The organism is Hydrogenispora ethanolica (assembly GCF_004340685.1).
In the GTDB taxonomy this organism is placed as follows: domain Bacteria; phylum Bacillota; class UBA4882; order UBA8346; family UBA8346; genus Hydrogenispora; species Hydrogenispora ethanolica.
Genome location: NZ_SLUN01000007.1, coordinates 57,672 through 170,823, shown reverse-complemented (window position 1 = coordinate 170,823; position 113,152 = coordinate 57,672). Strand labels below are relative to the sequence as shown.

96 protein-coding genes, 2 pseudogenes and 1 other annotated feature are annotated in these 113,152 nt (G+C 56.9%); of the genes and pseudogenes, 25 read left to right on the top strand and 73 right to left on the bottom strand.

Annotation, left to right across the window (positions count from 1 at the left end; translation table 11 throughout):
- Positions 1–589: 589 nt before the first annotated feature.
- From EDC14_RS08345 to ltrA, 4 genes are all read right to left on the bottom strand, one after another.
- Positions 590–955, bottom strand: coding sequence for an argininosuccinate lyase (locus tag EDC14_RS08345; RefSeq protein WP_132013820.1), 366 nt, complete (start codon positions 953–955; stop codon positions 590–592).
- A gap of 829 nt (positions 956–1,784) precedes the next feature.
- The gene (murI, locus tag EDC14_RS08340) at positions 1,785–2,588 is read right to left on the bottom strand and encodes a glutamate racemase (RefSeq protein ID WP_132013819.1); all 804 of its coding nucleotides are present in this window, start codon (positions 2,586–2,588) and stop codon (positions 1,785–1,787) included.
- A gap of 54 nt (positions 2,589–2,642) precedes the next feature.
- Entirely contained in the window at positions 2,643–3,845 is a 1,203-nt protein-coding gene (locus tag EDC14_RS08335) for a DNA recombination protein RmuC (RefSeq protein WP_132013818.1), read from the bottom strand.
- 437 nt (positions 3,846–4,282) lie between these two features.
- The gene (gene ltrA / locus EDC14_RS08330) at positions 4,283–5,572 is read right to left on the bottom strand and encodes a group II intron reverse transcriptase/maturase (RefSeq protein ID WP_132013817.1); all 1,290 of its coding nucleotides are present in this window, start codon (positions 5,570–5,572) and stop codon (positions 4,283–4,285) included.
- A 1,531-nt stretch (positions 5,573–7,103) separates the two neighbouring features.
- Here ltrA and EDC14_RS08325 point away from each other — a divergent pair.
- On the top strand, positions 7,104–9,221 hold the full coding sequence (locus EDC14_RS08325) for a transglycosylase domain-containing protein (RefSeq protein WP_165907887.1): 2,118 nt from the start codon (positions 7,104–7,106) through the stop codon (positions 9,219–9,221).
- Positions 9,222–9,441: 220 nt separating this feature from the next.
- Here the strand turns inward: EDC14_RS08325 and EDC14_RS08320 are convergent, their stop codons facing one another.
- Positions 9,442–10,680 (bottom strand): response regulator, encoded by a 1,239-nt coding sequence (locus EDC14_RS08320; protein ID WP_132013815.1) that lies wholly within the window; start codon positions 10,678–10,680, stop codon positions 9,442–9,444.
- A 239-nt stretch (positions 10,681–10,919) separates the two neighbouring features.
- Between EDC14_RS08320 and EDC14_RS08315 the strand changes: the two genes are divergently transcribed.
- Entirely contained in the window at positions 10,920–11,297 is a 378-nt protein-coding gene (locus EDC14_RS08315; RefSeq protein WP_132013814.1) for a hypothetical protein, read from the top strand.
- Positions 11,298–11,631: 334 nt separating this feature from the next.
- On the top strand, positions 11,632–12,759 hold the full coding sequence (locus tag EDC14_RS08310; RefSeq protein ID WP_132013813.1) for a LysM peptidoglycan-binding domain-containing protein: 1,128 nt from the start codon (positions 11,632–11,634) through the stop codon (positions 12,757–12,759).
- 402 nt (positions 12,760–13,161) lie between these two features.
- Here EDC14_RS08310 and serC read toward each other — a convergent pair whose 3' ends face one another.
- Positions 13,162–14,250, bottom strand: a complete 1,089-nt coding sequence (gene serC, locus EDC14_RS08305) for a 3-phosphoserine/phosphohydroxythreonine transaminase (protein WP_132013812.1) — start codon at positions 14,248–14,250, stop codon at positions 13,162–13,164.
- A 707-nt stretch (positions 14,251–14,957) separates the two neighbouring features.
- Between serC and EDC14_RS08300 the strand changes: the two genes are divergently transcribed.
- Complete coding sequence (locus EDC14_RS08300) at positions 14,958–16,577, top strand: thiamine pyrophosphate-binding protein (RefSeq protein ID WP_132013811.1); 1,620 nt, start codon at positions 14,958–14,960, stop codon at positions 16,575–16,577.
- Between the two features lie 44 nt (positions 16,578–16,621).
- Here EDC14_RS08300 and EDC14_RS08295 read toward each other — a convergent pair whose 3' ends face one another.
- From EDC14_RS08295 to EDC14_RS26710, 10 genes are all read right to left on the bottom strand, one after another.
- Positions 16,622–16,921 carry an ArsR/SmtB family transcription factor gene (locus EDC14_RS08295; RefSeq protein ID WP_132013810.1) on the bottom strand — a complete coding sequence of 100 codons (300 nt, stop codon included), beginning with the start codon at positions 16,919–16,921 and terminating at the stop codon, positions 16,622–16,624.
- A gap of 285 nt (positions 16,922–17,206) precedes the next feature.
- Positions 17,207–18,646 carry a sensor domain-containing diguanylate cyclase gene (locus EDC14_RS08290; RefSeq protein WP_132013809.1) on the bottom strand — a complete coding sequence of 480 codons (1,440 nt, stop codon included), beginning with the start codon at positions 18,644–18,646 and terminating at the stop codon, positions 17,207–17,209.
- Between the two features lie 145 nt (positions 18,647–18,791).
- Complete coding sequence (locus EDC14_RS08285) at positions 18,792–19,469, bottom strand: rhomboid family intramembrane serine protease (RefSeq protein ID WP_132013808.1); 678 nt, start codon at positions 19,467–19,469, stop codon at positions 18,792–18,794.
- The gene (locus EDC14_RS08280; protein ID WP_132013807.1) at positions 19,466–19,876 is read right to left on the bottom strand and encodes a (deoxy)nucleoside triphosphate pyrophosphohydrolase; all 411 of its coding nucleotides are present in this window, start codon (positions 19,874–19,876) and stop codon (positions 19,466–19,468) included. Before EDC14_RS08280 ends, EDC14_RS08285 begins: the two co-directional genes overlap by 4 nt.
- Complete coding sequence (locus tag EDC14_RS08275) at positions 19,833–21,077, bottom strand: C40 family peptidase (RefSeq protein WP_165907886.1); 1,245 nt, start codon at positions 21,075–21,077, stop codon at positions 19,833–19,835. The genes EDC14_RS08280 and EDC14_RS08275 overlap by 44 nt, the downstream gene beginning before the upstream one ends.
- A gap of 245 nt (positions 21,078–21,322) precedes the next feature.
- Positions 21,323–22,183: a carbohydrate ABC transporter permease gene (locus EDC14_RS08270; RefSeq protein ID WP_132013805.1), complete on the bottom strand. Its 861-nt coding sequence runs from the start codon at positions 22,181–22,183 to the stop codon at positions 21,323–21,325.
- Positions 22,184–22,204: 21 nt separating this feature from the next.
- A complete protein-coding gene (locus EDC14_RS08265; RefSeq protein ID WP_132013804.1) occupies positions 22,205–23,086 on the bottom strand; it encodes a carbohydrate ABC transporter permease in 882 nt (293 codons plus the stop codon).
- An 84-nt stretch (positions 23,087–23,170) separates the two neighbouring features.
- Positions 23,171–24,508, bottom strand: a complete 1,338-nt coding sequence (locus EDC14_RS08260; RefSeq protein ID WP_132013803.1) for an ABC transporter substrate-binding protein — start codon at positions 24,506–24,508, stop codon at positions 23,171–23,173.
- A gap of 421 nt (positions 24,509–24,929) precedes the next feature.
- The gene (tyrS, locus tag EDC14_RS08255) at positions 24,930–26,153 is read right to left on the bottom strand and encodes a tyrosine--tRNA ligase (protein WP_132013802.1); all 1,224 of its coding nucleotides are present in this window, start codon (positions 26,151–26,153) and stop codon (positions 24,930–24,932) included.
- Positions 26,154–26,347: 194 nt separating this feature from the next.
- Complete coding sequence (locus tag EDC14_RS26710; protein ID WP_165907885.1) at positions 26,348–26,503, bottom strand: hypothetical protein; 156 nt, start codon at positions 26,501–26,503, stop codon at positions 26,348–26,350.
- 77 nt (positions 26,504–26,580) lie between these two features.
- Positions 26,581–26,824 (bottom strand) — a binding site (T-box leader).
- A 130-nt stretch (positions 26,825–26,954) separates the two neighbouring features.
- Between EDC14_RS26710 and EDC14_RS08250 the strand changes: the two genes are divergently transcribed.
- Entirely contained in the window at positions 26,955–27,224 is a 270-nt protein-coding gene (locus tag EDC14_RS08250; protein ID WP_132013801.1) for a hypothetical protein, read from the top strand.
- 132 nt (positions 27,225–27,356) lie between these two features.
- Here the strand turns inward: EDC14_RS08250 and EDC14_RS08245 are convergent, their stop codons facing one another.
- The gene (locus EDC14_RS08245; RefSeq protein WP_132013800.1) at positions 27,357–27,995 is read right to left on the bottom strand and encodes a nitroreductase family protein; all 639 of its coding nucleotides are present in this window, start codon (positions 27,993–27,995) and stop codon (positions 27,357–27,359) included.
- A gap of 249 nt (positions 27,996–28,244) precedes the next feature.
- Here EDC14_RS08245 and EDC14_RS08240 point away from each other — a divergent pair, with 249 nt between their 5' ends.
- Positions 28,245–28,844 carry an acyloxyacyl hydrolase gene (locus tag EDC14_RS08240; RefSeq protein WP_132013799.1) on the top strand — a complete coding sequence of 200 codons (600 nt, stop codon included), beginning with the start codon at positions 28,245–28,247 and terminating at the stop codon, positions 28,842–28,844.
- A gap of 54 nt (positions 28,845–28,898) precedes the next feature.
- Here the strand turns inward: EDC14_RS08240 and EDC14_RS08235 are convergent, their stop codons facing one another.
- Complete coding sequence (locus EDC14_RS08235) at positions 28,899–29,915, bottom strand: polyprenyl synthetase family protein (RefSeq protein WP_132013798.1); 1,017 nt, start codon at positions 29,913–29,915, stop codon at positions 28,899–28,901.
- A gap of 217 nt (positions 29,916–30,132) precedes the next feature.
- Here EDC14_RS08235 and EDC14_RS08230 point away from each other — a divergent pair, with 217 nt between their 5' ends.
- The 6 genes and pseudogenes from EDC14_RS08230 to EDC14_RS08210 all read left to right on the top strand — a co-directional run bounded on the left by EDC14_RS08230 (position 30,133) and on the right by EDC14_RS08210 (position 34,301).
- The gene (locus EDC14_RS08230) at positions 30,133–30,873 is read left to right on the top strand and encodes a basic amino acid ABC transporter substrate-binding protein (RefSeq protein ID WP_132013797.1); all 741 of its coding nucleotides are present in this window, start codon (positions 30,133–30,135) and stop codon (positions 30,871–30,873) included.
- A 95-nt stretch (positions 30,874–30,968) separates the two neighbouring features.
- A pseudogene (locus tag EDC14_RS27230) lies at positions 30,969–31,352 on the top strand (PEGA domain-containing protein); the annotation flags it as partial.
- Positions 31,353–31,400: 48 nt separating this feature from the next.
- Complete coding sequence (locus EDC14_RS08225; RefSeq protein WP_243662858.1) at positions 31,401–32,063, top strand: amino acid ABC transporter permease; 663 nt, start codon at positions 31,401–31,403, stop codon at positions 32,061–32,063.
- Positions 32,056–32,781 (top strand): amino acid ABC transporter ATP-binding protein, encoded by a 726-nt coding sequence (locus EDC14_RS08220; protein ID WP_132013795.1) that lies wholly within the window; start codon positions 32,056–32,058, stop codon positions 32,779–32,781. The genes EDC14_RS08225 and EDC14_RS08220 overlap by 8 nt, the downstream gene beginning before the upstream one ends.
- Before the next feature lie 150 nt (positions 32,782–32,931).
- The gene (locus tag EDC14_RS08215; protein ID WP_243662857.1) at positions 32,932–33,852 is read left to right on the top strand and encodes a DMT family transporter; all 921 of its coding nucleotides are present in this window, start codon (positions 32,932–32,934) and stop codon (positions 33,850–33,852) included.
- Positions 33,849–34,301 (top strand): GNAT family N-acetyltransferase, encoded by a 453-nt coding sequence (locus EDC14_RS08210; RefSeq protein WP_132013793.1) that lies wholly within the window; start codon positions 33,849–33,851, stop codon positions 34,299–34,301. The genes EDC14_RS08215 and EDC14_RS08210 overlap by 4 nt, the downstream gene beginning before the upstream one ends.
- A gap of 9 nt (positions 34,302–34,310) precedes the next feature.
- On the opposite strand, the gene EDC14_RS08205 is transcribed toward EDC14_RS08210, so the two are convergent.
- Positions 34,311–34,526, bottom strand: a complete 216-nt coding sequence (locus tag EDC14_RS08205; protein ID WP_132013792.1) for a YgaP family membrane protein — start codon at positions 34,524–34,526, stop codon at positions 34,311–34,313.
- A gap of 438 nt (positions 34,527–34,964) precedes the next feature.
- On the opposite strand from EDC14_RS08205, the gene EDC14_RS08200 reads away from it, so the two are divergent.
- Entirely contained in the window at positions 34,965–35,549 is a 585-nt protein-coding gene (locus EDC14_RS08200; protein WP_132013791.1) for a hypothetical protein, read from the top strand.
- 326 nt (positions 35,550–35,875) lie between these two features.
- On the opposite strand, the gene lonC is transcribed toward EDC14_RS08200, so the two are convergent.
- The 31 genes from lonC to gcvH form a co-directional block, all read right to left on the bottom strand.
- Entirely contained in the window at positions 35,876–37,867 is a 1,992-nt protein-coding gene (gene lonC / locus EDC14_RS08195) for a Lon family ATP-dependent protease (RefSeq protein ID WP_132013790.1), read from the bottom strand.
- A 178-nt stretch (positions 37,868–38,045) separates the two neighbouring features.
- Positions 38,046–38,495: a 50S ribosomal protein L9 gene (gene rplI, locus EDC14_RS08190; protein ID WP_132013789.1), complete on the bottom strand. Its 450-nt coding sequence runs from the start codon at positions 38,493–38,495 to the stop codon at positions 38,046–38,048.
- A 12-nt stretch (positions 38,496–38,507) separates the two neighbouring features.
- Positions 38,508–38,828 carry a MazG-like family protein gene (locus EDC14_RS08185; protein WP_132013788.1) on the bottom strand — a complete coding sequence of 107 codons (321 nt, stop codon included), beginning with the start codon at positions 38,826–38,828 and terminating at the stop codon, positions 38,508–38,510.
- Positions 38,829–39,038: 210 nt separating this feature from the next.
- A complete protein-coding gene (gene rpsR / locus EDC14_RS08180) occupies positions 39,039–39,284 on the bottom strand; it encodes a 30S ribosomal protein S18 (protein ID WP_132013787.1) in 246 nt (81 codons plus the stop codon).
- Between the two features lie 25 nt (positions 39,285–39,309).
- The gene (locus EDC14_RS08175) at positions 39,310–39,720 is read right to left on the bottom strand and encodes a single-stranded DNA-binding protein (protein WP_132013786.1); all 411 of its coding nucleotides are present in this window, start codon (positions 39,718–39,720) and stop codon (positions 39,310–39,312) included.
- Between the two features lie 15 nt (positions 39,721–39,735).
- Positions 39,736–40,023 carry a 30S ribosomal protein S6 gene (gene rpsF, locus EDC14_RS08170; RefSeq protein ID WP_132013785.1) on the bottom strand — a complete coding sequence of 96 codons (288 nt, stop codon included), beginning with the start codon at positions 40,021–40,023 and terminating at the stop codon, positions 39,736–39,738.
- Positions 40,024–40,323: 300 nt separating this feature from the next.
- Complete coding sequence (locus tag EDC14_RS08165; RefSeq protein WP_132013784.1) at positions 40,324–44,070, bottom strand: bacterial Ig-like domain-containing protein; 3,747 nt, start codon at positions 44,068–44,070, stop codon at positions 40,324–40,326.
- A 263-nt stretch (positions 44,071–44,333) separates the two neighbouring features.
- Positions 44,334–45,095 (bottom strand): 2-dehydro-3-deoxy-D-gluconate 5-dehydrogenase KduD, encoded by a 762-nt coding sequence (kduD, locus tag EDC14_RS08160; RefSeq protein WP_132013783.1) that lies wholly within the window; start codon positions 45,093–45,095, stop codon positions 44,334–44,336.
- 15 nt (positions 45,096–45,110) lie between these two features.
- Positions 45,111–45,938: a 5-dehydro-4-deoxy-D-glucuronate isomerase gene (gene kduI, locus EDC14_RS08155; protein ID WP_132013782.1), complete on the bottom strand. Its 828-nt coding sequence runs from the start codon at positions 45,936–45,938 to the stop codon at positions 45,111–45,113.
- 402 nt (positions 45,939–46,340) lie between these two features.
- Positions 46,341–47,366 (bottom strand): LacI family DNA-binding transcriptional regulator, encoded by a 1,026-nt coding sequence (locus EDC14_RS08150; RefSeq protein ID WP_132013781.1) that lies wholly within the window; start codon positions 47,364–47,366, stop codon positions 46,341–46,343.
- A gap of 943 nt (positions 47,367–48,309) precedes the next feature.
- Complete coding sequence (locus EDC14_RS08145; protein WP_132013780.1) at positions 48,310–49,746, bottom strand: MFS transporter; 1,437 nt, start codon at positions 49,744–49,746, stop codon at positions 48,310–48,312.
- A 168-nt stretch (positions 49,747–49,914) separates the two neighbouring features.
- Positions 49,915–50,484: a flavodoxin family protein gene (locus EDC14_RS08140; RefSeq protein ID WP_132013779.1), complete on the bottom strand. Its 570-nt coding sequence runs from the start codon at positions 50,482–50,484 to the stop codon at positions 49,915–49,917.
- 438 nt (positions 50,485–50,922) lie between these two features.
- A complete protein-coding gene (locus tag EDC14_RS08135; protein ID WP_132013778.1) occupies positions 50,923–51,966 on the bottom strand; it encodes a sensor histidine kinase in 1,044 nt (347 codons plus the stop codon).
- Between the two features lie 3 nt (positions 51,967–51,969).
- A complete protein-coding gene (locus tag EDC14_RS08130; protein ID WP_132013777.1) occupies positions 51,970–52,638 on the bottom strand; it encodes a response regulator transcription factor in 669 nt (222 codons plus the stop codon).
- 1,148 nt (positions 52,639–53,786) lie between these two features.
- On the bottom strand, positions 53,787–54,749 hold the full coding sequence (locus EDC14_RS08125; protein WP_132013776.1) for an ABC transporter permease: 963 nt from the start codon (positions 54,747–54,749) through the stop codon (positions 53,787–53,789).
- A gap of 96 nt (positions 54,750–54,845) precedes the next feature.
- Positions 54,846–56,348 (bottom strand): sugar ABC transporter ATP-binding protein, encoded by a 1,503-nt coding sequence (locus EDC14_RS08120; protein WP_132013775.1) that lies wholly within the window; start codon positions 56,346–56,348, stop codon positions 54,846–54,848.
- A gap of 376 nt (positions 56,349–56,724) precedes the next feature.
- Positions 56,725–57,636: a substrate-binding domain-containing protein gene (locus tag EDC14_RS08115; protein ID WP_132013774.1), complete on the bottom strand. Its 912-nt coding sequence runs from the start codon at positions 57,634–57,636 to the stop codon at positions 56,725–56,727.
- A 72-nt stretch (positions 57,637–57,708) separates the two neighbouring features.
- Complete coding sequence (locus EDC14_RS08110) at positions 57,709–58,560, bottom strand: class II fructose-bisphosphate aldolase (RefSeq protein WP_132013773.1); 852 nt, start codon at positions 58,558–58,560, stop codon at positions 57,709–57,711.
- A 15-nt stretch (positions 58,561–58,575) separates the two neighbouring features.
- Entirely contained in the window at positions 58,576–59,511 is a 936-nt protein-coding gene (locus EDC14_RS08105) for a 1-phosphofructokinase family hexose kinase (protein WP_132013772.1), read from the bottom strand.
- A gap of 168 nt (positions 59,512–59,679) precedes the next feature.
- Entirely contained in the window at positions 59,680–60,339 is a 660-nt protein-coding gene (dhaL, locus tag EDC14_RS08100) for a dihydroxyacetone kinase subunit DhaL (RefSeq protein ID WP_243662854.1), read from the bottom strand.
- A 203-nt stretch (positions 60,340–60,542) separates the two neighbouring features.
- Complete coding sequence (locus EDC14_RS08095; RefSeq protein WP_132013771.1) at positions 60,543–61,547, bottom strand: dihydroxyacetone kinase subunit DhaK; 1,005 nt, start codon at positions 61,545–61,547, stop codon at positions 60,543–60,545.
- 44 nt (positions 61,548–61,591) lie between these two features.
- Positions 61,592–62,389: a DeoR/GlpR family DNA-binding transcription regulator gene (locus EDC14_RS08090; protein WP_243662853.1), complete on the bottom strand. Its 798-nt coding sequence runs from the start codon at positions 62,387–62,389 to the stop codon at positions 61,592–61,594.
- Between the two features lie 291 nt (positions 62,390–62,680).
- Positions 62,681–63,169, bottom strand: coding sequence for a transcriptional regulator MntR (gene mntR / locus EDC14_RS08085; protein ID WP_165907883.1), 489 nt, complete (start codon positions 63,167–63,169; stop codon positions 62,681–62,683).
- Positions 63,170–63,418: 249 nt separating this feature from the next.
- Positions 63,419–64,240: a FeoB small GTPase domain-containing protein gene (locus tag EDC14_RS08080; protein ID WP_132013770.1), complete on the bottom strand. Its 822-nt coding sequence runs from the start codon at positions 64,238–64,240 to the stop codon at positions 63,419–63,421.
- 127 nt (positions 64,241–64,367) lie between these two features.
- Entirely contained in the window at positions 64,368–64,637 is a 270-nt protein-coding gene (locus EDC14_RS08075; RefSeq protein ID WP_243662852.1) for a FeoA family protein, read from the bottom strand.
- 255 nt (positions 64,638–64,892) lie between these two features.
- Positions 64,893–65,108, bottom strand: coding sequence for a hypothetical protein (locus tag EDC14_RS08070; RefSeq protein ID WP_132013769.1), 216 nt, complete (start codon positions 65,106–65,108; stop codon positions 64,893–64,895).
- 432 nt (positions 65,109–65,540) lie between these two features.
- Positions 65,541–66,581, bottom strand: a complete 1,041-nt coding sequence (locus EDC14_RS08065) for a M42 family metallopeptidase (protein WP_132013826.1) — start codon at positions 66,579–66,581, stop codon at positions 65,541–65,543.
- Positions 66,582–66,748: 167 nt separating this feature from the next.
- On the bottom strand, positions 66,749–66,967 hold the full coding sequence (locus tag EDC14_RS08060; protein ID WP_424337404.1) for a DUF951 domain-containing protein: 219 nt from the start codon (positions 66,965–66,967) through the stop codon (positions 66,749–66,751).
- 16 nt (positions 66,968–66,983) lie between these two features.
- Positions 66,984–67,811: a mechanosensitive ion channel family protein gene (locus EDC14_RS08055; protein WP_132013767.1), complete on the bottom strand. Its 828-nt coding sequence runs from the start codon at positions 67,809–67,811 to the stop codon at positions 66,984–66,986.
- Between the two features lie 84 nt (positions 67,812–67,895).
- A complete protein-coding gene (locus EDC14_RS08050) occupies positions 67,896–68,720 on the bottom strand; it encodes a lipoate--protein ligase family protein (RefSeq protein WP_132013766.1) in 825 nt (274 codons plus the stop codon).
- The gene (gcvH, locus tag EDC14_RS08045) at positions 68,720–69,103 is read right to left on the bottom strand and encodes a glycine cleavage system protein GcvH (protein ID WP_132013825.1); all 384 of its coding nucleotides are present in this window, start codon (positions 69,101–69,103) and stop codon (positions 68,720–68,722) included. The genes EDC14_RS08050 and gcvH overlap by 1 nt, the downstream gene beginning before the upstream one ends.
- 811 nt (positions 69,104–69,914) lie before the next feature.
- Here gcvH and EDC14_RS08040 point away from each other — a divergent pair.
- The 3 genes from EDC14_RS08040 (at position 69,915) to EDC14_RS08030 (ending at position 72,974) form a co-directional block, all read left to right on the top strand.
- The gene (locus EDC14_RS08040; RefSeq protein WP_132013765.1) at positions 69,915–70,715 is read left to right on the top strand and encodes an MlaE family ABC transporter permease; all 801 of its coding nucleotides are present in this window, start codon (positions 69,915–69,917) and stop codon (positions 70,713–70,715) included.
- Positions 70,716–70,727: 12 nt separating this feature from the next.
- Positions 70,728–71,462: an ABC transporter ATP-binding protein gene (locus tag EDC14_RS08035; protein ID WP_132013764.1), complete on the top strand. Its 735-nt coding sequence runs from the start codon at positions 70,728–70,730 to the stop codon at positions 71,460–71,462.
- A gap of 63 nt (positions 71,463–71,525) precedes the next feature.
- Positions 71,526–72,974 (top strand): MlaD family protein, encoded by a 1,449-nt coding sequence (locus tag EDC14_RS08030; protein WP_132013763.1) that lies wholly within the window; start codon positions 71,526–71,528, stop codon positions 72,972–72,974.
- Between the two features lie 42 nt (positions 72,975–73,016).
- Here the strand turns inward: EDC14_RS08030 and EDC14_RS08025 are convergent, their stop codons facing one another.
- Positions 73,017–73,994 carry a biotin--[acetyl-CoA-carboxylase] ligase gene (locus EDC14_RS08025; RefSeq protein WP_132013762.1) on the bottom strand — a complete coding sequence of 326 codons (978 nt, stop codon included), beginning with the start codon at positions 73,992–73,994 and terminating at the stop codon, positions 73,017–73,019.
- A 111-nt stretch (positions 73,995–74,105) separates the two neighbouring features.
- On the opposite strand from EDC14_RS08025, the gene EDC14_RS08020 reads away from it, so the two are divergent.
- Positions 74,106–75,227: a S1C family serine protease gene (locus tag EDC14_RS08020; RefSeq protein ID WP_132013761.1), complete on the top strand. Its 1,122-nt coding sequence runs from the start codon at positions 74,106–74,108 to the stop codon at positions 75,225–75,227.
- 116 nt (positions 75,228–75,343) lie between these two features.
- Here the strand turns inward: EDC14_RS08020 and EDC14_RS08015 are convergent, their stop codons facing one another.
- Positions 75,344–76,423, bottom strand: coding sequence for a DUF362 domain-containing protein (locus EDC14_RS08015; protein ID WP_132013760.1), 1,080 nt, complete (start codon positions 76,421–76,423; stop codon positions 75,344–75,346).
- A gap of 201 nt (positions 76,424–76,624) precedes the next feature.
- On the opposite strand from EDC14_RS08015, the gene EDC14_RS08010 reads away from it, so the two are divergent.
- Positions 76,625–76,954, top strand: a complete 330-nt coding sequence (locus tag EDC14_RS08010) for a winged helix-turn-helix transcriptional regulator (protein WP_424337403.1) — start codon at positions 76,625–76,627, stop codon at positions 76,952–76,954.
- 46 nt (positions 76,955–77,000) lie between these two features.
- On the opposite strand, the gene panD is transcribed toward EDC14_RS08010, so the two are convergent.
- The 4 genes from panD to folB all read right to left on the bottom strand — a co-directional run bounded on the left by panD (position 77,001) and on the right by folB (position 79,877).
- Complete coding sequence (panD, locus tag EDC14_RS08005; protein ID WP_132013758.1) at positions 77,001–77,351, bottom strand: aspartate 1-decarboxylase; 351 nt, start codon at positions 77,349–77,351, stop codon at positions 77,001–77,003.
- A 48-nt stretch (positions 77,352–77,399) separates the two neighbouring features.
- On the bottom strand, positions 77,400–78,251 hold the full coding sequence (gene panC, locus EDC14_RS08000) for a pantoate--beta-alanine ligase (protein WP_132013757.1): 852 nt from the start codon (positions 78,249–78,251) through the stop codon (positions 77,400–77,402).
- Positions 78,248–79,117: a 3-methyl-2-oxobutanoate hydroxymethyltransferase gene (panB, locus tag EDC14_RS07995; RefSeq protein ID WP_207930724.1), complete on the bottom strand. Its 870-nt coding sequence runs from the start codon at positions 79,115–79,117 to the stop codon at positions 78,248–78,250. The genes panC and panB overlap by 4 nt, the downstream gene beginning before the upstream one ends.
- 385 nt (positions 79,118–79,502) lie before the next feature.
- Positions 79,503–79,877, bottom strand: a complete 375-nt coding sequence (gene folB / locus EDC14_RS07990; RefSeq protein WP_132013755.1) for a dihydroneopterin aldolase — start codon at positions 79,875–79,877, stop codon at positions 79,503–79,505.
- A gap of 233 nt (positions 79,878–80,110) precedes the next feature.
- On the opposite strand from folB, the gene nadA reads away from it, so the two are divergent.
- The 3 genes from nadA to nadC are packed head-to-tail and all read left to right on the top strand — an operon-like array spanning position 80,111 to position 83,465.
- Positions 80,111–81,028, top strand: a complete 918-nt coding sequence (nadA, locus tag EDC14_RS07985) for a quinolinate synthase NadA (protein ID WP_132013754.1) — start codon at positions 80,111–80,113, stop codon at positions 81,026–81,028.
- Between the two features lie 17 nt (positions 81,029–81,045).
- Positions 81,046–82,629, top strand: coding sequence for an L-aspartate oxidase (gene nadB / locus EDC14_RS07980; protein WP_132013753.1), 1,584 nt, complete (start codon positions 81,046–81,048; stop codon positions 82,627–82,629).
- Positions 82,626–83,465 carry a carboxylating nicotinate-nucleotide diphosphorylase gene (gene nadC / locus EDC14_RS07975; protein WP_132013752.1) on the top strand — a complete coding sequence of 280 codons (840 nt, stop codon included), beginning with the start codon at positions 82,626–82,628 and terminating at the stop codon, positions 83,463–83,465. The genes nadB and nadC overlap by 4 nt, the downstream gene beginning before the upstream one ends.
- Before the next feature lie 537 nt (positions 83,466–84,002).
- Here nadC and ftsH read toward each other — a convergent pair.
- The 8 genes and pseudogenes from ftsH to EDC14_RS07935 all read right to left on the bottom strand — a co-directional run bounded on the left by ftsH (position 84,003) and on the right by EDC14_RS07935 (position 97,024).
- A complete protein-coding gene (ftsH, locus tag EDC14_RS07970; RefSeq protein WP_207930723.1) occupies positions 84,003–85,865 on the bottom strand; it encodes an ATP-dependent zinc metalloprotease FtsH in 1,863 nt (620 codons plus the stop codon).
- Between the two features lie 76 nt (positions 85,866–85,941).
- Entirely contained in the window at positions 85,942–87,330 is a 1,389-nt protein-coding gene (gene tilS, locus EDC14_RS07965) for a tRNA lysidine(34) synthetase TilS (RefSeq protein ID WP_132013751.1), read from the bottom strand.
- Between the two features lie 376 nt (positions 87,331–87,706).
- Complete coding sequence (spoIIE, locus tag EDC14_RS07960; RefSeq protein ID WP_165907882.1) at positions 87,707–90,118, bottom strand: stage II sporulation protein E; 2,412 nt, start codon at positions 90,116–90,118, stop codon at positions 87,707–87,709.
- 488 nt (positions 90,119–90,606) lie between these two features.
- Positions 90,607–91,665: a YkvI family membrane protein gene (locus EDC14_RS07955; protein ID WP_132013749.1), complete on the bottom strand. Its 1,059-nt coding sequence runs from the start codon at positions 91,663–91,665 to the stop codon at positions 90,607–90,609.
- A complete protein-coding gene (locus EDC14_RS07950; RefSeq protein ID WP_132013748.1) occupies positions 91,653–92,837 on the bottom strand; it encodes a D-alanyl-D-alanine carboxypeptidase family protein in 1,185 nt (394 codons plus the stop codon). The genes EDC14_RS07955 and EDC14_RS07950 overlap by 13 nt, the downstream gene beginning before the upstream one ends.
- Positions 92,838–92,917: 80 nt before the next feature.
- Positions 92,918–93,273, bottom strand: a pseudogene (locus tag EDC14_RS07945) (winged helix-turn-helix transcriptional regulator).
- Between the two features lie 780 nt (positions 93,274–94,053).
- Positions 94,054–96,429, bottom strand: a complete 2,376-nt coding sequence (locus tag EDC14_RS07940; protein WP_165907881.1) for a putative bifunctional diguanylate cyclase/phosphodiesterase — start codon at positions 96,427–96,429, stop codon at positions 94,054–94,056.
- A gap of 169 nt (positions 96,430–96,598) precedes the next feature.
- Positions 96,599–97,024, bottom strand: coding sequence for a lipocalin-like domain-containing protein (locus EDC14_RS07935; RefSeq protein WP_132013746.1), 426 nt, complete (start codon positions 97,022–97,024; stop codon positions 96,599–96,601).
- Between the two features lie 97 nt (positions 97,025–97,121).
- On the opposite strand from EDC14_RS07935, the gene EDC14_RS07930 reads away from it, so the two are divergent.
- From EDC14_RS07930 to EDC14_RS07920, 3 genes are all read left to right on the top strand, one after another.
- Positions 97,122–97,505, top strand: a complete 384-nt coding sequence (locus EDC14_RS07930) for a hypothetical protein (RefSeq protein WP_132013745.1) — start codon at positions 97,122–97,124, stop codon at positions 97,503–97,505.
- Positions 97,506–97,537: 32 nt separating this feature from the next.
- Positions 97,538–98,575 carry a carbohydrate kinase family protein gene (locus tag EDC14_RS07925; protein ID WP_243662851.1) on the top strand — a complete coding sequence of 346 codons (1,038 nt, stop codon included), beginning with the start codon at positions 97,538–97,540 and terminating at the stop codon, positions 98,573–98,575.
- Positions 98,576–98,728: 153 nt separating this feature from the next.
- Positions 98,729–100,600 carry an HD domain-containing phosphohydrolase gene (locus EDC14_RS07920; protein ID WP_132013744.1) on the top strand — a complete coding sequence of 624 codons (1,872 nt, stop codon included), beginning with the start codon at positions 98,729–98,731 and terminating at the stop codon, positions 100,598–100,600.
- Positions 100,601–100,831: 231 nt separating this feature from the next.
- Here EDC14_RS07920 and EDC14_RS07915 read toward each other — a convergent pair whose 3' ends face one another.
- From EDC14_RS07915 to EDC14_RS07890, 6 genes are all read right to left on the bottom strand, one after another.
- A complete protein-coding gene (locus EDC14_RS07915) occupies positions 100,832–102,124 on the bottom strand; it encodes a TolC family protein (protein ID WP_132013743.1) in 1,293 nt (430 codons plus the stop codon).
- 197 nt (positions 102,125–102,321) lie between these two features.
- Positions 102,322–105,441, bottom strand: a complete 3,120-nt coding sequence (locus tag EDC14_RS07910; RefSeq protein ID WP_132013742.1) for an efflux RND transporter permease subunit — start codon at positions 105,439–105,441, stop codon at positions 102,322–102,324.
- 48 nt (positions 105,442–105,489) lie between these two features.
- Positions 105,490–106,551: an efflux RND transporter periplasmic adaptor subunit gene (locus EDC14_RS07905; RefSeq protein WP_132013741.1), complete on the bottom strand. Its 1,062-nt coding sequence runs from the start codon at positions 106,549–106,551 to the stop codon at positions 105,490–105,492.
- A 209-nt stretch (positions 106,552–106,760) separates the two neighbouring features.
- Positions 106,761–107,351, bottom strand: coding sequence for a TetR/AcrR family transcriptional regulator (locus EDC14_RS07900; protein WP_132013740.1), 591 nt, complete (start codon positions 107,349–107,351; stop codon positions 106,761–106,763).
- 344 nt (positions 107,352–107,695) lie between these two features.
- Positions 107,696–108,688 carry a Gfo/Idh/MocA family protein gene (locus tag EDC14_RS07895; RefSeq protein WP_132013739.1) on the bottom strand — a complete coding sequence of 331 codons (993 nt, stop codon included), beginning with the start codon at positions 108,686–108,688 and terminating at the stop codon, positions 107,696–107,698.
- Positions 108,689–109,032: 344 nt separating this feature from the next.
- On the bottom strand, positions 109,033–109,968 hold the full coding sequence (locus EDC14_RS07890) for a M14 family metallopeptidase (RefSeq protein ID WP_132013738.1): 936 nt from the start codon (positions 109,966–109,968) through the stop codon (positions 109,033–109,035).
- A gap of 119 nt (positions 109,969–110,087) precedes the next feature.
- Between EDC14_RS07890 and EDC14_RS07885 the strand changes: the two genes are divergently transcribed.
- Positions 110,088–110,621: a L,D-transpeptidase family protein gene (locus EDC14_RS07885; RefSeq protein WP_132013737.1), complete on the top strand. Its 534-nt coding sequence runs from the start codon at positions 110,088–110,090 to the stop codon at positions 110,619–110,621.
- A 494-nt stretch (positions 110,622–111,115) separates the two neighbouring features.
- Here EDC14_RS07885 and EDC14_RS07880 read toward each other — a convergent pair whose 3' ends face one another.
- From EDC14_RS07880 to EDC14_RS07870, 3 genes are all read right to left on the bottom strand, one after another.
- A complete protein-coding gene (locus EDC14_RS07880) occupies positions 111,116–111,379 on the bottom strand; it encodes a hypothetical protein (protein ID WP_132013736.1) in 264 nt (87 codons plus the stop codon).
- Positions 111,380–111,910: 531 nt separating this feature from the next.
- Complete coding sequence (locus EDC14_RS07875; RefSeq protein ID WP_132013735.1) at positions 111,911–112,408, bottom strand: methylated-DNA--[protein]-cysteine S-methyltransferase; 498 nt, start codon at positions 112,406–112,408, stop codon at positions 111,911–111,913.
- Entirely contained in the window at positions 112,405–112,989 is a 585-nt protein-coding gene (locus tag EDC14_RS07870; RefSeq protein ID WP_165907880.1) for a bifunctional transcriptional activator/DNA repair enzyme AdaA, read from the bottom strand. The genes EDC14_RS07875 and EDC14_RS07870 overlap by 4 nt, the downstream gene beginning before the upstream one ends.
- Positions 112,990–113,152 lie beyond the last annotated feature (163 nt).

The following is a 113,152-nucleotide window of genomic DNA, read 5'->3' as shown; positions in this document are numbered from 1 at the left end:
ATTGTTTCGTTAGAAGCCCGAAATCCTGCTGTCTAAACGTTGATTAAGTGCTCCATGGGCTCCTTTTTCGTTGCCGTTTGTATTTTCTAAGTAGTGTTCTATTCCTGTGGATAAACGGGATCATTGAATGGGGTTAATGAATTTTGGTTGTGGATAAGTGGGAAATGCAGCTAAAGTTGGGTAAAATCAGGGGGAAAGATTGGATGGCCCAGCCGGATCCGGCGGGGCGAGGAGATTGTGCTGCCTTGATGAGTTATTTTTGGGGGTGAGTTTTGTAACGATCCGGAAAAAACAATTTTTGAACCCATCCGCCCGGTTGGTTTTGGCTATCGAACGAAAGGGCGAAAATGGCAGTGATAGCTTTTCTCTCAAAGCGAGGCGGCCATAGGTCCGGTTAATCGCGAACCGTTGGAGGATTCCCCAATCGCTGCGTCTCCGTTGGTGACCTTTGACGGAGTCCCCGGCCCTATCCGGCTCATCGGCCAATATAAAACCCGGAGCGCTTGCCCCGGGTTTTTCAGTCCACCCTTGCATCCCGCCAGGGTTTTCAGTCAAACCTTTTTCAGCTGCAATTGGCCATCCCGGGCCGTCATTCATATTCCGCCCAGATCTGGCCGGCATTGGCGTGTAAAATCACCCGTGAAATCCGGCTGAGATCTAAGCCGCGCCAATAGACGCTGTTGCCGTAACGATCCTTCACCATCAGATCCCAATAGGCCTCCCGGTAGTTTGAGAAGGTGATCCGGATGCTGTCGCCGTCTTCCAACACGTAGTGCAGCACGTTTTCCTCCCAATCATCCCGGTCGGACGGCGAAATATACACCCCGTACAGATCGACCCCGGTCCGGTTGACCAGCACGAAATCCTGAGCGCCGGCGAACGCCGGCAGCGCCAGCCCGCCGATTAACAACAGCACCAGGCCGACAATGAATACCGCCTGCTTCATGATGAACATCGCTTCTTCCTATCCCAATGATTCTTTCCCACCTCCGGCTACGGCACACCCCCTGGTGAGCCGTCCGGGAACAACTTTCCCTCCCTGTCTCAGTGCTACGACTCCGGTGATTCAATCTATCGAAAAGGGCTTTTGGAAAAACGCGATGCTTTAACGTGTTTTCCAAAACGGCAATTTCTCCATTGAACCGCCGGATGAATACGATAATATATTCAAAGAGCAAAAAACCTGGGACAGTACGGTAAAGTTTTTGCCGGGAATAAAAATAGCGTCAATTCACCGAAGGATCTTAAAAGCGTTGTGATAAACCCTGGCCGCAGGTCAGGTTGAACATAAAAGCTCAGAGAAGCAAGTGATAAAGTCGTTTTGGGATCCTCTTGCCAGTCGAATCGATTGGAAAGAGACTTTATCACATGGCTTTTAGCAAGCAGAGAAGAACGCGGATAAGGCGCCGGTTCGCGAAGGCGGGCCAGGATGGAGTGCAACAATCGAAAACCCGGGGAGCCGGCCCCGGGTCGATTCAATCCGTTCTTGCAATCACAAGAACCTCAGTCCCGGCTGTTTCATCGTGGCATGAACCTGCCGGGAACGCCATGGATCGCTAGAATCGTTTCAGTAATGATGTCAGAAACCAAATCGGCTTCGCTGCTCCGCCACCCCTCCTTCCCACCGTTGAATGTCGATCATCCCGTAACAGGATCTGCAACGTCGGTTGGAGTTGAATCGCCTCCCTCGCTCTCAAGGATACTTCATTATATTCGGAGCGGCGCGGTTTCCATGCTATCGGTCGAAAATATCGGCGCTGCGAACTGAGTTTCAAAATCCGGATTCAGGACTCGGGAACTTGAAGCACCGCCAGTTGCGGATCACCCCAAAGCTGGCGGATGACCGGCGCGACCTGCCGGAGGTCGCCGCTGGTGTAAAAACGGTCTCGGCCGGGAGCTTTGTCTTCATTCATGAGGCCGCGTTCGGTCAGCACCCGTTCCGTCTGCCGGGCCACCGCCGCCCCGGTGTCGAGGACCAGCAGTTCCGGTCCAGCCAGCTTTTGAATGAGCGGCCGGAGAAACGGATAGTGGGTGCAGCCGAGCACCAGCGTATCGATGCCCTGTTCCAATAAGGGCTCCAGGTAGCTGCGGAGCATGGTCTCGGCGGCGGACGTCGCGGTCTGGCCCGACTCCACCAGCTCCACCAGGCCCGGCGCCGCTTGCGTGAATACTTGGACCCCGTCGCCGTACCGTTCCATCAGCCCGGAGAACCGGCTGCCGCGAAGGGTCAGTTGAGTGGCCAGGACGCCGATCCTACCATTGCGGCTCCGGCCGTGCGCCGGCTTGAGCGCCGGCTCCACTCCGACCACGGGCAGCCCGGGATGAGCCGCGCGGATCGCTTCTAATCCGGCGGTGCAGGCCGCATTACAAGCGACTACGATCGCCTTGACTCCCTCGGCCGCCAGAACGCGGGAGACTTCCAGGGTTCGCCGGCGAATCTCCTCCGGCGGCTTGGTCCCATACGGGCAATGGCCGGAATCGGCCAGATATATCAGGTCCTCATGCGGCAACAGCGTGCGGATCTCTCGCAAAATCGAAAGGCCGCCGACCCCGGAATCAAACACTCCGATCGGAGCGGAACTGGACATTTCAAAAACACCTCGATCTTGGATAGTCTGGGCTTTCAGTCGGGCAAGCGTTTCCTATTTTTCAGCGGAATCCGCTTTCGCTTCCCCCGTCGCGGCCGCCTCCATGGTCAGGGGTTCCAGCGGTAGGCCGTTTTGCTTGCGCAGCTCCTCAATATAACGCAACGGCTTCTCCAATTGGTTGCGGCGGGTGGTGATGAGGGCAGCGTACTCTTTCTGCGCATCCTCCAGCCGTTTGCCCAGGCGGTCGCAGGAAGAGCAGAAGGCCTCCCATTGCTTATAAAAACTCCCCATCAACGAAAGAATCTCCCCCGTGGTCCGTTCCAGATTGAAGTTCTCCACTGCCTGCCGGATGACAGCCAAGAAGGCATACAACGTCAGCGGCGAACAGAGGATGACCCGGTTCCGGATCGCTTCATCCAGCAGACTGCCGTCGCTCTCATGGATAAACCCGTAGATCTGCTCGTTGGGGATGAAGACCAGCACATAATCCAGAGTATTCTCCGCGGGGTTGATATAGTCCCGGGTCGTCACCTCTTTCATCCGGTTCCGGACATCCTTCAGGAACTGCTGTTTAAACTCTTCCCGCCGGTTCTCCTCCTCGCACTGCATGAACAGGAGAAAGTTGTCCAGCGGAAATTTGACGTCCATATTAAGCTTGAGGTTTTTGGGGAGCAAAAAGGTAAAATCGGGCCGGCTCCCCGCCCCGGACCATTGCTGTTTGCGATAGTTGACGCCCTCGATCAATCCCGCGGTCCGCAGAATGTCCTCGGCCATCCGCTCGCCCCACTGTCCGCGAATCCGCGAATTACCGAGAACACTCCGCAAGCTGTCGGTGGTCTCCCGCAGCCGGGCAGTCTGCTCCACCGCCTGCCGTAATTGGCTAGAGAGCTCCCCGAATTTTTGCTGCCGGTCGCGCTCCAGGAGATTGACCAACTCATGGACCCGGCCGATCTCCTTATTCATGGAGTCCAGGCTCTGATCGATTAACTGTTTCTTGGTATCCAGGGCCTGCTCGCCGGCACGGGATTGGTGCTGCAGTGTTTCGGCGGCTAAATTCAAAAACTGTTCGGTATTGCGGTTCAAAGCCTCGTACGAGATGGCCGCGAACGAATCCTTCAAACGCAGGCTCAACTCCTCCAATTCCCGGAGCGAATCTACTCGCGACCGGCGCCGCAGTTTTCCGACGCATAGGCTGATGAGGATTCCGGATACCAATCCGCCACCAAAAATGAGCATTCCTTGCCAAACTGATGCCATGCAGCCTCCGCCCCCGGTGGATTTGCCGTTCTCCGGCGCGCGAGACGGCCCGGGTCGCCTCGCAATTGTTTTCTAACTCAACTTTCGCAGGTCAAATATACCAGTAAACCCTCGCAGTCATTGGGTATAGCATCATGACAATTATCTTGACATATATAAAAATAAGTGATTGGGCTTCCATGTAAAAAAACAAACAAATGAGTAAGTGACTGAGGGTCGATGGGGACTATTCCTGCCCCACACCATCGGCTTTTATCGCCTTCCTGGCAAAGCCGATTTTTTGGACTTCCATGTCCTGACCCCAGGACCAAAGGGTGTAGTGGGACACCGTTCCGGTAGGAGAGGCAGTCGCCCGCCTCCCCCCGGTCAGAACCCGGCGTGCAGTTTTCCCGCACCGGGCTCCCACAGTTGGTTTCGGCCTTCGAACATGTTGGCCCTTAGACTGTTGGGTTATATACCCGCGGTCTCGGTAACTGGAACCACTCTTTAGCATTCAGTATCTCCCATGTACAGGTTCGATTGGCTTTCTGGCTTCGTTTAACCAGCGATTGTTTCCAGTATTTCTTGATTCTTTCCCGTACACCAGAAAGACTGTTTGTACAATTTCTCAACCCATAATATTGGTAGTGCCCTATCAATGCTTCTTTTAGATGGGTTTGTTGTTTTCTGACCGGTAGATGTCTATTTTGCAATAGCCATAGTTTGATTCTCTTGATGAATCTTTCCCGTCTTTTCTTGGCGGGTTTCCTGGATATTATCACCATTCCCTTTCTGCTTCTCGCGCAGTAATGGGTGAATCCCAGAAAATCAAAACTCTCCGGTCGTTTGTTTTGCTTGGCTAGATAATATAGGGCATATCTTCCGAAAGCTATGACACGGGTCTTCTCCGGCGCAATCTCCAGTGCGAAGGCTGTAAAACGTTTATCAAGTTCTGCCCGGAATCTCTTGGCATCTTGCTGTTCTTCAAACACCGCCACGAAATCGTCCGCGTATCGCGTTAGACTTGCCTTGCCTTTACACTCCTTCACAAACCTTAATTCAAACCATAGGTCCAGTACATAGTGGAGATAGATATTTGCTAATACCGGACTGACCGGTCCGCCTTGGGGAACTCCGTCTTCGTTGCGGATAAGAACCCCATTCTCCATGACTCCCGCTTTCAGCCATTTATCAACCAACCTTAACATTCCCTTGTCGGCTATCCTGTGCCGTAGGAATTTCCGTAACCATTCGTGATTTACGTTATCGAAGCACCCTTTCACATCCGCTTCCACCACGTATCTACTGTTCCGTTCTATTAGCACTTCGTATAGCCTCTTTAGGGCTGTGTGGCAACTGCGTTTTGGTCTGAATCCATGGGAACACTCTTGAAAGTCCATTTCGTATATGACACTTAGCATCCAGGCGACTGCCTTTTGTACGATTCTATCTTCAAGTGTCCCGATTCCTATTGGGCGCTGTTTGCCGTTGCCTTTGGGTATATAGACTCTTCTTACGGGCGGCGCTTGATATTTCTGCGTTCTTACTCGCTGGTACAGGTCTTGGAGATTGTCTTTAAGATTGTTTTCGTAATCTTTGTAGGTTACTCCGTCCACTCCGACGGCCGCGTCTCGTTTTAATGAATGAAACGCTGTGGCTAATAAGTTAAGGTTGAGAAAATTTACTGCATTGGTGATTCGTTTGTGCTTTCTTGCTCTTTGGCCTAGCTCTGCAAGTTCTGTTAACATGGTTCCTCCATCTCGGGTATGGTCATGTTTCCCTTGTTTGCTTTCCTTCTGTCTTACTTCCTTCCCTCTGTAAGCATTACCTTACTTCATTGGTACTACGAGTAAGTCCGCCTCCCAATGGCATGCGCGGTTGCTCTGCTTTATCCTTCGCTTCCGTTTCTCTCTTTGAGAGCCATTGGGCTTCCAGAGTTCCCTGCGGTTCCTTTTCGCGGCATACCGTGCTCTTGGACCCCGATGGATTCTCCGATGCAGTCGCCTTTGTCCCGCATCTACTGTTGCCTTCCCAGTCCAAAGAGCCGGTCGGCATCCACTTTACGGGTTTAACGGGGCTCGATGGCTTCACTTTCGTTACGGTCTGTCGTTCGCTCTGTCTACGCTTAGTTATGGTCATTGCTTTCCACAACTCAAGACTCGATTCCCGGTGGCTGGCTGGGCCTTTCCGGGGTTGGAATTTCACCTTCTGAAACCGCAGAGCTTCGCTCCGCGCACCTTTGGATTCCGCCCAGTTGGATTCGGCCTTTTCCATCCATGGGGCCTCATCTTTAGGGCGTCCTGCCCCTGAGAACCGAGGTTCCAACACCTCCTCATTCATCCGGGGTTCTAGCATGCCGCCGCCATCCCTGGCATTCCGACTGGCAACCAAGTGTAGGCTTCCGCTGACGACCGCAGGTTTTTCATCCACGAAAATATGCGGCGTCCGCCTTCTTCCCTGAAGGCGGTTACTGTTTCGTAAGCTAAGAGCTTCTAACGACTTTTGAGTTTGATTAAAAACCAGAAAAGACAAAATAGCAACCGTCTCCATGGAGGGAGTCGGCGCCGCTTCTTTTCCAATGCAACGACATTATTCCTCGAGTATAGATGATTTGCGAAAATAACGAACGCTTTACCGTTTTTTCGCAAATCATGTGATTTACGATAATGTCGTTGCATAGGAGGATGAAAAACAGCGGTCGGGAACGGAAGCCATGACCTGGTTGCCAGACAGATGGCCAGGGATGGCGAAGACGTTCTAGAACCGGGATGAATGAGGGAGGCTTGAAATCCGTAGGTTCCAACGGTTTTTTGGTTACTTTTTTACCGCTAAAAAAGTAACCCGCCGCCGGAACCGTGGGCCAAAGGAACAAGCATCCATAAGTTTTTCCCCCTCAATATTCAATATCAGTTCTGCTTTTAGGCCGTTTGTCAAGCTAACTTTCTTTTTTTTCTTTTTGCTTATGTATCTATGGCTTTGTTTGCTTTTTTCTCTGCGAAAGTCATCCTATCATCATTGCTTCCACATCATTCCCCAATTCCCTGCCGTTTCATAAAATTTACCACCGGGGGCATATTATATACGATGAACTTGAATTCCGGCATTCTTTCCGAATGGACTGGAGTTAACAAGCGAGAGAATTTCAAATCTCTTCGGAAAAAGCTTCGCACCACAATATATTGATTGATATATCCGGGCTACTCACTATATATTGTATTGCGAAAGGAATCTTATGGTAATTTGAAATTCTCTGAATCAGCCTGCAAAGGGGAGTTCCCTGTGTTTAAACTGCCGCGGCCGGCGCATTGGACCCATTCAAACTGGAATACCGTCCTTCTGGTAGCCGTGGTGGTTGTCCTGGGAACGCTGCTCGTCGCCCTCGGCCTGCCGGTGCCGCCGCCGCAGCTGCCGGCCGCCTCGGAGGTATTGGATAGAGATAATCACCTGGTCACTACCTTCTACATCCAAAACCGGCTGCCGATTCGCCTGAGCGAAGTCCCCTCCTTCCTCAGCCAAGCCTTTTTAGCCACCGAAGATCACCGGTTCTATCAACACCACGGCGTCAATCTCGGCCGGATTCTCAAGGCGGCCATTCACGATCTGACGCGCGGCCGGCTCGAACAGGGCGGCAGCACCATCACTCAGCAACTGGTCAAAAACGCTTATCTTGATCAGCGGCGGACGCTGCTCCGCAAGATCAAGGAGCTTTTCTATGCCATCAAACTGGAGTTGAGCCTTTCCAAAGACCAGATTCTGGAGCTGTATCTAAACCAGATCTACTTCGGCCACGGCGCCTACGGCATCAAAGTGGCGGCCCAAACCTATTTCGGCCGGGAAATGAAGCAGCTCAACCAGGCCGAGCTGGCGCTGTTGGCCGGATTGCCCAAAGGACCGGCCTACTACTCGCCCTACCTGCATCCTGAGGACGCACAGCGGCGGATCGCCCAAGTCCTGGAGCGCATGGTTGAATGCCGATACATCAGCCGCACCGCGGCCAAACGGTTCCGCAGCCAACCGTTGCGCCTGGCCGGCCTGAGAGCCAAACCCCGGCCGGCTCCCTATTTTATGCTGCTGCTCCAGGAAGAAATCGCGAAGCTGTTCCCGAAGGATCCCGGCATCTTGGAGACCGGCGGATTGCGGATCGAGACCACGCTCGATCCCAGACTTCAAGACCAAGCCGAGCGGGCGCTCGGAAAAGGACTGCCGCGCCTGCTGGAGGACGAAAAAGGGCTCTCCCAGCCGCAAGGGGCATTGATCGCCGTCGATCCGTCCAATGGTGAAATCCGGGCGCTGGTGGGCGGGACCGATTTCGACAAATCACAGTTCAACCGGGCAACGCAAGCCCGGCGCCAACCCGGTTCTTCTTTCAAGCCGCTCCTGTATGCCGAAGCGCTGGGCCGCGGCTACACCTTGGCCAGCAAAATTGACCGCTCACCCAAATTATACCGGGACGGATCCCGGCGCTATTTCCCCACCGACGATCAGAACGCCGCTGCCAGCGGCCTGCTGACGCTGCGTGAAGCGCTGGCCTGTTCCAGCAATGTGGTCGCGGTGAAACTCTTGGAACAACTGGGGATCCCCGCTATCATCGGTTTTGCCAAAACCTTGGGAATTGAGTCGCGGCTCCCCCGCCACCTCTCACTGGCGCTGGGGACCGGCGAAATGACGCCGCTGGAATTGACCGGAGCCTATCTGCCGCTGGCCAATAGCGGTTACAAGATTGCCCCGACCGCTATTCGCCGGATCCTCGACCCGCAAGGCCGGGTCATTTACCAAGCGCCCACCCAATTTAAGAAAGTCGTCTCCCCCGGCATCGCCTATCTGATTACCCAAGCCATGACCGGGGTGCTGCGCGACGGCGGGACCGCCGCCAACCTTCAACAGCTGATCCGCCGTCCGGCGGCTGGCAAAACCGGCACCACCGAACAGAACCGGGATGCCTGGTTTATCGGTTATACCCCGGACTTGTTAGCCTGCGTCTATGTGGGATGCGACCGCAACGAGCGGCCGCTGCCCGGCGCCGCCAACCGAGTGGCTGCGCCCATCTGGGCCGATTTTATGAACCAAGCGCTGGCCGGAGCCCCGCTCCGGGATTTCGTGATTCCCGACCAAGTCGCCAAGGTTACTATTTGCAAAGAAACGGGGCTTCGGGCCACCGCCTTCTGCCCCGCCGCCACCGAATACTTCCTGACGGGTACCGAACCCACAACGTATTGCGACAAGCACCGCTTCATCCGGCTGCAAGTCTGCAAGCGTTCCGGCTTGCTTCCCTCGCCCTACTGCAAGGAGCTTGAAGAACGGGACTTCCGGCTGGGAGAACAACCTTCCCAGACCTGCGAGCTCTGCCCCAAACATTTTTCAATCTTTCGATGGCTGCGGAAATTCTTCCGCCGCTGAAAGAATTTTTCAACTCCTCATCCATAAGGGAAAGTTGACAAAAAAGAGGCGGCTTCAAGCCGCCTCTGCATCGGATTCACTGGCAAAAGACTTAAAAGCCATGTGTAAAGTCCTCAAATTCGGAAATCATGCTTTCAATGGACTAAAAACGACTTTATCACTTGCTTTTCTGAGCTTTTGTGTTCACCCTGGCCTTCGGACAGGGTTTATCACAACGCTTTTAAATCAAGCGGAGATCCGCGCTATCCTCCATGACTTTCCGCGCCAGCGGCAACCATTTCGCCATTTGGTTGCGTTTTCCGATCTGCGTCAGGTAAAAGAGATCCAGCCCCGGGATATCGCCGGCATTACCGGCGGAGTCGGCATTACCGGCGGAGTCGGCATTCACCAGCGCATTGGCCGCGTGGATGGTGGTTAAGGCGCCAAAGCCGTCCTCCATGAGTTTGGATGGATGATGATGAAAAGCCACCGCCAACACCACCGGTTCCGGGATGCCCCATAATCCCAGCAGATAGGCTCCGACCTCGGCATGGGAGGCTCCGAAAACCTCGTATTCGGCCAAGAAATCGCTGCAACCCCGGGCCTGACTGTAATTGAGCGCTTCCAGGTATTGATCCGGCGATTGAATCAAGACCAGTTTCCCGATATCATGCAGGATCCCGGCGCTGAGCGACTCCTCTTCCAGGCTTTTATCGGCCTGTTCCTCATGGGCCAGGGCCTGGGCCAGCTTGCCCACGAGCAGGCTGTGCTGGGAAAGGCGTTTGACGGAGAAATCCTCCAGCTTGGGATGGACTTTGAAATTGGCGAAGGCATACGTATAAACCACCAGCGCCCGCAACACGTCCAAACCCAATAGGGCGACGGCTTGTTGCGGGGTCATAATCTTGCGGGATAAGCCAAAATAAGCGGAATTCACCACCTGCAAAACCTTGGCGGTCAACGCCACGTCTTCGGCGACCATCTGACCGACTTTACGCAGGGAACCCTCGGGCGACTGCAGTTCGCGAAGGATCTGGTAATAGAGCGGCGGAAAACTCGGCAGTTTCCCGACGCCGGTCGTCAAGCGGATCAAGGTCTTGTTCCGGAGAAGCTCTCGATACTTGAGGTTCCGTTCGATAATACACTTTAATACGTCCAGTTGAATCGGCTTGGCTAAAAAACGATGCGCCGCTTTGGTGATCCGCATGACCTGAGCCCTGGCCGCACTGGCGGCGGCGATGACCCGGATCGTCTCCGGATGCCGTTTCATGAGCACATGCAGGAGCTTGGAGTTCTCCCGGCGCGCGATCTCGAAATCGACCACCACGACCGCAAAAGAACGCTCGCCCAATAACGCCAGAGCCGCTTCGGCGCTTGGGGCATATTCGCCTTCCCAATCGGGAAAAACCCCGTTCAGCTCCTGTTTGACCCTTTCAAGGCTCGCCGCCTCATCATCCACGAATAAAATCTGCTTGTTCATTGGCTACCTTCGTCTCATTCAAATTTATCCTTTGAAAACCCCGAGAAACGTTCCATTGCGGAGAATTGCACAATTACCGCAACAAGCCCTGCGGCCGGAAAAAAGTTTTTTATTAATTATGCAATGCTCTCATTCAGTAAAAAACCGCCCGCCCGTCCCCGCCAAGGGAGCGATTCTTATTCACCCCGGCGGTAGCGGGCTGAATATGCTAAAGTACCAATATTTTTGGGGGAATCGCCATGAACTCAGCCAACCGTTCGATCCAAGAATCCGCCGAAGCCTGGGTCACAGCCATGCTGGAGCTGCTACGGATAATGGCGCGATCGGGTCAGCGCGTCCCGGCGCCGGATCCGGTTGACCGGGATCTGCGTCAATTTGAGGCCCTGGCCGACCATTTACAAATGCTGTTATCCATCCGCCCCGCCAATTCCTGGGAGGGCTATCACTGGTCGCTGAACTTCGCCTACTTTTTGTCGCAATTGATCCGTGATTCGGAACATCTCTTTCAGCATCTGGCGGCCGATCCCGAATCCCGCCACTTTCCGATCGCTCCCGCGCTGGTCGCGGATATTTTTCGCTGCGTCCGCCTGGCGAATCGGCTTCCCAATCTCTACTGACCGCTTCTCCCGCGCTTCTCGCGTAATCGGGGGTCGGCACTCAAACGATCCCCTTTTGCCCCATCCCGCCCAAAAACCAATAAGTTCCAAAACAGCCAGGAACGGGTACCGTTGGAACTGCCACTCATTCCCACAAGGAGACTTCCAGCCGGTAAAGAATCTGCTAGCTATGGAAAACACCTGAATATGCAGGTCATCGTTTCCAGCGCGGCAATTCATTTTACCACGGTTTACTAACGGACACAGCTTCAGACGCAGCCCAAACCCAGCAATATTGGCAGCCAACACTTTTTGCCCGCCGTGGATCACTACGGACAAAAAGGGAGCTGAGAATGTGCAGTTTAAAAAGGTTCTAGTTTCGATCCTGGTTTCCGGTTCGATCGTTCTGACAGCGCAAGCAACTTGGGGACAAACTTATTATGTGAAGTCAGGCGACTCACTCTATACCATCGCAGCGCGTTACGGAACCACCGCCGCTGCCCTGCAACAAGCGAATGGACTTTCATCCACCGAGATTTACCCCGGACAAGCGCTCAAAATCGCTACCGGAGGCGCGGGGAAGAATTCCAATTCCGGTTCGGGTTCTTCCTATACAGTTCGCGCCGGAGATACTTTATACCTGCTTTCCCAGCGCTACGGAGTATCCATCGATGCGTTGCGGAGCGCCAATAACCTCTCAGGCAATTCCCTGATGGTCGGTCAACAGCTGATCATTCCGACCTCCTCCGGTTCCGGATCGGGCACTACCTATCGGGTTCAAGCCGGGGACACGCTGTATCTGATCGCCCAAAGATATGGGACAACCGTTGCCGCTTTGCAGAGCGCCAATGGCATCTCCGGAACCAACCTGCAAGTCGGGCAATCGCTCAAAATTCCGGCCGGAGGGAGCAGCAACCCGGGTAGCAGCGGAACCACTTACACGGTCCAGAGCGGCGATAGCTTGTATTTGATCGCCCAAAAATACGGGACCACGGTGGACGCGCTCCGCCAGGCCAATAATCTGAGCGGGGATTCGCTTTCGCCAGGCCAGACGCTGCAGATACCGGGCAGCCCCTCGGGCAACTCGGGTACCAGTTATTACAATTACACCTTAAGCCAAAATGATCTGGATCTGTTGGCCCGCCTGGTGACCGCCGAATCCGACGGCGAACCGTTCAGCGGACAAGTCGCGGTAGCCGCCACCATCTTAAACCGCTTGCGCGACTCGCGTTATCCGAAGACCATTTCCGGAATCATCTACCAGGTGGACAACGGCAGCTATCAGTACAGCCCGGTGTTGGACGGCCGGATCAACCTTGCGGCGTCATCCAGCGCGATTCGGGCGGTCCAGTCGGCGGTCTCCGGCTGGGATCCAAGCTACGGCGCGAACGGATTCTATAACCCCGACAAAACCACCAATCAATGGGTCCGTTCCCATCCGGTGACCACCGTCATCGGCAACCACGTTTTCTTCAGCTATTAGAAGGTCACACCAGAAACCCAACTTGGCAGCCATTTGGCGCTGCAATCCGATGAATCGGCATACCGTTACATGGAAGGGGGCGAAAGCCCTCTTCACCTTTTTCAATGGTTTAGCCTTTTTGCTCCAGTTATGGCAGAATGAATCCTTCCTTGTTATATTTCGCTATTTTTTTGTTTTTCCCTACCATTCTGCCAAACAATCACTGAATATTCTTAATAAACCGTCTCTGCGCAAAGAATCAATGACTCGCCCGACCATTTCGTAATTTTTCAAAGATTCTTATAAATTTTTTCATTCCCGCTACCTTCAAAGAATTCTCCAAGAAATCGCCGTCCTTATAAAAACGCTACCGAGGGGTCCCGGTAGCGGTAGAACAACCAAAATCAAAACCAATCGCCGCGATCAGCCGTTCCGCTTGGCGAAATCGCGCATGAAATCCGCCAGGGCGCGGCAGCCTTCCACCGGCATCGCGTTATAGATCGAAGCCCGCATTCCTCCGACCGAGCGATGGCCCTTCAAGCCGATCAGATCCAGCTGCTTGGCCTCGCTCACAAAGGCCGCCTCCAGCTCCTCGCCGGGCAAACGGAAGGTTACATTCATCAAGGAACGGAACTCTTTGGCGGCGTGCCCTTTGTAAAATCCGCCCGAGGCGTCCAGCGCGTCGTAGATCAGCGCCGCTTTCTCCCGGTTCCGTTGCTCCATGGCGGCTAGGCCGCCGTTGGCTTTGAGCCACTTCAAGACCAAATTGACGATATACACCGCGAACGTGGCCGGGGTGTTATAGAGCGAGTTGTTCTTGGCATAGGTGGTATATTGGAAAATAACCGGCAGGTTCTTATTGACCTTGGCCAGCATTTCCGGGCTGATCAGGACCACGGTCACGCCGGAGGGTCCGAGGTTTTTCTGGGCGCCGGCGTAAATCAGGCCGAACTTGGAGACATCGAACGGCCGGGACAGAATATCGCTGGACATGTCGGCCACCAGCGGCACACCGGGGAACTCCGGCAATACCGGCCATTGGGTGCCGAAGATCGTATTGTTGGAGGTGATATGGACATAGGCGGCGTCGGGACTCAACTGAATCTCGTCCGGCCGGGGAATCCGGTCATAATGGGTCGCCTTGGAACTGGCCGCGCTATGGACTTCCCCGACGCGGGCCGCCTCTTCAAACGCTTTCTCGGCGAAGCTGCCGGTAAGGATGTAATCGGCCACCGCCCCGGCCGGCAGAAAGTTCATCGGCACCAGAGCGAACTGGGCGCTGGCTCCGCCGCCCATGAAGAGCACCCGGTAATCGGCGGGGGCGCCCAGCAGTTCCTTGAACAAGGTTTCGGTTTCATTATGGAGTTCCTCATAAGCCTTGCCGCGGTGGCTGACCTCCAAGACCGACATCCCGCTGCCCTTAAAATCCAACAGATCCCGTTGGGCTTCCTCCAGCACGGGCAAAGGCAGAATCGCCGGGCCGGGATTGAAATTATAAACGCGCTTGCTCAAAACTCGAAACCTCCTCCGTTTTTCAATGCGAATTCAATTTAAATTTAAGATGAAAAAAGGATTCCGATCATATTTCTATCCGGATAGCCGGCTGTCAAACGATCGGATTTTTTAGTTTAGGAATCAAGAGAAATACGCCGCACGCTTCCCGGCTCCCAAAACTCAACTTGCCCGCCGGCGGATATTCCGGCCATTCTCTGAATGAAATCTTTCTGTCATTATATCTTTTCTGGGTTTTTTCTTCAAGCGTTTCATATAGTTTTTACGTAACATCGCCGCCAGACTTTGCTATTAAAAAATTACAAATCTCTCCCGGCGAATACAAGTTGGTTTTCCCAGCCGGTGGTTGAATGACGGGTTCCCGGTCGCTCCCGGGTTAACAAAAGAACGATCTTCGGTGGCTCAAGATCGATCCCGGGTGACTGAAGAGGGATCTTGAGCAGCTCAAGATCGAGCTTCAATGATTAATGATCGATCTTCGGTGATTCAAGATCGATCTGGAATGACTGAAGATGGATCTTGAATGACTAAAGATCGATCTTGAACGACAAGTGATCCATCTTTTGTTGCAAAAGATCAATCCGGAGTCGCAACATGAGCATGGGCGGTCCCTGAGGGGATGGCGCTTGGCAGGAGCACCGCCCCGCGGTCTTTTTTGCATACCGTTCCCTCCGGCCGGAAACATTATCAGAGTAGGGGTGGAACGGTTGGCGGCATTCCCCGCCAGCCGGCCAAAGGAGGGACTCGCCATCAAAACGGTTTCCGATCTCATTCTCGAACAACTGGCAGCCTACGGAGTCCGGTTCATCTTCGGAGTCGTCGGGGACGCCATCTTTCCGCTGGCCGAGGCCCTGGCCCGCCAGCAAACCATTCGTTTTGTGCCGGCCGCCATCGAGACGACGGCGGCGATGATGGCCGCTTTTGCGGCGCAACTCTCCGGCGCGCCCGGGGTCTGCATCGGGACCTCCGGCCCGGGGGCCGCCAACCTGGTGAACGGAACCGGCTCGGCCCTACTCGACCGGGTGCCTCTGCTCTGCCTCACCGGCCAAGTGGCCGGCAGCCAATTGGGGAACGAGACCAAGCAATACATCAACCAACGGCAACTCTTCACGGCGGTCACCGCCGCCTCCGAAATGTGCATCCATCCCGGGAGCGTCGTCCCGGTCCTGTCCCGGCTGCTCAATCAAGCCCTCAGCGGGCCGGGCGCCGTCCATCTGGAGATCCCGGTGGATATTCTGGCGCATGAGACCGATGCCATGCCCATCCAGCCCCCGCCGTTACAGCCGAGCCTGAACGGGACCGGCGCCGTCCAGGGCGGCTTGGATGACATCTTGAAGCGGCTGGAGCAGGCGCAACGGCCGCTGCTGGTCCTGGGGAGAGGCGCACGGGACGAGGGGGAGGCTTGGGCCGGATTTGCCGCGGACTACGGCGCCGGAATCATCATCAGCCAGGAGAACAAAGGAATGCTGCCCGACCGTCACCCGCTGGTGCTGGGCGGCATTGGCGAAGCCTATCTGCCGGACTGCCTCGGCCGGTGCGACCAGTTGCTCTGTGTCGGCGAAGCGGTTTACGAGGAGAATTATTTTCCCGCGGCGACGCCGGTCGTCCGCTTCACGCCCAGTCTGAGCCCGTCCTTTCAACCCTATCCGGTGGTCCGGGGCGACTTGGCGGTGATCCTCCGGAAGTTGCGCGAGCATTTTCCCCACCGCCTGCCCCGGGAGGAATGGCGGAAGGAACTGGACCGCTGCCGGCAGGCCCGGCTGCAGCTGGTCGAGTCGCTGCCGGGACCGCGTCATCCGGCGGCTGTCATGCGGGCGCTGGCCGCGGTCGCGCCACCCGATGCCCTCATTGCGCTGGATGTCGGAGAGTTCGCTTACTGGTTTGATCTCGGCTTTCTGGCCGAACGGCAACGGGTTTTGCTGTCGAATTCCTGGCGGAGCATGGGCGTTGCGCTTCCGGCCGGAATCGCAGCCTGTCTGCTGCGGCCGGATCGAAAAACCGTGGCGCTGGTCGGCGACGGCGGACTCTTGATGTCCCTGGCCGAGCTGGCCACGGTGGCCCGCTATCGCTTGCCCCTGACCATCCTGGTCCTGCGGAACGGGTGTTACGGCTTGGAAATCCAGAAGATGCGCCAACAGAAGATGACCCCTTACGGTACCGATCTGGTCCTGCCCGATCTGATCCGGCTCGGCGAGGCGTTCGGCATTCCGGCCTACCGGATTGACGAATCCAGCCCAGCCGAAGCGGTGCTCCGGCAGGCGCTCGCCGCCGGGCCGGCGCTGGTCGACCTGGAGGTCGACTCCGTCCCCTTGCCGTATTTAAAATAAAAAAGCAACGCCGCGGCGCTGCTTCCTTGGAGAGGCCCTGCCGTTCAGGCGCCGCCCGATTTGGAAAACAACGCCCGCACCACTTGACAGATGACTTCGTTGGCCACCTGGTAATAAACCTCCACTCCCTCGCGCCTGCACTTCAGCACGCCACCGGAGCGCATCTTGGCCAAATGCTGGGAGATGGTCGATTGCGGGATGTGCAAGCAGGATTGCATGTGATTGACATTGCATTCCCCTTGTTCCATCAAGCCCTGCACGATGCAGAGGCGCACCGGATGGGCCACGGTCTTCAACAACTCCGCCTTTTCGATATATTCGGTCATGTCATTCAAATTGCGCATTCTGATCCCCCGTTTAAAACGTTGTGATAAACCCTGTCCGAAGGTCAGGGTGGACACAAAAGCTCAGCGAAGCAAGTGATAAAGTCGTTTAAAGCCTTTTAGCAAGAGAATTTCTAATTTGAAAGACTTCATCGCATGGCTTCTAAAAGCGTTGTGATAAACCCTGTCCGAAGGCCAGGGTGAACATAAAGCTCCGCGAAGCAAGGGATAAAGTCGATTTTTAATTTATCTCATGGCTTTCCATGTTCCTGCCCGAAACCCGGACGAATCCGTCCCGCATCGGATTTAGATTCCCAAATCGAAGAAGCCCAATTTTTCGTTGCAATCCGCCGCGGGACGGGCCACGCAGACCTGATTCCGCCCGGAGTTCTTGGCCTCATAGAGCGCTTGATCCGCCAGATACAAAAGCCGCTCGTAATTGTCGGAATCCGCCGGATAGCTGGCGAGTCCGGCGCTGATCGTCACCGCGATGCGCACCCCGTTCATGGCCATAAAGCAATGTTCGCTGATGAGCGCGCGGACCTTCTCGGCGAGCTGCCATGCTTCCTCCCGGCTCCGCCCCGGCAGCACGATGACAAACTCTTCGCCGCCGTAGCGAGCCAACACCTCTCCCGGCAATTGCGACCGGAGCAGGCCGGCCAACTCCTTCAGCACCCGGTCGCCCGCCAAATGGCCGAAACGGTCGTTGACGATCTTAAAATGATCGATGTCCAGAATGATGACAGACACCAATTCGGGATTGCCGCTGAACAGTTCGTCCAGATAGTTCATGAGATAGACCCAGTTAAAAATCCCGGTCAGATTGTCATGGGTCGCCATCTGCTTCATTTGCGCGTACAAGGAGGCATTCTCCACCGACAGGCTCAACTCCTGGGCTATCAGCCGCGAAAAGTCCAGCAGGTCCTCGGTGATTCCGCCGCCGACCTCCTGTTCGAAGAGGAGCACGCCCAAACAGGAACGACTGCCGACCAGCGGCACCGCTGCAAAGCTCTGGTACTCCTTGCGAATATCCTCGTCCGGGAGATTGAGTTGGGTAAAAGCAAGCTTCTCCCGGAAAACCCTGGCTAATAAATGGTTGCTCTCGATCGGCACCATCTCCGGCAGGCTCTGGTCGCCGAGGGAACCGGAGACCGCGCGCTGGCTCAACACTTCCTCTTTGGTATCCGCCAGGTAAATGGAACAGTATTTGCAGCCCAGGACCCCGATGACGATATCCACCGTCTTCTTCAACAGGTTGTCCGTATCCAGTTCCCGGCTGATCTCTTCTTGAATCAGCCGCAAGGTATAGGCTTGGGCATACTTCTCCTCCACCTGCATGGTGGAGAGTTGCAGCTTCCGGTAATTCTCCTCCAGCTGCAGGCGGGACTGCTCCATCTGCGCGTAGATTTTGCCAAAAGCCTCGCGAACCTCGGTCAATTCGTCCTGGTACTGATCGAGGCCGGGCTGGGACCCTTTCCCCTGAAAAAGTTGCTGCAGATACTGATTGAGCTCCCCGATGCGCTGGGAAATCAGCCGGTGATGCCGCCAGAAAACAATAAAAATACCGATGACCGCGGCACAAATCACCAACAAAACCGCGATCAACAAGCCCTGCTGCGCTCCCCCGGCCCGGCCAGGCATGGCTGGCGGATTTCCGGCGCTGAACCATAAGCAGAGCAACAATGCCACAGAAAGAAAAAGACCGACTTTATTCAAGAAGACAATCGACTTAGCGGGCAGTTTCATCGGTCAACCCCCTCCAACTGTATTCTGTATCGGCAACTGTCGGTAAAAGATTAAGGGGTGATATTCGAAGAATTGCTGGTACGATTGGTTCAATTCCCAAAAAATAGTCAAACCGTAAAAGTGCTGTCAAATGGCAGTCAAGGGCTTAGCGATAGCGCGATTTGCGATAAAAGGGCTGCAGGATCATGCCGCCGACAAAGCCGCCGACATGGGCCGCAAAGGCGATATTGGACGCCGTCCCCGCTCCCGCTTGACTCAATACCATCGAATACACCTGGGTCAAGAGCCAGACACCCAGGTAAATGACTGCGGGTATCCTGATGAAAAAGGGAATAAAAAAAATCGGAATGAGCGTCACGATCCACGCGGTCGGATACATGACGAAATAGGCGCCCATCACTCCGGCAATGGCACCCGAACCGCCGATGGTGACCATTTTGGAAAGGGGATCGGACCAAACATGGACCAGACCGGCCACGATTCCGCAAGTCAGATAAAAGGCAAGATAGCGGAAGGAACCCATCCGATCCTCCACATTGTCACCGAAAAGCCAGAGCGCCCAGAGGTTTCCGATCACATGCAGCCAACTGCCATGGAGGAAGATATAGGAGAGGAACGGCAGCAGGGTGGCGGTGTCCAGCGCCTGCCGCTTCAAAAAACGGACCGGGATCAAACCGTATTGGTCGATGAGGGCCCGGTAAAGGTCGGGATCGAGCTGCAATAATTTGATTTGGTAGAAGAATATCAGCAGGCTGGCGAGGATGAGCAATATGTTCATCACCGGCCATCTCCGGCTGGGAATGGTGTCCCGCAATGGAATCATCGGCTCACCTCAAGGACTGCCAGCTGCCCACGGTTCCTCTCCCAAAAATGATGATCGGCGGGCGGCTTTTCCAGGCCGTCGATCTCCTCCGGATATCGCCAGGTGACCGCCTGGCACTCAATGGGCAACGGAGTCCCGGCAATGATCCGGCAGCCAAAGTAGAGTAGAATCAGCTGCAGGTCGCTCCGGTTCACCGCCACCACATCCAGCGGCGCTCCCACTTCCACTTCAATTCCCAGTTCTTCACGCAATTCCCGTTCCAGGCCGGCGCGCGGATCTTCGCCGAATTCCACTTTACCGCCGGGAAATTCCCATTTTCCGCCTTCCCGGTCCCCGGTCCGGCGTTGTGCCATCAAAATCCGGTCATCTCTGACAATCACCGCGGCGGTCACTACTAACTGCTTCATGTTGTTCTTCCTTTCCCACTACCGGCACTGCGCCGGTCAAACGTTGCCAAAGGGAACCGCCGGAGCTTCCCAGCCCCAGCTCCAGATCGGAAACGATCACCCGTTTCACGGCCCGGCGCTTCTCCCGGTCCCCGTGTTTCTCCAGATAACTATAACAAGCGTGAATCGCATACCATCCATTGGGCGTCCGGCCGAGATAAATCAGCGCGTGACTGTCGGTGTAAAGCAAACTGCCGGGCATCAATCCGTCCAACAACGCGCCGCGCTCCTCCGGCCCGCTCTCCCCCAGCGGCAGCACCCGGCGTCCGGCGGCCAGCTGTTCCCGGGAGTTGCGGGGTACGGTCCAGCCCAATGTCTGGAGGACATTCTGAACCAGCCGCGAACAGTCCAAACCGGTCCTGCCGCCGGGATTGCGGTCGCCCCAAGCGTAGCGGCGACCCAAATACTTGAAGGCTTGCCGGATGAGGTTGGGAACGGTCGGCGCCAGATGACCGGCGCAAACCCTGCCGTCAATCACCGCTTCCCGCCAGCGGAGCTCACCGCTCCGGGTACGGGACGGGATAAGTACGACCCGGCGGAATGGATCCACTGCCGGAAAGGAACAACCCATTCCGGCGCTCCTGGGCAAGCCGTGAAACGGCTTTAACGTATGTTCGGGGTCGAGCGTAATCAGAGCCGGCAATTGAGTCGTATGATGATCCACCGGCGTGGCGCCCGCCACCGCCAGATCCCGGGCGGCGACCCAGCCCGCGCCGCGGCGGGTAATCACCCCATACCAACTGCAGTCGGCGTTGCTGGCGAAGAGCTGACAGCTGTCTCCCGGCTCCAGGCCGCTCTGCTGGTTCCGGTCGAGATCCCGGGGCCAGGCCGCGGTCAATAGCGGAGCCGCACGCGGCAACATTTTCAGATCCGTTCTATTCACAATTAAACCATAAATTGGCACGCCGTTCAACCACTCCGTCCGATCCAGCGATCGCGCCAGCTCCAGCGGGCTGATCCGCTCGGCGAACTGCCCCAACAGCGGCCGGTTCAGCAGAGCGCCGACTTCCCGCCGGTATTCCGCCACGGCCTGAGCGACGCTATGAGGGCGGGCCTGAAAAGGATTCTTCAACCATCCCGTATGAACCGCGCGGTGCAGCCAATACTCGGGATCGAGCAGCGCCGGTTCCCCATTCCCTATCCAGTGGTCCGTTCCGATCACCTCTTGGAATGAACTTCCTTCCGTTTCTTTCCGCTTGGTTGGCCATTTCCAGGCCAGTTTTGGAGAATGATTATATGTATATGCCGGGAGCCTGATAGATTGACAACCGTTTTCCGGGTCCGCCGCCGCTCTCCGAAAGCAAATAAAAAAAACCGGGGATCTCCCGATTCTATTGTTACAATTATCATCCGAACCATGCTCCTGCATGGCCCGAAATTCATTTTTCCGCCCCCACGCCGTCTCCGCTATTCCTTGATCCCCTGGGTGGCGATGCCTTTGACGAAGAAGCGCTGCGAGAGCATGAAGATGAGCAGGGTCGGAATGACCACGGTGATCGTCCCGCCCATAATCAATCCCCACTCCCGTTCCGCCGCGGGGCTGAATAACATCTTGATCCCGAGCTGGGCGGTTTTAAGGTTGTCGGCGTTGATAATCATCAGTGGCCAGAGGTAGGTGTTCCACATCGACAAGAAATTGACAGTGGCCAATCCCGCCAGGATGGGGCCGGAGAGCGGCAGCAGGATCCGGATCAGAAAACGCAGCGGCCCGCAGCCGTCCATATCGGCCGATTCCTTTAACTCTTTGGGAATGGTCTTAAAATGTTGCATGATCAGAAAAGTGGTGGTGGCGCTGGCCAGAAAGGGCATTACCAAGCCGGTGTAGGTATTGGCCCAGCCCAGCTGGCTGATTAATTCGAACAGCGGCACCACCCGCACCTCCAGCGGCAGCATCAGCGTGAACAATACCGCGAAGAAGAGAAACCGTTTGCCTTTGAATTCAAAGTGGGAGAAAGCATAGCCGCTGGTGATCCCCAAAAGCAGCTTTCCGAGCATGACGATGAGGGAGGCCCACAGGCTGTTGGCCAGCAGTCGTCCCATATTGACCAGGCGCCACGCATCCGCATAATTGGCGAGGTATAATGTTTTGGGGAAGAGCGACGGCGGGTAGGTAAAGATCTGATCGCGCGGCTGCATGCTGATGCTCAGACCGACCAGCACCGGCATTAAGACCAGCAGGCTGGCGACAATGTATAACAGGTGCCAGCCCAAGGCGGCCCTGATCCGGTGCTCGAAAAACCGGCGTTTGCTTCGGATGGATGGAGTCATGTCGGCAATCCCTTTCACGATCTATTGATAATGGACGTTTTCGCCGTTATATTTGAAGTGAGCGATGGTCACTCCGATGATCAGGACGAACAGAATCACGGATTGGGCCGCGGCCGCGCCGGGCCGGAAATTGATGAAGACGTCCCGGTACAGGTTGTAGATGAGAAAATTGGTGGCATTGGCCGGGCCGCCCGCGGTCATGATGTCGATGATCCCGAAATTCTCAAAGATCGCGAAGATCAGATTCATCACCACCAGATAAAAGGTGGTGGGCGATAGCAGCGGCACCGTGATTTTGAAGAAACGCTGCACCGGCGAGGCGCCGTCGATCTTGCCGGCCTCAATGACGCTCTCCGGAATGGTTTGCAAACCGGCCAGATAAAACAGGATGTTGAAGCCGGTGTCCTTCCAGATGCTGGCCATGCTGACCGCCACAAAAGCCAGGAAGCCATCGGTCAGCCAGGGCGGCTGAATATGAAACAGGGAGTACAACAGGTAATTGACAAATCCGGCCACCGGGTTGAGCAGGAAGACCCACAGCGACGCGGCCACTGCCGGAGAGATGGCATAGGGGATGAAGAAAAAAGTCCGGTAGAGCTTGGCCCCTCTGACCTTCTGATTCAGCATCACCGCGCACAACAAAGAGATGGCCAATCCTACCCCAGTCACCAGCGCCGTAAATAACAGCGTTCGCCAGAGACTGTTCAGATAGGCCGGATCGCTCAGAATATTGACGTAGTTATAGGCGCCGCAGAAGAACTTGCGGGCTCCGAAGGGAGCCTCCCGGTAGACGCTCATGATAAACGACTGCAGGGTAGGCCAGTATAAGAAGGGCAATAAAATCAGAAACGACGGCAGTAGTAATAGATACGGAAAAAACCGGTTGATACGCGATCCGTTCATGCTTTCGCTCCGCTCGCTCAGTTTTCAGGGGCTCTCCTCCCCACCGGAGCGGGGAGGAGAGCGTTCCTTTTTCCGGGCCGTTTTTTATTGGTACAGCGAGTTATATTCGGCCAGCATCTTATCGACCTTGGCTGCGGCGTCGTCCAACGCCTTCTTGGTGGTCTTCTTGCCGGAGAGAACTTCCTCGACGGCGTCTTCCACGGTCTTGCGGACCGCGGCGAAGCTGCCCATCACCGCGCCTTGGGTGGCGTAATCGTTCTTGGCGATCAGCAGTTGCTGGAACGCCGTCGCGTAATTGGGGTGCTCGGTGAAGAACCGGGTCTTTTTGGCCGCTTCCACCGCGCTCAGCGTCGTCGGGAAGTAGCCGGTATTCTCGAACCAGTAAACCTGCTGCTCGGTGAGGGTTAACCATTTCAAAAACTCCCAGGTGGCCTTCAGCTCTTCCTCCGGATGGTCTTTGGTCACCCAAAGGCTGGCGCCGCCGATGCAGACGCCGCCGCGTTTGACTCCCTTCGGCAGCGGCAGGTAGGCGGTACCCAGCTCGCTGCCGATCTTTTTGAGGCCGTTTTCGAAGTTGTTCACCTGCGCGGTGGATTCAAACATCATCGCCGCCCGTCCCGACAAGAAGGCTTGCTGGGCCGGGGCAGTGCCGGCGCCGGCATTGAGCATCGTCCCTTGATCGACCATCGCCTTCCAAAGGTCGAGGAAGCGCACCAGGGCCGGTCCGTTGAACAGGGCTTTGGTGGGGCGGCCGGTCCGGCCGTTATTGTTATTGACGTACAGGGCATCCTGATTGTAACTCATCTGCTCGGCGAACCAGCCGTAGATCGCCAGGGTCATTCCGTAGCGGGTTACCGCTCCCTGGGCATCCCGCACCGTCAGTTTCTCGGCGTATTTCTTCAGATCCTCGAAGGTCTGGGGCGGTTGGTTGGGGTCCAGCCCGGCCTGTTTGAAGAAGGTTTTATTGTAGTACAGGAGCGGCGTGGAAGAGTTGAAGGGCATCGAATTCAGCTTGCCGTCCATCCGGTAATAGTTGGCGACCGGCTTGATCCATTTGTTCCAATTGAAACTGCGATCGCGGGCCACTTTTTTGCCGAGATCTTCGACCGGAATGATGATGCCGCTATCGATCATCACCCGGGTGCCGATCTCGAAGATCTGGATGACGTGCGGCGCGGTTTTGGTCCGGACCGCCGCCTGGGTCTTGCTCAGGACGTCATCATAGGTACCGGCCATTTGCGCTTCGACCTTGATCCCGGGGTGAGTCTTGTTGAACTGATCGACCAGGCTGTTGACGACCTCCATGTTATGGCCGCCCATGGCATGCCAGAACTGAATGGTCACTTCTTTGGCGGAAACATTCACCAGACTCAGCGACAGCATGAGCGCCAGCATTCCCAGGACGATGAAAAATCGCTTCATTTTAATCCTCCTTTATTTATGAACGAAATGTCCATATGAAAAAATATAAAAGGATTTGATTAAGTCACCGCGGGGACAAGATTAACCACTGCTCAAATCCGGATTATCCGCTTTTTAAAGTCATACCCTTCCAAAGTTGCAATTTTTCACTCCAAACGATGGCCGGATAGTCCGCCCCTTCTCCCGAATCGTCCGGACATCCTTCCATTGTAAACATATACAATCCGGTCATCCAATATTCCCAAAACAAAAACGAAAAGCGATCAAAAAACCGGATTTCAATCTGAAACCCGGTTTAAAATATACCATCATGGAAGGCTTACGGGACATGATGCATAACAGAAATTTAATTCAACTTATATAGGAAACGCGCATCATTTCCGAAAAATCGCTACCACTCCGGCAGCCAAAGCGATCTGAGTTAGATCAATTTCACGGTTTGGAACTGCTTTTTGCCTTTTTTGATCAACAGTTTGCCGTCCTTGAAATCAGCGGCGGCGATCGTCCGGTTGAGATCGCTGATCTTCTCGTCGTTCAGAGCCACTCCGCCCTGGGTCACCAGCCGCCGCGCCTCACTCTTGGAATCGGCCAGTTTCGCCTGGACCAGCAGATCCAGAATGGTCAAGCCTTGCGCCAATTGATCCTGGCTCAGTTCCACCGCCGGCACCGCCTGTTCATTGCCGCCGCCGCCGAAGAGCGCCGCCGCGGCTTGGTCGGCCTTGATGGCCTCGGCTTCGCCGTGGGCCAGCTTGGTGACTTCGAAGGCCAGGACGCGCTTGGCTTCATTGATCGCCTGATCCTGCAACGCGCCCAGGCGCCGGACCTCGTCCATCGGCAGGAAGGTGTAGAGCGACAAGAAACGCCGGACATCCCGGTCGTCGGAGTTCCGCCAGTACTGGTAGAACTCATACGGCGTGGTTTTGGCCGGATCCAGCCAGACCGCCCCGGCCTCGGTTTTGCCCATCTTCCGTCCGGAGCTGGTGGTGAGGAGCGGGAAGGTGACGCCGTACGCCTCCTTGCCTTCGACGCGCCGGATCAGATCCGCTCCGGCAAGAATATTCGACCATTGATCGTCCCCGCCCATCTGCAGCTTGCACCCGTATTTCCGGTTCAGCATCAGGAAGTCGTAGGATTGCAGCAACATATAGTTAAACTCGATGAAAGTCAGGCCTTTTTCCAAGCGGATTTTCACGCTCTCTGCGGTCAGCATGCGGTTCACCGAGAAAAAGCGGCCAATATCCCGCAAAAACTCAAGATAATTCAAGCCCAGCAGCCAATCGCCGTTATTGACCATCAAGGCCTTGCCCTCGCTAAAATCGAGATAATGAGCGAGTTGGCTTCTAAAGCATTCCGCGTTATGGTCAATCGTCTCCTTGGTCAACATCTGGCGCAATTCCGATTTTCCGCTGGGATCGCCGATCATGGCGGTGCCGCCGCCCAGGATGGCGATGGGACGATGCCCGGCCCGCTGCATATGTGCCATGGCCATCACCGGCAGCAAGTGGCCGACATGCAAACTGTCGGCGGTCGGGTCGAATCCGACATAGAAAGTGACCTTCTCCTTCTCAAGCAATTCGTAAAGGGGCTCCTGGTGCGTGGTCTGCTGGATAAAGCCCCGCTCCTGGAGCGTTTCAAATACAGACATCGGTCATACCTCCTCAAGTTTTCAAAATGGATCGTCCGGGGATTCAAGTGGCATGCGTCACGGAATTCAGGCCGGGTTTCGGCCGGGATATCCTTTTCATTGAAGAAGCCTTCAAAGCTTCCAGACTCACGATTGGTATTTTTGCCAGAAAACGCCGTTGCCACCCAACGGGATCGCCATTCCGGACCATGGGGTCAGTCCCGGCGATAACCAGCGGGCCGATTCCCATCGACGGCCCCGTCGCCATGGCGTTTGATCCCGCTTAACCATTCTCCGGCGCCCGGCCCAGCGCCGCTTGCGGGATTCCCGCTTCCCGGCCGGGCCGCGGCTTTGTTTACGATAGTTTCCATGCCCACTCCTTATCAACCCCTTTCCCCCGGCTCGTCGCCGGAAGCTCCCTAAAATCAATAAAAAAACCACTCGTCCGGGTAAGGACGAATGGTCGCGAGTATCGTTTCGTGGTACCACCTTACTTTACGCACCCCAAGAGAAAACAAGCAGACGGGGGTGCGTCTCAAACCGCGGTAACGGGCGGACCCGTGCCGGCTTACTGTCAGGTTCGGCCGGAGGCTCGGGAGGGTATTTCAGCTGCCGCGTCCGGCGGGTTTGCACCGACCACCCGCTCTCTGCTGTCACCGGGGCGCTTTAATGGGCTCCTTCATCGCCTTTGACAACGATGTTTAAGTGGAATTATATCATGGAATCCCGGGCGGGGCAAGCGGCAGTTTGGGGCGATATGAAGACCCACGGTTCGTTTCTCCCTGGAGGAAAAAGATAGAATGAGGGCGGACCGGGCAAAAGGTGGCCGGCGCGGCGCCGCGTAGGGAACACGCCAGGGACGCGCTGCAGCATTCGATCAAAGATGAGCCTCATCCGGGGAAACCATCCCGGGGCTTCGGCGGACACTCCCCAGTCGCGGGCGAGCCCGCCCGTGACTGGGAAATGTCCGCCCGGGCTTTGGGAAAGTTGGCCGGCAGCCGGGAACGGTTCTCCCGGGACTTGGAAAACCTCGTCCCGGGCGCGGGACAACTCTTCCGGGGCATGGGAAATCCCGTCCCGGATTTGGGATGACTTTCCCGGGACTCGGGCGAACTTTCCAGGGCCGCGGCGGAGTTCGTCCCCGCTCCGGGAGAACCCGGCACAGTCCGGGACGGACTCATCCGGAACAAGGGCGGCTTGGCCCGTCACCGGGAGGTGCCGGTATCAGCGGAGGACGAAGACCTCCGCCATTTCCTTCAAGTTCTTGGTGCGGGGGACGTAAGCGGGGACTCCCACCGGAATCAGGGAGATCAACCGTTCCTGGGACGGCACTCCCAAAATCTCCTGCAGCGCCGCCTCGGCCACGACCGGTTCGTTCATCCAGCAGGCGCCGTAACCCTTCTCATGGACCGCCAGCAACAGGTTCTGGATGGCCGCGCCCACCGACAGCAGGTCGTAATGGCCGTAAAGCTTCATGATGCCCGCGTCGTCATAACCCTGGACCCGCAAGGCCTCGATCATCACCGCATCGTAAAACTTGGCCCCGGTCATGAAGACGGCGATCACCAGCGGTGCCTTAGCGAAAAAGCTGACCATCTTCCGTTTGGACTCCAGATACTCCGGGGAAAGCTCCGTTCCTCCGGCTGCCAGCAGCCGGTTGACCCGCTCCACTACGGCGGCTTTCATCCTCCCGATGACGGCTTTGTCACGGACCGCGATAAACCGCCAGCATTGACTGTTGCAACCGCTGGGCGCATTCACGGCGGCCCGGATGAAATATGCGATATCCTGTTCCGGGATCTCACGGTCCTGAAACTTCCGGATACTGCGGCGCGTCGCCGCCAATTCGAGAAAATCACCCATTACGAATCACCCTTCTTTCGAATAACGCCGGGAAACGGCGTCCCGAACGTTCATCCCGTTCCGGGATTCGGCGGAATCCCGGTTTCGGTTACACCGATTGTAACACAAACGGGCCGCCACGATCAGCTCCCAAAAATGGCCTGCCTGCTTTAACCCCTGCGAAATCGGTCGCTGTTACCGATATTTAACATTTTATCCGCCTTTTATTGGTATAATGGTTATGGTTACCGATTGAAGGAGTGATATCGTTTGCGTAAGTTGATCTGCTCTCTCGTGCTTGGATCGTTGCTGTTGTTGGGACTGGCCCAAACCGCGCTGGGTCAAGAAATCGGCCTGGATCCCGAACCGAACCGGGAGCCGGATTCCGAGATCGAAGTGGAATACCTCTCCCCCATGTGGGAAAACCGCCAGCTCGACACTTCGTCTTTGAATGTTTTTTTCCATAAAAGCGATTTCCCGCGTCACCCGAACCTATCGTTTTATACCGGCGCCACGCTCACCCATGCCTGGGGTTACATCACCGAAGAGAATACCAACCGGGATGATGAAGCCGTCGGCATCGGGCCGGTCTGTCTGATTCGCTACCAGCCCTGGCAGGGAGAGAAAATGTCATTTTCGGTGGATATGAGCGGCGGCCTGATCTTTTATAATGAGAATTTCCCGCTAGGCGGCGATTTTTATAACTTCATGTGGCGGCTGGGGCCGAAGCTCACCTATATGCTGAATGAGCATTACTGGTTGAGCGTCAGCTGCAAGATCATGCACGTCTCCAACGGCCAGCACGGAAGATCGCGAAACCCTTCCTATAATGGTCAAGGCGTCTCCGTCAGCGTGATGAAAAAAATGTGAGCGGGCGAGACTCCGCGTTTTCCTCCGAAGGCCCCTGAAGCGCATGATGCTTTCTCAATTTGGGTCTCCCGGGATGTCTTTTGAAGAGCTTGCTTCGATTCCCGAGGCCAATTGGTCGGTCAGTCGCTCAAGTAACCGCGTCGCCTCCGTATCGGGCAAGCCGCTCAAGGCCGTCCGGGCGCGGTGGAGATGCTCCGCGGCGATCCGCCGGGATGCCGCGAGCGCGCCCGCTTGATTCAAGCGCCGCCGCAATTCGCGGCGGCACGGCCCGGCCGCCTTTCCGGCCTCCAGCCGGCTGCGCAGCCATTCACCGTGTTCGGGCTCTTCCAACAGCAACAGGGTCGGCAAGGTCAGAATGCCCTGCCGGAAATCCTCCCCGACGGGCTTGCCGGTCACTGTCTCTGCACCGGCGATATCCAGAATATCATCGATAATTTGGTAAGCATAGCCGGTCTCCCGGCCAAAGGCCGCCGCCAGCTCCGCCTGGTCCGGGCCGGCGCCGCCCAGCAAAGCCCCGGCCCGGCAGCAATTCTCCATCAGGCTGCCGGTTTTATCGGCGATCCGGCGATAGTATTGTTCCCGCCGCACCGACGGATCGTAACACTGTTCGGCCTGATTAAACTCGCCCCGGCACATCCGCTGAATGCTCTGCGCCGCCAAGCGCAGCACCGCCGGCGGGCAGTTCGCGCTCAAGATCTGAAAGGCTGCGGCCAGGAGATAATCTCCGGTCAAGACCGCCAACCTGCTTCCCCACTGCCGGTAGAGAGCGGGCCGGTTCCGCCGCACCGCCGCCCGGTCCAGCACATCGTCGTGAATCAGCGACGCCAGGTGCAGCAATTCGAAGGCCGCCGCCGCCGCGATTAAGCTTTCGTCGGCCGGGCCGAAGATCTTGCCGCACTGTATCACCAGCTTCGGCCGGAAGCGCTTGCCCCCCGCAGCAATGGCATCCAGCCCGATCTGACCCAGAATGCCCTCGTTCGCCACGAACTGCTCCCGCAGCAGGCTCTCCACCCGCTCCAACTCCATTTGAAAATCGCCCTGAAAAACTTGGTTTTTTTGAATCGCTTGCATAAATATACCTTCTTGTATATTGAATCGAGATTAACTTTAGTTTGGGAATGGCTCCCTCAATTCATACTCATCTTTGGATTATTTCTGAAGTTTATCAGGCATTTCATGAATAAAAGGTTTTGCAAATTTTCCGTAAAAACTTTTGTAAATTCTTTGCATCTCGGAAAGTGATGTTATATAATTGTAATATTAGTGAATATTTTTTGGAGGTGTTTCCATGAAAAAGCTTTTCTGGATTAGCTTAGTGTTAGTATTTGTTTTATCCGCCGGCCTGGTCATGGCGGCCAAACCGGCCCTGCGGGTCGGGACGGACGCTACTTACGAGCCTTTTGAAACCATCGATCCCAAGACCAACGAATATGTCGGTTTCGACATGGAGCTGATTAAGATGGTCGCCGACGAGATGGGCATGGAGTTGAAACTCCAGAATGTCGGCTGGGACGGGATCATCCCCGGCCTGATGAACGGCAACTATGACTGCTTAATCTCCGCGATGACCATCACCGCCGACCGGAAGAAGCAGATCAACTTCTCCACCCCCTACCATGAAAACCATCAGGTGATTGTGATTAAGACCAACAACACCAAGGTCAAAGGTCCGAGCGATCTGGTGGGCAAGACCGTTGCCGTCCAAAACGGTACCACCGGGGATCTTTACGCCAGCAACATCAAAAACGCCAAAATGAAACGGTTTGATACCAATCCCCAGGCGGTCCAGGAATTATTGAATAACGGCGCCGACGCCGCGGTCATGGACGATCTGGTCGCTTTCAGCGCCGTGAAGAAGAGCAAAGGCCTGAAAGTAGTGGCCATTAAAGATGCGGCACTCGAAGAGTACGGTATCGGCGTGAAAAAAGGCAACGACGACTTATTAAATAAGATCAATAAAGCCATTGCCACGCTCAAAAGCAACGGCAAACTCGCCGCCCTCGAGAAAAAATACCGTTCCGCCAATTAACGGCTCAATTTCGAACTTGACAAATATGGTCAAAGAGTGCTATCTTGCTCTTTGACCATATTATTTTATTTTGTCATTTTCATAAAGAGTTTGTAATGTTTCAGGCAATACGGGGTGTGCCGCCCGCATCGGCATATCGTTATATTATGAGCCCAGAATGTTCCGGAGCATCATTATTTTATGGGAAAAAGGGTGTTATGGGAAAAATGTTTAGCGTACAATACAAGATTCACTTGGCGCTCATCTTGACCGCCTTGCTCGCCTTCGGATTGTCATGCCCGGCTTTCGGCGCAGCCAAAAATGAGGCGTCTCTCGAAATTTCCTCCGACCCCGCCGGAGCCACGATTTATCTCGATGGCAAAAATACGCACCAAATCACTCCCTATACTTTTCACGGCCTATCCGTGGGCGAGCATCATATCTCCGTCAGTAAACCTCCTTATTACCGTAGTGAAGCCAAGCAAATGACGCTGGATTCCGGCGCCAATGTAACTGATTTTTCCCTTCCTGAGACATCCTGGTATTATATGTGGCTAAGCCTCCCCAATCTCCTTCTCGGAGCCCTGATGACCCTATTCTTGACCATCGTGGCCGTCTTCGACGGCATCATCATCGGAACGTTCGCCGGCGTGGCGCGCGTCATCCATAATAAAGTTGCCAACATGCTGGCCGGAATCTATGTCGATTTTATCCGCGGCACCCCGCTGTTGGTGCAGATCTTTATGATTCACTTCGGCAGCCCGCCATTGCTGGGCATGCTCTTCAACAATGGACAACCCGTTCCCATTAACCCCTTCATCTCCGCGCTGGTCGCATTGAGCATCAATAGCGGCGCTTATGTCGCGGAGATCGTCCGGGCCGGCATTCAATCGATCGATCGCGGCCAGATGGAGGCCGCCCGCTCCTTGGGAATGTCTTATCGCCAAGCCATGCGCCATATCATTCTCCCCCAAGCGCTGAAGCGGGTCATTCCGCCCCTAGGCAACGAATTCATCGCGATGCTGAAAGACTCTTCCCTGGTTTCGGTGATCGGAATGGAGGAATTGGTCCGTAAAGCCCAGGTCATCGTCACCCGGTCCTACCGGCCGACTGAAACCTGGTTCGAGGTCGGCATCATCTTTCTGATCATGACGATTCCCTTTACCCGCATTGTGGCTCATCTGGAAAGGAGATTGAAGACTGGTGATTAAAGTAGTTGATTTGCACAAACGCTTCCGCCATCTGCATGTTTTGAAAGGGGTCTCCACTGCGGTCACCCCCGGTGAAGTCGTCTGCGTCATCGGTCCCAGCGGTTCCGGAAAGAGTACCTTTTTGCGTTGCCTCAATCTCTTGGAGAAGCCGTCGGCGGGCCATATTTACATCGAAGGAGTCGATGTGACCGACCATTCCAAGGTCAACGTCAACGAAGTCCGCGCCGAGGTCGGCATGGTATTTCAACGGTTTAACCTGTTTCCGCATAAGACCGCTTTCGAAAACATCACCCTGGCGCCGTTGAAGGTGCGGGGCCTGCCGCTGGAAGAGGCCAAAAGCCGCGCCTATGAGCTGTTGGACCGGGTCGGGCTGCGCCATAAGGCCGACGTTTATCCCGACAACCTCTCCGGCGGCCAGCAACAGCGGATCGCTATCGCCCGGGCCCTGGCGATGCGCCCCAAAGTCATGCTCTTCGACGAACCGACCTCCGCCCTGGACCCGGAGATGATCCAGGAAGTGCTGGATGTGATGAAAAACCTCGCCCGGGAAGGCATGACCATGGTCGTGGTCACCCATGAAATGGGCTTTGCCCGTGAAGTCGCCCATCGCGCGCTGTTCATGGACGAAGGCCAGATCATCGAAGAAGGGACGCCCGACGAACTGTTCAATCATCCCAAAAGCGAGCGGACTCAGCAGTTCCTGAGTAAGATTCTGTAACAAAAGGGCTGCCGGAGAGAGAACTTTCCGGCAGTTACCAAATTTTACACCTTTGATATTGACAGCAGCGCACCGGAGTGTTAGCATTTATAACATATTCATGACACTGGTTCTTTCCGGTGCAACAAACAGGATAGTTTGGTGAATTGGATGCGTCTGCGCTGGTCCCGTTCGGATCTATTGATGTTAACCACCACCTCCATCTGGGGGTGGAGTTTTATTATTGTGAAATGGTCGGTCTCCTCCATCGACCCTTATTGCTTCATTTTCAGCCGCTTCGGTCTGGCTTTGATGCTGCTGGCGGCGCTCTTTCACCGCAAGATCAAGGACAACTGGCGCCGCTGTTTGAGGCCTGGCGTCTTTCTGGGCGCTCTTCTGGCATTGGCCTTCATCACCCAGACGTTGGGCCTGAAGTATACCACCGCTTCGGCTTCCGGTTTCATCACCGGGCTCAATGTCATTTTGGTGGCCGTCTTCGCCGCCGCAATCAACCGGCGGATACCGCACCCGCTGGTTTCCGCCGGAATCGCCGTCGCCACCGCCGGTTTGTTGCTGATCACCTTCAAAGGAGCGCTGGTTTTCGAAAAAGGGGATCTGCTGACCCTGGCCTGCGCGGTGCTCTTTGCGATTCATGTGGTCTATACCGACCGTCTGGCCCGGGGCCTCGATGCCAGTATTCTGACGATCGTCCAGTTCGTGACGGTCCTCGGCATCGCCGGCGTCGCCTACCTCCTGCTGGGCGACCATTCCCTGCCGCTTCTAAAGCTGACTCCCTTGCAATGGCTGGCGACGGGCTACAGCGGACTGCTTGCGACCGGCCTGGCCTTTCTGTTTCAAACCAAGGCGCAGCAAGAAATCCCGGCTTTCCGCACCGCCATCTTGTTAGCCACTGAACCGCTCTTCGCCGGAGCCTTTGCGATGGGACTGGGCTTTGACCCCTTCGACTGGAAAGTAGTCCTGGGCGGCCTCTGCATCTTCCTGGGGATGATCTGCGCCAGTTGGGACAGCAAACCTCAACCTTCGGCCAGGATGACCGAAACCATCACTGCACCGGAGGAGTTTTCCGAATGAATGTCGAGCCGTTGATCCGCCCTGCCGTCCCCGCCGACCTCGATGCCCTGATCGAGCTGCTCAATCTGCTATTCACTTTGGAAGCTGATTTTACGCCCGACATCGCCAAACAACGCCGGGGCCTCCAGTTGATGCTGGCCAGGCCCGAAGAACGCTGCGTCATGGTGGCCGAGCATGATGGCGCAGTTTTGGGCATGTGTACCGCTCAGCTCCGGGTATCCACGGCCGAAGGCGGCATGGTGGCGCTCATTGAGGATATGGTGCTCCGCGAGGAATGGCGCGGCCGGGGTATCGGCCGGACCCTGCTCGGGGCGGTCGAAAGCTGGGCTCTGACCCATGGCGCCAAGCGCTTGGAACTGCTCGCCGACCGTGAGAATCATCCCGCCCTCGCCTTTTACGACCGGTTACGCTGGCGGCGCACTCAGCTCATCTGCCTCCATAAAAAGTAAATTCTCCGCTCAACGCCGTTTGGTGGATGCCTTGAAGATGCCGTACAGCAGGCAGTAGCCCAACAACCCTTCCCAAATTGAAACGGCGCCCACTAACACCAACAGATCCCCGGGTACCCCGCCGATTCGGAAAAAGTAACGCGCGCCAATCAGTACCAATCCCAATAAGCTTCGGCTGATCCGATCCAAAGGACCGACATTCTGCGCCTGAATCAACTCCGACATTTCCATCACCGCGATTAGTCTGTCCGATCGCGCTTCCGCTCAGCCGTTCCGCGCCAACTTTTCTGCCGCATGGCCCCGAAATTCCGAAGCTGCCGTCTTCGGGGGCACGCAGGACCTTCATGACTCTTCCTGTCCGGACCTTCCGGCGTTCCCGGCACTCCTTCCCAAGGCCCGGGACATCCCGTCGAACGCTTCGGCAAACCCGCCGGGAACGCCGGAAGGCCGTCCGGAAGCATCGGCAAGTCTGCCAAAGATTTCGGCAAGCCTTCCGAAGTTCCCAGATGGCTTGCCACAGCCCATGGCAAACATTCCGGCGGCTTTGCCGAGCCGCCCTGAAATCATGGTCTGTTCGCGGTTTCCAAATTATGATATACTGAGACGGTAAGGCTGACGGATGCTTCAGACTAACGCCATCATGAAGAACATGGGAGAAAGCCGATGACCGAGCGGGAATTACTGGAACTTTTAGTCCAGAAGGTAACCGGGATCGAACAAGAATTGACCGGCGTGAAACACGAAATAACCGGAGTCCAACATGAGATTACCGGTATGAAACAAGAAATAACCGGAGTCCAACATGAGATTACCGGTATGAAACAAGAAATAACCGGAGTCCAGCAAGAGATTACCGGTATGAAACAAGAAGTAACCGGGCTCCAGCGGGAAATGACCGGTGTGAAACAGGAAATGACCGGTGTGAAACAGGAAATAACCGGTCTCAAACGGGAAATAGCCGGGATGGACCGCAAGATAACCGGGATGGAGCGAAAAATTGACGGTATGGGGCAGGATATCCATCTGCTCCAGCTCCAGCAGGCCGAGCACGGGCAGATGATCCAATCCTTGGTTCATGCCAGTGAGGCTCAGAAAGCGCAGCATGAGGCCTTACAAATGGAAGTGGCCAAGCTCTCCGGGGAAATGCGCCAAGGTTTCGCCGATTTGACCGAGGTGCAAAAGTCACTGCTGGAAATGTACGGCGCCCACGAGGCGGAAATCCGCACGTTGCGGCGGCGCCCGGTTTAACGGAAACCCCATTTAAATTAAAAAACAAAACTCCCGATGGCTCGGGAGTTTCTTATTGTTTGGATATTCGCAGCCATGTGATAAAGTCCTCAAATTCGGAAATCACTCTTTCAAAGGATTAAAAAACGACTTTATCACTTGCTTCTCTGAGCTTTTGTGTTCACCCCGGCCTTCGGACAGGGTTTATCACAACGCTTTTAGCAGCCATGTGATAAGTCCTCAAATTCGGAAATCACTCTTTCAAAGGATTAAAATCGACTTTATCACTTGCTTCTATGAGCTTTTGTGTTCACCCTGGCCTTCGGACAGGGCTTATCACAACGCTTTTAGTTCAAAGCGCTGTCGATGGGGGATTCCGCAGCCGGTTCCGCCTCCAGCAGCACCCGCTCCATGATGTCGGCCACGGTCTCCACCGGAATTACTTGAACGTTCTTGAGCTCCTGCGGGATATCCTTCTCGTTCTCCTTCGGCACAAAGACCCGTTTCATCCCGGCTTGCCGGGCGCCGTAAATCTTCTCGGCCACCCCGCCCACGGCCTTGATCTTGCCTTGAATGGATACCTCGCCGGTCACCGCCACATTCTGCGGGATCGGGCGGTTGGTCAGGCAACTGATCAACGCCAGGGTGATCGCCACGCCGGCGGACGGACCGTCGATCCGGCCGCCGCCGACCACGTTGACGTGGGCGTCATAGTCGGAAAGATCCTTCCCGGTCAACAGCCGGACGACCGAGGCGGCATTGAAGACCGAGTCCTTGGTCATGCTTCCGGCGGTCTCGTTGAAACGCAACCGGCCTTTCCCCTTTTCGGGGCTGGGAAAACAGACCGCCTCGATCTCCAGCACCGATCCGACAAAGCCGCTGACGCCCAGGCCGAAGATTTTGCCGATCTCCCTTTGCCCGGAAGCCCGGACCGTCAGGAAAGGCGACAGCCGGCTCACCTGAAAGACCTCCAACAATTCGGACTCGCTGATCCGGATATCCTCCAGCCGCGGATTGCCGTCGCGGTTTTTATATAAGGCCAAACCGCAGGCGTCGGCCAGAATCCCGGCGGCCTTCCGGCCTTCCATGGTGTATTCGCTGATCATCTCGGCCACTTGCGGTTCGAGCGGCACCCGGATCCGGGCGGCGGCGTTGGTGACAATCTCCTGAATCTCCGGTTGCTCCAGGGGTTCGAAATATACCTCGGCGCAACGGGAACGCATCGCCGGACTGATCTCCGACGGATCGCGGGTCGTGGCGGCGATCAGAATGAAATCGGCCGGCGCGCCCTCGGTGAACAGCTTTTTAATATATTTCGGGACATTCGGGTCATTGGGGTCGTAATAGGCCGAATCAAAGAAGACCCGCTTATCCTCGAGCACCTTCAACAGTTTGTTCTGGAGCATCTCATCCATCTCGCCGATCTCATCGATGAACAGCACCCCGCCGTGAGCGTCGGTGACCAGACCCAGCTTGGGCTCGGGAACTCCGCCCTCGGCCAGATCCCGCTTGGCGCCTTGATAGATCGGGTCGTGCACCGATCCCAGCAGCGGGTTGGTGACTTCCCGGGGATCCCAGCGCAAGGTGGTCCCGTCGACCTCCACGAAGGGGGCTTCCGTTTTGAACGGCGTGAACGACAGCTTCTTGGCCTCTTCCAGCACCAACCGGGCCACGGTCGTCTTGCCGACTCCGGGCGGTCCGTACAGGATCACGTGCTGTGGAAAGGGCGAGGCGATCTTGGCCAGTAAAGACGCGATGGCCCGGTTTTGGCCGACCACCTCATCCAGTTTGGTCGGTTTCAGCGCTTCCAGCACCGATTTGGAGAGATTGACCTGATCCATCTTCTCCAGATCGGCCAATTTTTTCAGGGTGTGCGGATTATCAGGGCCGGAACTCTCCTGCAGGATCTGAATCTTGATCTCCTTGAGATATTCCTCGTGCCGTTGTTGCATCCGGTCGGCGATCTTCTTTTCGATCTTCTCCTCCACTGTCTTGCGGGCGATCAGATCGGCAATCTCCTCTTCGATCTCATTCAAGATCTCGGGGAGATTCTTCCGGGCCGGCGGGGGATCGATGGTCGGATCCTCAAAGACGATCCGCTGCAGGGCCAGAACCCGCTCCTCCAGGATCTCGGAACGCATCAGTTTCAGCGCTTCCAGCTTCCCCGCCTTGAGAACCAGCCGGTCGGAACCGTAGAGATTGGACAGCAGCGCAAAAACCGCCGCGATCTGCCGTTCCAGCTGATCGTCGTCGAGCAGCCGGTCGTGGAGCGGAATGGCCGGTGGCGGCGGCGCCGTTTTTTGAAAGATATCGGTAAATTGTTTGACAATATTTCGCATCGGACTTCTCCTTCCCGTCAAAAATCCGGGAACAAACCCGTCAGTCATTACCCTTCGCCGGGTTTGAGAATCATCCTTTCAAAAGGCATCGACAGGCCGGATTTCATTCAACTTATCTATCTAAAATAACGAAAACCGGCGGCACCGGTTTCCGGTAAAATCTGTTCGTTTTTTAAAATTATTGCTCGGGCTCGACCTTGACAATCACTTCGGTCGTGACTCCCTTATAGAGATGAATCTTCACCGGATGATCGCCTAGGGTCTTGATGGCGTCGTCAATGGCCAGTTTTCGTTTGTCCAGTTCCACCTTGGCGAGCTTCACGATCTGCTCGGCCACTTCTTTGGCGGTGATGGAACCGAATAACCGGCCGTTCTCGCCGGTCTTCGCCTTGAAGGTTATCGTCAAGCCTTTTAACCGCTCGGCCAAGGCTTTGGCCTCTGCTTCCTCCCGGATCTCTTTCTGAATGGCGTTTTCTTTCACTTCCGCCAGTATTTTCAGGTTCCCCGCAGTGGCCTCGATGGCCAGATTCTTGGGCAGCAGAAAATTCCGGGCGTAACCGTCGGAAACCTCTTTAATCTCGCCTTTTTTCCCTAATGCTTTGACGTCTTGCTTCAAAATAACTTTCAATGATTTCACCACCTAATATCGATTGCGGTCTTTCAAGTAATTTTCCAAATTGGAGACGTCTCCATACCACTGTTCCAATTCGTGCTCTTGCATCGGCGGCGACTGCAGCTTCTGACGAATGATCTCATCCAGCTTGGTGAAGGAGATGCCAAGCCGTTTGCCCAGGAAGTAACAACTGACAATCAAACCGGCCAAAGAATCCTGGATCAACTCTTCATTGTTCTTGATCAGGGCTTTGAAGAGGGTCCCCATGCCGGCGGCCAATTCCGCCTTAATCCATTCGATGGTCCGCAGGTTCTTGACAATATTGAAATCCGGGTTGCTCGAAGACATCAAAACAATCCTCCTTCAACCCATGATATTCTCTATCAAGACCTTTTTTTCCTGCGCTGAAATAATTTTGCAATAATTTTATCGCCCGTTTCAGAATCGGAAATTGCGTTACTTCCGGCTTGCATCGCCCATTGCTCTCCGGGCCGGCGTTCGCCGCGGGCCGTTTCAAAACCGCCGGCAACTGTTATAAAAAAGGGGCCCTTCGGCCCCTTATTCACTGGTATATGGCAACAAAGCAATTTGCCGTGCCCGTTTGATCGCATTGGTCAATTGGCGCTGGTGAACAGCGCAATTGCCCGAGATCCGGCGCGGTAAAATCTTGCCCCGCTCGGTAATGAACCTGCGCAACTTGGGGATTTCCTTATAATCGATCGCGGTTACCTTATCAACGCAGAAGGCGCATACCTTCTTCTTGGGGCGGCGACCGCCGCGACCCTCTTTGTCGTTTCTGGGCATATTATTTCACCTCCGATAGTCAAACCTAAAATGGAAGATCGTCGAGATTCACGCCGCCGAGATCGTCATGGCCGCCGGAACCGGAAGATCCGGAACCCGGGGCAGCCGTAGCGTCATCGCGACCCTTGTCCAAAAACTGGACTTGGTTGGCGACGACTTCGGCAACGCGTCTCTTTTGGCCATCTTGTGTCTCGTAACTGCGAATCTGCAACCGGCCTTCCACCGCCACGAGACGCCCTTTCTTCAAGTAATTGGCACATAACTCCGCCTGTTTTTGCCAGGCGATGATCCGGATGAAATCCGTCTCCCGCTCCCCTTGTTGGTTGGGAACCGGGCGATCCACCGCCAGATCAAAATTGGTTACCGCTGTACCGCTCGGCGTATAACGAAGTTCCGGGTCTCGCGTGAGTCTCCCGATCAGGACAATATGATTCATCTGCCATCACCTTCGTTATTCTTCTTTTTTGATTACCAAGTGGCGAACGATATCGTCGTTGATGCGCAACAGCCGCTCGAGCTCTTGCGCGACTTCTGTGCCGGACTTGAAGGTCATCAGGATATAGTGCCCTTCGACTTTGCCGTCAATCTCGTAAGCAAGACGCCGCTTGCCCCAACGGTCAACTTTGAGAATCTCACCGTTACCGTTCTTGACAACATCCTCGAAGCGGGCGACCGCTGCCTCAAGAGCTTCCTCTTCCAGGTCTGGCCTGAGGATATACATCGTCTCATAATCCCGCATCCGATTTCACACCTCCTCCCTATGGACTCATTCGGCTCCCTTCATTGGAAAAGGAGCAGGGAAGTCACCGTAACATTATATCACTTCGGACTGAAACGATTCAAGATTTATTTCCATTGATGGGATGAAATATTTTCACACCCAGGTCGCACCACCCGGCGGCGGTGAGCGCAGAATTTTCAACCATCGATGCCGGTCTGGGATGATGATGCCCAAAAACAACCGGAGCCTCCGGCCTGCTGCTACGTTTTCATGCTCATTGCTTGGACCTTGAGACGCTGATTGGCGTATCGGTCCGGATCAGCGCTTGATCTTCAAGAAATCGCCCCAAATAATATTGCCCTCGGCGTCGCGCTGGTAGGGCAGGGACGGCGTCAGTCCGGCGAAAATGGCCGGATTCAAAACCGTGCCGGATTGGTTGACCGAGGCGCTGCCGTTCCAGAAGTAGTTGCTCTGGTCCGCGGCGAAGGCCGGATAGCTGTCGCTCCCCCCGGCGCCGCTGCGGTAGGATACAAAGTTCCGAATCACAAACTGCAACGGGATCCCCGGATAGGATGTGAATTCCAGATTGGCCCGGCCATTGTCGTACGAAACGCAATCCAGCGCCTGCACGGCGGGATTACTGTTGCTGGTGAAACCCACGGCCCCATTGCCGAAGGCGAGGCTGTTCCGGATGACATGGGGTACCGCGATGCCTTCCCCGCCGAGCTTGAAGCCGTTCTTATCGCCCCGGCCCACCGTTCCGTCCGTCAACGCGCCATTGGCATAAGCGATGCACCCTTCGATCAGCACCGTTCCGATGGCGCCGCTGCCGGCTTTGGTGTAGAGATCCCAGCCGTCATCGATGTTATGATGCGAAATACAACCCCGGAAGACATTCCCCACACCGGCCGTGAGTTTGGCGGCAAAGCCGTCGGCATTGTTGTCGGACGGATCGCGGTTGTCATACGAGGTACAATTCAAGATCAGGTTATGGGACGGCCAATCGGACAGGTTCTCCAAGGTCAGGTCGGTGCGGCTGATCTGCAAGCCCGTATCCCCGTGCTGATAGAAATTGCAAAGCTCCACGATATTGTGGTTGCCGCCGATGGTGAATCCCTTGGTATTGGCCGCCGAGCGGGCGAAATCGATCCCTTTCACGTGCCAGTAATCGCCGCTGAGCAGCACGCCCTCGGACTTTTTATTGAAATCGATCACCGGTCGCGCGCCGGGGGCCGCCACCAGGTACTTCATGGCCCCGGCCGTGCCGTCGTTATACTTTTTGATCTCCAGTTTCGAACTGCGGAGGTATTGGCCGTCAAGCAAAATGATCGTTTGGCCTTCCCGGACAAATTCGATGGCGGTATCGAGGTCCAGCGGAGCGCTTTCGGTGCCCGTGCCGGCGCCGGAACCCCGGGGCGACACGTAAATATCGCCGTTCGGCGCATAGGAGCGCCGGGTAACCGTGAAGTTTTTGACGATCTTCTCATAGGAGGTCAGATATTGGGTGTCCTCCGGCAAAAAGGCCACGCTGAACGGGGTCGTCGCGCCGGCGGCGATGGCCGCGGGCACCGTCAGGATCTGGCCGGCCGCGACCGCTTTGTCCCGGGCGATGACCCGGTTCCCTTTTTTCACCGTGACAATGCCGTCCACATTGGCCCGGACCAACAGCGGATACGTGGTCTTGGAGGTTTTATCCGGCGATAGGATTTCCAGCCCGGGCACGATCTTTTCTTTGGGAGGGTCCACCTTCGGAGCGTCGGTCTCGGCCGCGGTGACCGTAAATTGAATATTGCTCACTTCGATCGTCGCCAGGCGCGCGGCATAAAAACCTACGTAAATCTTAGAATCCTGGACTTTTAAGATATCCGGCTGGAAGAACAGTTCCGCGGCGCCGTTGTTCAATCTCCCGGTAAAACCGCTGTTGGTTCTGGCCAGGGTCAACCGGTAGGGTTTGGCGGGATGAGTATTCCCCGGTTCCGGCTTCTCATTGAGGAGCATCTTGCGCTGCACGCCCTTGCTGCCCGCGCCGTCGGGAGAGGTGATCCCGGTCCGGATGAACAGCTGGGTGCCGTTGGGATTCCCGGTTCCGCCGCTGTGTCCGCCGACCGCCGCGATATTGGAGGCGAAGATGCTGGAATCGCCGGGCTTGCCGATGGCGTCCCGGGCCATGATGCCGAAGGATTCCTGGCCGTCATGCGGGTTCTTGGCGTAGGCTTTGACCTGGATATCGGCGGATAACACGAAGTTATCCTTCTGCCCGTCAATCTCCGTATAATAGAACGTGATGCCGTCATGGTCGCCGGTTACTTTTCCGCCGCCCTCCAGCGCTACCAGCTCGACGTTCCCGTTCTCTTTCACCGTCGCATAATTCCGGGTCTCCGATGTCGACTGGCCGAAGCGGATGGTCTTCCAAGTATAGGCCATATTCTCCCTTACCGTCACCGGGAGCGTAAGCGGCGCGAGCCGGCCGTCTTTGGGAACGATCCGGATCGGGTAAACGCCGGTCCGCGCCGAATCCAACGCCGATGAATCAATGGCGTATTCTCCGGCGGGCAGAACCTCCCGGTCCAGGTTGTCGTAGACCTTGGAGACTTCCAGGCCCGCGGCGTCAAAGGACTGGCCGATCCAATAGGTGGTTTTCGGATACTTGGTCACCTGGATGCCGGTGAGCTCCTTGGCTTTCACCGTTACTTTCAGGATGGCGGTTTTGCCTTTATGGGAAAGGGCGACTTCCTTCTCCCCCGGAGTTGCGGCATCCAACGCGGACGCCGCGTATTCATCCTTGGTGAGCCGCGCTTCCGTGCGGTCGCTGTATTTGGCGTAGACCACCATCCCGTCCAGGTCCAATGATTCGCCGAGGAAATAACGCGTCTTCTCCGGCGGCTTGCGGATCTCCAGGTCCAGCAGCGCGGCGGGTTTGACAGTCACCGTGAAGCTGGCCGTTTTGGCGGGATCGGCCTTCAGGGCGGCGATGACCGTCTTTTTCCCCGGCGTGGCGCTATCGAAGCCGGACAGGGTATATTCGGCGGGATCGAGCGGCCGGACGGCTCCGGTGTTGAAGGTGCCGTTGATGACCATCCCGGCCGGATCAAAGCGATCGTTTAAATAATAAGTGGTCTTGGCCGGTTCGTAGGCAATGTCCATCGCGGTGCAGGCCAAAGCGACCACGTTCACCTGGAAGCTAGCGGTCTTTCCGCCGTAGTGAACCGTCAGATTCTGCGTTCCCGCGGCGTTATTGTCAAAGCCGGTCACGACATAATCCTTGGCGGTCAGCGTCTTCACGGCGCCGCCGGCCTCGGTCGCCGTCACTCCCAAGCCGCTCAGATCCAGCGCCTGCCCGGTCAGATACTCGGTCCTGGCGGGGCGGCTGGAAACGGCGACGTTCGCCACCGTCGTGAGCAGTTCAATATCGGAAAAGGTAACCTTGGCATTGCGGGCCGCAAAAAGGCCGAGGTAGAATTGGCTGCCGCTAAAGAAGCCGGCGCTGTCGATGACCGCGGTCTGGGAACCGCAGCTGACGACGCATTGGTTATCGGCCGTCTTGATCAGCCGCAGGATGAATTGGTTCCCCGCCTGCGCCGGCGCGTCCACCAGCGTTATCGCCGGATTGACCAGCAGGGTTCCTTTCCTGTAGAAGGCCTGCATTTTGCCTGCCAGGGCGCCCACCGCCACGAAATTGGAGGCATGGCCCGAGCTGTCGCCGTTGACGCCCACGGTGTCCCGGAGCATTATCCCGAACGATACCTGGCTGGCGTTGGTATAGCTCTCCACCTTGACTTTGGCGGTGAGCTGAAACGGTTTGGCCGAGTCCAGCGGCGTATGGTAAAAGGCGATCCCTTCCACGGTGCTGGAGATCTTGCCGCCGTTCCCGGTGCTTTCGATGGTCACGCTTTGATCGGCATTCACCGTGATCTGATTGACGGCGGAGGAAGCCGTGGTACTGCTCCCAAAGATGCTGGATTGCCAGGTCTCGCCGGGCGGCGCGCTCGCCACCGGCACTCCGCCGCAGGCGACCGCCAGCAGGAGCAACACCGACACGATGCTCAGGATCAAATTTTTCTTCATGAAACAGCCCCCCTCTTGATAATTTGGCAATGCCTTCACAACCGCTTGCCCGCTCCGCGAACAGATTAGGCAATTTCCAAGTATTTGCCACTCTAAGTATAGTCCCGGAGGGTGCAATAGCCCATGGCCACTTTTTTACTTGCGGGGGACAATTTTTAACCGATGGAGGAAAAAATGAAGAAAACCTCCGCCGTCTCCCGACGGCGAAGGTTTTCAGAGAATCGCTGAAATACGGATGAAGCCGGTCCGAGTGGCGCCGCCGCTTACCGCGCCAGCCAGCCGCCGTCCACCGCGATGGTGAACCCGTTGATGTAGTCCCCGGCGTCAGAGGCGAGCAGCAAAGCCACGCCTTTCAGGTCATCGGGAGTGCCCCAGCGGCCCGCCGGAATCCGGCCCAGAATCTCGCTGCTGCGTCCCTCGTCGGCGCGCAACGGCGCGGTATTGTTGGTGGCCATGTAGCCCGGGGCGATGGCGTTGATATTGATGTGGTACTTCGCCCATTCGTTGGCCATGGCCCGGGTGATGCCCATCACTCCGCTCTTGCTGGCGGTGTAGGAGGGAACCCGGATCCCGCCCTGATAGGACAGCATCGAGGCGATATTGATGATCTTGCCCTTGGAACCCTGTTTGACGAATTGTTTGGCCGCCAGCTGACTGAAGAAGAAGACCGTCTTCAGGTTGATGTTGAGCACGTCGTCCCAGTCCTTCTCCGAAAACTCCAGGGCGTCGTTGCGCCGGATGATGCCGGCGTTGTTGACCAGAATATCCAGCCGCCCGAACGCCTCCAGCGTCTGGCGGAGGATCCCCTCCAGCGGCTCCAGGGTCAACAGGTTGGCCACCAGCATCAGGCATTTGCCGCCCAGTTCCTCAAGGCGTTTTTGGGTCTCGGGGGCCGCCACGTAATCGACTCCCACCACCGTCGCGCCGGCCTCGGCCAGGGCCAGGCAGATCCCCTGTCCCAGACCGGTGCTGCAACCGGTGACGATCGCTACCTTGCCGTCCAGCTTAAATTGGTCTAAAATCATCGTTCGCAACCTCCTCTATTTCAATTGGCTCATCGGAACGGCGTCCATGTCCGAGAAGACCTGGTTCTCGCCGACCATTCCCCAGATGAAAGTGTAGTTCTTGGTGCCCACACCCGAGTGAATCGACCAGCTGGGGCTGATCACCGCTTGCTCGTTGCGCATCACGACGTGGCGGGTCTCACCCGGCTCGCCCATGAGGTGGAAGACCACCGCGTCGTCGGGAATGTTGAAATACAGGTAGACCTCCATCCGCCGGTCATGGGTGTGACAAGGCATGGTGTTCCACATGTTGCCCGGCTCCAGGATGGTCATTCCCATGACCAGCTGACAGCTTTTGACGCCGTCGGGATGGATGTATTTGTGGATGGTCCGTTCGTTGGACTCGTTCAGGGAGCCCAGGTGCTGGGCAGCGGTCTCGCTGAGCAGAATCTTCCGGGTGGGATAGGTCTGGTGCGCCGGCGCGCTGTTAAAATAGAATTTGGCGGGCGCCTGCGGATCGGCGCTGGTAAAGACGATCTCCTTGGCGCCTTTCCCGATGTAGAGGCCGTCCCGCGAGTCCAGCTCGTATGGCTGGCCGTCGACGCTGACCGTCCCCTTCGGGCCGATATTGATGATCCCCATTTCGCGCCGTTCCAGGAAATAAGCGGCCCTGAGCTCCGCGCCGGCCTCCAGGGTCAAGGGAGCGACCGGGCAGGCCGCGCCGGTGATGATCCGGTCGATCTGGCTGTAGACCAGCTTGATTTCGCCCGACACGAACAGGTCTTGGATCAGGAAATCCTCCCGGATCCGTTCCGTGGTGTAGTTCTTAAAATCCTGCGGGTTTGCCCCACTGCGTACTTCCATTGCTAACGCCTCCTGTTTGAATTGATTCGGATGATACCGTTTCGTAAAAAGTCAAAGGTCCAAAGTCTAAAGTCTAAAGTCTAAAGTTCAAAGTCTAAAGTCTAAAGTCTAAAGTTCAAAGTTCAAAGTCAAAGGTCCAAAGTCCAAAGTCCAAAGTCCAAGATCCAGGGGTCTAAAGTCTATAGTCAAAAGTCCAAGGCCCAAGGTCAAAGGTTCAAGGCCAGAGGTCCCGGATCACCAGTCTGGAAGTTTCTGTTTTGGACTTTCGATTTTCATCTTTCGACTTTCGACTTTCCGACTTTTGACTTTTCTGACTTTTGACTTTTCCGACTTTTGACTTTTCCGACTTTCGACTTTCCGACTTTCGACTTTCCCGACTTTCGGCCTTCACCTTCGGCCTGATCAGCCCATCCTTTCTTCCTCCGGTTCGCCGCAGGACTTCCGGACCACCAGCCGGGGTTGGAGCGTGACGTTGCGGTACTCCCGGGCCTCGTCCGGGGCGAGGATCCGTTCCAGGATCATCTGGGCGGCGGTCCGGCCCAGCTCGTGTTTGCGCTGGCGAACGGTGGTCAGCGCCACCGGCAGCATCGCCACCATCTCGATGTCGTCATAGCCCACCAGGGCCAGGTCCTCCGGGACCCGGACCCCCTTGCGGTAAAAATACTTCAGCGCCCCCATGGCCACCACGTCGTTGACCGCGAAGATGGCCTCGGGCAGCTCTCCGGCGTGAAGCAGCTGGCGGGCGGTTCTCTCACCCTCCTCGAAGGTGGCGTTGGTGGAAATGACCCACGCTTCGGGAACGGCCAGGCCCTGTTCGGCCATGACTTGCCGATAGGCGCGGAGCCGTTCCTGGCTGGCGAAAGAGTCGCGGGGCCCCGCGAAATGGGCGATTCGCCGTTTGCCGCGCCGGATCAGGTGCCGCACCGCGGCGGCGGCCCCGGCGAAATTGTCGTTGGTGATAAAGTCGGCCGTCACGCCCGGCACCCAATTGTCGATGAGGACCAGCGGAATGCCGTCCCGGACCAGATCCTGCAGCGGCTCGGGGCGGTTGGTCACCGGGACCATGATGATCCCGTCCACCTGCTTGGCGCGGAGAAACTGCAGATAATGCCGTTCTTTTTCCGGATTGCGGTCGGTATTGCAAATAATCAGGCTGAAGTTGCGGCCACTGGCCACATTCTCAATGGCCTTGCTGATATGGGCGTAATAGGGATTGATAATATCCGGAATCACCAGGCCGATGCTGTCGGACCGCTTCAACACCAGCCCGCGCGCCAGGGCGTTGGAGGTGTAATTCAGCCGCTGCGCCAGCTCTTTGATGCGCCGCCGCGTCTCCTCGCCGATCTCCGGGCTGTCCTTGAGCGCCCGTGAAACCGTGGTATGGGAGACATTGGCCATCCGGGCGATATCTTTGATGGTGACCGTCACTGGCAAACCCCTTCCGCTTTAACGTGTGCGTCAACGGTAAAATGAAACCAGCAGCTCCCGTCGGGACGCTACATTGGTGGACCGACACCGTGCCCGCTCTTCCAGCCGCTGGCGTCCTCAATCTTGCCATTTCGCAGCCACGCCGTTCTTACCAGTTTCCAAGCGGCGAACCACCGATCGGCACGGCCATCCCCCGGCAAACGGCTAACGTTAACGTGTGCGGAATGATTAATTTCAGTATAGCAGATCGCCGGGGAATTGCCAACGTTTTTTTCGGGAACCAGCCCCGACCGGGTCCGGCACATCAACGACGGAGCGCCGACCCGATCGATTCCCGAGAAACGTTCCCTGCATTCCACCACCGGTCCGGTCCGCCGCCCGACAATGAAGCTCGCTGGCGCTCGGTTCACCTCTTGTCAGGTTGGGGCTTCCATCCCGCTCCCCGGCCGTTTCATCCGGCATCCCATCGTACCCGGGGACCATCCCGGCTCTCCTAATATATCAGTTGATTCCTTCTCATGTCAGGTATGGTCTTCCGTCCAACTAGGATATTCTTCGTCCTTGTTAGGATGAAAGCCATCCTTGTAAGGTATGCCGCGATCCTTTCATAGGATCCTTCGATCCTTGTAAGGTATGCCTCGATCCGTGTAAGGGATGGTCTTCATCCTTGTAAGGGATCCCCTGATCCTTTCATAGGATCTTCTGATCCTTTCTTCCCGAAGGTTCATCCTAGCATCCCGGAGCCTTCGGGAACCATCCCGGGGGTTCCGGGATAAAGGACCAAGGCTCGGGGATGCAGGACCAATCCTTCGGGAAAGAGGACCAATCCTTCGGGAAGCATCGACAGATCTTCGGGAAGCATCCCCGAGGTTCCGGGAAGCTTCCATGAACGTCATCCCTTTAACTCCAACTTATTCATGATCGTGAATCTTCTATCCCATTTTTACAGGCTGTCAGTATGTTGGTGTATCTTTTTGGGGAGTAAGAAAACAAATGATATAGTTAAGATCAAAATACCGACAGCAGACCAAATGGCATATCTCACGCCCACAGCAAATCCGCTGATTTCAAATGAACTTCCAATAGAATTGAAAAAAATCGTACCGAGAATAGCAATACCGATACTGCTGCCAACTTGCTGCATCATGTTCAAAATACCAGAAGCCGAACCCGCATCCTGTTGCGGAACTTGTGAAATACTAAAATCAGTAAGAGGCGCTACAACCATGCCCATGCCCGCACCAGCGATAAGAAGTATGGGAAGCAGCTGCCAATTGCTCAGGGATGTACCCGCTTCGTGCATCACTAATTCTACGCCTGCAAGCCCAATTGCACATAGGATCAACCCTAATACTACTATCTTACGACCAATTTCAGGTGCCAGTTTCATTACTGAAAACGCTGCCGTCACAGGAACCATTAACGAAAATGGTAATGCGGTCATGGCCGCGTGCAAAGGCGTAAAATGTAATCCCATCTGCAAGTAAAATGTAAAGACGAGAAAATAGCCGCTCATGGCAATCATAAATAAGGAAAATACCGATACTCCTCCAATAAAGCTCTTAAATCGGAAAAGGTTCAGTGCGATTAAAGGAGATTGATTTTGTTTTGTGCGATGCTTCTCATAGACAATAAACAGGAAACCAACGATGACCGCAGCTACCATTGAAATATATGTCCAAACAGGCCAACCCAAGCTATTTCCTTGTATCAGCGGATACAGCAGCATGATAAGCGAAGCCATCGCCATTAGCGTACCCGGTATATCTACACGTAATGGGTTTATAGATTTTGATTCCCGGAGCACGAGCGCAGCGGCTATAAAAATGAAAACTCCGATCGGAATATTAATGAGGAATAATGTACGCCAACCTAGTTGGAAAAGATTAATCTTGATTAGGAATGCACCCAATATTGGCCCGGCAACGGTTGCAAATCCGCTGATTCCGCTGTAGGCGCCAAGCGCCCCGGCACGTTCTTTCGGTGCAAATAAAACTTGGATATAAGAAAGCACCTGTGGAATCATCATCGCGGCCATGATTCCCTGGATTGCTCTGGAAAAAATCAGCTCATTGATGGTGGCGGCCCAACCAGAAAAAGCGGAGGCAATCGTAAACCCTGCTATGCCTAGCATGAACATTTTTTTTCGACCTAAAATATCCCCAAGTCGCCCGCCGGTAATGATAATCAGTGCCATTCTGAGGATATACACATTTGCCGTCCACTCAACAGCCGATGAACTGGCCTGTAAACCGCTTTGAATGGAGGGTATGGCAATGTTGATGATCATGGTATCCAATATATCCATAAAAGACGCGAATAGAAGTATGACTAAGGTAAATGTACGGCGTTTACTGTTCATATTTTCTCCCTGCATCATTGTGCCATCCTCCGCTTGATTTTTGGAATTTTATTATAATTTGTGACATGCTTTAACCTCCATGTTCCGGCAACCATGGGAACTCAACACCAGATATTTCGCACATCACAGCAAACCAAAGGATACCCCTGCTTATCCGCAATTGCAATATCCTCATGATTCCGGGAATCATTCCCCAACCAGCGATGAACCGATATCCTTCAGGAGAGTGCGCAGATCTTCTCTCTCATGCGCCGGTCCATTGCGCATACCGGTGACGACAGGTACCTCTTTAACCTCAAATTCCAGCAACTCAAACATGTGTTTCGTATAATCAATATACGACTGGAACAGGCCGGAATCAGGATTACCCTGATTAAACGCAAGGATCAGCTTTTTTTGCGCGGCGTTTTCTGCTTTGAAATACGGCGAGTATCGCGGCGAGAATCGCGCAAACATCCTGTCAATGAATATCTTCGCCTGGGCACTCATCTGCATCATGTAAATCGGCGAGCCGAAAACAATGGCATTGGCATGATCAATCGCATCATTAAGTTTCTGCATGTCGTCTTTGATAACACAACCCCGATCGCCCTTGTGGCAGCCCCAACAACCCCGGCACGGTTGGATATCCAGATCGCCGAAATACCAGACTTGAGTTTCGGCGCCCCGTTCTTTCGCACCTTCGAGTATTTTATTGACTATCCAGGCGGTATTGCCTTCTTTCCGCGGACTTGTGATAATTCCGATGATTTTCATCTTTCCTCTTTCCTCCTTATCAACGGTTTGTTCTGTGAATTGTGTATTGATTGATTTAAAAGCGTTGTGATAAACCCCGTCCGAAGGTCGGGGTATTCACAAAAGCTCAGAAAAGCAAGTGATAAAGTCGTTTGATATCTTTTTGCAAGGCAATTGCCGATTCGAAAGACTTTATCACATGGCTTTTAAAAGCGTTGTGATAAACCCTGTCCGAAGGTCAGGGTGGACACAAAAGCTCAGAGAAGCAAGTGATAAAGTCGTTTAAACCTTTTTGCATGCTGATCTCCGTTTCGAAAGACTTTATCACATGGCTTTTAAATCTTGTGTTGTTGCAATCATAACATCCCCGTTTAAACTGAATTTAAACGAAAGCCATAAAGTAAAAAAGTACAGTCTCGCCAATCCTCCGCGAAACTGTACTTTTTAATTTTGGTCTTATCAAAGTGGCAGGATTACGGTAAAAGTTGTACCTGCTCCTACTATGCTCTCGACATTAATATTACCTTGGTGCATATCAATGATTTTTTTAACAATGGAAAGCCCCAATCCGTTGCCCTGTTGGGAGCGATCCCTGGCTTTATCTGCTTTGTAGAAGCGCTCAAATATATGAAGCCGCTCTTCTTCAGTCATGCCAATACCGGTATCGGAGATTCGGCAGACAGCATTTTCGCCTTGCCGGTGCAGCTCCACTCGAATCGTCCCACTCTCGGGAGTAAATTTGATACTATTATGGATGAGATTGATCCATACCTGGCTCATCAGGCTTTCATCTGCTGTTATCGCTAGCTGATCCAAGAACCCTTCCATTTCTATTTTTTTCTGCGTCCATTGGGGTTCGCATGCCAGGATAATATTTTTTAGCTGTTTATCCAAACGATAAGTGACCGGTGTAATCTTGCTGTTTTCCGCTTCGAGAGAAGTCAGTTTAAGCATGTTGTCACTCAGTTGCGACAGCCGTATGCTTTCGGTTTCAATGATACTTATAAAACGCAGGCGATCCTCGGAACTTAATTGGTTATTGTGTAAGGCCTTAGCAAACCCCCTAATTGAGGTCAATGGCGACTGAATCTCATGCGAAACGTTAGAAATGAAATCTTGCCGCATCTTCTCCATCTGGTTTAATTCTAATGCCATCTTATTGACGTTGTTAATCAGATCTTCGAACCCTTTATTTACATGAAAGCCTAAGTCTAAGCGGCTTGTAAAATCCCCTCGTGAAATTTTTTCAAGCGCCGCTGTAATTGCGGCTAAGGCTTGTTTGATTTGCGCCCGATGTATCATCTGGAATAAGCCAAAAAGCAGGATCACCCCAAATAGCCCGAGAAGTGAGTTAATGATCTGAATAAATACAGGAGATAGGCTCTCTATTGTAACGGTAAATAGATGTGAAGTTAGAAAAAAGGCCCCTGCAATGCAGCCTGCATATATTACCAATAGCAGGACGACTCCGGAGACAACTTTCAAATTTTTTCCTTTGCCCATGGTTTATACCTCCAGACGATAACCGAGGCCCCGAATCGTCCTGATTTTAAAGTCACACTTTTCTTCCGGAAAACGTTCGCGCAACCGGTTAATATGGACGTCCAGCGTCCGTTCATTTCCTTCAAAATCATAACCCCAAATATCCTCGATCAACTGCTCTCGCGAAATTGTCCGCCCCGGATAGCTGGCTAATTTGTATAGCAACTCGAATTCCTTGAGGGGAAGGGTTAAATTTTCGCTACCAACAGTTACTTCATAGGTTTTGCGGTTCATCGATAATTTTCCAATCTGAACTACCTGGGATGATACAATTTGATATCGCTTCAATAATGCTTTTACTCTAACCACCAATTCCAAAGGGTCAAAAGGCTTAACAAGGTAATCGTCGGTTCCGAGTTCGAAGCCTTTAATTTTTTGACTTGTTTCTCCTTTAGCCGTTACCATAAGCAAAGGAATGTCATAACTCTCGCGCAGTTCGCGGCACAACTGCCATCCGTCCATGTTGGGCATCATGATATCAAGAATGGCCATATCCACTTTTACTGTCTCAAGCTTTGATAGAGCTTCAACACCATCTGAAGCCTCATATACCTCGAAGCCTTCATTGCTCAAAAATACTTTTATCAATTCTCTAATATGCGGGTCATCATCTACGATCAAAATCTTTCCCATCGTGATTCCTCACTTTTGCACGTCTTGAGACTAGTGTCCTACCTAATGTTACCAAAAATATATACCTATTATTTAAACTGAATTTAAATAGCTCACCTTTCACAGTGTCAAAATAACGTGAAAAGCTTAATAATTAAGGATTTTCGCCAAAAGACAATCGGAGTTGACGTATGAGTCCAAGTCCAAACATCAAGGAAGCAACCCTTTGCCCTTCCCGAATCTGGAAGGGAAACCACCGGGCTCCGGGGCCTAAGCGCTGGAAAAGGAATGAACTCACCCATCTCGCTTGCGGCTGATGCCCGTCCATGGACGCCGCAGCTTGAACCATCCTGGTTCGAGGGAAAGTCAGGCCGGTTCAAGGCAGCCAATGAGTTTTTTTAGACGCTTTTTCTCAACTTTCTCAATTACCTAAACCAACCAACTCTCCAAAAAAACTTCAAACGACACTATTCCCGCAATATTCGCCTCATCAAACCCGGCACGACGCCGGAGGCGCGGAATCGATACACGGACGTATCACCTGACGTCGCCCCCGAAGCATCCCCAAGCAACGCCGCCACGGACGGCAATTCCTTCCATGAGGGACCCGCGACTCGGAGGAGCGGGATGGGGGGTCAAGGGGGCACTCGCCCCTTGCGGCGGGGGTACCGGCCTAGGGGGTTTGCCGCCAAACCCCCTGGCCGACCTTGGCACAGGATTTAAGTTGGATGGACGGTTTTTCTTCGTTCTGAAAACAAGCACTTGAAAGAATGATTACGATAAAAAAGAGGACCAGGACATGGGAAGCATCCTTGACTCCTATCCGCATCTCCCATTCCTGCTCCGTGACCGCCCACCCCTCTTCCGCCGAACCCCCGGGACGAAACAAAGCATCACGAGCAGTAGCGAACAGACTACCGGGCCGGTTTTATTGGAATTCTTCGCTGCAAAATATCCTCCTGCCCATTCATCCTGACCTTATGTCTACCATACCATAATCGTCCTTTCCTGGAAAGCCGGGATCTCAGCCGTTTTTTTCCGAGCGGCTAATCGAAACCCCGGGGTCCCAGGCGCTCCCAATAAAAAACCTGCGCATCGTTCCGATGCGCAGGTTGCAATGGCAAAATCGCTCACGGGCCGTCGCCCGAAGTCCGGCCGGGTCCGCGCCGCTAGTTCTCTTTATTCTGGTCGAAGATCACCGCCACCAGGATGATCACGCCCATGGTGATGGTCTGCCAGTAGGAGGAGACGCCCAACAGGCTCAGGGCGTTATTGATGACGCCGATGATCACCAGGCCCAAGGTGGTCTGGATGATGCCGCCCCGGCCGCCCGACATGCTGGTGCCGCCCATCGCCACCGCGGCGATGGCGTTCAGCTCGTAACCCTGGGCGGCGTTGGGTTGCCCGGCCTGCAGCCGCGAGGCCAGCGCCGCGCCGCCCAAGGCGGCCAGGACCGCGCCGATGGTGTAGACATAGAACTTGATCTTGACGATATTGATCCCGCTGAGCTTGGCAACCTCTTCGTTACTGCCCACCGCGAAGACGTACCGGCCGAAACAGGTGCGGGTCAGGACGATATGCGCCGCGATCAGGACGATCCCCATCAGGATCACCATCACCGGAATGGGGCCGATGTAGCCGATCCCCAGCCAGCTAAAGGAGTCCGGCAGGCCGAAGACCGGCCGCGACTCGGTATAGACATAGGCCAATCCCCGGGCCACGCTCATCATCGCCAGCGTGGCGATGAAGGGCGATACCTTCAATTTGGCGATGTTGTAGGCCATGATCCCGCCGCAGATTCCGCCCACCACCAGCGCGGTGGCGGCGATCACCAGCAGTCCGGTGAAGATGCCGGCATTCGGAAAATACTTGATGGCCACGGTGGCCACGATCCCGGCCAGCGCGGCCACGGAGCCCACCGAAAGGTCAATGCCGCCGGTCAGGATCACAAACGTCATCCCGGTGGCGAGCAACGCGTTGATGGCGATCTGCATCATCACGTTCACCAGGTTGGTGGGTTCGATGAAACGCGGCACAAAGACCGCTGCGATCAGGATCAGCGCCACAAAAAAGAGCGCCATCGAGTTTTCCTTGGCATACCTGCCGATTTGTTGGGCTGGGTTCGTACTCATCAAAACAACCTCCTCCGTTTCGGTCGCGAACTTGGCTCATCCCGCGAGACCCGCCGGACTCCCATGGAGCCGGATCCCGGGCAAAGGGCGAATATTTCAGCCGCCGCTGATGCTGGCCAGCTGCATGATGTCTTTTTCGGTGGCGCCCGGGCCGGGGATGAAACCGGCGACCCGTCCCTCGCGCATCACCATGATCCGGTCCGAAACCCCCAACACCTCCGGAAGTTCCGACGAAACCATGATGATGCTGCCGCCTTCCTCCACGAACTGCTTCATCAGCAGGTAAATCTCGGCCTTGGCATTGACGTCGATTCCCCGGGTGGGCTCATCCATGATCAGGATCTTGGACTGGGCCACCAGCCATTTGGCGATGACCACTTTCTGCTGGTTGCCCCCGGAGAGGCTGCGGGTCAGGGTGCTGTCGCTCGGCGTCTTGGTGCGCAGCGCCTCGATATAGTGAAGCGCCACCTCCCGCTCCCACTTGAAATCCAGAAAACCTTGGCGGGAATTGGCGTAGAGGCTGGCGAGCGAGGTATTCTCCCGGACGCTTTTGGCCAACAACAACCCCTGGTTGCGCCGGTCCTCGGGGATCAGGCCGATCCCGGCCTTGATCGCCTGCTGGGGCTCGGTGAACCGCACCGGCTTGCCGTATAAGAGACATTCGCCGCTGTCCACCGGGTCAGCTCCGAAGATGGCCCGCATCACCTCGGTGCGGCCCGCGCCGATCAGGCCGGCCACGCCCAGGATCTCGCCGCGCCGCAGCGCGAAAGAGACATCGTCAAAGGCGCCCTTCCGGGTGTAATGCTTCACTTCCAGCACCACTTCGTCGCCGGGCGGGACTTGCGATTTATAGTAAAATTGCGTGATTTCGCGGCCGACCATCAGCGCAATCATATGGCTCTCGTCAATTTCGGCCAGATCCACCGTCCGGACCACCTGGCCGTCGCGCAGGATGGTGACGGTATCGCCGATCCGGGCGATCTCTTTCAGGCGGTGTGAGATATAAATAATGGCCACATTCTCTTTTTTCAGCTTTTCAATCACGCGAAACAACGCTTCGACCTCATGCTCCGAGAGCGAGGAGGTCGGTTCGTCCATGATCACCAGCGAGCTGTTTTGCGAAACCGCCCGGGCGATCTCCACCATTTGTTTGTCGGCATTGTTGAGTTTGCGGATCACTGCTCTGGGGTTGATCCGGACCCCCATCGATTCCAGTAACTTGCCGGTCTCCTCCACCATCTTTTTGCGGTCGATGAAGCCGGTATTGCCGATCTTCGGTTCCTTGCCGAGAAAAATATTCTCCGCGACCGTCAGGTCGGGAATGACGCTCAATTCCTGGTGGATGACGCTGACCCCGGCCGCCAGCGACTCCCGGGTATTCTGAAAGTTCACTTCCCGGCCGTTCAGTTTGACGCTCCCGCTATCCCGGGTATAGACCCCGGAAATGATCTTGATCAGCGTCGACTTGCCGGCGCCGTTCTCCCCCAGCAAGACATGCACCCGTCCGGGATAAATATTGAGTGAGATATCCGATAACGCCTTCACCCCGGGAAACGATTTGTTGACCCCGGTCATTTCGATCAATGGCGTTTGATGCATGTTGCTTCCTCCTCAGGTACGGAACGGCCAGGGCCATTCCCTACGCTACATTTACCGATACGCTACCGCTGCCGCCGGACGCCCGGACGCGGGCCGGGAACGGCCGCAGCCGTTCCCGGCGCCTGTCCTTGCCGAGGCTCAGAAGCCATGGGATAAAGTCTTTCAAATTAGAAATTCTCTTGCTAAAAGGCTTTAAACGACTTTATCACTTGCTTCTCTGAGCTTTTGTGTTCACCCTGGCCTTCGGACAGGGTTTATCACAACGCTTTTAGAAGCCATGGGATAAAGTCTTTCGAAACGGAAAGCGACTTTATCCCTTGCTTCGCTGAGCTTTTGTGTTCACCCTGGCCTTCGGACAGGGTTTATCACAACGCTTTTAGAGATTGCTCTTGTCGATGATTTTCGGAGCGATCGGGATCAATTTCGGCACGTTTTTGCCTTTCAGTTTGGTCATGACCGCTTCCAGGGTCTTGGCGCCGATGGCCGCGGGATCCTGGGCCACGTCGGCTTTCCAGAGTCCGCCGCTCTTGATCTCGTTGATGCCTTCGGGATTGCCGTCAAAGCCGATCACCTGGACGTTCTTGTTGGCAGCCTTGATGGCCGACAGCGCGCCCATGGCGAACGGATCGCCGACGCCGAAGATCACTTGGAGGTTGGGGTGTTTCAACAGCATATTCTGGGTGACGTCGGCGGCTTTGGCCTGGTCGCCCGAGCAGTTCTGGACATCGACCACTTTGATGTTGGGATAGTTCTTGGTCAGGAAGTCTTTAAAGCCCTTCTCGCGGTTGACGCAGCTCTCCACCTCGGAATAGGTGACGATGGCCACCTCGCCCTTGGCGCCGGGGAGCATCTTCTTGGCCACATACTCGGCAGCCAGTTCGCCGCCTTTATAGTTGTCGGTGGCGACGTGGGCGACGGTCTTGCCGTCCGAGGAGATATCCATGGTGAAGACCGGGATCTTGGCTTTGTTGGCCAGTTCGACCATTGATTTGCTGCCGGCCGAGTTGGTCGGGCAGAGAATGATGGCGTTCACTTTCTGGGTGATGAAGTCCTGAACCTGGCTGAGTTGTTTGTTGGAGTCTTTGGAAGCATCCTGGACGATCAGTTTGACCCCGAGTTCCTTGGCTTTTTTGACCAAGGCGGACTCAATGTTGTTGTAGAAAACATGTTCCCGGGTGAGCAAGCTGACGCCGACGACCACCTGTTTCTTGGGGGCCGCGCTGACCGCGATTCCCAAAACCATGAGGATGACCAATAGTACCGAGCCTGCGTTGAACAATCTTTGCATTTCTCTCTCCTCCGCTTTTTTGTTTTTTTATTTAAAAGGGGCTCTCCCCTTTAAACCGATGGGAGTTGGCTTTCAAGCCCGCTGCGCGCTGCCGCAGACCAGGATCTTCTGCCGGACCGTCTCCTGCACGCATTGCTTGCCGGCTTTCATGAAGACCTTGGGATCGATGATCCCCGGATCCGTCAGGGCCTCCCGGACCCCTCGGGTCAAAGCGGCCCGCAATTCGGTGGCGAAATTGACCTTGCTGACGCCCAAGGCGATGCAGCGCCGCACCGCTTCGTCCGGCACGCCCGACGCGCCGTGCAACACCAGAATGACATCCACGATCGCGCGAATCCGGGCCAAGCGCTCGAAATCCAGCTTGGGTTCTCCTTTATAAAAACCGTGGGCGGTTCCGATGGCCACCGCCAATGAATTGACGCCGGTCGCCCCCACGAACTGCCGCGCTTCCTCGGGGTCGGTATAGGCCGCTTCTTTGGCGCTGACCTCCAGCCCGTCCTCTTTGCCGCCCACCTTGCCCAGCTCAGCTTCGACCGGAATCCGGACCGCCCGGGCGATCCCGACCACCTTTTGGGTGATGGCGATGTTTTCGGCCAGGGGCAGCTTGGAACCGTCGATCATCACCGAGGTGTAGCCGGCCCGCAGCGCCTGGACCGCCAGATCGCTGCTCTCGCCGTGGTCCAGGTGGAGCGCTACCGGGACCGGGCAAAGCTCGGCCGCGGCCCTGACCATGGCCTGGAGCATCTCGACTCCGGCATATTTCACCGTCGACGGGGTGGTCTGCAGCATCACCGGCGAACGCAGTTCGGCGGCGGTTTGCAGCACCGCCTGGACCATCTCCATATTCTCAATGTTGAACGCGGGCACGGCGTATTGGCCGTTGCGGGCGTCCTCCAGCATCTGTTGGCTCGTCACGAAGGACACTGGAATCCCCTCCTTTTATAAGGTAATTTTCTCGACCGCCACCCGGGGCAGCATCGCTTGAAAATCAGCGGCGGTGCACAGCAGGGTGCCTTCCCGGATCAGCGAGGCGTTGGCAGCGGCCACGCCGTAGCGGAGCATTTGATCCAAGGCCAGCTCCTGCCGGATCGCGAGGCAGATTCCGGCGACCAGGGAATCCCCGGCGCCCTGCACCCCTTTGACCTTGATATCAGTAGCCGGCGCAAACCAGGCCTCGTCCCCGCCGACGAGCACCGCGCCTTCCTTGCCCAGGGAAACGCAGACCAGCTCGACCCCGTCGGCAATGATCTCCCGGGCGATCCGCACGATATCCTGCTTGCTCCGGACCTTGACCTTGAAAGCAGTTTCAAATTCGTACAGGTTGGGCTTGACAAAATAGGGCCGGGCCTTGAGCCCCTCCAGCAGCAACTCGCCATCGGCGTCCAGCACCGTTTTGACGCCGCTCGCTTTGACCGCGGCGATCAGCGACTGATAAACGGTTTTCGGGACCCCTTCGGGAACGCTGCCGTTGAACACCATGATCGCGGCGTCGCCCGCCCCGGCGAGGACCAGCTGTTTGAGCCGTTCAAGCGCCTCCGCTCCCACATAATGGCCGTGCTCGTTAAACTCGGTCATCGTGCTGCTTTGCTCGTCGAACACCTTGATATTGGTCCGCAGGCTGCCTTCAATATCAATGAAGCGATAGCGGATGCCCAGCTTTTCAAGGCTTTCTTTGACGAAGGCGCTGTCCTCCACGTAATTGAAACCCAAACACTCGGTGGCTTCCCCCAACTGGTGGACTGCGATGCTGACATTGATGCCTTTTCCCGAAAAATCGCTGCGCGTGTGAAGGACCCGGTTCAGCCCCCCGTATTGAAAACCCTTGATGGTGATGGTCCTATCGATGCAGGGATTCAGCGTTAATGTGGTAATCAAAAGAAATCTCCCCCTTGGTGTTACTCCGGGCCGCCGTTTTAGAAACCGTGCTGGGAAGGCGAAGCGCCGGAGCCTGACAAACCGGCAAAGCCATATAAGTTGAATTCAATTTCTGTTATGCATCAGGTCTCGAATGCCGGCCATGATGGAAACATGTTGGAATTGATTTCATCCTATATCCCCGGCATGATTTTGCTGCACCCATTGGGCCATGGCGCGGAAGATGATCGAGACCGAGACCGCGCCCGCATCCTCCAAGCCCAGCGACGCCTGGCCGAAGGACTTTGCCCGGCCGAACCGGGCGACGCATTGCTTGGTGTATTCCATGCCGGCCCGCGCTCCCGCGGCTCCGGCAGCCAGGCCTTGCGCCAGGGGCTGGCCGGCGGCCGCCGCCTCCAGTAGGGCCGCGACCGCGGGTTCCACCGCGTCCACCATGGTCTTGTCGCCGACCCTAGCCTTGCCGCGTTTCTTCAGCGCAGTCAGCGACTTCTGGAAGATCTTCGCCAAAGCGGCGAGATCGATCGCTTTCAAAGGCGTCAGGCCGACGATGCCGCTGATGAAGAGCGTCCCGAAGAGCACCCCCGAGGCGCCGCCCATCGTATCCAACAGCGTCATCCCGACGCAATGAAACACCTCGTTGACACTGTCAAACTCCTTGGCCCGCAGTTCCTTCCGGACTTCCCGGAAACCCAGGGCCATGTTGGTCCCATGGTCGCCGTCGCCGATCTTCTTGTCGATCACCGTTAGTTCCGCTTCGCTGTCGACGACCGCTCCGGCCACATATTCGAACATCCGCTTGACCTCATCGACGTTGAGGGTATCGCTCAAACCGAATCACCAGCCTTCACATTGCCAAAGATTATGGGTAATTGTTTCAGTTTAAGGTCGAATATCAAAGGTCCAAAGTCACGCTTGAAACGTACCTGGGGTTTTCCAGTCTCTCCCGACTTTTGACATTGCACCTTTGAGATTGAACCTTCGACTTTTGACTTACGACTTTTGACTCTTTAACGCCCAATCGTTGCACTTCTTTAAGAACGGATCTCCCGTTTATGAAAGAAAGGCGACTCGGCGGCGGAGTTGTAATATTGCTTTAGCTCCTCGTCCAGCTTGAGCAAGGTGATGGAGAAACCGCCGGTCCCCTGGGGCGCCAGCAAGGTATCGATGAACATGTCATACGTCCTGAGGTTCCGCTGATCGAGGATAGTCTTGATCCGGCGGTTGACGATGCACAGTTCCAGCAGCCCGGTGAAGCCGAATCCGTTCAGCAGGACGGCCACTTCGTCTCCGGGGGCCGGCTGTAGGTCGGCGAGGAGCCGTTCCATCATCAGGTCGGCGATGCGGTCCGCCGGTTGCAGCTGCATCCGCAAGATGCCGGGCTCGCCGTTGAAGCCCATGCCGAATTCGATGGTTCCTTCCGCCATTTCGAACATGGCCTCGCCGGTGCTGGGCAGATAGCCCGGGGAAGTGGTTACGCCGAGCGTCCGGAGCTGATCGTTGGCTTTTCGGGCCACTCGCGCCACGCCGTCCAGGTCAAGCCCGGCAGCGGCGGCCGCGCCCGCGATCTTGAGCACCAGGGCCACGCCGGCCACGCCGCGCCGTTCCTCACGCTGCTCGAGCGGGGCCGTGGCGATATCGTCGGTCACATAGACGCAGCGGGTTTGGAACCCTTCCAACTGCAAAAGCTCCGCCGCCAACTCGAAGTTGAGCACGTCGCCGGCATGGTTGGTCGCTAAAAAAAGGACCCCTTTTTGATGATGGACCGCCTTGGTGACATTCATGATCGCCCGGGCCGGCGGCGCCGCATAGACATGGCCCAGTGCCACTCCGTCGGCCAGGCCGTAGCCGACATAGCCGATGTTCCATGGCTCGTTGCCGGCGCCGCCGCCGGTGACGATCGCCACCTTGTCCAGACGTTCCTTTAAAACCAGCCCGTTGGTGTCCGGCACTTTTTCAAACAGTTGCGGATTGGCGCACAGATAACCTTCCAGCATCTCGCGCACCATGGCCTCGGGTGAATTGATAATTTTATTCATCGCTACCCCACTATCCCTTTATAATCAGCATCGGCGGACGCTTCTCACTCGACCGGCTCGGCGACGGCCACATTGACTCCCAGTTCCCGCAGCTGTTGCACGTATTCGGGCGGCGCGTTCCAGTCCGTGATCATCAGGTCGATGCTGGTCACCGGACAGACCTTGGCCAGCGATGTCTCATGAAACTTGCTGGAGTCGGTCAGCAGGATCTTTTGCTTGGCGGAACGCAACATGCACTGCTTCACCTGGGCTTCATAGATGTTCGGCGTGGTAATGCCGTGTTCGATGTCGAAACTGTTGGTTCCCAGGAAGACCTTGTCAAAGAACAGGCCTTCGATGGCTTTCTCGGTGATCCCGCCGACGCAGGACAGGATCCGGTGCCGGACATTGCCGCCGATCAGGATGAGCTCGATGTCCTCGGCATCGATCATCTCCACCGCCAGATTGATGGCGTTGGTGACCACCACGATATTCCGCTTGTTGCCGTTTTTAATCAGCCGGATCAGTTCCAGGGTGGTGGACCCGGCGTCAAAAAAGGCGGTGTCGCCATCCCTTATGTAATCATAGGCGCACCGAGCGATGGCCTTTTTTTCGCGAATGTTCCGTTTCTCCTTCTCCTTCTCTTCGAATTCGCGCATCGAATTGGAGAGGCTGACCGCCCCGCCCCGGGTGCGTTTTAAATATCCGAAACCGTCCAGTTCTTTCAAAACCTTTCGAATCGTTACATCGGATACATTGAATATATCGCTGAGCTCCCCCACCGAAACTGCGGGTTTCTCTTGAAGAATGTCCAGAATGGCCCGTTTTCGTTCCTCACTAAGAATGGTCAACACCCCTTTCATTAAGTTTCATTTACATCCATATATTATATCGTTTTGTTTTAAATGTCAATATTTTTGAAATGGTTTCGTAATTTTCCGTAACTTTTCAGAAGCATTCCCGTTGCAAATCCCGGCCCCGTCACTTGAGGACAGAGACCGGAACGCCTTCCTTTGCTGCGATCTGAAAAGTTTCGAAAGGTTTCGAAACTTTCGTGCCGCTCCCGCCGACAAATAAAAAGACACTGCGCGGCGGCGCCAGTGTCTCTGTCATCTCAAATTGCTGACAATAGGGTTACGGTACGGGGTCTCGGCTCATTCCATGTCGTGCCGGAAAAGCCAGGCCCGGAGGAATTGCAGCGACTCATTGTCCGGATAATCGGTATGGCAGTGAATGCTTTCGAGCTCTTGGAGGCGGTTGGGGTCCGATCCGAAATAGATCACCAGGTTCCGGATGAAACGCATCGTCGCCGGCGTAATGTAATGCTCGATCCCTTCCACCTGCTCTTCCACCCGGGAATTCTCCTTGGTCAGCCGGAAAAACTCCTTCAGCTTCTCGTCGCGCCACACCAAAAAACGGCCGTAGGTCATGCCCTTTTCAGTCAGGGCGATATTGCGGTACTTTTCATAACTGATGAATCCGGCCTCGTCCAGCTTCTGAATCATCCGGGTTACCGAGGAGGGCTTCACATTGATGGCATTGGAGAGATCGATCGGCCGGATGTAACCCTGGTTGGAGACGATCCGGTAAAACATCTCCAGATAATCCTCCATGCTCTCGGTCAAGGTCATTTCCCTGGACATCGGCTTTCCCCCGTTTCCTATCCGTCTACCCCGCGGCATGGGGAGCGCGAGCGGGAGCAAGCCTTTCGCCAACCTCCACGCCTCAATTTAGCCTATGCTAAGTTTGTTTCATTCAGAACCTAAACCAGCCCCAAGGCTCTCACAATTTGAGCCACGGCAGCCATGGCAATCAGCGTCGGAAAGCGTCCGTTACAGGGGAGAAAATTGTTTGTTGCGGACCGTTTGCGCTTGCGCGGCGATCAATCAAACTCAACCGCCAAATTGCTCACAACCCTTCACCCCCTGCGCCGATTGGGAAGACGGTTGCCGTTCCCGCTCCCGCTCCATCCGCTGCAGATAACGCAGCATTTCGGCGATGATGCCCGTGTCGCCGTCCAGCAGGCGCAGGGCCACCCAACGGCTGTTGAACCTGCCCCGCAATAAACTTTCCACTGCCGGCTGGAGCGTTTGGAGCGCCGCCTCGATCTTCGGCTCATAGACCAGCTGTTTCGGCTGCCCGGTCCGCTTATGGATGGCCACCTGGTGGATGGCTTCTTTCAACTCGTCGAGTCCCACCTTATCCCGGGCGGCGGTGGGAACCACCGGTATTCCCAGGATATCCCGGAGTTTGGCGCAGTCCACTTCGATCCGTTTGCGCCTCGCCTCATCGACCAGGTTCAGACAGAGGATGGTCTTCGGCGTAATCTCCATAACCTGTAGCGCCAGATTCAGGTTCCGCTCCAGGCAGGTGGCGTCGGCCACCACCACCGTGGCGTCGGGGTTGCCAAAACAGATGAAGTCCCGCGCCACTTGCTCGTCGGCGGAATTGGCCAGGAGCGAATAGGTCCCCGGCAGATCCACCAAGGTGATGTTCTTCTGCTGATACCGATAGCTTCCCTTTGCCAGCATGACGGTTTTACCGGGCCAATTCCCCGTGTGTTGGTTCAGGCCGGTCAAACCGTTAAAGACCGTGCTCTTCCCGGTATTGGGATTGCCGGCCAAGGCGATGACGGCATCCGCCTTGGTCCCCGCATTTTGGGCCAATTCCTCCAAGAAGGCGTAAATCCCCGTGGACTGGGCCGTTAACCCCACATCAATACCCCCTTTTTGAAAGGAATCGCCGCCCGGGCGGTCCCGCCCAACGGCTCAAGGGATGGCGACGGCGACTCCCGGCTCTTTTTAAAATAACCGGCAGCCTTTACGATGCTGCCGGTCACGTTTAATCAATCGAACGAACGGTAATTTGGCGGCTTTCCTCGGCGCGCAAGGCGATGATCGCGCCCCGGATCCGGTACGCCACCGGATCTCCGGCCGGGCTTTTGCGAATCGCTTCCACGATGGTGGAAGGCACCAAGCCCAGATCCAACAGACGGTTGCGGGTGGTCCCCTCCGTCCTTACACTCACCACTTCGGCCGTTCTTCCGATGGGCAGGCGGTTTAGGCCAAACTCGGCGATACCCATCCCCGACACTCCCTTCAGCCGATACATTGGTCATCCATTAGCAGCCGGGTGATAAAGTCTTCCAATCGGAAATCATCCCATAAATGGTTAAGAATTGACTGTATCCCTTGCTTCTCTGAGCTTTTGTATTCACCCTGCCTTCGGACAGGGTCAACCACAATGCTTTTAGTAGCACCGAAACATCTCCGGGCTCACCAAAAGTTTTGCACTCTGCTAATGCTGATCTTACTATATTAGGATCCGGTCCAAAGCGTTCCTTTCGCTCCCCCGCGACCGGCCGGATCACCCCGGTCCGGGCATTTGATCATCGCGGCGGTTTCTCCTTCCGAAGCGTTTCCCGCAGGCCGCCGCCAACACGGTGCCCACGATACTGAAGACCAGGACCCACGCGTATTTGCGAAACATCCAAAACCCCGCCGCCAGGCAGGCCAGCCGTATCGCCCAGGCTTTGGCCCTGTTCTTTCCTTCAACCGGCAGCATTCCCGTTGACCTTTCCAAAGCACCCGGATCATCCGATCCATACTTCCGGCGGTTCTGCTCCCGCCAGTCCCGCCAAAGGATTTGCTCTATGCTAATTTACTAATAATATATGGTTTTGGGCCTGGGTTGGTCCGTCGCCGCCATAAAAAAACCGCGCTTGGCGACGCGGTTTGGGAAACTTTTTTCACCCACCGGGGTTCTCTGCTCCGGCCATGCTCCGCCCGGCGCGGTTCCGGAATTCCCGCCTCCGGCGCCGGAAAACTCGCCCGGGGTCCGGAAAAGCTATCCCGAAGCCTGGGAATGTTCGCCCGTGACCCGGGAATGTTCGCCCGATACCCGGGAACGCCCTCCCGAAGCTTTGGAAGGTCCGCCCCGCGCCCGGGACGGCTTTCCGAAGCCTCCGGAAGGTTCGCCCGGGTCCGCGGCGGGAAGGCCGGAAGCCCCGCCGGCTCAGGCGACGGTGAGGTACCGGAGGAGCAGCTCGATGGTTGCCACGATGGAATCGATATGGGTCCGTTCGTAGGCATGGGAGGCGAAGACGCCGGGACCGACGAGCGCGGTCCGGATATCCCAGCCCGCGCGGAGCGCCGCCGAAGCGTCCGAACTGTAACGGGGATAGACGTCGATCCGGTACGGAATCGCATGGCGCTTGCAGATCTCCACCAGCTCCTTCCGGAGCTCGAAGTCATACGGACCGGAGGAGTCCTTGGCGCAAATGCAGACGCTGTACTCCGAGGAGTTTTGTTCCACCCCGGGCGCGCCCATGTCGACCCCGATGTAATCCTGGGTCTTCGCCGGCACGGCGGCGCAGGCGCCGTGGCCCACCTCCTCATAGTTGCTGAGGTAGAAATGGGTGGTGTGGGACAGCTTCAAACCGTTTTCCGTGATATGGCGCAGCACATAGAGGAGAACGGCGACGCCGGCCTTGTCATCGAGGTAGCGGCTCTTGATGAAGCCCCGCTCGGTGACGACGGTCCGGGGATCGATGCAGATGAAGTCCCCGACCTCGATACCCAAGCGGGCCGTGTCCTCTTTGGAAAACACCTTTTCATCCAGGACCACTTCCATATTCTCCGGGGTCCGTTTCAACTCGCGGGCGTCATCCCCGCTGATATGGACCGACGGCTTGATCGTCTGGATCGTGCCGCTATACGAGGTGCCGTCCAGGGTGACCACCGTGCAATTGGCCCCTTCCACCGCGGTCATCATGAAGCCGCCGATCGGCGCCAGCGCCAGGGTTCCGCCGGGTTTGACCGCCTTAACCATGGCGCCCAAGGTATCCGTATGCGCGGTGAGCGTTCGCTGCCGTTCATCGTCCAGACCCGGCAGCGTGACGAGGAGCGCCCCTTTTCGCGTGGCCGAGTAGCCCAGCCCCAGCGCAGCCAATTCCTGTCCCAAAAACTGCATGATCGCGCCGGTATACCCCGAGGGGCTGGGAATGGCCAGGAGCCGCCGGAGGTAGTCGAAGATCTGCTGCTGATCATAGTTCATCATCTTTTTTTCGGACCCCTTTCGCAAAGTGATATTTTGCTCCCGAAATGCCTTTCCGGCGTGCCAGAAAGACTGCATCCCAAAATGAAACAATCCGTCCCCCTGGCCGGAGAACGGATCCGATGCGCTTGCCGGAAGCAATACTGTTTTGAACCGCCTCCGCTGCGCTATTCCTCGGAGCCGGGAGTCAAGCCGGACTCGGGGAAGACCGACTTCACCACGGTCTTCACCGACTTTTCAAATTGGGGGCGGGAGAGCATCACCACCCGGCCGCATTTGACGCATTTGATCCGGAAGTCCATGCCGACCCGCATCACTTCCCAGTCGGTGCCGCCGCACGGATGAACCTTGCGGAGCCGGACAATGTCACCGATGTAAAATTTCACGTTGATTCACCCACTTTCATGTCCATCGCGACAGGGGCAATTTGATCCCGGCGTCGCGGAACCGTTCGGCGATGAGGATCCGCAGCTCCCGTTCCACCTGCCATTGGCCGTCGGGCACCGTCCGGGCGACCACCCGGAGAATCACCGCCGTATCGGCCAGGGCTTGCACGCCGACGAAGGTGGCGGGCTCGACGAGCTCGGGATGGCTGCGGTTGAAGTCGGCCAGGCCGGCCTGGATCTCGGCGGCCACCTGCTGCAGATTGTTGTCGTAGGCCACGGGGATGTCGACCAGCGCCAGCATGGGCGAGTCATTGTAATTGGTGACCCGCTCGATTTTGCCGTTGGGGATGATATGCAACTGGCCGCCGAAATCCCGGACCTTGGTGACCCTGAGCCCGATCTCCACCACCTTGCCGGTGACATCGGCGATAGTCACCCGGTCGCCCACTTGAAACTGGTCTTCCAGCAAGATGAAGAAGCCGGTGATCACGTCCCGGACCAGGCTTTGGGCTCCGAAAGCCACCGCCACGCCGGCGATCCCCGCGGTGGTCAGGACCGACCCCACCGGCACGTTGAGCAATTGCAACACCGTGACAATGGCGACAAAGTAAATCAAATACCGGCAGACGCTTTTCAACAGCGCCTCCATGGTCTGGGAGCGGCGCTCCTCCAGGCGGCCCTGGAGCTGTTTGGTCCGGAAGACGCGGCCAATCAGCTTATTGGACAGGGTCAGCACAAATTTGGCCGCCACGATGACCAAAACGATCTGTATCAGCCGGTATAATAAATCATCCAAATTGATCCGCTGCGCGATCCGCGCGATCCAAAGCAACAATTCTTTCAACCCTTTCCGCTCCCATCCGAATCATTGATGATGCAATATTCCGTATTGTTCCGATAGCAAGCGGCTCCGGCTCCCATTGCCCCTTCACGCCAGCCGGCTGCCTTGGGTATGGCCGCGCCGCAGGTTCCAGGGGTCATTCCCGTATTTCCCCGCCGCCAATCGCTGCGCCAGCATGACCTCGTCCGGGGTCAGCTCGCCGGATTGCAATTCGATCCCATACCGTACCTGAAACGCATCGACAATGGCCTTTGCCAGCCGCTCCGGTTCCACCGGCCGGCCCAACCCGGCCAACGAGGTGACCCGGCCGGCCATCTCCCGGCAGAAATCGGCCTCCGGTACCGCCAGTTTTAATAAGGATGCCAGATCGGCGGCGGAAAAATCCAGCAGAATCGAGCCGTGTTGCAAAAAACTCTGCTCCTTGCGGAGCTGGGCGCTGCCCACCAGCTTCCGGCCGTCCACCGTCAATTCATACCAGGAGGGGGCGTCAAAACAGGCCCCCGTCTGGGAATGCCGGGCGATCCCCTCCAGATGAAGATCGGCCGCCACGCCAAACTCCTGAAAGGCGGCGACCAGCGCCAGTGCGATATAGCGGTACGATTCGCGCAAACCTTCCGGAACCCCGTCCCGGGCGCCGGCGATCACCGCGTAAGTGAGCTCCCGGTCGTGCAGGACCGCCCGCCCCCCGGTGGTCCGCCGCACCAGGCCGAATCCTCCGCTGCGCACCCGTTCCAATTGTACTTCCCGCTCCAGATCCTGAAAGTAACCCACCGACAAGGTCGGCGGATCCCAGCCGTAAAAGCGGAGCGTCGGCGGGGCGTCCCCCGCCAAATAACTGCTGAAGACCGCTTCGTCGACCGCCATGTTCCAGGCCGGATCGGCGATCCGGTATTCGAGGACGCGCCAGGCCATCACGCGCCGACCAAAGCGGCGTAATCGGCGGCGCTCAATAACTCATCCAGTTCTTTTTTATCCGTAATCTCAATCAGCGCAATCCAGCCTTTTTCATAAGGATCCTGGTTCACCAGTTCCGGGCTGTGCTCCAAGCTATCGTTGACTTCCAAAACTTCTCCACTGATCGGCGCATAGATCTCCGACACTGCTTTGACCGATTCGATGGTGGCCATCGCGCTTTTGGCGACGACCCGCTCGCCGACGGCCGGCAGATCCACAAAAACCACATCCCCCAGTTCCTTCTGGGCGTATTCGGTAATCCCCACGGTAACCCGATCCTTTTCGATTTTTACCCACTCGTGTTCGCGGGTGTATTTCCGATCGTTTGGCAACAAGCTCATTACCTCCTTCATTTCATACCCACCATTTTTTCGACGACCCCACAGACTTTCCTCTATCCGGGCCAAGAAATTTTTAAATTAATTTTCATATACGGCCGGCCACTCACCCGCTCGCCGCCCCGATCCGGCGGCGTCGGTTTCAAAATGGGTATGCTCGCGACACACCGGATCCGGTCGGTTGTCATATGATAAACTGATTGACCGGTTCCGGAAAGGAGGGCAGTATCGTGTTCAAGCTGTTAAAGGCCATTCTCGATCCGTATCTAAAGAAAACTGGCAAAACCATGATCCTCATCTGGCGCCGCAGTAAAACGGATAACTGTTGACTCCGGCGCAGCATGGCTGCACCGGAAAACATACCCAAAACACATCCTTGGCGCGGGTGCTCCACCGGAACCTGCGTCAACGCTTCAATGGCCGTTCCCGGAATGGATTGCCCGACCGGGATGGCCCTTGGCGCAATGAAACCATGGTCGCAACCATGGTTTATTTTATGGTCTTTTTGAACTCGTTAATCACATAAAATGAGTTAATCGCCCAGGAAATATGGAGGCTGCGATCCTTGCCGGCGGGCGGGAAACGGCCGCATCGTCCACCGGCTCCTTATAAACATAAACCGGTAAAAAACGACAAGCACGCCCCCTCTCGCGCTTTTGCATCAAGAGCCTCTTTGTTCCTGCGGATCCAAGCTTGATGGGTTTCAACCTAAATTATACCTTTTCCAAAATGCAGGAATCAAACGGAGGATGACGAATTCTACAATTATTGTAAACCACTCTGTTGCAATTTTAGAAAGATAGAGGTAACCGCGATGTCCAAGGCCCGTCCGCCGCTGGCGCTCGATCCTTTTTCCAGTCTGGGCAGAACGATGCTCTCCGCCGTGGCTGGTTTCGGCGAGGCTTGCCTGCTTTATTTTAAAAGCTTAAAATCGTTGCTATCCGGGACGATCTTCTGGAAGAACACCTTCCTGCAGATGGAGATGATCGGCCTCAAGTCGTTGCCGATCGTCCTCGTCATCTCGGTCTTCACCGGAATGGTTTTCTCGCTGCAGATCGCCAAAATTTTCGCCACTTTCGGCCTCAGCTCCCAATTGGGGCAAGGCCTGACGCTCGCCTTCGCCCGGGAATTGGCGCCGGTGCTGACCGGAGTGGTGGTGGCCGGCAGGATCGGCTCTTCGATCGCCGCCGAGATCGGCTCGATGAAAGTGACTGAACAGATCGAAGCGCTGGAAGCGCTGTCGACCGATCCCATCGATTATCTGGTGGCGCCGCGCATCGTGGCCGCTTCCCTGATGCTGCCGGTACTGGTGGTTTTTGCCGACTTTTCGGGGATTATCGGCGGTTTTCTGATCGCCGCCGCTTATGCCAATATTCCCGTCAAAGATTTCATCGACGGGATTCTGACGTTCGTCAATTTTTGGGATTTCTGCGGCGGGGTGGTCAAGGCGGCCTGTTTCGGCATGATCATCGCTGGAGTGGGCTCCTTTAAAGGCTTGAAAACCGAAAACGGCGCGGTGGGCGTCGGAAAGGCCACCACCGAATCGGTGGTCATCTCCACCATTCTGCTCTTTATCCTGAACTATTTCCTGTCGATGATCTTATATCGGTTGTAGCGGAGGATTGTTGTGATTAAGCTGGTCAACCTGAGTTACGCCATTGGCGGCAGAATGATCTTACAACAGCTGAATTTGACCGTCGAGCGGGGCGAGACCCTGGTCATCATGGGGCCAAGCGGTTGCGGCAAAAGCACCCTGCTCCGACTGATCATGGGGTTGATCCAGCCCACCGCGGGCTGGGTGGAGATCGACGGTACCGGAACCGCCGCCTTCACCAAGGAGGAGTGGCGGGAGATCCGGCAGCAAATGGGAATGGTCTTTCAGTCCTCGGCGCTTTTTGACTCTTTGAATATATACGATAACGTCGCTTTCGGCCTGCGCCGCAAGGGGCTGCCGGAAGCGGAGATTCGCGAGCGGGTCTACCGGACCTTAGCCATCGTCGGCTTGGAACCGGAGACCGCCGCAAAAATGCCGGCCGACCTGAGCGGCGGCATGAAAAAACGGACGGCGATCGCCCGGGCGGTGGCCATCGAACCGCCGATCCTGCTGTACGATGAGCCGACGACCGGCCTCGATCCGATCATCGCCGACACCATTAACGAACTCATTCGGGAGCTGCAACGCAATTTGGGAATCACCTCGATCGTGGTCACCCACGACATCCAGAGCGCCCTGAAGGTTGCGGACCGGGTCGGTCTCTTGAATGAAGGTGACCTGGTGGAGGTGCGGCCCCGGGCCGAGTTGGACCGGGTCAGTCATCCGCTGTTCCGCCAATTTTTGCAAAATTTTCGCTTGGAAATCTAAGGACAGGTTATTATTTCGAAACATTCCGGCCCGCCGGGCCTCGCATTCGAAACGCTGGAGGCGATGGATTTGACGTTGAACTCCGAAACCAAGGTAGGAATCTTTACGCTGGTGGCTTTGTTGGGGATGGTCTCCCTGTTTATGTGGCTTTCCGGTTCACAGTTTCTGGAGCGCGGTTATCGTTTGGAAGCGGTCTTTGACCGGATCGAAGGTCTGCGCCCGGGCGCGCCGGTGAAATACAACGGGGTGGATGTCGGCCGGATTAGCGAGGTCTATTTTGACGACCTGAAAATCATCGTGGCCATGCGGATCCAGTCGGAATTCAAGATCCCGCATCGCAGCAAGGCGCTGATCGCCAGCAGCAGCGTGGTCGGGGATAAGTATCTGGAGCTCATGCCGTTGGAACGGGGCGAAAAGCCGCTTCCCGGCGACCGGATCATCGGCAAAACTCCCATGTCCATGGAGCAGATCTATGTCGCGGCCTATGAGGCCATCACTTCGCTGCGGGAGATCGCCGATTCCATCAAGACGCTGACCGGCGATCCGGAAGTGACCCAATCGATCCGCAATTCGCTCCAGAATATGGAACGGATCTCCAAAACCCTCGACAAATTCAGCGGCCAATTTCAAACCATCGACTTAGCCGGCTTTTTCCGCCGGCTCGACCACATCGCGGCCATCTCCGAACGCTTGGCCCAGAACAACGAGGGTCAACTCGACGAAATCGTGCGCAATATCAACCAATCTTCCGCCCAACTGCTCCAGGCCAGCCTGACGGCAAACCAATTCCTGCAGAAAGCCGACGCCTCCGGCGAATTGGGGACCAATCTGAAAAAGACGCTCGCTAACGCCGAGCGAGTCACCGAGAATCTGGAACAGTTCTCGGCGCTCCTGTCATCCAAGGATCAGGACATCGAACAGCTCATGACCGACGCCGGCCAAGCGATGAGCGCTATCAATCAGGCCGCCCAGAGCATCAACAACGCCGTCCAGAAGCTCACCGCCGGCGACGACAGCACCCTGGCCGAGATCCAGCAGACAGTCGGCACCGCCAGCCAGGCGGCCAAGCGGGTCAACGATTATGTCAAGCGGTTGCAACAGATCCGCTTCGCCAATTCGTTGGGCGTCGGTTCGCACCGGCAGGACGGAGCGCTCTTCAGCTACAGGCTGGACAGCAGTTTTGACGAAAAAAACGGACTGCGGCTGCAGATTGACGACATCGGAGAGAAAAACCAGGCCACCATGCAGTGGATGTTTACGAACCCCGGATACACCAGCAGGGTTGGGCTCTACCAGAATAAGTTCGGAGTCGGAATTGACTACCCCGCCACCTCCAAATGGACCGTGGGCGTGGATCTCTGGGATACCCATGCCGCGAAGCTAGGAATCTCCTCCTCTTTTCAGCTGCCCAAGAATTGGTCGATGTCGCTTGAGGCCAGTACGGAATTGGATTCAAAATCCGACCCTTCCCAGGAGGAGAGTTGGCGCTGGATGTTGTGGCGAAAATTCTGAGCCCGCGGCCTGGGAGAGCCCTTTCTTTTCTTTGCCAAGCGGCTATTCCGCTGCTCCGGCGATGAGCTCTCCGGAACTCAGCCGGAGCAACTCTCCGGCATGATCCCGCAGCAGCAGGCTGCCGTCCTCGGCCAGGTCCAGCGCCATTCCGGTGATGGTCCGGCCAAAGCCCTGGCTCACCGTAACCTCCCGGCCCAAAGTGGCCGAATGCTCCCGGGCATACTGAATGACCGCCGCCAGTCCGTTGGCTGGGACATCATCATAGGCCCGTTCAAACTCGGCCAGGAACTCCCGGAGCAGTTCGGCGCGGGAGAAGTTCCGCCCGGCAATCTGACGGAGCGATCCGGCCCGGTCGGCCAGTTCCGGCGGAAAATCCGCCGCCTCATGATTGACATTTACGCCGATCCCGATCACCAAGTAGTTGACCCAATCCAGTTCGCCTTTCATCTCGGCCAGGATCCCCACCAGCTTGCGGCCTCGATAAAGAATATCGTTGGGCCATTTGATGTCGGGAGCGGTTCCCGTAACAGCCGCAATCGCCCGGGCCATCGACACCGCGGTCAGGGTCATGAGCCCGGCCAAATCGGCCGCGCTCAAGCGGGGCCGGAGGATCATGCTGAACCACAATCCCTTCCCCGGGGTCGACGACCAGGCCCGGCCCATTCTACCTCTGCCTTGCCGTTGCGTCTCGGCGACCAGTACCGTGCCCTCCGGTTCTCCGGCTTCCGCCTGCCGCCGCGCCCACGAATTGGTCGAATCGGTTTCGAACTGATAGCGAAGGCTGCGGCCGAAACGCTCGGTACGGAGCCCGTCTTTGACCACCACCGGGAGTAAGGCGTCGCCTCCCCCGGTCAGCCGGTAGCCTTTCCGCGGCGCCGATTCAATGGTAAACCCCAGGGCGCGCAGTTGCTCAATTTGTTTCCAGATTCCGGCCCGGGTAATCCCGGCCCGGCGCGCCAACGCTTCGCCGGATATATATTGTCCGGACCGTTCCAGCAAGAATTGGAGTATCTCTTCCATCGCATTCACCCTCCGTCATTATAACCGATTCGCGCTTGCGCCGCAACTTCCGGGGTTCATTCGTTTCCGTACGAGGGGTGGAACTATTTCCCACAGGAGAACGTTGTATAAGTGAAGAAAGTTTCTCAAGAGGTGATCGCATTGACAACTTCTCGAAGCATCCGTTCCCGGTTGATCGTTTTGGCGATGGTTCTGGCGCTCGCCTTCGGCTCCCTGCTGCCGCTGGGGCAAGTCCGAGCCGCGGCGCCGGGGCCGGACCTCATCGGCACGAGCATCGTGGCGGACATCGCCGAGTCGAATATGTCCAAAGTCGTCTGGATAACCGCCAATTTCGAAAAGCAGGTACAGTCGTTCTTCTTTGGCAAAAAGAAGCAGCAATTTCAGGGTTTCGGCAGCGGTTTTTTCTTCGATGAGCAAGGCCATATCCTGACCAACGCCCATGTGGTCGCCGGCGCCCAATCGATCGAGGTCACGCTGCAAGGCCAGAAAAAACCGCTGCCTGCCACGGTCGTGGGCCTGGATACCGAATTTGACCTGGCCATCCTCAAAGTGGACCTCGCCGAGCCGGCCAGGTATTTCCGTTTTGGCGACTCGGACCGGATCCGGGTCGGAGAATGGGTCGTGGCCATCGGCAACCCGTACGGACTCGACCATACCGTCACCCAAGGGATCATCAGCGCCAAGGGCCGTCCGTTGACAGCGGGCGTGGATAACGGCGACAGCACTACATACGAGAATATGCTGCAGACCGATGCCGCCATCAACCCCGGCAACAGCGGCGGACCCCTGCTCAATCTGCAAGGAGAAGTGATCGGCATCAACACCGCAGTCAGCTCCGCCGGGCAGAATTTGAGTTTCGCCATTCCCATCAATACCGTAAAAGAGAATCTCAAAGAGCTGATGGCCAAAGGGCGGCTCAGCCATCCCTGGATCGGCGCGGCCATGATCGACCTCAAGCTATTGGACACCAAAGACCGCGCGGCGCTGAGCATCTCCACCGCCGAGGGCGTGCTCATCGGCCCCGTCAAAGGCGGCCCGGCCGATAAAGCCGGCCTGCGCACCTACGATCTCATCATTCGAGTGGATGAACAGGAGATCTCCGGCGTCGACGATCTGATCAAGATTATCCGGCAGCATAAAGTCGGCGATCAACTGGCCATCCAGTTTATCCGGAAAGGAAATCCGCTCAGCGTGAAGCTGCTCCTCGAAGAGAAGCCTCAGCCGAAACGCTGACCATACTTTTTGGTTTGCAATTGGAAAGAGCGGCCCTAAAAGCCGCTCTTTCCAATTTATCGACCGACTCGATGTCCTATGAGGCGCCATCTTCTGTGAAGATGGCGCCTCAAGAATCATTCGACCGTCTCCAGCCGGTATTCGCGGTTTCCCAAGCCCCGTTTCTCCAATTCCTGCAGTTGGATAAAGGGATTCTTCCCATGGAGCCTTTCGAAAAGGTGTCCGCTGGTCCCCAGTTCCATTCCCTGCGGTATGCCGCTGGGGATCAGGTTTTCGAACCGGATGGCGTCGAGGCAGGCCTGTTCGATCGCGACAATGTCGGTGGCCGCCATGATGCCGAGATCCGGAACCAGCGCCGGCGTTGTCAAGCCCCAGCAGTCACAGAGGGCTGTAATCTGGAGCAAGACGTTGATATAGAAGACATGGCCCGGCTGGAACTGTTTCAACACCGTGTCGGTACAGATGGCCATCCCCTGTTGGAAATCCTCATAACGCCGGGCGTCCATGGTCAAGGCGCCGCTGGGACAGACCTTGACGCAATGCTGGCAGTAGGTACAGTGATGGAAGTTGACCCGATACTTGCCGTCCTGAAAACTGTTGGCATCATGATTACAGCTGTTGACGCAAAGCTCGCAACCGCTGCACAATTGCTCGTTCCATTCCAGGCCGCCTTCCAACCCGTGGATCTGCTGCCGGGTCCGGTCGGTGACGCAACCCATGGCAATATTCTTGCAGGCCCCGCCGTACCCGCAGGCGCCATGGCCTTTGACGTGCGATAGGTCGATCATCACTTCGGCGTCGTAGATATTCCCGGCCACATCGACGTTTTGAAAGGTCTTGAAGTCCACCCGCTGCTCATAGAAATACTTGCCGGTGACGCCGCAAGCCGGAACGATCGGCACCCCCAGATAATCCTCGGAATAACCCCGGGCTTTGGCATTGGCGATTTCCTGGTCGCTGATATATACCTTGGCGCCGTAGGACTGCAGCTTGTCGACGAGAATCTTCACAAACAAAGGCGGGATGGTCGAATAACCGATTCTCCTGCCCAAGTGCATTTTGATGACGGTCCACTTGCCCTGGACGGTTTCGGCCATTCCCAGGCGATCGATCAAGCGTCCGAATTTGGCCGGCAGCGTAACCTCGGAGTCATACTTGTCGAAGGTTACCGGTGAAAACAAAACTGTAGCGCTCATCCTAGCTCCTCCTGCTGCTTCGAGAATTCCTTGCTACCTCCCCATGATGCCCCATTGGGCCGGATGGGAGTTATTGACTATTATAGCATTGCCGGTATAATATAAAAAGTAGTTTCCAAAACGATACTAGTATCCCCGAGGCTACCGGCTAGCGCCGGTGCAAAGTCGCGGAGCGACCCTCGGGATAAGGAGATGCACTCTATGGAAGAATCTCTTGAAAAAACGTGCCCGCCCAATGTCGAGTGTTCCATCGAGAAAGCTTTGGAGATCCTCGAGGGCAAATGGAGCTTCTTGATTATTAAGGAGTTATTCGAGGGCGTCAGACGCTTCGGAGAATTGCGCCACGCCATGCCGGGGATCAGCCCCAAGACGCTGGCGGGACGCCTTCGCGAGCTGGAGGCCAAAGGGATCCTGACCCGCACCGCGTATCCGACTATCCCGCCGACCGTGGAGTATGAGCTGACGGAGAAAGGCCGCAGCCTGAAACCGGTCATCGTCGAGATGAAGCTGTGGGGCGCCAAATGGAGCTGAGACCCAGGCGAGGCATGGATGAGTGGCAAGCGGCCGGACGGAGGGATCAGCCGATGATCCGGTTGTTGGCGTCCACGTGGACGATCCGCGGTTCCCAGCGCTCCAGCTCCTCCGGGTCATAGAGGCCGTAGGCGATGATGATGACGATATCGCCGGGGACCGCCAGGCGGGCCGCCGCGCCGTTCAGGCAGACCGTCCCCGAACCGGGAGCTCCGGCAATGGCATAGGTCTCAAACCGTTCCCCATTATTGATGTTGACGACCTGGACCAGTTCATAGGGCAAAATATCCGTCTTTTGAAGCAGCGTCTCATCAATGGTGATGCTGCCGACGTAATTCAGGTTGGCCTCGGTGACCGTGGCCCGGTGAATCTTGGACTTGCACATATTCCGTAACATCTTTTTTTCTCCTCATTTCCGGAGCGGACGACAGTCGCCGCGGTTGTTTCAGTTGGTGATGGCAAAGGTCAGGTTATCGATCAGCCGGGTCTTGCCGATCCGGACCGCCAGCGCCACCAGGATGGTTCCGGCCAGCGGTTGCCGCGGTTGCAGGGTGTCGCTGTCGACGATGGCCAGGTAATCCAGCTCGGCCAGGGGTTCCCCGTCCAACACCGTAAATAATTCCCGGCGCAGCGCGGTACTATCCCGTTCTCCGGCGGCGAGCAATTCCCCGGCCCGTTGCAGGGTCCGGTAGAGCACCAAAGCGGCTTGGCGTTCCGCCGGAGCTAAGAAGATATTGCGCGAACTGAGCGCCAGGCCGTCCGGTTCCCGGACGATCGGGCATCCCACCACCGCCAGGCCGAGATTCAGGTCCCGCGCCATCCGGCGGATCACCCGCAACTGTTGGGCATCCTTCTCCCCGAAGTACGCCCGGTCCGGCTGGACGATATGGAAAAGTTTCAATACGACCGTGGCCACCCCTTGAAAATGCCCCGGCCGGCTGGCGCCGCAGAGTCCTTCGGTTAACTCGCCCACGGTCACCGTGGTCTGGAAGCCTTCGGGATACATTTCGGCCGCCTCGGGATGGAAGAGCAGATCCACCCCGGTCCCCTCGGCCATTTGCGCGTCGCGGTCCAAATCCCGCGGGTATTTGGCAAAATCCTCGTTGGGCCCGAATTGCAGGGAATTGACGAACAGGCTGACCACGACCAGCCCGTTCTCCCGGCGGGCCCGGCGCATCAACGAGAGATGCCCTTCATGAAAATAACCCATGGTCGGCACGAATCCGACGGATTCTCCCCGGCGGCGCGCTTCCCGGATCTCCTCCTGCAACGCGGCGATCGAACGGATGGTCTTCATGGCCGTCCCCCTTCCGGGCGGGTCATGCCGGCGCTCTCTTGCAATTCCCGCCAGGCCGCGGGATCCATGCGCCGGGTATGTTCCTCGGCCGGGAATTGCCCGGAACGAACCTCGGCCGCATAGGCGCCGAGCGCGGCCGAGGTCAGCTTGCCGATCTCCGCGAAGACCTTGTTATGCTTCAGCCGGATTTCCGGGTTGAGTCCCAGCAGATCGTGATAGACCAGGACCTGGCCGTCACAAGCCGGCCCGGATCCGATTCCGATGGTCGGAACCGTCAACCGCCGGCTGATCAGTTCCGCCGCTTCCCAGGGAACCAGCTCCAAAACGACGGCGCAGACTCCGGCGTCTTCCAGCCGCAGCGCATCCTCGAGCAAGCCGCGGGCCTTGGCCGCCGTCTTGCCCTGAAAGATGGCGCCGCCCAACTGGTGTACCGACTGCGGGGTGAATCCGAGGTGGCCCAGGACCGGTATTCCGGCGGCGGTGATCCGGCTGATCGCCGGGACCACCGCCGCGCCCCCCTCCAGCTTGACCGCCTGGGCCCCGCCTTCCTGGACCAGGCGGCCCGCGCTGACCACGGCTTGCTCCGGCGATACTTGATACGACATGAAGGGCAGATCGCCGACGACCATCACCCGCCGGGTCCCCCGGACCACCGGCTTGAGGTGATGGATCATGTCCTCCAGCGTCACCTGGAGGGTCGTGTCATATCCCAGCACCACCATGCCCAGGGTGTCCCCGACCAGGATCAGGTCGACCCCCGCCTCCTCCGCCAGCCGGGCGGCGGCGTAATCATAGGCCGTGACCATCACCAGTTTGGTTCCGTCCTGCTTCATCTTGCGCAGTTTTAGGGTCGTAATTTCCCTCATCACAAAAACCTCCGTTTCTTTGGTCGAGGCATAAAAATAAAGAGCCCTCTCGCGACGAAGGCTCTCCCAAAATTCGTTCTTTATGCCCCCGTCTCGGTCCTTGCGGATCCAAGCGGATTCCCATATGATTCAAAAAAACCGATCCATCCGGCGGTCCGGTTCCCGAAGGATACCGGCCATGGATAATAACCAAATTATACCACGGTCGCTGACTTCTGGCAAGTCAAACCGACCGAAAAGCGTTGTGATAAACCCTGTCCGAAGGCCAGGGTGTGAACACAAAAGCTCAGAGAAGCAAGGGATAAAGTCGTTTTTTAGTCCATTGAAAGGATGATTTCCGAATTAGAGGACTTTATCACATGGCTTCTAATGTTCCCTCCGGAAGTTACAGGGAAGCGTCACGCTCTTTCCGGAGCTCAAATTCGGCCGCCTCCATGATCCCGCCGACGGGGGGCTGCGGCTTGCGGACCCGGACCATCAGGCTTTGCAGGTCGAATGCGTCCCAGAGCTGATCCAGGATCGCGCCGGCCATGGCCTCGATCAGCTTGAACTCGCCTTCCTCGACGATCTCCTTGACCACGGTGTAGACATCGACATAATTCAGGGCCGCGTCGAAGTCGTCGGTGCGGATCGCCGGCCCGGCCTCGAGCTCCAGTTCCAGATCGACTTCGATTCTCTGCCCCAGCTCCCGCTCGGCGTCGAAGACTCCATGGTAACCATAGAAAACCATATTTTTTAAACGCAATTTGGAAACGGTCATTGCTCGCCCCACCACATCGATATTTTTTCAACCGCTTACAATCTTATCCGATCTTTTTCAGATTGTAAATCCCATTTGCCCAAGAGTTGACAAATGTTTTATCCAAAAGTAAAATGAGGATAATTACCTTGACCGCGGCCACGGAATGATTTTTTGGCCAATAATATGATGACCGGATTCATCTTCCTCGGACGGAGCCGGGGGTTCATTTTACGATTGGAGAAATCCCTACCTTGGCAACAGACTTTTCAGCGGATATTGCCGCCATCCGGCGTCTGCGCGAAGCGCGCCAGGCGCTGATCCTGGCCCATAATTATCAGAACGACGAGATTCAGGACCTCGCCGATATCGTCGGCGACTCGCTGGCTTTGAGCCAGGCGGCGGCCGCCACCGCGGCGCCGGTCATCGTCTTCTGCGGGGTTCATTTCATGGCCGAGAGCGCGGCCATCCTCTCCCCGGACAAGACGGTGCTCCTCCCGGCGGAGACCGCCGGCTGCCCCATGGCCGAGATGGCCTCGGCCGATGAGGTGCTGCGCTGGCGGGCCAAGTACCCGCGGGCGGCGGTGGTCGCCTATGTCAACTCCACGGCGGCGGTCAAGGCAGTCAGCGACTATTGCTGCACCTCGGCCAATGCTGTGAAATTGGTCCGCCGGATCCCCGAGACGGAACTGATCTTCCTGCCCGATCAGAATCTGGGCCGTTTCGTGGCCGAGCAGGTTCCCGAAAAAACCATCCATCTCTGGCCGGGCTATTGCCTGACCCACCACCGGGTCACCGCCGCCGAACTCTTGCGGGCCAAGGAGTTGCACCCCGACGCCCCGGTCCTGGCGCATCCGGAATGCCGCTCCGAAGTCACCGCGCTGGCCGACTTTGTGGGCAGCACTTCGCAGATTATCGCTTATGTGAGAGAGGCGGCAGCCGCCAAGTTCATCATCGGGACCGAGATGGGCATCATCCACGGCCTGCAGCAGGAGCATCCGGGCAAAACCTTCTATCTGCTCGCGCCCGGCTTGGTCTGCCCGAATATGAAGCAGACGACCGTCGCCAAGGTCCGGCTGGCGCTGGAGCAGATGGCGCCGGCCATCACCGTCGATCCGGCGGTGCGCGAACCGGCCCGGCGCGCCCTGGACCGGATGCTGGCCTACGTTTGATTGTGAGGAATGCTACGTTGAACCCTTTTCCAAACCTCCTCCCCGCCGTGGCCGATAGCGCCCCTTATCTGGTGATCGGCAGCGGCATCGCCGGGTTAACGGCTGCCCTGGAACTCTGCAAAACCGCCCGCGTGCTGCTCTTGACCAAAGGCTCTCTGGCCGAAAGCAATACTTCCTACGCCCAAGGCGGTATCGCCGCGGTCATCCGGCCGCCCGATACGCCGGAACTCCATTATGAGGATACCCTGATGGCCGGGGCCGGACTCTGCGACCGGGCGGCTGTCTCCACCCTGGTCCATGAAGGCCCGCACCAGGTCCAACGCCTGATCGAGCTGGGCGTGCCCTTCGATCGCAAGGACGGCGCGATCGCCCTGACCCGCGAGGCGGCCCACAGCCGGCGGCGCATTCTTCACGCCAACGGCGACGGAACCGGCCGCCAGATCTCGGCCACCCTGATTCATCGGGCTTTCCGCTGCGGTAATCTCCGCCTCTATGAGGAAGAGTTCGCGGTGGCGCTCATCACCCGCTCCGGCCGATGCTGCGGAGCGGTTGCGCTCCACCAGGGCCGGCTGCGCTCCTTCCTGGCCGGAGCGGTCATTCTGGCCAGCGGCGGGAGCGGCCAACTTTTCGGCAAGACCACCAATCCGGCGGTGGCCACCGGGGACGGGATGGCCATGGCTTACCGGGCCGGAGCCGCGCTGCGGGATCTGGAGTTCGTCCAGTTTCATCCGACCGCGCTGTACCGGCCGCCGGCCCCGCCCTTTCTGATCTCGGAGGCGGTGCGCGGCGAGGGCGCGCTGCTCCGCAACGAGGCCGGGCAACGCTTCATGCCGGACTATCACGAACTGGCGGAACTGGCGCCGCGCGACATCGTGGCCCGCTCGATCTTCCGCGAGATTGAGAAGACCGGCCATCCTTCGGTATACCTGGATCTGGCGGCGATCGCGCCCGATCGGATCCGCGAACGGTTCCCCAATATCTACGGCAACTGCCTGAAGTACGGTCTGGATATCACCCGGGAGCCGATCCCGGTGGCGCCGGCGGCCCATTACATGATGGGCGGGGTCTGGACCGACTTATGGGGCAAGACCTCCCTGCCGGGGCTCTTCGCCGCCGGGGAGACCGCCGCCACCGGAGTCCACGGCGCCAACCGCCTGGCCAGCAACTCGCTGTTGGAGGGGTTGGTCTTCGGCGCGCGGATCGCCGCCTACCTGGCCGAGCATCCGGCGGAATCCGTCCCCGACGCCGCTGACCCGCTCCGGGTCCATTATCCGGAATGCCGGACCGCCGCCGCGCGCCAGGCGGAAGACCGGCGGGCACTGCACCGCATGGCCGACCATTACCTGGGCATCGTCCGGGACCGTCCCGGGCTGGAGCGGGCGGCGCAATTATTGAAAGAAATTCCGCCGGGCCCGGCCGCCCTGGAACCGGAGTATCTGGAGCTGCAGAACCTGCTCCTCTTGGGCGAATTGATGGTCTCCGCCGCCCTGCGGCGCACCGAGAGCCGCGGCGGCCATTTCCGCTCCGATTATCCGGCGCCCGACCCGGAATGGCGGAAGCATATTTTATTCCGTGAACATACGGTGGAGGTAAGCGAATGAACCGATTATTACTGGAGAAAACCGTCCGGCTGGCGCTGGAGGAGGACCTCGGCTGGGGCGACATCACCTCGGAAGCCATCTTTACGGCGGAGAATGAAAAAAATCTCGAAGCCCCGTTCATCGCCAAGGCGGGCGGGGTCGTCGCCGGCTTTCCCGTCGCCGCCCTGGTGTATGAGTTGGTCGACCCCCGGGTCCGCTGTTCCCAACGGGTCGGCGAAGGCGAGCCGGTCTGCCCCGGAACGGTCATCGGCACCGTGAGCGGGCCGATCCGCTCGATTCTCAGCGGCGAGCGGGTGGCGCTCAATTTCCTGCAGCGGCTCTCGGGGATCGCCACCAAGACCGCGCGCCTGACGAGCCAGATCGCCGACCTGCCGGTGCGCCTGGTCGATACCCGCAAGACCACGCCGGGATTGCGGATGCTGGAGAAATACGCCGTCCGGCAGGGCGGCGGCGCCAACCACCGTTTTAATCTGGCCGATGCCGTCCTGATCAAGGACAACCATATCGCCGCCTGCGGTTCGATCCGCGAAGCGGTGGACCGCGCCCGGCGCCGCATCCCCCATACCATGACCATCGAAGTGGAGACCGAGACCGAGGCCCAGGTCCGGGAGGCGCTGGAGGCCGGAGCGGACATCATCCTGCTGGACAACATGACCCCGGCCCAGATGGCGGAGATGGTGCGGCTGATCGACCGCCGCGCGGTGGTCGAAGCCTCGGGCAATATCGACGAGCGGAATATCCGCGAAGTCGCCGCCACCGGCGTGGACATCATCTCCAGCGGCGCCATCACCCACTCCGTGGCCGCCCTGGATATCAGCTTGAAAATTTCCCTCTAAGCGTTGTGATAAACCCTGTCCGAAGGCCAGGGTGAACACAAAAGCTCAGAGAAGCAAGGGATAAAGCCGTTTTATAACTTTTTCTAAGCTTATTCCGAGTCAAAAGACTTTATCACCCGGCTTCTAACACTCCAAAACCTTCGCTTCGACGCCTGATCCCGCGGAATATACCGAAGGATCAGGCGTTTTTCAATCCAGCCCAACGCTCCGGGCTTCCGATGATTCGTTCCGCAATCCCGCCGCACCGTTCGGAACTCCTTCCGGCGGCTTCGGACGGTCCGCCGTTCCGTTTTCCGGTTCCGCCAAACGATTCGGAAACCCGGCCCTCCCCTGCGGAAGGCCGTCGCCGTCCGGCGGTGGACGCTTCGGCCGCTTTTCCCGCCCCGTCGAAGCGTCCGGCGGATCAGCCAAGGGCTTGGCGGGCCTTCCGGCGGTTTTTTGCATAGGAAAACCGTTTTTTCCCACGTTCCAAATAAAAGAGGCTGCCCCTCGTGTGGGAGGGGCAGCCTCTTGAAATCGTGTTTAAAATGATGCGGCTCAGGCTTCGGTGGGTTCGGCCGGAACGGTCTCCGGGACCGCCGGGGGTTCGTCCCCTGCTTTCTTTTCGAGGACTGCCAGAAACTCCGGACCCTCGATGGTCTCTTTCTCCATCAACGCCTGGGCGATGCGGTCCAGCGCGTCGCGGTGTTCGATGATGATGTCCTTGGCCCGCTCGAAGGATTCGTCCATGATCTTTTTGATCTCGCGGTCGATGGCTGCGGCGATCTCTTCGCTGTAATTCTTGTCGCGCGAGATGTCGCGGCCCAGGAAGACCGTTTCCTCATGGCCGTGGCCAAAGGTCATATAGCCCAGTTCCTCGCTCATGCCGTATTCGGTGACCATCTTGCGCACGATCTTGGTGGAGCGTTCGAGGTCGCTGCGGGCGCCGGTGCTGATCTCGCCCAGGGCGATCACTTCGGCGGCCCGGCCGCCGAGGGCGAAGACCACGTTCTCCAGCAGTTCGGTGCGGGTATTATAGTGCTTATCCTCCAGCGGCAGCGCCAGGGTGTAGCCTCCGGCCTGGCCGCGCGGGATGATCGAAACCTTGTGAATGGGGTCGACCGTCGGCAGATAATGCCCGACCAGCGCGTGACCCGCTTCGTGGAAGGCGGTGAGGTCCTTCTCCTTAGCGCTCATGATCCGGCTCTTCTTCTCGGGGCCGGCGATGACCCGCTCGATGGCGTCCTCGCAATCCTCCATGTAAACCTTTTTCTTGCCCCGCCGCGCGGCCAGGAGCGCCGCCTCGTTGAGCACATTGGCCAAGTCCGCGCCGGTGAACCCCGGGGTCTGGCGGGCCAGTACCGTCAGGTCGACCTCCGGCGCCAAGGGTTTGCCCCGGGCGTGGACTTTCAGGATATCCTCGCGGCCCTTGATGTCCGGGATGTCCAGCGTAACCTGGCGGTCGAAACGGCCGGGCCGCAACAGGGCCGGGTCCAGAACATCCGGCCGGTTGGTGGCGGCCAGCATAATGATTCCCGAATTGGGCTCGAAACCGTCCATCTCCACCAGGAGCTGGTTCAGGGTCTGCTCCCGCTCGTCGTGTCCGCCGCCCAGTCCGGCGCCGCGCTGGCGGCCGACGGCGTCGATCTCGTCGACAAAGACGATGCACGGCGCGTTCTTTTTGGCCTGGTCGAACAGGTCCCGCACCCGGGAAGCGCCGACGCCCACGAACATCTCGACAAAGTCGGAGCCGCTGATGCTGAAGAACGGCACGCCGGCCTCGCCGGCCACCGCCTTGGCGAGCAGGGTCTTGCCGGTACCGGGATGCCCGATCAGCAACACGCCCTTGGGGATCTTGGCGCCCAGCTCGGTGAAGCGCCGCGGCTGCTTCAGGAATTCGACGATCTCCTGCAGCTCCTCCTTGGCCTCATCTTCGCCGGCCACATCGTCGAAGGTGGTCTTGTTCTTGTCTTCCGTATGCAAACGCGCCCGGCTCTTGCCGAACGACAATGCCTTATTCCCGGTATTCTGCATCTGATTCAACAGGAAGAACCAAAAGATGATGAAGATCACGATCATGCCCAGGTTGGGCAGGATAAACGCCCACCAGCCGTTCCCGGGATTAGAGAACGAGAGCTTCACTCCTTTGCTGCGCAAGAGATCGTAGTACAACTCCGGATGGTTGACCGGGCCCTCCACGTGATACTTGGTCTTCGGAAAGTCTTTCTGCTCCCCGTCGATGGTCCCGTCGTTGTTATTGACCTTCGCGTCGATTATTTTACCGGCCTCCACCCGCTTGATGAATTGATCAAAGTTGAGGTTGTCGACCGGGTTATCGATCTTCATGAAACGAGCCACAAATACTAGCACGAGAATCGCAACTAAAAAATAGAGTAGTATTTCCCGAGCAATTTTCAGCAATGATAAGCCTCCCTCCGGCAAAACAAGCCAAATTTGCCATGTTAAATATTATATCATACCAAAAAAATGATTACAATCAACCGTTTCGTAAAGGTTTGATTGCGATGCGCCAGACCATGGCTTGTCTGTCGTCCACTTTAAAATCGTCGGCCGCCCGGTAACCGATCACCCAGACGATACGGTCGTCGGCGGTGACCAATAACGGGATCCGGGTCCGCTGGGCCCGGGCCAGCTTCTGATTGATGAAGAAATCATGCAGTTTTTGCGTGCCCGGCGCGCCGAAGGGCCGGAACGCGTCGCCGGGCCGCCAGAATCGCACCCGCAGCGGCAGGCGCAGTTTGGCCGGATCGACATAGATCTCATCTTTCGGAATCGAGACATTCTGCGGTAGCCGGCCGGATTCGATCCATAACTCCCTGCCGTCCCCCAGGGCAGTCCGGCCCGGCGCGGCCACCGGGGAAACCCGGCCGTCGAACGGGAGCGCGGCCGGCGCCGTCCCCAGGAAAACCACGCCGTTTTCCAGATACGCCGAAACTCCCTTCAAAAGATCGCCGCGTTTGAAAGCGGTCCCTTCCCGGTTCAGCCGTTCCCGCAAACGGAGCAAGGGAGCGGATTCGATCGGCCGCTCGGACCCGGCGGCCCCGATCATCTTTTTCAAGAAATAATATTGCAGATAGGGATGGAGCTCCAAAAAAGCCGCCAGCCTGATTCCCAGCCGCTCGCCGTCCCTGACCGCGACCGCGGGGGCCAGCCGTTCCACCTCGGCCTCCATGTACTGGCGGTGTTCGCCGGCCAGGTCCGCCAGACGCACCACCGCATCTCTCAGGCGCGGGTTGTACTCCGTTTCCAGTTGCGGAAGGAGTTCCAGCCGGATCCGGTTGCGCCGGTAGACTGTTTTCTTATTGGAGGAGTCCTCGATCCATTCCAAGCCATTAAGCCGGGCATACTCCAGAATCTGGCGGCGGGACACTTCCAGCAGCGGCCGGATAAAGATGCCGTCCCGCCGGACGGGGATGCCGGCCAGGCCGTCCAGGCCGGTGCCGCGCAGAAAACGGTAGAGCACCGTTTCGACCTGATCGTCCCGGTGATGGGCCAAGGCCACTTTGGCCGCGCCGATCTCCTTTTGAAATTCCCGGAAGATCCGGTACCGTTCCTCCCTGGCGAAAAGCTGCAGGGACTGCGGTTTCTCCCGCAACCGGCCCGGCACGTCGATGACGAATTCTTGGGTCCGGACTCCGAAGCGCGCCCCCACTTCCCGGAGCAATGCTTCTTCCAGCCGGTTCTCCGCCGGCCGCAAGGAATGATTGATATAGACCGCCCATAATTCCAGCCGCAGCTCGGTCAGGCTCCGCAGCGCATGGAGCAGGCTGAGCGAGTCCACTCCGCCCGAGAAGCCCAGGATGATTCTTTCGCCGGGTTCGATCAGCCGGTATTCTTGGATCGTCTGCCGCAATTGCTCCAGCATTCATCTCACCTCAAAACGCCGTTCACGATCATCAGCCGTCCGTCCGTTCCCCAAGAGCAGGAAGGCCGGATTGGATCCGGCCTGGCGAACGGTTTACCAAAAAAATATGGAACTTTGGGTATATTATTACTCCAAAAAGAGCCAAATTCCTGTCTCCTGCCAGAATAAACCGCCCGGAACCCACCACCGGCCATGTGCCCGGTCCGGGTCAAAGAGGCCGAATAATGTTTTCCGGGTTTTACCGGTATTTTAGCCAATTTGCGGTTTCCTTCTTCCAAACGCCGGATCCACCTTTATAGTTCCCCGCTCCGAAAAAATAATATCCGGCTGATTACAGCCGGATACTTCGATTCTTTAAATTTGGCCTACCCGCCGCTTATTCCGCCTCCCGCTCCACGAACTGCAGCACCACCACGGTCATGTCGTCCTTGAGCGCCCCGTCCTGGTTAATCTTGGCCAGGCTCAGCAAATAATCGCCCAGGGCTTCGGGTCCGACCACTTCCACCTGGCGCAGGGCCCGGACCACCCAGTCCTCCTTGCCCGCCTGGTTCGGCTTGCTGTCGATGATGCCGTCGGTGGCCAGAATGATCATGTCCCCCGGCTGGAGGTGAATCTCGGTCCGCTCGGCGTCCACGGTGTTCAGGATCCCGGCCGGCAACGAAGTCGATTGAATGCTGATCACTTCGCGGCCGCGCTTGATATAACTGCTGCCCGCGCCGATCTTGATGAATTCGGCCCGGCCGTCGAAGAGATCGACCAAAACCAGGTCGACGGTTGCGAAGGATTCGTCGGGTGAACGCAACAGCAGGACCGAATTGACCATTTTGACGGCAAAGTCGCTATTGATCCCCGACTCCAGGAGCTTGTCGAGGATGGCCACGGTGGTCTGGCTCTCTTCCGAGGCTTTCTCGCCCGAGCCCATTCCGTCGCTGAGAATCACCGCGAAATGGCCATCCTTCAATTCTTGCAGCGAGTGGCTGTCGCCCGAGGGCTCGTTGCCGGACTTGGATAACTTGCTGACGTTGGTTTTGACCGCGTAACGCCGGACCGGACTGAGGCAGTAAGAGCACTGGCCATTCTCCAGGCTGCATTTTCGCTCCCAGACCATATACTCTGTGCCCAACAGCTTGCTGATGAGCGGCGCCGCCAAGCCGCCGCACTCATGCTTCCGATCGCAGCTGCGCTGGCGGATTTTGATCTCCAGCCGTTCTCCGCCCATGGAAACCACGGCAATGTCCTTGATGCTCATGCCGATCCGGTTGAAGCCCAGTTTCAGGTGTTCTTCCACCTCGGACCGGAACGAGGTATCGGTGGAGATCTCCTTGGCCAGGCTGCAAATGATGTCGGCCATCCCCTGCAATTGATTGGCCAAAAAATATTTCCCCTCTTCCAGCTTTTTCTGCCATTGATACTCGGTCTGGCAGCGCTCGAAGAGATGATTGATGGTGGTCAACAGCTTGAACTGCTGGAAGCAGGTCTTGGCCAGCTTCCCTTTTAAATGGCCGGAATTGACCTCGCCGTACAATTCGGCCAATGCCAGCAAGTCGAAGATCTCACGGTAAGTCGAATAGAAATTCTCGCGCCAGCAAAGCTCATACCCCGTACAATGCTGGCAGTTTTTCGAACAAACCCGGTCCAGCAGCGAGTATAGGTCTGGCTTCTGCTCGGCGACGGCCGCGGTTTCGCCATTGTTAAAACTTTTGGCCAACTCCTCAAAAATGGAGGCCAGATCATCCAGCCGCCCCATGACGACCTCCCGTAACTTCTGCCGTTCCTCGCGGGAATAGGAAGCCGATTCCGGGTTGGGCAAATAATTCGATACTTGCGACAGATAACGCCGCGGGATGCAGAGAAAGGCGACCATGCCGATCCCCCACGGCAACACCTGGGGTCCCACGGTCAACTGGAAGTGAAGCTGCCCCATGGCAAAGAACCAGCCCAGCGCCGAGCCGGCCGCCGTTCCCCAACGGCCCAGGTCCTTGAGCACTCCCCCCAGGAGCCCGCTGATCCCGTAGAGGGTTACCAGGGTAACCAGCCCGCCACCGGTGAGGCCCTGAATGATCGCTAGCGACAATCCGAGCACCGCCCCGGCTCCGCCGCCCCCCAGGTAGGAAACGGCCAGCAACAACAGGACCGCGGCCAAATCCTGCAATTTGACTGTCAGCAACGCCAAATCGCCGAGTCCTCCCAGCGCCATTAGGACCATGATGACCAAAGCGGACAGCGACGATTTCGAATAGGCTTTGAGCGGATTTTCCAAAAACTTTAGGGCATAGCCGAAAACGATCGCCAATAAATACGTGGCCAGGAGTTCCAGCGCGGCCAGGCCATAGAGCTGGAGCGTCGGGCCGACCAGCGTCGTGATTCCGATCCGCAAAACCGCCCAGATCGTAAATGAAGTGACTAACGGGAGGCTCGTCCGCTTTTTGAGGAAGAAACCGGTGGCGGCGAACCAGATCAAAAAAGCGGCCATGCTCAACCAGGCCATGAGCGGCCCGTAAACGGTGAATAAACCGGCCGCCGTCCCGGCGGCCAGCGCCCAGAACTCAAAGGTTTTCCGGCGATTGGCGGCCAATAAAACCGCGGCGCCGGCCGGAAAGATTCCGCCGGGCACGGGGAAGCGGACTAAAAAGAAGGCCAGCAACAACTGTCCGACTATCTGCAAGCTATTCCCCACCCAGGAACGTGCCGTAGTGGACCAATCCCGATTCATGGCGCGGCATTCCGTCAGGAGATTCCGGTTCGGGATTGCGTCTTTCTGATACTGCAAGGTTAATTCTCCGGCCAACAACCCCACCCCACAATTCCGACAGCAGGTCGGCGAAGCCGCATCAGCGGTTTGAAACGTTTCCGTCCGTCCTCTGCCTATCATGATTCACTTTAACAAGTATAGCACCCCGTTTCGCCCAATCATGTCGTTTTTTTAAACAAAAGCCCCAGAACTTTCCTTAATTTGCCACCAAAAAACGTCATAAAGCCAGCATTATGCTTCGACTCCCGGCCCTGTGACAAGGGCAAAGCGGGAGCAAACCGTCACGGGGCTGTCCGTTTCCCCTTCGCCGGCTCAGCTTCTCCACGTTCGCCTCCCGCCGCCGGGGCCCTCCTTCGCTAGAAAGTACCGATTCGCCGCGGATGTCCCAGGATCGCCCCAAACCCTCTCCCGGACTGCCTTTCGGAGCGGACAGTCTCCGGGCGGGCGCTCTGGGAACCCCGTTTTTAACGAATTCTATGGGAAAAATTTTTTTAGCCAAAAGAACGGAGCCCCGGTCCGGTTGCTTAGTGTGCGGCAGCCGGCAAGCGCTTTGTCAAGATGGCAATGAGCAGAATCAGACTGAGCAGTCCATAGAGCGGGTAAAAGCGGGCGATGAGATTGACAAATCCGGCCCGGGCAATGGCGATCCCGAGCATGGTGAGGACCAGCACCCAAAAACGGAAAGGCCAGCCCGAACGGACCGCCGCTCGTTGCGCCACCCCGTAAGTGTTGGCGAAGAGGGTCGTCAACATCTCGGCCCATAGAATGAAGGCATACCCCCAGTACATCCAGGTCCCGGCCGCTCGGGCCAGATCCACCATGGGCAAGGGGCTGTTCCGGAGGTGCGGCAGATGGCTAAGGATGGCTCCATGGATCAGTGCCGCCATGAGACCGAGTCCGATGCTCCCCAGCCAGCCCCCTTTCCGTAAGGTTTTGGCCAAGGGATAGCGCTGGGCCAGGGATAAGAGCACCGGCAGGGCCAGGATCAGATTGTAGGCGGAAAACTGCAGCGACGGCAGGAACCAGCGGAGATCGGCCGAGCCCGACGGCCAGCCGGAACAACGCGTCATCATGGCGAAAACGGCCACTCCCGCTGCGCCGCAGAACATCAGGGGAATGATGATCAGATTGGCAGTGATCAGACCGGGGAGTTCGTGCAACAGTACCGCGATCAGGATTACGGCGGTGGCCACGATCCCGGTCCAATAGCCGAGTCCCATTTCGGCAAAGATCGTCCCGGACCCGGCGAACATCACTCCGATCAGAATGACAAAGAACAGCAACAGCAGGAGGTCAACCGCGAAAGCCAGGCGTTTCCCCAAGATATATCGCAGGAAGTCGGGATAGGACCGGGCCTGAATCACCCGTCCCATCTGAAACACCCGGTCCCCCGCCACTCCCAGCAGGAGCACGGTTAATACCAATCCCAGCGCGCCATTCATGCCCTGGGCGCTGAAGAATTGATAGATCTCCTGGCCGGACGCGAACCCGGCGCCGACCACCGTCCCGATGAAAGTGGCCGCGATGGCCGGCGCGTTTCCGAACTCCCCCCGCTGCCGCATTCCGGCACTCACCAGGGCCACCAGCGCCTCCGGACCGGTTGCCGGACGACCAGATCAACCCCGGTTACCGTCTGATCCTGAAAACGGTAGCCGATTTTCCCCAACGCCTGGCCCGGATGGAGCGGCGCCCGGACCGGTTGGGGAATAAGCGTCAGCTGCGCCCGGACCAGCCCTTCCTGGCCCTTGCGCACCACCGCGAAGAGGTTGGCGCGCGGATATACCAGAACTTGCCGGGGCCGGCCGCCCGCCACGGAGACGCGGGCCAGCGCCTTCCGGGTATTGGCGATCTGGACCGTGGTGAACTCGGTAAAAGCATACTCCAGCATGCGAGCGCAATCGCCCCAACGATCCCCGGAGTTGAGCACCACCGCGATATAGCGCTGCCCTTCACGGGTGGCCGAAGCCACCAGGCAATACCCGGCCTCATTGGTGGTGCCGGTCTTCACGCCATCGGCGCCCTGAAAGCTCCAGAGCAGACGATTGGTGTTCCAAAGCTTTTCATCCTTGCCGCCCAGTTTCTGCAGGGTGGCGGTCTTCCGGCTCACCAATGCCGCAAATTTGGGATTGGCCAGGCCATAGCGGGCGATCAACGCCAGATCCAGCGCCGTCGTATAATGAGAGGGCGCGCGCAGCCCATGGGGGTTTCTGAAGTTGGTCTGCAAGGCTCCGATCTCTTTCGCCTTCCGGTTCATCAGTTCGATGAACGGATCAACTCCGCCGGCCACCCCTTCGGCTACCGCCACACTGCCGTTGTTGCCCGATTCGAGCATCATTCCCTTGAGCAGTTCCTTCAACAACACCCGCTCGCCGGCACGGATCGGAATGCTCGACCCCGGCACCGCCGCCGCGCGGCGGCTGATGGTAACGGTCCGGTTCAGATTGCCTTTCTCCAGGGCCACGATGGCCGTCATCATCTTGGTGGTGCTGGCCGGCGCCCGCCGCTGTTCGGCGTTTTTGGCGAATAAAATCGCGCCGGTCTTCGCCTCAATGATAATGGCCGCCCCGGCCCGGACCCGCGGCCCCTGTTCGTACCCTGGCACGTAGGTCAAAGGCGGGAATTGCTCCCGGATCTGGTACCCGTCACTCATGATCGGCCGGGCCGGATTCAGTCCGATCACCGCCAGCGCCCCTCCTCCGGCCAACGTCAGAAAGAAACCCCATAACAACTTGCGGCTGATAAAGAATACTCGCATCGCCAACCCCCCAATTATGAATATTAGCGGGGCGGCTCTTTCATGTCTGGCGCGCCGAAATTCGCTAACCGCGCAACGGTTTATTCATCGGCCCGAGCGGCGGCCTGAAGCGGCTTCGCCAGGCTTAGATACTGTTTCCCCCACTGGCAGAGCAGCTCCAGGATCGGCCCCAGACTCCTGCCGCACTCGGTCAGCGAGTACTCCACCTTCGGCGGAACTGGGGATACACCTCGCGGTGGATCATGCCGTCCCGCTCCAGTTCCCGCAGTTGCTGGGTCAGCATCTTTTGGGTGATCCCGGGCATCAGCCGTTGCAGTTCGTTGAAGCGTATCGTTCTCTGGGACAGATGCCAGAGGATAAAGATCTTCCATTTGCCGTCGATCACACTGAGGGCTGCATCCATCGGGCAGCGTTCCTTCAAGCTTTGCTCATTCATCCTGTGGCGCTCCTTTTTCCCCGCATTTCCAAGGCGGGAATAGTCTCGGCGGGGTAACTACCGCACCAAATAGTGCGTACTTTGATTATACACTCCCATTGCTTATCATGGAATCAAATCCCGCTGTTGGCCCGGCAGATGGTCGAACGGCTGAGCCCCGATCCGGCCGTTACCGAGCTGGTGCTGGGCGGGAATATGCGGCGGCTTTTGAATGAGCCCACACCGCAGCAAAGAAAGGCGGGAAACCCGCCAAAGGCAATCCGCCCCGGATTCTCCCGCCCGAAGCCATACTAGGGAGCGAACCATCGGCAGCCCGGGAAGCATCCGCGGTCGCTCCACCGGCTGTTACGCTATTCCAAGGAAGCTGTTCCGTCACTGAATCAGCTTCCGCGGTGACCGGGCGAACCTGCGCGGTTATGGTGTGAGCTTGCACAGCGACCGGGCGATCATCGGCAATCATGGTGCGAGCTTACACAGTTACTGTGCGAGGATGCGCAGTTACTGTGTAAGGATACGCAGTGACCGGGCGAGTTCGCACCATTACCGTGTGAGCATGCACAATTACTGTGTGAGAAAGCGCCATGACTGCGCGGGCTGCTTCGGAAGCGGAAGGAGCATCCCCGGGAACCGGACGATCATGGAGAGCTGCTCCAGGAGAAACTGCGGCGAGAGAAGCCGCTTACCCAGTCATTGATGAGAACGGGCGAGGAACGGGAAGCGGGATTTCGGGAGAGCCGTGGAAATGACGGACGGGAGCGGGTTCCAGAAAGGCCGCCGCGATCAGGCCAGGTTCGCGGCGGCGATTTCGCGGGCCGTCTGCTCCGGCAGCGGCCGGCCCAGCAGGAAGCCCTGGGCAATATCGCACTGGTGCCGGCCCAGCGATGCCAGTTGCTCTTCGGTCTCCACCCCTTCGGCGACCACCGTCAGGCCGATCTTGTGAGCCAGCTCGATGATGGAGGCCACCAACTGGCTGGAGGTATTGTCGGCGCTGATGTCGGCGATGAACGAGCGATCGATCTTGACGATCTGGATCGGCAGTTGCTTCAGGTAATTGAGCGAGGAGTACCCTGTGCCGAAATCATCCAGACAGACGGTGATGCCCAAATCAGCCAGGGTCTTGAGCTTCTCGATGTTCTCCTCGAGCGATTCCATCAAGACGGTTTCGGTGATCTCGATGCAGATGTTTTCGGGAAGGATCCCTTCCCGGGCAATGATCTCCCGCACCGCCCCGGCGAAGTTTTCGCGCCGCAACTGGACCGCGGATACGTTCAGGGAGACCAGGAAATGGCGGAGTCCGGCCCGGTGGAGGGTTTTGATGAATTGGCAGACATTCTCGAGGACCCAGATCCCGATCTCATGGATCAAGCCGCTCTCTTCGGCGATGCGAATGAACTTCAGCGGCGGCATGACGCCGTATTCCGGCCGGCGCCAGCGGATCAGCGCTTCAAAGCCGGAGATCCGGTTGGTCCTCAGATCGGTCTGCGGCTGGTATTCCAGGAAGAATTCCTGGTTCTGAAGCGCCTGGCGCAGGCCGTTCTCCAAGGTGGTCTGCTCCAGAATCCGTTCGTTCATGGCATGGTTGTAGAGAAAATAACTTCGTTTTCCGGCGGCCTTGGCTTGATACATCGCGATGTCCGCGTTCTTCAGGAGCTGTTCGGCGCTGTCAGCATGGTCGGGGAAGACGGCGATCCCCATGCTGACCGTCACAAAGAAAGAATGCCGGCCGATCTTGAAAAAGTTCCCGAATTGAGCCATGATCCGATCGGCGCAGCGCTGCACGGAGAGGCCGTCTTGAAGATCTTCCAGCAGCACCACGAACTCATCCCCGCCGAGCCGGGCGACGAGATATTCCCGGTCCAGGGCGGACAGGATGCGGCGGCCCACTTCCACCAGTAATTGATCCCCGACCGAATGGCCGTAGGAATCATTGATATTCTTAAAGTTATCGATATCAATGAAGACGATCGCCATCTCCCCCGGCGGATCCTGCAGTTTGTGAACGGCCAGGGTCAGCCGTTCCAGCAGCATGGTCCGGTTGGGAAGGCCCGTCAGCAGGTCGTAATAGGCCAAACGGTGAATGATGTCTTCCTGGGTCTTGCGCTCGGTGATGTCCGTCAGCGTTCCGGTGAGCCGGACAAAGCGGCGACGCTCGTTACGGACGGCCCCGCCGCGGACCAAAAACCATTTGTAGTTCCCATCCCGCAGCCGGACCCGGCTCTCAAAATAGATCTCCGGCTTCTTCCGGTGCAGGTTGATCCGGTACAATTCGTCGAAACGCTGCCGATCGTCGGAGTGGATCACCTGTTCCAAAAAAGACTGGATATCGGCGTTGATCTCCGCGAGTTCCCTACCGAGCGCTGCGCAGAATGCCGGAGGCAGGTACAGGTGTTTGGCGACGATATCCCAATCCCAAACGATTACCTTGGAGCCCTCCTGGGCCAGGCGGGAACGCTCCTCGCTGACCGCCAGTTGCTCCTGGGTGATCCGCAGTTCATTGTATTGTTGATCCAGTTTCTGCTTAGAATGGGCCAGATCTTTATAGAGGCGGATCAGTTCGCGATGATTCTCCAGCAGCCTGCGTTCGGACTCGGCCCGTTCGGTGATGTCCAGCCCCATGATCTCAATGCAGTCCGGGGTATTCAGGCCGCCCCGCACCCAATGAATATTCCACAACGCGTTGATAACCTGTCCGGACCGGCCGCGCAATGGGAATTCATAATTGTGGATCGTCCGGTCGAGACTGCCCGATTGGAGGGCCGCGGTAATCCGGGCCAGGATGTCGCCACCGATGAGATCGGCGATGGACTTAACCCCGACCAAGGCGCTTTTTTCATACTTCAACTTCATTTCGGCGAATTGATTCAGATCGACGATCCGGCCATCCCGGTCAAACTGGATGATGATGATCTCCGCGGCGTCAATGGCGCTGTTGGAAAGCTTCTCGACGTTCGACAGCCGTTTGCGGAGTTCCCGGTTGGAAAGGCTCAACGCCGCCAAGCCGAGCGCCAGGCAAACGAGGGCCGCGATCAGCCATGAATTCCAAATCCCCCCGGCATTCCCCTTCAGCGTCCGCAGCAAAACAAGATAACTGCCGCTCCCGGCAATAAACAGCAGGATCGCCAGCATCCAGCGACAAGATTGATTTTTCGGATTCATCCCGCGTAGCATTTCCGACGGTCCCTTTTCACATGTATCTTCCTGTCCCCCGCTCGCTCGGGGTGTTGATAGCCAATTCATTGAACTCATTCTTCAGGCCGTGCTTTTCCATGCGCTGGGGCATGAACCCTGGCAAGACCCACCGCCGCTCACCGGCGCCGGTGCTGACTCAAGTCGCTTCCGAACCCCGGCGGCGTTCCCAAACCAGGCGGTGCTCGCTCTGATCCTCGACAGCACCGAGGGTCAAGCGTTCCCCCTCGAAGCGGCAGTTCCGCACCTGAGTCTGACCGACCCACTCGGCGATGGAACAGACCTCCAAGTGATGGCGGACGGTCTCCCCCGCTACTTCAAAACGGCCGCAAAAACTGAAGAAGCCTAATGCCGACGCATTGGGCTGCATCCATTTGCGGAAAAGGGCCTCCATCCCGTTGACGTCGGCGGGCGATTGCATTACCGTAACGGTTACATACCCATGCGGGTGATAGATCAGATAACCCACCGGCCTTTCGCCGAACGGCCGCGCGATCTTCTGACTCGGATTCAAGACCTCCCAGGAGACGAGTTTCCAGACGCCAACCAAATCTTGAACCTGCATCGGGTGGACCTCCTTCGGGGCCAATCCCGCGGCAAGGGAGCCTTGCCGGCAGAACTGGAGTATTTTTATAAACCCCCTGGGAATATTTCTTGAATAAATGCATTTATCCTTTAGCGACTTCCGTTTGTTTTCCAAAAAAACGGCTTTTTTTATAAAAAGAAGCCCTCGCGAAATGGGCTTGCTTTTCGGGGGATATTTCAATACTATAGAAATTGAAACCGATCATGATATCCTTTTCCATCCGAATGCCAGGCGGAGCGAGCAGGAGGGGGCGCAGTTTGATTCCTGCGCCGGATCGCGGAAAATTGCTTGCGATCGTTCTATCGGCATCGCCATCGGTCTTATCCAGCCAAAGACCGGTTATCCCATGGTGGCAGCTTTATCCGGAGGCGGCCCTACAGCGTGGCTGCCTGCCGGCTCTGAGCATGCCTATACGCCCCATCCCTGCCGACCGGAGATCAAGGTGTTGCATCCAAAATAATAAAATAAAGACTTTCATTCGAGGTGAGAATCATGCGCAATGGCATTATCGCCGCGGGCAACTGGATTGTGGACCAGGTCAAATTGATCGACGCCTGGCCGGAACGGGGCATGCTGGCCAACATTCTGGAGGAGTACCGGGGCACCGGCGGCGCGCCGTTTAATGTCCTGGTCGATCTGGCCAAGCTGCAAAGCGGCCTGCCGCTGTATGCGGCCGGGATGATCGGCCGGGATCCGGACGGCGACTTCATCCTGGAAGTCCTGGCTCAAAACGGGATCGACATCCGGCACATGACCCGTACCGCCGAACAGTCCACCTCCATTACCCAGGTGATGACCGAGGCCGGCAGCGGAGTCCGGACCTTCTTTCATTCCCGGGGAGCCAACGCGCTGCTCGATCTGGAGCATCTGACCGGGCTGGAAACCTCGGCCAAGATTTTTCATCTGGGTTACCTGTTGCTCCTGGATAAGCTGGACGGTCCCGATCCCCAATACGGCGTCAAGGCGGCCCGCCTGCTGCACCGGCTGCGGGAAGAGGGCTACCGGACCTCGGTGGATGTCGTCTCCGAGGCCAGCGACAGATTCCGGCGGATCGTCATCCCCTGCCTGCCCTATATCGATTATCTGATCGTCAACGAGATCGAGGCCGGAGCCTCGGTGGGCTACCCGCTCCGCGACTCCGACCGGCAGATCGTCCCCGCCAAGCTGGCGGCGGCCGCTCAAACATTGCTGGATAGCGGGGTCAACCAATTGGTGGCGGTCCATTTTCCCGAGGGCGCTTACGCGATCCCCAAAGGAGGGCGGGGCGTCTTCGTCCCCTCTTTCGAGATGGAAAGCGCCGCGATCAAAGGGACCGTCGGCGCGGGTGACGCTTTCTGCGCGGCGATGCTGTTCGGCATTCACCAGGATTGGCCGCTCTTCGACACGGTCCGGCTGGCTAACGCCAATGCCCGTTTCTGCTTGACCGACGCCACTTCGACCGGGGGCGCGGTGCCGCTCGGCGTCATCCGGGAATATCTGCGCACCGCCCGGCCCCGTCCTTTCGAAGCATTATTCGACAAAAACCAGTGAATATCTGGAAAAGAAAACCTACCAGCTCAGATAAATTTTGTGTTAAAATATAGGGTATACAGGATGAAATCAATTCCATAATGTATCCATTATGGTCGGCTTTAGGCGCAACCCGTATCATCAAAATTTCGGCGATTGCTTGGGAAGAACCGGATGAAATATTATCACAACGCCATCAAACTTCAAGCCTATTACAGAGTCAGGAAAACGCTCTCCCGGATCCAGGCGGAGAATGCAATCCGCTTATTACAGACGAAACGTTTTCATTCCCAAATGTTTCAACTGTTCCCGGAAGCGCAACTCATTCTGGAGAAGGGCCGGATCGTCGCGGCGAATCCCGCCGCCCTCCGCTTATTTGCCGCAAGCCACTCCGAGCAATTATGCGGCCGATCCCTTTTAGAGCTGGCGTTGCCCGAAGTCCGTTCCGCACTGGCCGCCAGGCTTCAAGTGGCTGGCGCCGCCGAACCGGCGGTTCGTACCGGCGTGGAAGCGTATCAGCGGTTGGACGGCTCGGTGGCTGAGATTGCCACTTGGGAAATTGCACTGCCTTTTCCGGGCCGCGTGTTATGGTTCGGCCGCGCCGCCGCGGCGGCGGGAGGGGCGCAGGTTGCGCCGGGGTCCGGCGATCAACGTTTTCAGGATCTGTTTCATAGCCTCGGCGACCCGGTGATCCTTTGTGATATCGCCAAACCTTTCCTCATCCGTGAAGTGAACGCCACAGCCTGTCAAACGCTAGGCTATGCCCGGGAAGAGCTCCTGGGTCAACCGAGCCAGCTGATTATCGCTCCCGAATGGCGCGCCCAGGCGCCGAAGATCGCCCAGAGACTCCAGGAGAACGGCAAGATTTGTTTTGAAACCGTCCATCAGTGCCGCGACGGAGCGCGCATCCCAGTAGAGGTCAACGGCCTGCTGCTGGAGCTGGACGGCCGGCCGCTGCTGCTTGCGGTCGCCCGGGACATCAGCGAGCGCAAAAAGATGGAGGCCAAGCTCAAAAAGCTGACCTTCAACGACCAGGTGACCGGGGTCTATAACCGCGCCTTTCTCGAAGAAGAGCTGAAAAAACTGGATAAACAAAACAGTGCCGCTTATGGCGTCATTCTCGGCGACATTAACGGTCTGAAGCTGGTGAATGATACCTTCGGCCACGAGACCGGCGACCGGTTTCTGCGCCGGGCCGCCAAACTCCTTCAGGAGGCCTGCGGCAAAGCGGATCTCATCGCCCGCTGGGGCGGCGACGAGTTCGCCATCGTGGTACCGGACCCCGATGTCCAAGCCATCGAACGGCTCTGCCGCCGGATCCGCAAGCGTTTCCTGTCCAGCGAATCGCAACCGGTCACGCTCAGCATCGCCTTGGGCTTTGCCGTCAAGGAAACCCCCAACCAGACCTACCGCGAGGTCCTCAAAGAGGCCGACGAACGGATGTACCGCAATAAGCTGCTGGAACAGAACAAATCCTACAATTCGTTGCTGGTCTCGCTCCAAACCGATCTGGCCGGTCAGTACCAGGAGACCGACGAGCATTCGCGGCGCCTCAAAGAACTGGCTCAAAGGATGGGCGAGGTCCTGGACCTTTCCATGCTGGAAAAGGACAACCTGGCCCTGCTGGCGACCCTGCACGACATCGGCAAAGTGGCGGTGCCCAGTTCCATTCTGGGCAAGCCCGGTCCCCTGACCCCGCTGGAATTCGACATCATCCAGAAACATCCCGAGGTAGGCTACAGAATCGCCAAACTGTATCTGAACCATATCGCCGAAGGGATCCTGACCCACCACGAGCGCTGGGACGGCACCGGCTATCCGCTCGGGCTGAAGGGCGAACAGATTCCGCTCATTTCGCGGATCATCGCCATCGTTGACGCCTTTGACGCCATGACCCACGACCGGGTCTACCGTAAGGCGCTGCGGTTGGAAGACGCCCTGACCGAGATCGCCCGCAATTCGGGCAGCCAATTCGATCCCCAGCTGGTCCAGATCTTTTTAAACTTCTTCGATCAGCCGGTCCCTAACGTCCTGCTTGAACGATAGCTCCGGCGCATGATCCGCCGTCCGTCCCCTGCCGGCCGTAGTGCTCCCCTTTGCCATTCAGCCGTTTTGGAAATCAGCCTCTGAGCCAGCTGCCGCCCATCCAATTCCGGAGCAATCTTCGATTTTCCGGTCAATCTTTGTTATAAAAAAATCAAAGCCCCCCTTTTTTGGGGAGCTTTGGTTGATAAGAAAATATCGCGCAAGCATCGCGGAATTCCCGTCTGCTGCCGGTTACTTGCCGACCACCAGATCAATTTTAGCCTCGGCCACCAGGTAGGAGACGACGCCCTGGTAGTAGCCGCTCAAAGCTTGATCCAGCGCCAGCTGCGCATCCATGATATCCATGGTGGTCGCCAGACCGGCGTCGAAACGGGCCTGAGTCAGGCGGAGCGATTCCTTCGCCAAGTCGATATTGGCTTGATTGGCACGGGTCGTTTCGATGCCTTCCGCCAGGTTTTGGAGCGACTGTTCGGCGTCCAGCCGGATCTGATCCTTCAGGTCCGCCTCTTTGATGGCAATCAGTTCTTCATTCCCTTTGGCCTGGGCGATCTTGGGCTTGGTGGTGAAACCGAAATCGCCTTTGACACCGATCGTCAATGACCAGAGATTCTTCCATCCGTCAAAGCCAAAATCTTTGGCGGCCCCGCTATAAGAAGCGCTCAGGGCGACATCCGGCTTATACCCGGCCTTCACCAGCTCCGTCTGGACTTTGCTGATCTCCGCCGACTGGTGCATCTGGCGGATCTCCGGCCGGTCCTGGTAAGCGGCGTCCAATACCTGTTGCAATTGGTGGGTGACGGACGCCGGTAGCTGGAGTTTGGAGACGTCATAGGCCACCGTGTACTGTTTCTCCTTGGGCAGGCCGATGGTGGTCGCCAGTTGCAGTTTGGCCAAGGCCAACTGGTTCTGGGAGGCGATCACTTTCGGCTTGATCGTGTCCCGCTGCACTTCCGCGCGGAGCAGATCAAACTTGGACGAGGTGCCGACCTTGTAAAAGTTCTGGACCTGCTGGACGTGGTGGTTCAAGTTGTCGTAAGAAGACTGGTTCACCTTTAAAACCTGATCGGCCAGCCAGACGTTGTAATAAGCCTGCTTGACATTGTAGGTCAGGGTCTGCTTGGCTTTGCGCTCATCTTCTTTGGCCGATTCCAGTTTGATCTTGGCGAGTTTCAACGCGTTCTCGAGCTTGCCGCCGGTAAACAAGGGCAAGGTGCCGGTAATCCCGCCGGCTAACCGCGTTTTCTCCAAGCTATTGCCGATTTGATATTGCGCCGGGTCAGCCTGGCTGTAGCCCGCCTCATAGGAAAGGCTCGGCATGAAACCGGCTTCCGCCTCTTTCACCGCTTCCTGGGCGATGGCCACGTTTTTGGCGGCCAGCTTGATCTGCTGGTTATTCTGAAATGCCAGATCGATGCATTGATTCAGCGTCAATGTTTCCGGCTGAGCGAGAGCCGCGGCAAAACTGTTGGCCGGCAGCGCCAACGCCATCAATACCACCAGGCAGAGAATTACTTTTCGAAACATGGCTTATACAACCTCCTACATATTGATCTTCGGACCTGTCACCGGAACCAACGGACCCGGCGGATCTTACATTACAGATCTTCCCAAGATTTTCGCGAACCGGAGCGAAATTCCTCTCGCGCCGCCCAATCTATCAAAATAATCGAAAGGGGCTTCGCATGCCGGTTCCGGACTCTCCGCATAAAATTCCCAAAATCCTAACGTTCATATACTGCTTTCGGTTTCCGGCTCAATTTATCTTTCAGGCCCATGAAGAATTCACGGACTTGCTCAATTTTGGTATAGACGACCGGGACCACCACCAGGGTCATAAACATGGAACTGGTCAAACCGCCGATCAATGCCCAGCCGAGACCGGTCTTGTACTCCGAACCGACCGCCGCCGAGAAGGCCAGCGGCAACATGCCGAGGATCATCGTCAGGGTGGTCATCAGAATCGGCCGCAACCGTTCCTGGCCGGCTTCGAGCAAGGCGTCGTGAATACCCAGTCCTTGCTCCTCGCGCGCCCGGTTGGCGAAGTCCACCAACAGGATGGCGTTCTTGCTGACCAAGCCGACCAGCATGATGATGCCCATAATCGAGAAGACCGCCAGCGACTTCTGGGTCAGGCCCAGCGCCAGCAAGGCGCCGATGATGGCCAGCGGCACCGAGAAGAGCACCGCGAAGGGATAAATGAACGAGTTGTAAAGCGCCGCCATGATCAGGTAGACGAAGACGATCGCCGCGATGAGCGCCAGTCCCAGGCTGGCGAAGGATTCACCCATGGTCTTCAGGGTTCCGACCGGAGCCAGCTTGATCCCCTCCGGCAAACCTTTCTTCATTACGGCCTGCATGATATCGCGGCCGATATCGCCGCTGGCGCGGCCGATGGCTTGGGATGAAACGGTGATCGCATAGTACCGGTCGCGCCGCTCCACCTTGGTCGGTCCGGTGGACGGAACGATGCTGGCGAACTGACTCAACTTCACCAATTGGCCCGATTTGTTCATCACCGCCAGCTCGCCCAGGTCGGCGGTACGGCTGCGGTTGAACTCATCGAGCATCACATTGATCGCATACTCGGTGCCGTCCCGGTCCTGGAAGTTAGTATTATCGTCGCCGGCCATTGCGATCCGCAGGGTCTGGCCGACGGTGGCAATGTCCAGGCCCAAGCGGGCCATTTTTTTCCGGTCGATCTGAATCCTCATCTCCGGCTGGCCTTCCTCGGACGACAGCCGGACGTCGGAGGTGCCCGGAATCTGTTCGGCGATCTTTTTGACATCCTCGGCGGCGGCCATAACCCGGTTCCAGCTCGGACCGGAGACCGCCAGCTGGATCGGGGACGAACTGCCGCCGCCCATCAAGCCGGCTTGGGTAATATGAAGCTTGATCCCGGGGACTTTTTCAAATTTTTTAATTAATAATTGGCGTACCTCTTCCGTACTGTGCTTGCGTTCTTTCTTGGGAACAAGATTGACATAGAAATAGGCGCTGTTGGCCGTGGCGTTATTCTGACCGCCGACGCCGGCCGCGGTGAAGCAGGACTCGATCTCCGGCATCGCCGAGAGCTCTCTTTCAATCGTTTGGGTCAGCGCGTTGGTCTGATCCAATTTGGTCCCCATCGGCATCTCCAGCTGGATGGAGAGCACTCCCTGATCCGACTGGGGCATGAACTCGCTGCCGATGAAGCCCATGGGCACCAAGGCGACAGCGGCCACAAACAATACCGTGGCCAGGAACAGCACGAGCAGCGGATGTTTCAGACTGGCCCGGAGCACCGCCACATAATCTTTGGTCAGCGCGGCGTAGAATCGCTCAAACATCAGGCCGAACCGCCCTATCAGGGTTCCTTTGGTCAACTGCTCCAGCTTTCCAAATCTGGAAGCCAGCAAGGGGGTGACGGTGAAGGACACGAACAAGCTGGTCAGGGTGGAGACCACCATAACCAGGGCGAATTCGCGGATCATTCCGCCGATGATCCCCGAAACCAGGGCCAACGGCAGATAGACCACCACGTCCACCAGGGTGATGGAGAGCGCGGTGAAGCCGATCTCGTTCCGCCCTTTCAAGGCGGCGCTCCGCTTATCCTCGCCTTTCTCCAGATGGCGGTAGATATTCTCGAGCACCACGATGGCGTCGTCCACCAGAATACCAATGACCAGGGACAAGGCCAGCAAAGTGATGATGTTCAGACTGAATCCCAGGGCCCACATGCCGGTGAAGGTGGTCACCAGCGAAGTCGGGATGGCGATCATGACGATCAGCGAATTCCTGAAGCTGTGCAGAAAGACCAGCATCACCCCGGCCACCAGTAAAATGGCGAACAACAGGTCTTCCTTGACCGCGTTGGCCGAATCCACCGTATAGGTCGAGTTGTCCATGGCCACCGTGGCCTTTAAATTGTATTTCGCGTATTCCTTCTCGATCTCGGCCAGTTCCTTGCGGACGCCTTTGCTGACTTCGACGGCGTTGGCGTCGGATTGCTTCAGGATCATCACGCCGATGGTGGTCTTCCCGTTGATCCTGGTGATGACCACGCTTTCGGCCTTGCCGTCCTGGATCTCGGCCACATCGGAGAGTAAAATGTCGCCCGCCTCCGAACGGCTCACCACCAGCTCGCGGAGATCGTCAAGCGTCTCAAACCGGCCGGACAACCGCACCACAAACTGACTGTCCTGGTCCTTGACCGTTCCGGTGGGATACTCCAGGTTGGCGTTTTGCACCGCTTGGAGGACTTGGAGGACCGACAGGCCGTAGGATTGGAGCTTCTGGCGGTCGATATTGACCTTGATCTGGCGCTGATTGCCGCCCATCACCTCGACGTTGCCGACTCCGGAAACCTCGGAGAGCGACGGTTTGACAAAATCATCCATCAATTGATAAAACTGCGTATCTGGCAGATTGCTGGTGAAGCCGGCGATGATAATCGGCATGTCGTCCAAGGACACTTTAGAGACCGACGGACTGGTCACGTCGTCCGGCAATGCCGACAGGATCTGGTTGACCTTGCGCTGCACGTCCTGCAGGGCGAAGTCGATGTTGGCATCCTGTTTAAAGGAGACGGTAACCTGGGAGACTCCTTCCTGGGAGGTGGAGGTGATCGTGTCGATCTTATCCACGCCGGAGACCGCATCCTCGATCTTCTTGGTCACCAGGGACTCGACCGCGCTGGCGGAAGCTCCGTCATACTGGGTCGTAATACTGACCGTGGGGATGTTGATGTTCGGGAAAAGTTCATATTTCAATTGGCTGTAGCCGACCACGCCCAACAGGGTCAGGGCCAAAAAGATCACAATGATCAGGATCGGGCGTTTGATCGAAAGCTCGGTAATTGTCATTTCCTTTATCACCTACTTATTAAATTCCACGCTGCCCTTCAATCCAGTTCATTCCTTACCGGCGCTCACGATCTCCACGCCGATGTTCTCCTTCAAATTGTCCTGGCCGTTGACGACCACGGTCTCGCCTTCATTCAATCCTTGCAATACCATCAGCTTGGTACCGACTTCCGCTCCGATCACCAGATCCCGCAGTTTGGCTTTGTTCTCTTCCACGACGTACACCTGAGGATGCCTAATGCTCCCGACCAGCGCGTCACGGGGGATTACCAATCCTTCCTGACTGGCCAGATTGAAATAAACCCTGCCGTACATGCCGGATTTAAGCGGATACTTCTTGTCATAACTGGGGATTACCACCTGCACCGGGTAGGTGTGGGCATCGTCCGCCTTGGCGCTGATGAAATCGATTTTGCCGCTGAATTTGACCCCGGGATAGACGTCGGTCTCAATGGTGACCGGATCGCCTACTTTGATTTTGAAGGCGTGCTCTTCGGCGACATTCAGCTCCACCTTGAATTTGGAGATATCCACGACATTGGCGACCACCGTGCCCGCGTTGACCATCGAGCCCAGGTTCACCGGCCTGGAAGTGACCACCCCGGAGATGGGCGAGGTGATCACGGCGTTGCGGAACTGGCGTTTAGCCGTGATATATTGGGCTTCGGCCGCCTTGAAGGACAGGCGCTTCGATTCCAGCTCGGACTCGGAGATGAGCCCGTCTTTCTGGAGCGTGACATAGCGCTCCCAATCTTTCTTGGCTTTATCGTAACTGGTCTGCACCGACATAAAGTTGGCTTGGGCCAGCAGATCGTCCAGACGGACCAGCGGCGAACCGGCCGCGACATACGATCCTTCCTGAACCATGACCGCGGTGACTTTGCCCTGCTGTTCGGAGACGACCGCCAGATCGTTGTTGGCGGAGATGACTCCGACCTGGGACAGGTTTTCGCTCAGACTCTCATGGGCCACTTTGACCACGGAGACCGGATACGAGGTAATCGGGTTGAGTTTGGCTTTTTCAGTGATTTCGGCCTTGTTTTTAAATAAGGTAAAAACGATTAAACCGAGGAGTAAAACTGTTACCAAGATGGCAATCACTTTTTTCATCAATCATATCACCCTTGACTTTCCGCAAGATTTGCAAATCTCGTCTCGTTCGGAGCAAAGTACTCCATATTGTACAATAAATACTATACGATGGAAATATCTTCAAAGTTTGATCGTTTCATTACAGATTGGTTAAGAATATTCCCGGTTTGTCGCTTCCCTCCCGTCATCCCAAACGGTTTGAGTCCGCTATTTGGGGGAATTTACTTTCAGCGCCGGCGGATCGCCTTGCTCACAAAAGCATACATCTCCTCGACGTCAGCCAGCGTCTCGGTGGGATCTTCGCTGAAAACCATCAACTTGGCATACTCGCTGAAAGCGCTGAAGAAGAGCCGGGCGGTCTTCAGGTAGTCGTCGACTTCAAAAACGCCTTCCCGTACGCCCCGTTCCAATACTTGGGCGATGAGTTCGTGAACCTCCCTGGTCATCAGGTCGTGTTTCTTAAAATTCTTCCGGAAATACTTGAAGGTTTCCTCTCCTTTGAGCAACTGCAAAAAACCCCGGTTATCCCGGACCGTCTCCGCCACCAGCAGGAAAAATTCTACGATAAAACCGTGCAGCAGCTGTTCGGCCGGGTGGTCCTGTTCCAATAGTCGCTTGCTCCGGTTCATCAATTGCTCTTGAATCCGGCAGACGAAAGCATCGATCAATTCTTCTTTATTTTTGAAGTCATTATAAATGGAGCCCACACTGATCCCGGCTTCTTTGGCCACGTCCTGCATGGTCGTTTTGTCCAGGCCGAACCGGCACACCAGCCGCATGAAAGCATCGAGAATCTCGGTTTTCCGTTCCATTTGCATTTTCGTTCGCCTCGTTCATAATAGTATGGTGAACAGATGAATTATTTATATTTTTATTCAAACTTTATATTACCTGGCAAGAATGGCTTTGTCAATTACATTCTTGTAAATTCTCCCTTACCCGTTAATCATTAGGTTAGGGAGGAGCCGTTACAGCCCGGGAGCGCGCGGTCTTCCGGGCCCCGGCTTGCCAATGATTTACGAAAACGGCTTCACGTAAGAAAGGACCCTGCTCCGTTTTCCCCGTGGCGCAACATTTGTCGGGGCTAAACAGTCAAAAACCCCTGGGGGCCGGAGATGGCAACCCAGGGGTTTTTTATTTTGCTTCAGCCTGTGGCATGGGCTCAACCGGGGAGCGTCTCCCACTGCCCGGAAGCGGCCGACCGGAAGAGCGCGTCCAGGACTTTCATGTTGTTGACGGCATCCTCCGCCGGGATCGGCAGCGCGGCGCCGTTCGCAATGGCCTGGCCGAAGGCTTCGAATTCCAGGCGGTACTGATCCGCCGGCCCGATCTCCAGGATGCGGGTGGCCACGCCGGTCTGGACGGTCACTTTGGCCGGCACGTCCGCGGGCATGTTAAAAGGAATCTCCACGGTGATCGAGCCGCCGGTTCCAAAGACCTGGACCCGTTGCTGGGGAAAGGATTGAGTGCTCACGCTGAATAGGGCCCGGGCCGTTCCGAAATCCAACACGCCGTTGGTGAGCACGTCGGTCTGGAACTGCGGGTCGACATTCATGGCGCAGAAAACGCGCGACGGTTCGGCCTGCATCACGAAACGGGCCGTGGAAACGGCATAACAGCCGATGTCGTAGAGCGCGCCGCCGCCATTGGCCCGGATATTCCGGATATTCTTGGGGTCGTTGTTGGCGTAACTGAAGATGGTGTGAATGGCGCTGATCCGGCCGATCTCCTCGAACCGTACCAGCTCCAGGACCCGCTGCCACTGGGGATGGAGCCGGTACATGAAGGCCTCCATAATCTGAACGCCCTTTTCCCGGGCGTACGCGATCGCCGCAGCCGCCTCGGGGGCGTTCATCGCCAGCGGTTTTTCACAAATGATATGTTTGCCGGAGTCGGCGGAACGCCGGATCCATTCGGCATGCAGATCGTTGGGGAGGGGAATGTAGACGAAATCAACCGCCGGATCTTGCAACAGCCCCTCATAACTGGCGAAATGGTGGGGGATCCCGTAACGGGCCGCCGTTTCCCGGGCTTTCTCCCCATCCCGGGACGCGATCCCATAAACCGCGATGAATTCCGATTTTTGCAACGCCGGCAGGACCCGCGTGATAAAATGGCGCGAAGCTCCCAGGACGCCAAGCTTGAGTGTTTTCATGGCCAAAGCCTCCTTCGCTCGTAAGCATTGGAAATTGTATGCTGAGAGAATTTCAAATCTCTTCGGAAAAGCTTCGCAGCACAATATATTGATTGATATATCCGGGCTACTCACTATATATCGTATTGCGAAAGGAATATTATGGTAATTGAAATTCTCTTCGCTCAATGATTCCACGGAAAATGCTTTTTCCCTGTCGCGCCGCACCGGCTTTTCCGTTTTAATTTTAAAGCCCGCTCCGGGCGACGCCGTCCGTCCCACCCGGAGCGGAACGGATTAGGCTTCTCCCCTCTGCACATCCGCGGACCGGCTGAAAGAGTCCCCGGCCACCGCGATGGAGCCGCTCAGACCAAGGCCGCCCGGACCATGAGCGGCAAGTTCTCCCGGTATATCTCCTCCAGATCGGAGGCGGGCAGCGGATTCACGCCCTTCCCGACCTCGACGGTAAAGCCCGGCCGGTCGAAGTCGTGAATGAACCAGTCTTTGTACCCGGCATACGAGGCATCCGGCGGATTGGCTTCCAGTCCGTAGCCGCTGACGGCGGCCAGAACCTGGGCGATCTCCCAGGCCCCGGGAGGGTATTCATCCAAATACCGCCAATAGATGACCCGGCCCTGGGTATGAAAAGCCAGCACCAGCCGGAAATCATGCTGGCAGGTGAAAGCCGCCACCGCGCCGGTCTCCGGCTCCGACAGCGGCGCCGGCCCGCCATAATCGTGCGCCGCCGGTCCGGTGATGCCCTGCTCCCACTCGATTCGCTTCGCCTCTTCCCAACCGGCCGGGTAATTCAAGTTCAGATCCACCCCGCGGATATTGGCCTTCCAGACCCTGGCCAGCGGCGTCCCGGTGCCGGCCAGTTCCCTGATGACCCGCGCCGGGATCTCGTAACATTCCGGATTTTCATTCCCCAATACCAGCTCCACCCCGTCCGGATTCACCATGGGCAGCAGATAAATGCTGCTGCGTTCCCAGAGCGCGGCCGCCGGGTAACCGCCGATCATTTCCCCGGCGGAATAAGCGGCCGCCAGATCCGCGGCGAACCGCATCAATACAGGGCTGGTGATCCATTCGTTGGCATGGTGCGCCGCGTTATAAAAGAACTCGTGGGGACCGTTCCCCAGGCGCAGATAATGGAGGGGCCGCCCCAGGACGCTCCGGCCCAGGCTCCCCTGTTCCAGCCGGGGATAACGCTGCCGCAGCCGCAGCAGATCCCGCTCCAGGCAGCGGTATGAATAGCCGTCCGGCGAATCCGGAAGACTCCGGCCACTGCTTCGATCCATTGGTTTTCCTCCCGCTCATTTCATTTTGTTTCCGAGTCAAATCCTGCCCCGGGCATATCTATGCATGGAAAGAGTGAATCAAACCAATTCGCCTGCGGTTTCAGGCCTTCGGGGAGGCGATGGAGCGTATGATCAACGGTCTGTTCCTGAAAAATGGGCCGGATTCGCAGCAATTGATCCGGGTCACGGCTACGACGCGGCCGGGGCCGGCCGCCATGCTCGAAACCTTCGAACGGAACGCCGGTCATTGGCGAACGGTCTTTCCGCCGCTGGCCGCGGTCATCGGGGCGGGCGGCTTCACCCCTCATAAAGTGGAAGGAGACCGTTGTTCGCCCCAAGGCCTCTTCCGCCTCGGCCCCTGCTTCGGAAAATACCCGCGTCCCCGCACCCGGATGCCCTACCGTCAAACCACGGTCCATGACGTTTGGGTGGATGACCCCGCTTCGGCCTGGTACAACACCTGGCAGGTCGTGCCGGCCCGGGGGCGGTGGCGTTCGGCGGAGGCGTTGCGGCGCTCTGATCATTTGTATGATGATGCCGTGGTGATCCATTACAACACGGTGGAACGGATCCCGGGCCGGGGCAGCGCGATTTTTTTGCATGTCCGGGCAATGTCATCAAGCTATCGTGGAAAAATTTCACTGACGAATTGAACGCCAACCGGGCGATAAATCACCCGGCTACAAGGCGAAAGGACCTTGAAAGGCCCTAAAAAACGGGATAAAATATTCTGCTGAAAATTAGCCAGGGAAGGGGCTGCGCGTACTGCCATCCCTGGCCGCTTGCCTTTAGCCATCCTGACTCGGACTTCCATCTTGTAGCCGGGGCATTCATGCCCCGGTTGGCCCGCATATCGTCTACAGTGTAGGCACCGTTGAAACCAAATTCCAAGATATGGAATCATCACTTGACGACATTGGCATGTCTGGAAAGGACCGGACCGGGGGACGCTGGGCTGCACCGCCCTGGCGGAGAAGGATTTGTTGGAGTTGCTCCGCTGGCTCGATCCGGACGCTCACCCCCTGTTGATGCAGGGGCCCCGCACCGCAGTGGCGCAGTGGTGGGCCGAGTGAAAACAAAAACGAAGGCCTCAACCGCAGCCTCCGTTTTTGCACATCCGAACTCATCGACAATACAATATTATGCCCTATTGTTCCGATTTATGATCCTCAATTTCCGGAGCTTCGACCGCGCTCTCCTGAACCGGCTGCTCCTCGGATTTGGCCGGTTCGGTCTTGTCTTTCCCCAGCAAAAGCATTGCCGCGATCATCATCAGGACGAAACTGATCTGATCGGCGACCGCCTTATTCAGCTGCAGCTTGAAGATGGCTCCCATGGCTCCGTAAGCAATAAATAATAACCCGATGCCGAAGGCGACGGCGTGTTTCTGTTTCCGTGTCAATTTCCACATGGAGGTCCCGTCCTTTTCATCCCGTTTACGGGGCCGCGGGCAGATTTGCGCCCCCAACGTCCAGGAATGCCTGGGTCCATATTATCATCCGGAGCGCCGCTTGTCCAGCGCCGCTTTCTGCCAAACCCCGTCGGGTTTACCCCGCGCTGTTTAAAAGCGTTGTGATATACCCTGCCCGAAGGCCAGGGTGAACACAAAAGCTCAGAAAAGCAAGTGATAAAGTCGTTTATAAACCTTTTTGCCTTCTGATTTCCGATTCAAAAGACTTTATCACATGGCTTTTAAAAGCGTTGTGATATACCCTGCCCGAAGGCCAGGGTGAACACAAAAGCTCAGAAAAGCAAGTGATAAAGTCGTTTATAAACCTTTTTGCCTTCTGATTTCCGATTCAAAAGACTTTATCACATGGCTTTTAAAAGCGTTGTGATAAACCCCGTCCGAAGGCCAGGGTGAACACAAAAGCTCAGAAAAGCAAGTGATAAAGTCGTTTTTGAGTCCACTGAAAGGATGATTTCCGAATTGGAGACTTTATCACATGGCTTTTAAATAAGCTTGCTCCATCCGCAACAGATAGGATTTGATATCCAGATAGCCGGTTCCGATATATCCGGTCAGGCTCCCGTCCTTGCCGATGACCCGGTGGCACGGGACGAAGATGGGCAAGGGATTCCTCCGGTTCGCCTGGCCCACCGCCCGGCAGCTGCCCGGCGCGGCGATGGCCCGGGCAATCGCTTGATAACTGCGGGTCTCGCCGAAGGGGATCTCCTGCAATTCCCGCCAGACGTTTTGCTGGAAGGAGGTTCCCGTCAGCGAAAGGGGCAGGCTGAAGCGGCGGCGTTTTCCGGAAAAATACTCATCCAGCTGACTCACTGCTTCCCGGCAGGCCGGCGGATCATGGGTCAAGGCCGGATCCCCCAGGCATTGCTCCCATTTCGCCGGGGTCATCACCACCTCGCGGACTCCTTTGGAGTCCAGGATGACATGGATCGGCCCGAAGGGGGTTTCGTAACGATCATAGACAAGTTTCACAGTGGTTCCTCCTCGCTACGGAAGCGGTCCCGCCGGTAGCTTCCGGGAGCGGCGCCGGTGATGGAACGGAATGCCGCGTAAAAAGTGGAAAGGCTCTCAAATCCCACTGCCAGGCAGATTTCGGTGATATTCAGCTTCGTCCCCGCCAGCAGCGCGGCGGCTTGCCGGATCCGCCAATCCTGCAAAAAAACGCGGGGTGTCCGGCCGGTCTGTTGTTTGAACAGCCGCTGCAAGTGGGCGGGGCTCGCGCCCACCCGCCCGGGCAAGGCCGCCAGGATCTGCGGATCGGCATACTCCGCCGTCAAGATCCGCACCGCCCGCTCGCTCAGCTCGACGGCGGGCTCCCGGTACTCCTCCGGACGGTCGGGCCGGCAACGCTTGCAGGGCCGGAAACCGGCGGCCATCGCCGCGGCGGCGGAGCTGAAGAACCGGACATTCTCCGGGCGCGGCGGTTTGGACTTGCAGGACGGCCGGCAAAAGATCCCGGTGGTTCGGACAGCGTAATAAAAAAGCCCGTCGGCACCGGGGTCACTGGCGAGCACGGCCCGCCACATCCGGGCGCTATTGTCATATTTCAACATCCGAGGCTCCTTCTTTCGTACGGTTCGAGGCATCCTTCAAGCCAATGGGATGCCTCCATGAAACGCGGTTCGAGCCTCGCGGGCGGCTCAGTCTCCTGTCCCGCGCTCCGCCGCGATTCCGTTTTCATTATATCACGTGCCCCGGGCCGGGTCGTCCGGAATT

Coding starts and splice junctions, on each gene's coding strand:
- EDC14_RS08345 (WP_132013820.1), bottom strand. CDS start 955: ATGTTCATCATGAAGCAGGCGGTATTCATTGTCGGCCTGGTGCTGTTG.
- murI (WP_132013819.1), bottom strand. CDS start 2,588: ATGTCCAGTTCCGCTCCGATCGGAGTGTTTGATTCCGGGGTCGGCGGC.
- EDC14_RS08335 (WP_132013818.1), bottom strand. CDS start 3,845: ATGGCATCAGTTTGGCAAGGAATGCTCATTTTTGGTGGCGGATTGGTA.
- ltrA (WP_132013817.1), bottom strand. CDS start 5,572: ATGTTAACAGAACTTGCAGAGCTAGGCCAAAGAGCAAGAAAGCACAAA.
- EDC14_RS08320 (WP_132013815.1), bottom strand. CDS start 10,680: ATGAACAAGCAGATTTTATTCGTGGATGATGAGGCGGCGAGCCTTGAA.
- EDC14_RS08315 (WP_132013814.1), top strand. CDS start 10,920: ATGAACTCAGCCAACCGTTCGATCCAAGAATCCGCCGAAGCCTGGGTC.
- EDC14_RS08295 (WP_132013810.1), bottom strand. CDS start 16,921: ATGCGCAATTTGAATGACATGACCGAATATATCGAAAAGGCGGAGTTG.
- EDC14_RS08290 (WP_132013809.1), bottom strand. CDS start 18,646: ATGAAACTGCCCGCTAAGTCGATTGTCTTCTTGAATAAAGTCGGTCTT.
- EDC14_RS08285 (WP_132013808.1), bottom strand. CDS start 19,469: ATGATTCCATTGCGGGACACCATTCCCAGCCGGAGATGGCCGGTGATG.
- EDC14_RS08280 (WP_132013807.1), bottom strand. CDS start 19,876: ATGAAGCAGTTAGTAGTGACCGCCGCGGTGATTGTCAGAGATGACCGG.
- EDC14_RS08270 (WP_132013805.1), bottom strand. CDS start 22,183: ATGACTCCATCCATCCGAAGCAAACGCCGGTTTTTCGAGCACCGGATC.
- EDC14_RS08265 (WP_132013804.1), bottom strand. CDS start 23,086: ATGAACGGATCGCGTATCAACCGGTTTTTTCCGTATCTATTACTACTG.
- EDC14_RS08260 (WP_132013803.1), bottom strand. CDS start 24,508: ATGAAGCGATTTTTCATCGTCCTGGGAATGCTGGCGCTCATGCTGTCG.
- tyrS (WP_132013802.1), bottom strand. CDS start 26,153: ATGTCTGTATTTGAAACGCTCCAGGAGCGGGGCTTTATCCAGCAGACC.
- EDC14_RS26710 (WP_165907885.1), bottom strand. CDS start 26,503: ATGGAAACTATCGTAAACAAAGCCGCGGCCCGGCCGGGAAGCGGGAAT.
- EDC14_RS08245 (WP_132013800.1), bottom strand. CDS start 27,995: ATGGGTGATTTTCTCGAATTGGCGGCGACGCGCCGCAGTATCCGGAAG.
- EDC14_RS08235 (WP_132013798.1), bottom strand. CDS start 29,915: ATGCAAGCGATTCAAAAAAACCAAGTTTTTCAGGGCGATTTTCAAATG.
- EDC14_RS08230 (WP_132013797.1), top strand. CDS start 30,133: ATGAAAAAGCTTTTCTGGATTAGCTTAGTGTTAGTATTTGTTTTATCC.
- EDC14_RS08225 (WP_243662858.1), top strand. CDS start 31,401: ATGTGGCTAAGCCTCCCCAATCTCCTTCTCGGAGCCCTGATGACCCTA.
- EDC14_RS08215 (WP_243662857.1), top strand. CDS start 32,932: ATGCGTCTGCGCTGGTCCCGTTCGGATCTATTGATGTTAACCACCACC.
- EDC14_RS08210 (WP_132013793.1), top strand. CDS start 33,849: ATGAATGTCGAGCCGTTGATCCGCCCTGCCGTCCCCGCCGACCTCGAT.
- EDC14_RS08205 (WP_132013792.1), bottom strand. CDS start 34,526: ATGTCGGAGTTGATTCAGGCGCAGAATGTCGGTCCTTTGGATCGGATC.
- EDC14_RS08200 (WP_132013791.1), top strand. CDS start 34,965: ATGACCGAGCGGGAATTACTGGAACTTTTAGTCCAGAAGGTAACCGGG.
- lonC (WP_132013790.1), bottom strand. CDS start 37,867: ATGCGAAATATTGTCAAACAATTTACCGATATCTTTCAAAAAACGGCG.
- EDC14_RS08185 (WP_132013788.1), bottom strand. CDS start 38,828: ATGTCTTCGAGCAACCCGGATTTCAATATTGTCAAGAACCTGCGGACC.
- rpsR (WP_132013787.1), bottom strand. CDS start 39,284: ATGCCCAGAAACGACAAAGAGGGTCGCGGCGGTCGCCGCCCCAAGAAG.
- EDC14_RS08175 (WP_132013786.1), bottom strand. CDS start 39,720: ATGAATCATATTGTCCTGATCGGGAGACTCACGCGAGACCCGGAACTT.
- rpsF (WP_132013785.1), bottom strand. CDS start 40,023: ATGCGGGATTATGAGACGATGTATATCCTCAGGCCAGACCTGGAAGAG.
- EDC14_RS08165 (WP_132013784.1), bottom strand. CDS start 44,070: ATGAAGAAAAATTTGATCCTGAGCATCGTGTCGGTGTTGCTCCTGCTG.
- kduD (WP_132013783.1), bottom strand. CDS start 45,095: ATGATTTTAGACCAATTTAAGCTGGACGGCAAGGTAGCGATCGTCACC.
- kduI (WP_132013782.1), bottom strand. CDS start 45,938: ATGGAAGTACGCAGTGGGGCAAACCCGCAGGATTTTAAGAACTACACC.
- EDC14_RS08145 (WP_132013780.1), bottom strand. CDS start 49,746: ATGATGCAGGGAGAAAATATGAACAGTAAACGCCGTACATTTACCTTA.
- EDC14_RS08140 (WP_132013779.1), bottom strand. CDS start 50,484: ATGAAAATCATCGGAATTATCACAAGTCCGCGGAAAGAAGGCAATACC.
- EDC14_RS08135 (WP_132013778.1), bottom strand. CDS start 51,966: ATGGGCAAAGGAAAAAATTTGAAAGTTGTCTCCGGAGTCGTCCTGCTA.
- EDC14_RS08130 (WP_132013777.1), bottom strand. CDS start 52,638: ATGGGAAAGATTTTGATCGTAGATGATGACCCGCATATTAGAGAATTG.
- EDC14_RS08125 (WP_132013776.1), bottom strand. CDS start 54,749: ATGAGTACGAACCCAGCCCAACAAATCGGCAGGTATGCCAAGGAAAAC.
- EDC14_RS08120 (WP_132013775.1), bottom strand. CDS start 56,348: ATGCATCAAACGCCATTGATCGAAATGACCGGGGTCAACAAATCGTTT.
- EDC14_RS08115 (WP_132013774.1), bottom strand. CDS start 57,636: ATGCAAAGATTGTTCAACGCAGGCTCGGTACTATTGGTCATCCTCATG.
- EDC14_RS08095 (WP_132013771.1), bottom strand. CDS start 61,547: ATGAATAAAATTATCAATTCACCCGAGGCCATGGTGCGCGAGATGCTG.
- EDC14_RS08090 (WP_243662853.1), bottom strand. CDS start 62,389: ATGAAAGGGGTGTTGACCATTCTTAGTGAGGAACGAAAACGGGCCATT.
- mntR (WP_165907883.1), bottom strand. CDS start 63,169: ATGTCCAGGGAAATGACCTTGACCGAGAGCATGGAGGATTATCTGGAG.
- EDC14_RS08075 (WP_243662852.1), bottom strand. CDS start 64,637: ATGTATCGGCTGAAGGGAGTGTCGGGGATGGGTATCGCCGAGTTTGGC.
- EDC14_RS08065 (WP_132013826.1), bottom strand. CDS start 66,581: ATGAACTATGATCAGCAGCAGATCTTCGACTACCTCCGGCGGCTCCTG.
- EDC14_RS08050 (WP_132013766.1), bottom strand. CDS start 68,720: ATGGCCTGGCGCGTCCTCGAATACCGGATCGCCGATCCGGCCTGGAAC.
- gcvH (WP_132013825.1), bottom strand. CDS start 69,103: ATGAGCTTGTTGCCAAACGATCGGAAATACACCCGCGAACACGAGTGG.
- EDC14_RS08040 (WP_132013765.1), top strand. CDS start 69,915: ATGTCCAAGGCCCGTCCGCCGCTGGCGCTCGATCCTTTTTCCAGTCTG.
- EDC14_RS08030 (WP_132013763.1), top strand. CDS start 71,526: ATGGATTTGACGTTGAACTCCGAAACCAAGGTAGGAATCTTTACGCTG.
- EDC14_RS08025 (WP_132013762.1), bottom strand. CDS start 73,994: ATGGAAGAGATACTCCAATTCTTGCTGGAACGGTCCGGACAATATATA.
- EDC14_RS08015 (WP_132013760.1), bottom strand. CDS start 76,423: ATGAGCGCTACAGTTTTGTTTTCACCGGTAACCTTCGACAAGTATGAC.
- EDC14_RS08010 (WP_424337403.1), top strand. CDS start 76,625: ATGGAAGAATCTCTTGAAAAAACGTGCCCGCCCAATGTCGAGTGTTCC.
- panD (WP_132013758.1), bottom strand. CDS start 77,351: ATGTTACGGAATATGTGCAAGTCCAAGATTCACCGGGCCACGGTCACC.
- panC (WP_132013757.1), bottom strand. CDS start 78,251: ATGAAGACCATCCGTTCGATCGCCGCGTTGCAGGAGGAGATCCGGGAA.
- panB (WP_207930724.1), bottom strand. CDS start 79,117: ATGAGGGAAATTACGACCCTAAAACTGCGCAAGATGAAGCAGGACGGA.
- folB (WP_132013755.1), bottom strand. CDS start 79,877: ATGACCGTTTCCAAATTGCGTTTAAAAAATATGGTTTTCTATGGTTAC.
- nadC (WP_132013752.1), top strand. CDS start 82,626: ATGAACCGATTATTACTGGAGAAAACCGTCCGGCTGGCGCTGGAGGAG.
- tilS (WP_132013751.1), bottom strand. CDS start 87,330: ATGCTGGAGCAATTGCGGCAGACGATCCAAGAATACCGGCTGATCGAA.
- EDC14_RS07950 (WP_132013748.1), bottom strand. CDS start 92,837: ATGCGAGTATTCTTTATCAGCCGCAAGTTGTTATGGGGTTTCTTTCTG.
- EDC14_RS07940 (WP_165907881.1), bottom strand. CDS start 96,429: ATGAATCCGAAAAATCAATCTTGTCGCTGGATGCTGGCGATCCTGCTG.
- EDC14_RS07935 (WP_132013746.1), bottom strand. CDS start 97,024: ATGCAGGTTCAAGATTTGGTTGGCGTCTGGAAACTCGTCTCCTGGGAG.
- EDC14_RS07930 (WP_132013745.1), top strand. CDS start 97,122: ATGCATTTATCCTTTAGCGACTTCCGTTTGTTTTCCAAAAAAACGGCT.
- EDC14_RS07925 (WP_243662851.1), top strand. CDS start 97,538: ATGCGCAATGGCATTATCGCCGCGGGCAACTGGATTGTGGACCAGGTC.
- EDC14_RS07920 (WP_132013744.1), top strand. CDS start 98,729: ATGAAATATTATCACAACGCCATCAAACTTCAAGCCTATTACAGAGTC.
- EDC14_RS07915 (WP_132013743.1), bottom strand. CDS start 102,124: ATGTTTCGAAAAGTAATTCTCTGCCTGGTGGTATTGATGGCGTTGGCG.
- EDC14_RS07910 (WP_132013742.1), bottom strand. CDS start 105,441: ATGACAATTACCGAGCTTTCGATCAAACGCCCGATCCTGATCATTGTG.
- EDC14_RS07905 (WP_132013741.1), bottom strand. CDS start 106,551: ATGAAAAAAGTGATTGCCATCTTGGTAACAGTTTTACTCCTCGGTTTA.
- EDC14_RS07900 (WP_132013740.1), bottom strand. CDS start 107,351: ATGCAAATGGAACGGAAAACCGAGATTCTCGATGCTTTCATGCGGCTG.
- EDC14_RS07895 (WP_132013739.1), bottom strand. CDS start 108,688: ATGAAAACACTCAAGCTTGGCGTCCTGGGAGCTTCGCGCCATTTTATC.
- EDC14_RS07890 (WP_132013738.1), bottom strand. CDS start 109,968: ATGGATCGAAGCAGTGGCCGGAGTCTTCCGGATTCGCCGGACGGCTAT.
- EDC14_RS07885 (WP_132013737.1), top strand. CDS start 110,088: ATGGAGCGTATGATCAACGGTCTGTTCCTGAAAAATGGGCCGGATTCG.
- EDC14_RS07880 (WP_132013736.1), bottom strand. CDS start 111,379: ATGTGGAAATTGACACGGAAACAGAAACACGCCGTCGCCTTCGGCATC.
- EDC14_RS07870 (WP_165907880.1), bottom strand. CDS start 112,989: ATGTTGAAATATGACAATAGCGCCCGGATGTGGCGGGCCGTGCTCGCC.